A 93,069-nucleotide genomic window follows, 5' to 3' on the forward strand; every position below is an offset into this window, starting at 1 on the left:
GCGTGCGGAGATCAATCGTAGAGAAGGATACAGATGCCGGACGTCAACTCGGATGCGGCGATACCTCGAATTGCACTCATTTCAACCCATGGCTACGTAGCAGCCAACCCACCGCTGGGCGCGGCCGATACCGGCGGACAGGTGGTCTATGTCCTGGAACTTGCCAAAAAGGTCGCCCAGTTGGGTTATGCCGTCGATATCTGGACGCGACGATTTGAAGACCAGCCTCCTGTCGATGAAGTGGCCGACGGGGTTCGCGTCCTGCGTGTCGCCTGTGGCGGACCCGATTTTATTCCGAAGGAATATCTCCACCGCCACCTTCTCGAGTGGTGTGAAAGCGCGCTGCGCCTGATTCGCCGCGAAAATCTCTCCTATGACTTCATCAACAGTCACTACTGGGATGCTGGTGTGGCGGGGCAGCGACTGTCGGAAGCACTCAATATCCCGCACATCCATACGCCGCATTCGCTTGGCATATGGAAGCAGCGCCAGATGAAGACGGACTACCCGGACAAGGCCGATACATTCGAGGCCGAGTTCAATTTCACCGAGCGCATAAAGCACGAGACGATCATCTATCGAAGCTGCGCCATGGTGATCGCAACAACGCCGCCGCAGGTCGACATGCTGGTCGAGGACTACAGCCTCGAGCGCGACCGCGTGCACATGATCCCGCCCGGTTACGACGACAACCGGTTCTTCCCCGTCAGCGAGGCGTCTCGCCGGTTGATCCGCCATCGGCTCGGCTTCGAAGGGCGAACGGTCCTGGCGCTCGGCCGGCTCGCCACCAACAAAGGCTACGACCTGCTGATCGATGCGTTTTCCGTGGTGGCGCCGCGTGTGCCGGATGCGGTCCTGAGGCTCGCTGTCGGCGGCGAGAACATGGACGAGCAGGAACAGAAGATCCTGAACCAGCTCAAGCAACAGGTTGAACAGCTAGGCCTGCAGGATCGTGTCGTCTTTTCAGGCTATGTTGCCGATGAGGATCTGGCCGACACCTATCGGGCGGCGGACATGTTCGTCCTGTCGAGCCGCTACGAGCCGTTCGGCATGACCGCGATCGAGGCAATGGCCTGCGGAACGCCGACCGTGGTTACGATCCATGGCGGCCTCTATCGCGGGATCAGCTATGGCCGGCACGCGCTTTTTGGCGATCCGTTCGACAAGGAAGATCTCGGCATCACCATCGTCAAGCCGATGAAGCACCAGCGCCTCTACGGCCGCCTGGGCCGCATGGGTGCGCACAAGGCGCGCAGCCTGTTCACCTGGACAGGCATCGCGCAGCAGTTGGTCAGCCTTGTCGAAGGCCGTCCGGTGCTGAAGGCGGTCGACGATCATGACTGGGACGAGCCGTGGAACGACGGCGATTGAAACCGATCGCGCTTTTGTCGAGTGATCTCGACGGGACTCTGGCGGGCGATGCGCCGGCGACGTCACGCTTTCGGTTGAAATGGGAAGCGCTCGATCCCGAGCACCGGCCGGTTCTCGTCTACAACAGCGGTCGGCTGGCCGACGATATTTTGAACTTCGTCGACGAAGTCGGCCTGCCAGCGCCGGACTACGTGATCGGCGGTGTCGGCACGATGCTCGCCGGTCCGCGGCACACCTCACGTCCCGCACATTTTACCGATTTGGGCCATTTTACCCAGAGGTTTTCGGAAGGCTGGTCGCTTGAAAAGATCGATGCGGTGCTCGGGTCGCTCAAAGACACCGTGCGCCAGCCCGACGGCTATCAACACGCCTTCAAATCGAGTTGGTACCTGCTCGACGCAAGTCCGGAAGCCCTTGCCAGCATCGAGCGTGCTCTGGCCGAGGCCGGCCTGTCGGTGACGATGGTTTATTCGAGCGGACGCGATCTCGACATCCTGCCGCGCTCAGCAGACAAGGGCCAGGCGCTGGCCTGGCTCTGCAATGAACTCGGCATCGGCCTGGATGAGGTTGTCGTCGCCGGCGATACCAACAACGATCGCAGTATGTTCGAGTTGCCGGGGGCGCGTGGAATTGTCGTCGGCAATGCCCTTCCCGAACTGCTTGACATGGCTCGGGACAACCCGCTGATTTACAGCGCGAAGGAACAGTTTGCCCTTGGCGTCGTCGAAGGCCTCGTTCATTGGTCGGTGTTTGCGGACGCCCGGTCCTGAACTGGAAATCCAATCCTGAACTGGAAACAGGATCTCCCTGTCACGGTTTGAGCGCCCATACCGTCGCGTGTAGAACGGCGCCCGCTTCGGCGATGAGACGTGCCGATTGTACCGGATCAAAACCGCTGATCCGTTTCGTGCCAGCCCAACGACCGCGATCCGCGAAGACCTCGATCGATCCGTAGTCGAGGAATATCCGCAGCCGCTTTGGACGGGCTCCCTTGGCAATATAGTGGGGGGATTCCGCTGCGTCGTCTCCATGACGAATGGCAAGCCCCTCGTCGTCGACAACAACCTCGAGGCGAACTGTTGGATGTTGCAGCTTCAGGCGGAAATGGGCACCCGGCTTTTCGAGCTCGAACAGGATTTCGACGGCGCCATTGATAAAGCTTACCTGCTCTCCGGCTGCGAGGCGTGTCCGGTCCAGAATATGGCTCCGCAGGCTCTCGGCAGCTCCGATGGGCGGGGTGTGCAACTCGCCTGCAGACAGATGGATGTTGCGAGGCAACGTCATGGCTGTGGGGAAATCGATCGCCGGTCCGGTATCGGCCCAGTTGGCAAGCCACCCTATGCCGACAATGGCATCACCGTCGACGAAGGCCTGGAAGGCGTAATTATCCGTCCCGAAGTCCAGTTCCTGTTCGAATTCCTTGGCAAAGGTCCGACCATCGAACCAGCCGACAATGGCCATTGTCAGGTTCTTGCGCCGGGTGGACTGGTCTTCACTATTCATCAGCCCGAGAATCAGAACCCAGCGCGTCGCGGGATCGGTCGCAGGCCCGTCGAGCGGCAGCAGACAGGGACATTCGATCGCCGTCGTCCGATAGTGTTTCTCGACCAGAAGCTTGCCGACATACGTCCAGCCGGTGGCGGCCGTATAGTCACGGGTTTCGTAGAGCAGGACAACGCCGCCTTCATCGCTCTGGCTGCCCAGCAGCATTTTCCAAAGGCCATCCGGTCCCCTAAAGACGTATGGGTCACGAAAATCCGCTGTCAATCCCTGGTCAAGCGGGCGGTATGGCAGGATGACGTGCGCATCTCCGGCCATGATGAGGTCGCTGGAAGTGGCCGTGAGTTGGATCTGCTGTTCCGGGATACGGTCCTGTACCTGCTCGGTGAAAAAGACGCGAATGCCCGGGCCATCGGCAAGCGGGATGGCCGAGCCGGAATACGCGCCGCCCCGTTTGTCAGGCCTTGCGGTGAGATCTTCCGATGGGAACAGGAAGATGGGCATGTGGCGCCACCGCAAATAATCCGAAGATACGGCGTGCCCCCAATGCATCGTGTTCCACCGAAGCCCATGGGAATAATGCTGATAGAACAGATGTGGGCGGCCTCCAAACCGGCCAAATCCGTTTGGATCGTTCATCCAACCGAACGGCGGGCGAAAATGATAGCTGTCAGGGATCTTCGGCGGGGCATTTCCCGGATTGGTGTGGAGAACTGTGATGCCGGTCTCCAGCACGTCGGCCAATGCGAACCAGTAGGCGACCGACACCGATGTTCGATCCGTGTCGTAGTCGAGTTCGACACTGCCGCCGCCGAAGACGTGAAAAATCCTGAATTCATGCTCTTCGGCGTTCGTAACACTCACCTCGCCGAACTTGCCACGGACATTGGAAAAGGACAGCGAGCCCGAGACGTCTGGCTTGGTCGCCTTGAGCCAGATATGGAAGGTGGCGTTGACTGGCAGCTCGGCATGGAGGCTTCGAATGGTGTTCCCGGCCGCAATCCTTACCTGGCTGTCACTCATAAATATGGCTCCGTTGCGTGCGGCTTTCCCAGGCAAAACCGGATGCTCGACCTGGAATGCGTTGCGGAAGGTTAGAGCTGGATTTTCACTTTGGCAAAGTCATTCCCCAGGATCGACAGCCCTTGACGTCAATCGCCGCACAGATCGCCGCCTGCAGCTGCTGAACTCGCGGCCGAAGAAGGTTGACGGCTCGGAGAGCATTACTGCATTGTCCGACGGCGCAAGACCTTCTCTTTTCCGCGGGCTTCGACCCACGGCGCAATCCCGTGCAGCCATTATCCAGAGCGGCTAACCGGTTGTCCGCATAGAATGGAACGACGGCCGGGACCCGCCCGCCCGGACCGACTGCCGGGTTGGATCGGACCGTCGGTCCTGCGTTATGACCGAAAGCTGAATTTAGGAGGATCTCATGGCCATCGGTCCTGATACCAAAGGTGTCTACACCATTGCCCCGACACCGTTCGAGGCGGATGGCAAGATCGACTGGGAATCACTTGATTCGATGGTCGAATTCTACGAGCGCTGCGGCGTCGATGGAATGACAATCCTCGGCATCATGGGTGAGGCCCCGAAGCTCGACGCCGGCGAATCGCTCGAGATCGTCAAACGTATCGTGGCGCGCACCAGGCTGCCGGTCATCGTCGGCGTCTCTGCCCCTGGCTTCGCCGCCATGCGCAGCCTTGCGCGCGCCTCGATGGAAGCTGGCGCGCAGGGGGTGATGATTGCGCCGCCGCCGGCGCTGCGCACCGACGACCAGATCGTCACCTATTTCCGCAACGCATCCGAAGCGGTCGGCGAGGATGTTCCTTTCGTCCTGCAGGATTATCCACTGACCCTCTCGGTCACCATGACGCCGGCCGTCATCTGCCGCATCGTCACCGACAATCCGGCCTGCTTCATGCTCAAGCACGAGGACTGGCCAGGCCTGGAGAAGATCAGCGCGCTGCGAGGCTTCCAAAAGGACGGCTCGCTGCGGCCGCTGTCCATCCTCACCGGTAATGGCGGCCTCTTTCTCGACTTCGAGATGGAGCGCGGTGCCGACGGCGCGATGACAGGCTATGCCTTCCCCGATATGCTGGTCGAAATGGTGAAACTGTCTGCCGCCGGCGAGCGCGACAAGGCGCACGATCTTTTCGACGCCCACCTGCCCTATCTGCGCTATGAGCAGCAACCAGGAGTGGGACTTGCAGTACGCAAATATGTGATGATGAAGCGCGGCGCCATCGCGTCCGACGCCCAGCGCAAGCCGGGCAGTGCATTGTCGGCGGCGGCCAGACAAGAGGTCGACTATTTGCTTATGCGGCTGGAAAGTCGTGTCCGCAAATAAGCCTTGAGATAATGCACTAGCGGGCTATTTGCCGCGCAATCACATCAATATATAGCCGCTTGCGTGGAAAGCGCATTTTTCGCCGAGCACTCCCAAATGTCCGTTTCGCGGCACGGTTCGGTCTTTGAAGCAGCTGGCATATGATGGCGGGTCAAACCACGCGGTTATTGCGCGGCATCCGCCCCAACCAGCGGCAGGTTCGTGCAGTGTTTCAGCTTGCACAAACAGTCTTGGGAAGACCTGCAGGGAAACGGAAAATCGCACAATAAAGCTTATTGGATAAAGCTGGTGCGGTCGAGAAGACTCGAACTTCCACGGGTTGCCCCACAGCGACCTCAACGCTGCGCGTCTACCAATTCCGCCACGACCGCACGTGGTAGGAGCCGGAACGAACCGGCTCGCGGCGTGTAGCAAATCGTTTCCGGCGAAACAAGGGCGCGTCGCGCAATAATTGCCCGGGCTTCGGCATAACCCTCCAAAGAGCTGAAACGCGCTCACAACTGGACGTTTCAGCCGATTGCCGCCATATGTGAGGCGAATGCATGTCGCCCAAAAACATGCTCTCGGGCTTGAGCCGAGGGTGTGCAGGTTTTGGGACAACGACATGCATAAAACAAAAATCTAAGGCGTGCCCACGGGTCCCTTCAAACGCGGCGCGCTTTAGACGAGACACACCATGACAGAACGCAGCCAGATCGCCACGTCCTTCCTGCCCCTGCCCGGTTCGGCGCCGGTCGAATGGCGGATCGAACCCGGCCTCACCGCCTATCCGAATGCGCTTGCCGTGATGGAGGCGCGTGCCGAAGCGATCCGAGGCGGCGCCGCCGGCGAGATGGTCTGGCTTGTCGAGCACCCGCCGCTCTACACCGCCGGCACCAGCGCCCGCATCGAAGACCTGATCGAGCCCGACCGTTTCCCGGTGTTCGCGGCGGGACGCGGCGGCGAATACACCTATCATGGGCCAGGCCAGCGGGTCGCTTATGTGATGCTCGACCTGAAGCGGCGGCGCGAGGATGTCCGCGCCTTCGTCGCGGCACTTGAACAATGGATCATCGGCACGCTCGCCGCCTTCAACGTGCGCGGCGAACGGCGCGAGAACCGCGTCGGCGTCTGGGTGGTGCGGCCGGATCGCCCCGCCCTGCCCGACGGATCGCTCGCCGAGGACAAGATCGCCGCCATCGGCATCAGGCTGAGGCGCTGGGTGAGCTTTCACGGCATCGCCATCAATGTCGAGCCGGATCTCAGCCACTTCAGCGGCATCGTGCCGTGCGGCGTGCAGGACCACGGCGTCACCAGCCTCGTCGACCTCGGCCTTCCCCTGGGAATGGCCGATCTCGATCTCGCGCTGAAATCCGCCTTCGAGGATGTCTTCGGACCCGCGGCACCTTTGCTTGTCGAGTTGGCCCGCAAGGCCGGCTGACAAAGCGGCGCTGACCACAGAGCTCCGACGCAGCCCCTCACCCCGTGAAGGACGGAGCGCGCTGCCTCACATCGCTCCGATCCAGATCGCCATGGAAATGAGAAACGTGCTCATGCACACCAGTGACACGACATCCTGAACAAGACCAGTCATAACGCTCTCCTGTTTTCAGTATGTTCGTATTTTGTTCTAATTCTGTTCGAGTGTCAACGACCTCAATCAGAGTGTGTCGCGAAATTCGGGCGCTCAGTTCGGCAGGGTTAAGCAAAGGTTGACAGGCGGATTTCCACGCTTCCACGGTGGCTGCGTGTGGGAAATGGCAAGACGGCACGCTGAGGATCAGCCCGTTAGGTGTGTCGAGATTCAGGTCAGGCCGCGCCGAGAACGGTGGGCTCCGAGAACCGGAACGGAGCGTACGTTTGGGTGCTTGAGTACCGGACGCGCAGGAAACCGCCGTTCGCAGGCCGGCATCACCTGAATATCGATACACCTAAAGCGGAACAACCTTGCCGTCGGCCAGCGTGACGCGACGGTCCATGCGCGAGGCAAGCTCGTGATTGTGGGTGGCGATCAGCGCCGCCAGCCCCGACTGCCGGACCAGCGCCCCCAGTGCCTCGAACACATAGGAGGCGGTGACCGGGTCGAGGTTGCCGGTCGGCTCGTCGGCGAGCAGCACCAGCGGCGCATTGGCGACGGCGCGCGCGATGGCGACGCGCTGTTGCTCGCCGCCGGACAGTTCGGATGGCCGATGCTGCGCGCGTTTGCCGATCTGCATGTAGTCGAGCAGTTGCGCCGACCGCTCGGCAGCCTCCTTGCGCGTCAGCCCTTTTATCAATTGCGGCATCATGATGTTTTCCAGCGCCGTGAACTCTGGCAGCAGGTGATGGAACTGATAGACGAAGCCGACATCGTTGCGGCGGATCGCCGTGCGCTCGTCGTCGGAAAGCCGCCCGCAGGCGCGGCCGGCCAGAATGACATCGCCGGCGTCCGGCCGCTCCAGCAGTCCGGCGGTGTGCAACAGCGTCGATTTGCCGGTGCCCGAAGGCGCCACCAGCGCCACGATCTCACCGCGCTTCAACGAAAAATCGGCGCCGTTGAGGATGGTCAGCTTGCGCGGCCCCTGGACATAGTGGCGCTCGACGCTCTTCAGTTCGATAATGGCCTCGGCCATCATTCGTACCTCAGCGCTTCGACCGGATCGAGTCTGGCCGCGCGCCATGCCGGAAACAGCGTCGCCAGGAACGACAGCACCAGCGCCATCAGCACCACCGAGATCGTCTCGCTGGCGTCCATGCGGGCAGGCAACTGGCTCAGGAAGTAGAGCTCGGGATTGAACAACCTTTCGCCGGCCAGCCAGGAGAAGAACTGGCGGATGCGCTCGACGTTCAGGCAGATTACAACGCCGAGGAGGACGCCGGCGATGGTGCCCACCACGCCGATCGCCGCCCCCGTCATCAGGAAGATGCGCAGGATCGCGCCGCGCGTGGCGCCCATGGTGCGCAGGATGGCGATATCGTGGCCCTTGTCCTTCACCAGCATGATCAGCCCCGAGATGATGTTGAGTGCCGCCACCAGCACGATCAGCGTCAGGATCATAAACATGACGTTGCGCTCCACTTGCAGCGCATCGAAGAATGTCCGGTTGCGTTCTCGCCAGTCGACCATGGTGATCGGCCGCTGTGACGCCTCCTCGACCTTGGGTTTCAGCGCGTCGACATTGTCGGGATTGTCGACATAGATCTCGATCGCCTGAGCCCGGCCATCCATGTTGAAATAGAGCTGCGCTTCCGAAAACGGCATGTAGACGATGGAACTGTCATATTCCGACATGCCGACTTCGAAGATCGCCGTGACCGGATAGCCCTTCATGCGCGGGGTCGTGCCGAGCGGCGTCACATCGCCGTCGGGCGCGATCAGCGTGATCGTGTCGCCGAGCACAAGACCGAGATTGTCAGCCATGCGGCTGCCGATGGCGACGCCCTCGCCTGTGTCGAAGCCGGCGATCGAGCCCTGCTTGATATTGTTGGCGACGATCGAAATCTTGCCCAGATCCTCGCCGCGTATGCCGCGAACCAGCGCCCCCGACCCGCCGCCGATATTGCCTTGCGCCAGGACCTGCCCGTCGATCAGAGGAATGGCGTATTGGACGCCGGGCACGCCATTGATGCGGCCGGCAACCTGCGCATAGTCCTCCAGCGGCATGTCGAGCGGCTGCACGATCAGATGACCGTTGACACCGAGGATGCGCGTCAGGAGCTCGGCGCGAAAGCCGTTCATGACAGCCATCACGACGATCAGCGTGGCGACGCCCAGCATGATGCCGAGGAAGGAAATCGAGGCGATGACGGAGATCACCGTCTCCTTGCGGCGCGAGCGCAGATAGCGCCACGCGACCATGCGTTCGAACACGGAAAAAGCTCCGGCGGCCGGGGTTTTCACTACTGCCGCTTCGCTCATGCGGCAGAACCGAAGCGTTTTTTCACGTCCGCAATTGGCAGCGTCTCACGCTCGCCGGTTTTGCGATTCTTGATCTCGACCTCGCCGGCGGCCACGCCGCGCGGCCCGACGATCACCTGCCACGGCAGTCCGATCAGGTCGGCGGTGGCGAACTTGCCGCCCGGCCGCTGATCGGTGTCGTCGTAGAGCACGTCCTTGCCGACGGCGACAAACGCCGCATTGAGGTCATCGCAGACGCGGTCGCAGTCGGCGTCGCCAGCTTTCATATTGATCAGGCCGATGTCGAAAGGCGCCACCGCCTCCGGCCAGATGATGCCGTTATCGTCGTGGCTGGCCTCGATGATCGCCGCGACCAGCCGCGTCGGGCCGATGCCGTAGGAACCTCCGGAAGCAAAATGATCCTTGCCGTCGGGCCCGGTCACCTTGGCGCCCATCGGCTTCGAATATTTGTCGCCGAAATGGAAGATGTGGCCGACCTCGATGCCGCGCGCCGAGACCCGGTCGCTTGTCGCAACCTTCTCCCACGCCGCCTCGTCGTGCATCTCGTCGGTCGCCGCATAGGGCGTGGTCCATTCCTTGACGATGTCGCCGATCTCGGCATCGTTGGAGAAGTCGGTGTCCGCCCCCGGCACATCAAGTGCGAGATAGTCGCGATGGCAATAGACCTGGCTCTCGCCGGTGTCGGCCAGGATGATGAATTCGTGGCTGAGGTCGCCGCCGATCGGCCCGGTGTCGGCACGCATCGGGATTGCCTGCAGCCCCATGCGCGTGAACGTCCTGAGATAGGACACGAACATCCTGTTATAGGCCGCCTTGGCGCCTGCAAAGTCGAGATCGAAGGAATAGGCGTCCTTCATCAGGAACTCTCTGCTGCGCATGACGCCGAAGCGCGGCCGCACCTCGTCGCGGAATTTCCACTGGATGTGATAGAGATTGAGCGGCAAATCCTTATAGGATTTCACATAGGCGCGGAAAATCTCGGTCACCACCTCCTCGTTGGTCGGCCCATAGAGCATGTCCCGATCCTGCCGGTCCTTGATGCGCAGCATCTCCTTGCCATAGTCATCATAGCGGCCGCTTTCGCGCCACAGCTCGGCGGACTGAATGGTCGGCATCAGGATCTCGAGCGCGCCGGCCCGGTCCTGCTCCTCGCGAACGATCCGGCAGACCTTGTCCAGCACCCTCTTGCCGAGCGGCAGCCAGGAAAAACTGCCTTGCCCCTGCTGGCGGATCATGCCGGCGCGCAGCATCAGCCGGTGCGAGACGATTTCGGCCTCGCGCGGATTTTCTTTAAGGATAGGCAGGAAATAGCGCGACAAACGCATGGACTGGTCCGTGAGAGAGAGGATTGCCGCACCGGAATCGGCGCAGCGCAGGCTTGCTTGCTCCGGCTTCATAGCCATTTCATGACGGAATGGAAACCCGCCCCCTGGGGGTCAACTGGGCCCCCCACTGGGCGTCGCAAAGGCGCCGCAGTGCCGCGTTCGCCTTGCTGGTCGTTTCGCAAGCAACGCCTGCCATACTATTGTGCAGTGCAGCACGAGATTGCTTATTTCCGGGCAAAATTCTGCGTGACATTTTCACCCGGCTTGGTCTAATGTGCGCCGATAACCGAGAGGGCGGAAAGAAATCTGCTCTCCTACGCGGTCAAAGTCTTGGGAGGATGCGATCTAGGCGCGGTTACTCGCTGCCGCCGAATACCGGAAACAGATCGGACGCGTTTAAATTGCAAGGCCTCGTGCCTTGCATTTTTTTTGTGCAATCATTTGGTTAGCACGACAAATTGCCAAATCACTTACGCAACGTCAGCACAGCGGGTTCGAAAACAACCGGCATCGGTTCTTCCGGCCTGGAATTCTAGTTTTCGGGACTTTGGCTGAAATCCGGTACGATGTGCGGGATGTCGTCGATGCCGAGGCCGAGCCCCCTCGTAATGCCATAAAAGATGCCAAGCAGAACCAGCGTGACGATCGTTGTCCGCAGCACCGCGCGCAGCATATGCGGTCCGCGCGGCGCGCTGGATACCGTGCCCAGCGTCACATCCTCATCCTCGTCCTGCGTCCTCAGGCTGAACGGCAGGATGGCGAACAGCACCACCCACCATGTGATGAAGAACAGGGCGAGAAATGAAACCCAGCTCATGCTTGCTCCAGTTCGACCAGCGTGCCGAAGAAATCCTTGGGATGCAGGAACAGCACCGGCTTGCCGTGCGCGCCGGTCTTCGGATTGCCGTCACCCAGGACGCGGGCGCCCCTGGCCTTGAGGTGATCACGCGCAGCAAGAATGTCGTCGACCTCATAGCACAGATGATGCATGCCGCCCGAGGGGTTCTTCTCGAGGAATGCCGCGATCGGCGAACCCTCGCCAAGCGGCTCCAGCAATTCGATCTTGGTGTTGCCGACATCGACGAACACCACCGTCACGCCATGCTCCGGCAGCGCCTGCGGCGCGGTCACCCGAGCGCCGAGCGTGTCGCGATAAGCCGCTGTCGCCGCGGCCAGATCAGGCACGGCAAGCGCGACATGGTTAAGGCGTCCAAGCATTGGAACTCCGTGGAAAGTTAGGGAGTAGGGAATAAGGCAGTAGGGGAGTAGGGGAAAACAAGTCCGCAGGTTAACCGCAAAGCTATTTGCTCTTCCCTACTCCCTTACTGCCCTACTCCCCTACTCCCTTGTTCGTCACCTGGTGACGAACACTGTCACCAGCGGCTTCTTGCCCCAGGCTTCATTGGCGGCGCCACGGACGGCGCGGCGCACTGCCTCCTGCACGAGATCGAGGTCTTTTCGGCGCTGACGGGGGATGGAGTCCACCGCGCCGATTGCCGCATCGATCATCAGGTCTTCTAGGCTCTCGCCGCGGCCATCGGCCTCGGCGACGCCGATGGCGACCAGATCGGGATCGCCGGCCAGCTCATATTTGTCATCGAGCACGACATTGACCGCGACATGGCCGGCGAAAGACAGCTTGCGCCGGTCGCGAATGCCCATCGCCTGATCGGTGCCGATCAGCCTGCCGTCCTTGTAGATGCGGCCGAACGGCACCTGGTCGATGATCGTCGCCGCACCGGGATAGAGCCGCAGCATGTCGCCGTCGCGCACCTGCGCCACCTGGCCGATGCCGGACACCGACATAAGCGATCCCTGCGCCACCAGGTGCGCCGCCTCGCCATGCACGGGGACGCCGATCTGCGGGCGCACCCATTCATACATCTGGCGCAACTCGCTGCGGCGCGGATGGCCCGAGACATGCACCAGCGCATCGCCGTCCTCGATGATCTTGATGCCGAGATCGATCAGACGGTTCTTGATCTCGAGGATACCCTTCTCGTTGCCGGGAATGGTGCGCGAGGAAAACACCACCGTGTCGCCTGCCGTCAGCGACACCGATTTCATCTCCTCGCGCGACAGTTTCGCCAGTGCCGCAAGCGGCTCGCCCTGGCTGCCGGTGCAGATGATGACGAGGTTTTCGCGCGGGATGAAGCCAAAGTCCTCCTCGGCGATGAATTCGGGCAGCCCATCCATGTAACCGAGCTCGCCGGCAACATCGATGACGCGCTTCAGCGAGCGGCCGAGCACCAGGCACTGCCGGCCGGCATCGCGTGCCGCCTTGGCAATGGAGACGATGCGTCCGACATTGGAGGAAAACGTGGTGACCGCAACGCGGCCCTTGGCGCTTTGGATGACGCCCTTGAGGCCCTCGCCAACCGCGACTTCCGACGGCGACACCCCTTCCCGCAGCGCATTGGTGGAATCGCAGATCAGCGCCAGCACGCCCTTGTCGCCGTAGGCGCGGAAGCGCGCTTCGTCGGTCAGCGGCCCGATCGTCGGCGCCGGATCGATCTTCCAGTCGCCGGTGTGGATGACGGTGCCGGCCGGCGAGGTGATCGCCAGCGACATCGGTTCGGGAATTGAATGCGCGACCGGGATGGCCTCGATCTCGAACGGGCCGACGCTGAACTTTTCGCCGGCGCGGTAGATCGTCACCGGGATCTTTGGTGCGCCCTGCTCGCCCTGCCGCTTGGCTTCCAGCAATCCAGCGCCGAACGGCGTCATCCAGACCGGCGCCTTGAGCCTCGGCCATGTGTCGAGCAGCGCGCCGTAATGGTCCTCATGCGCGTGCGTGATGACGATGCCGCGCAGGTTGGCGACGTTCTCCTCGATGAAGCGCGTGTCGGGCAGCACCAGGTCGACTCCAGGCAGGCTGGCATCGGGAAAGGTCACGCCGACATCGATGACGATCCATTCGCGTGCATTGGCCGGGCCGTAGCCATAGAGGGCGAAGTTCATGCCGATCTCGCCGACGCCGCCAAGCGGCACGAAAACGAGTTCGGCGTTTTCCGCTGTCGCCATGATCATTCCTTTCCTGGCCGGTCAACCCAAGCCCGTCAAAACCTCGGGCCAGTCAAACCTGAACCCGTCAAAAACCTTGGCCTGTTAAACATGGGCCGACGCGACCGCACCGAAATGCACGTCGCCGGCGGCGATCGTCAGAACCGAACCTTCATCGTCGCGGATCACGAAACGGCAGTCCTCGTCAATGGTCTCGAACGTGCCGCGCACCACATTACCGTCAATTCTGACAGCAACCTGCCCACCAAGCCCTGCCGCGCGCGCTAGCCAGCGCCGCCTGACGGCGGACAGCCCGCGCCCATCGTTCCACAGCCGCGCATTCTCGCTCCAGGCATCCGACAGCGCCAGAAACAATGTCTCGGCATCGCAAGCAGCGCCCAGCGCGCTAAGCGATGTCGCGGGATAAGGCAAATCCTTGGGGTATGCCACAACATTGACACCGATGCCCACCGCCACCGCAAAGCGATCGCCTTCGAGTACCGCCGATTCCAGCAGGATGCCGGCAAGCTTGGCGCCGGAGGCGAGCACATCGTTCGGCCATTTCAGCTCGAAACGGTTTTTTCCATCGCTGCCGCCGTCGAGGCCGATCGCGATCCTGCCCTTCGGCACGACGGCGTCGAGCGCATCGGCCAGCGCCAGCCCGGCGACGAAGCCGAGCGTCGCGGCCAGGCGAAGCTCGGCATTGGTGACCACCAGCAGCGTCGCCGCCAGATTGCCCTCGGGCGTCGCCCAGACCCGGCCGCGCCGGCCACGCCCGCTTTCCTGCTTTTTCGAAACGACCCAGAGCTTGCCCGGATCTCCCGCCCGCGCATGGTCGAGCGCCAGCGCATTGGTGGAACCGACCGTGTCATGTGCCTCGAGCCGGAACCCTTCCGAGGCCGCTGTTGGAGCCAGCCGAAATGCCATCCCGTCAGAAGAATGTCTTGGCGGCGGCTTCGGCATAGGTGCCGATCGGCCCGCCGATCAGCACATAGAACAGCACGAAGGCGCCGCAGACGCCAAGCACGACGCGAAGCTCGGTCGCCATCGGCACGAAGCCGCCGACCGGTTCGTCGAACCACATGATCTTGATGATCCGCAGATAATAATAAGCGCCCACCACCGAGGCCAGCACGCCAATGATCGCCAGCGCGTAGAGGTTGGCGTTGATGGCGGCAAGGAACACGTACCACTTCCCCCAGAAGCCGGCGAGCGGCGGAATGCCGGCCAGCGAGAACATCAGGATGGTCAGGATCGTCGCCATGATCGGATTGGTCGACGACAGGCCGGCGAGATCGCTGATCTGTTCGACATTGCCTTCCTTGCGCCGCATGGCGAGGATGAAGGCGAAGGTGCCGAGCGTCATCACCAGATAGATCAGCATGTAGATGGCGACGCCGCGCACGCCGGCCTGGCTGTTGGCGGCGAGGCCGACCAGGGCGTAGCCCATATGGCCGATCGAAGAATAGGCCATCAGCCGCTTGATGTTGGTCTGGCCGATCGCCGCGAAGGCGCCGAGCAGCATCGAGGCAATCGAGATGAAGACGATGATCTGCTGCCAGTCGGCGGCGATTGGCTTGAAGGCGTCCATGGTGACGCGCACGATCAGCGCCATTGCCGCCATCTTCGGCGCCGCGGCGAGGAAGGCCGTCACCGGCGTCGGCGCGCCTTCATAGACGTCGGGCGTCCACATGTGGAACGGCACCGCCGATATCTTGAAGGCGAGGCCGGCCAGCACGAAGACCAGGCCGAAGACCAGGCCAAGCTGCCGCTCGCCGCCGCCCAGCGCCGTGGCGATCTCCTGGAAACCGGTGTTGCCGGTGTAGCCGTAGACGAGGCTGATGCCGTAAAGCAGCATGCCCGACGACAGCGCGCCGAGGACGAAATATTTCAACCCCGCCTCGGTCGAGCGCAGATTGTCCCGGTTGATCGCCGCCAGCACGTAGATTGCCAGCGACTGCAGTTCGAGGCCGAGATAAAGCCCGATCATGCCGTTGGCCGAGATCATCAGCATCATGCCGAGCGTGCACAGCAGGATCAGCACCGGATACTCGAAGTTGTCGAAATGCTCCGCCTTGGCGAAGCGCATCGACATGACCAGTGTCACCGCCGATCCGATCAGCGCCAGCACCTTCATGAAGCGGGCGAAGGGATCCTGGACGAAGGCTTCGCCGTAAGCGTTGCCCTGTCCGGTGGAAAAGATCGTCCAGACGCCGGCAATCACCAGGACGGCGACGGCAAGGCCGCTCACCGTGGTGGTGGTGTTGGCGCGCGAATAGGCGCCGAGCATCAGCAGCGCCAGGGCGCCGACGGCGAGGATCAGCTCTGGCGTCGACAGCGACAGGCTGGAGAGAAGGTCCGGCGTCATGGTTCGCAAACCTCCCGGGTCAGTTCGCCGCCGCGGTCTGCGCGGTGTCGATGGATGCGGTGACATTGGTGACGAGCGCCTTGACCGATGCGGCGGTCGCGTCGAAGACCGGCGCCGGGTAGACGCCGAAGAAGATGACCAGCGCGGCCAGCGGATAGATGATCACCTTCTCGCGCGTCGACAGGTCGAGCAGGCCTTTCAGGCTGTCCTTCGTCAGCGCGCCGAAGATCACCCGGCGATACAGCCAAAGCGCATAGGCCGCCGACAGAATAACGCCGGTGGCGGCGAAGAACGCCACCCAGGTGTTGACCCGGAACACGCCGAGCATGGTCAGGAACTCGCCGACGAAGCCGCTGGTGCCGGGCAGGCCGACATTGGCCATGGTGAAGATCATGAACACGGTGGCGTATTTCGGCATGTTGTTGACCAGCCCGCCATAGGCGTCGATGTCGCGCGTGTGCATGCGGTCGTAGATGACGCCGACGCAGAGGAACAGCGCGCCGGAGACCAGACCGTGCGACAGCATCTGGAAGATCGCCCCCTGGACGCCTTCCTGGTTCATCGCGAAGATCCCCATGGTGACGAAGCCCATGTGGGCGACCGACGAATAGGCGATCAGCTTCTTCATGTCCTCCTGCATCAACGCCACCAGCGAGGTGTAGATGATGGCGACGACGGACAGCGCGAAGACCAGCGGCGCAAACATCTCCGAGGCGATCGGAAACATCGGCAAGGAGAAGCGCAGGAAGCCATATCCGCCCATCTTGAGCAGGATGGCGGCCAGGATGACCGAACCGGCCGTCGGCGCCTCGACATGGGCGTCCGGCAGCCAGGTGTGCACCGGCCACATCGGCATCTTCACGGCGAAAGACGCGAAGAAGGCGAGCCATAGCCAAGTCTGCATGGAGGCTGGGAAGTTGTGCGTCAGTAGCGTCGGGATGTCGGTGGTGCCGGACTGGAAGAACATCGCCATGATGGCGAGCAGCATCAGCACCGAGCCGGCCAGCGTATAGAGGAAGAACTTGAACGAGGCGTAGACGCGCCGCTTGCCACCCCATACGCCGATGATGATGAACATTGGGATCAGACCGGCTTCGAAGAAGACGTAGAACAAAACGATGTCGAGCGCGCAGAACACGCCGATCATCAGCGTCTCCAGCAGCAGGAACGCGATCATGTAGGCCTTGACGCGCTTCTCGATAGATTCCCACGAAGCCAGGATGCAGAGCGGCATCAGGAAGGTGGTCAGGATGACGAACAGCATGGAGATGCCGTCGACGCCCATATGGTAGGAGATGCCGGAATCCAGCCAGGCAAACTTCTCGACGAACTGGAAGCCGGGCTCCGCATTGTCGAAGCCGGTCCAGATGAACAGCGAGATGATGAAAGTGATGCTCGTCGTCCACAACGCAATGGCGCGGATGTTGCGGCGGGCATTCTCGCTGTCGTCATTGATCACCAGAATGAACAGCACACCAACCAGCGGCAGGAAGGTGACCAGCGAGAGGATCGGCCAGGCGGTCATCAGAGCATCATCCAGGTGACGAATGCGGCAACGCCGATCAGCATGGCGAAGGCATAGTGATAGAGGTAGCCGGTCTGCAGTTTGACGACCCGGTTGGTGACGTCGACGACGCGCGCCGACACCCCGTCAGGACCAAGTCCGTCGATGACGGTGCCGTCGCCGGTCTTCCACAGAAAGTGGCCGAGGCGTTTTGCCGGCCGCACGAACAGGAAGTCGAAGAGTTCGTCGAAATACCACTTGTTGAGCAGGAAGGCGTACAGCCCGCGATGCTGCGCCGCGAGGTTCTTCGGCATCTCCGGCGCGCGGATGTAGAATTGCCAGGCAATCGCGAAGCCGATCAGCATGGCGACGAACGGCGACAGCTTCACCCAAAACGGCACTTCGTGGATGTCGTGCAGGATGTGGTTCTCCGGCAGCGTGAACAGCGACGCCTTCCAGAACTCGGCATAACCCTCGCCGATGAAGGCGCCATGGAAAATCACGCCGGCCAACAGCGCGCCCGCCGCCAGGATGTACAGCGGCACCAGCATGACCGGCGGCGATTCATGGACGTGGTGCATGACCTCGTGGCTCGCCCGCGGCTGGCCGTGGAAGGTCATGAAGATCAGCCGCCAGGAATAGAAGCTGGTGAAGCAGGCGGCGACGACCAGCAGCACGAAGGCAAGGCCGGCGACCGGATTATGCGCGGCAAAGGCGCTTTCGATGATCGCGTCCTTGGAGAAGAAGCCGGCGGTGCCGATGACCGTCACCGGAATGCCGACGCCGGTCAGCGCCAGCGTGCCGATCACCATCATCCAGTAGGTCTTCGGAATGAGCGTTCTGAGACCGCCCATCCTGCGCATGTCCTGTTCATCGGAGACGGCGTGGATCACCGAGCCCGAGCCGAGGAACAGCAGCGCCTTGAAGAAGGCATGCGTGAACAGATGGAAGATCGCCGCGCCATAGGCGCCGACGCCGAGCGCCACGAACATGTAGCCGAGCTGCGAGCAGGTCGAATAGGCGATGACGCGCTTGATGTCGTTCTGGACAAGGCCGACGGTCGCCGCGAAGAAGGCGGTGAAGGCGCCGATGAAGGTGACCACGATCAGCGCCGAATGCGACAACTCAAACAGCGGCGACAGCCGCGCCAGCATGAACACGCCGGCGGTCACCATGGTGGCGGCATGGATGAGCGCCGAGACCGGCGTCGGGCCTTCCATGGCGTCCGGCAGCCAGGTGTGCAGCGGCACCTGGGCCGACTTGCCCATGGCGCCCATGAACAACAGCAGGCAGACGACGGTCATCGCGGCCTGCTTGTCGAGCGCATAGCCGAGGAAGGTCAGCACGGCAGCGCCCTCGGGGGCGCCTTCGGCCGGAATGAACGTCGCTGCATTGGCGAATATGGTGCCGAGATTGACCGAGCCGAACAGGACGAACACACCGAAGATGCCGAGCGCGAAACCGAAATCGCCGACGCGGTTGACGACGAAGGCCTTGATTGCGGCGGCATTGGCCGACGGCTTCTTGTACCAGAAGCCGATCAGCAGGTAGGAGGCGAGACCGACGCCTTCCCAGCCAAAGAACATCTGCACGAGGTTGTCAGCGGTCACCAGCATCAGCATGGCGAAGGTGAACAGCGACAGATAGGCGAAGAAGCGCGGCCGGTTCGGGTCGTGATGCATGTAGCCGATCGAGTAGATGTGGACCAGCGCCGACACCGTGTTGACGACGACCAGCATCACCACCGTCAGCGTATCGATGCGCAGCGCCCAAGCGGCCTCCAACCCGCCCGACTGGATCCAGCGCATCACCGGCACGGTGAACACCTCGCCCTCGCCGAAACCGACGGCGAAGAAGGCGACCCACGACAGCACGGCCGATATCACCAGGAAGCCGGAGGTGATGTATTCGGACGCCTTGGCGCCGAGCGACGTGCCGAACAGGCCGACGATCAGGAAGCCGAGCAGCGGAAGGAAGACGATGGCCTGATACATGGTGGTTTCCGTCAACCCTTCATCATGTTCACGTCTTCGACCGCGATCGAGCCGCGGTTGCGGAAGAAGACGACGAGAATGGCGAGGCCGATCGCCGCTTCGGCCGCTGCGACCGTCAGCACGAACAGCGCGAACACCTGTCCGACGAGATCGCCGAGCGCTGCCGAGAAGGCGACGAAATTGATGTTGACCGCGAGCAGGATCAGCTCGATCGACATCAGGATGACAATGATGTTCCTGCGGTTGAGGAAGATGCCGAACACGCCGAGCGTGAACAGGATCGCCGATACGGTCAGATAATGTGCGATGCCGACGACCATCTCAGATTCCCTCGCCCGTCTTGACCTTGCGGATTTCCATTCCCGTTGCCGGCGTGCGGCCGACCTGGGCAGCGATTGACTGCCTCTTGATGCCCGGCTTGTGGCGCAGCGTCAGCACAATGGCGCCGATCATGGCGACCAGCAGCACAAGGCCCGCAATCTGGAAATAGTAGAGGTAGTCCGTATAGAGGATGTCGCCGAGTGCTGCCGTGTTCGAGCGCGCGGCAAGGTCCGGAATGGGTTTTGCAACCGTCGCCGCCAGTTGCGGCGCGAACGTATAGCCGCCGAGCACGACGATCAGCTCAGCCGCCAGGATCAGCCCGACCAGCGCGCCGATCGGCGCGTATTGCAGGGCGCCTTCCTTCATTTCGGCGAAATCGACGTCGAGCATCATGACGACGAACAGGAACAACACCATGACCGCGCCGACATAGACGACGAGCAGGATCATCGCCAGGAACTCTGCGCCGGTCAGCATGAACAGGCCGGCGGCATTGAAGAAGGTCAGGATCAGGAACAGCACCGAATGCACGGGATTGCGCGCCGAAATGACCATGAACGCCGACGCGACCGCGACAAAGGCGAAGAGGTAGAAAAAGGCCGCCTCTAGTCCATTCAGCATGGGTTCCCCCGGGTTCCTGTCCAAACAGGACGTTCGTCCTGTTTGATGTGTGGCTTCGTTCCGCCTCCGGTGCCGAAGCCGCGTTGTCCATAAACGAGGCCTCTCGCCCCGTCCATGCGTCATTCCGTTTCCTTTTCCCCGTTTACGGGAGAAGGTGGCCCGAACGGCCGGATGAGGGGCAGGCTGAATTTTGCGACGTCGGCGCCGCCCCTCATCTGCCTGCCGGCATCTTCTCCCCGTGAACGGGGAGAAGAAAGCTGTCTTATCGGTACGGCGCGTCCAGCGAGATGTTGCGCGCCAGTTCGCGCTCCCAGCGGTCGCCATTGGCCAAGAGCTTGTCCTTGTCGTAATAAAGTTCCTCGCGCGTCTCGGTCGCGAATTCGAAATTCGGCCCTTCGACGATGGCGTCGACCGGGCAGGCTTCCTGGCAGAAGCCGCAATAGATGCACTTCACCATGTCGATATCGTAGCGCACCGTGCGGCGGGTGCCGTCGTTGCGGCGCGGGCCGGCCTCGATTGTGATCGCCTGCGCCGGGCAGATCGCCTCGCACAGTTTGCAGGCGATGCAGCGTTCCTCGCCGTTCGGATAGCGGCGCAGCGCATGCTCGCCGCGGAAGCGCGGGCTGGTCGGCCCCTTCTCGTGCGGATAGTTGATCGTCTCCTTCGGCGCGAAGAACTGGCGCATCGACAGGAAGAAGGCGCTGACGAAATCCTGCAGCAGCAGCGACTTTGCGGCTTGGGCTAAAGCAGACATCACGCAAACCCCGTGATCTTGAGGAACGCGGCGACAATCACCACCATCGCCAGCGAGATCGGCAGGAAGACCTTCCAGCCGAGCCGCATCAGCTGGTCGTAGCGGTAGCGCGGCACGAAGGCCTTCACCATCGAGATCATGAAGAACACCAGGCAGACCTTGAGCACGAACCAGATCAGCCCCGGCACCCAGGTGAAGGGGGCGAAGTCGAAGGGCGGCAGCCAGCCGCCGAGGAACAGGATGGTGGCCAGCGCGCACATCAGCACGATGGCGACATATTCGCCGAGGAAGAACAGCAAGAACGGCGTCGACGAATATTCGACCATGTGGCCGGCGACGAGTTCCGATTCGGCTTCCACAAGGTCGAAGGGCGGGCGGTTCGTTTCGGCCAGCGCCGAGATGAAGAAGATGACGAACATCGGGAACAGCGACAGCCAATGCCAGTCGAGGAAAGTGTTGGGCAGGCCAATCCGCGTGCCCAGCCCATCCTGCTGCGACAGCACGATATCGGACAGGTTGAGCGAGCCGACGCAAAGCAGCACTGTGACGATGACGAAACCGATCGAGACCTCGTAGGACACCATCTGCGCCGCCGAGCGCAGCGCGCCGAGGAACGGATATTTCGAGTTGGACGCCCAGCCGCCCATGATCACGCCATAGACCTCGAGCGAGGAGATGGCGAAGACATAGAGGATGCCGACATTGACGTTGGCGATCGCCCAGCCCTCATTGACCGGAATGACTGCCCAGGCCGAGATCGCCAGCACCGCCGAAACCAGCGGCGCCAGCAGAAAAACGCCCTTGTTGGCGCCGGACGGGATCACCGGCTCCTTGAACACGAACTTCAGAAGGTCGGCGAAAGCCTGCAGCGTGCCCCATGGGCCGACGACGTTGGGGCCGCGGCGCAGCTGCACCGCCGCCCAGATCTTGCGGTCCGCGTACAGGATGTAGGCGACAAAGATCAACAGCACGACGATCAGCACGACCGACTTCAACAGGATGAGCAGCGCCGGCAACACGTAGAAGGAGACGAAGGTGTCCATGATTATTCCGCCGCCTGCCTAAAACCGTTTTTCGCCAGCGCCGAGCATTCCGCCATCACTGCGGAGGCCCGCGCGATCGGGTTGGTCAGGTAGAAATCCTTGACCGGCGAGGTGAAGCTGCCCTTGTCCAGCCGCCCACCGAGCTTCGCCACCTCAGTGATATCGTCAGCATTGCCGGCCGCGACCTGGTCGATGCGGGCAAGATGCGGGTATTCCGAATAGAGTTTCGCGCGCAGCTGCGGCAAAGAATCGAACGGCAATCTCTTGCCCAGCACATCCGACAGCGCCCGCAGGATCGCCCAGTCCTCGCGCGCATCGCCCGGCGCGAAGCCGGCACGGTTGGTCTGCTGAACCCGGCCCTCGGTGTTGACGAAGGTGCCCGATTTTTCGGTATAGGCGGCGCCCGGCAGGATGACGTCGGCGCGATGCGCGCCGTGGTCGCCATGCGTGCCGATATAAACGACGAAGGCGCCGCCGGTCCTGGTCATGTCGATCTCGTCGGCGCCGAGGAAGAACAGCACCTCCATGGCGCCCAGCATGCCGGCGACGCTCTTGCCGCCCTCGCCCGGCACGAAGCCGACATCGAGACCGCCGACACGCGCCGCCGCAGTGTGCAGCACGGCAAAGCCGTTCCAGTCGGCTCTCGCGGCATTGACGGCCAGGCTGAGCTTCGCCGCCTGGCCGAGCACGGCCGCGCCGTCCGAGCGCGACAGCGCGCCCTGACCGACGATCACAAGCGGATGCGTCGCATTCTTCAGCACCTGGAAGAATTTGCCGTTGCCGTCGGCCAAATCCTTCAGCGATTCCGTTCCGGCGCCGAGCTGCTCATAGTCGTAGCGCGTATCGCCGACATCGCCGATGACGCCGACCGGCAGGTTGCCGACCCTCCACCGTTTGCGAATGCGGGCGTTGAGCAAGGACGCCTCGAAGCGCGGATTGGCGCCGATGATCAGCACCGCGTCGGCCTGCTCGATGCCCTCGATGGTCGGGTTGAAGATATAGCCTGCCCGGCCAAGCGACGGATCGAGCGCGGCGCCATCCTGGCGGCAGTCGGTGTTCTTCGAGCCGAGCGAGGCCATCAGCAGCTTCAGCGCATAGATCTCCTCGACGGCGGCGAGATCGCCTGATATGGCGCCGATCTTGTCGGGCGCGGTGCTCGACACCGCTTCCTTGATCGCGGAAAAAGCCTCGGCCCAGCTTGCCGGGGCCAGCTTGCCGTTCTTGCGGACATATGGCCGGTCGAGGCGCTGGGTGCGCAAGCCGTCCCAGATGAAGCGGGTCTTGTCTGAAATCCACTCCTCGTTCACCGCCTCGTTGGTGCGCGGCAGGATGCGCATCACCTCGCGGCCTCTGGAATCGACGCGGATCGCCGAGCCGACAGCGTCCATGACATCGATGGATTCGGTCTTGGTCAGTTCCCACGGCCGCGCCTGGAAGGCGTAGGGCCTGGAGGTCAGCGCGCCGACCGGGCAAAGGTCGATGACGTTGCCCTGCAGTTCCGATGTCATCGCGCTTTCGAGATAGGTGGTGATTTCGGCGTCCTCGCCGCGGCCGATCAGGCCGAGCTCGGAAATGCCGGCAATTTCGGTGGTGAAGCGGACGCAGCGCGTGCAATGGATGCAGCGGTTCATGATCGTCTTGACCAGCGGCCCGATATACTTGTCTTCGACCGCCCGCTTGTTCTCGTGATAGCGCGACGAATCGACGCCGAACGCCATCGCCTGGTCCTGCAGGTCGCACTCGCCGCCCTGGTCGCAGATCGGGCAATCGAGCGGATGGTTGATCAGCAGGAATTCCATCACGCCTTCCCGGGCCTTCTTGACCATCGGCGTGTTGGTGAAAATTTCCGGCGTTTCGCCATTTGGTCCCGGGCGCAGATCGCGAACGCCCATGGCGCAGGACGCCTGCGGCTTGGGCGGCCCGCCCTTCACCTCGATCAGGCACATGCGGCAATTGCCGGCGATCGACAGCCGCTCATGGAAGCAGAAGCGCGGCACTTCGGCGCCGGCGTCCTCGGCTGCCTGCAGCAGCGTGTAGTGGTCGGGTACAGTAATCTCTTTCCCGTCGACCTTGAGCTTTGCCATCAATTGCCCCCGGCGGTCTTCGCCGTCTCATATGCCTGGAACACGTCGTCAAGGCTGATGCCGTTGATCATCATGCCCGCGACCTGCGCGTTTTCTATCTTCACATTGCTCATGTTCACATTGGTGAAATACGCATTCGAAAGTTTGGCGTCTTCCACCCTGGTGTTGCTCAGGTTGGTGCGGTGGATCCTGGCCGCCGACAGGTTGACGTCGTGAAACCGCGTGTACGACATGTTGACGTCATCGAAATTGGAATTGCTGACGATGGCGTTGCGCACGTCGAGAACATCGCGCCTGTCATGGACCTCCATCTCGTCCCCTACCTCTCGGCCTTGGCGGCTAGCGCCGCCGCCTGGCGAAGCCAGTTATCGCGACCGATGCGGCCCTTGAACGACAGATAATCGTCGACCCAGGCGATCTCTTCCGGCGTCCATGCCGCGATCTGGCCGTAGGTCCAGATGCCCAAGCCGTTCAGCACCTGTTCCAGCTTCGGCCCGATGCCCGATATCGCCTTGAGGTCGGCCGGGTTTGCCGGACGATTCATTGCCTTGGGCTGCTTGAAGTCCTCCGGCATCAACCCGGCCGGTGCGGCAGCCGCATCCACTACGCTGGGTGCAGCGTCCATGCTGTTCGCCGCTATGTCATTCACGTTCCGGGCGAAGGACTGCGCCTCGGCGATCAAGGTTTTCGTCGCCGCGCGCGCCTTGGTCGAGGAGCTTGCTCCTGTCTGCGAAAGGCGTTCGACCCTGGCATCCAAATCGTCGACGATCGGTTGGAAGAGCCGCTGCGAGGCCTCGGCGGCACCCGAGAGCACGCCCATCCACACCCCGAAGGCATGATTGGCAAGCCCGATGCCGAGCGCCGACATCGCTGCCGCACCCGCGACAGGGTGCGCCAGGAGATTGACAGCGCTGGCCATCTCCTTCGGCATCATCCTGGTCAGGTCCTGGCTCATCTTCTCGAACGGTTCCAAATCTGGCACAAAATGATCGGGTCTCGAATTCAGCGACATGGGTGGTCTCCTGGTCGTCTCTTCCGTATGCCCCGGCCTGTTTCCTCAAATCGGGCGTTCGCCCGTATTTCAAATCGGGCATTTGCCCGTATTTCAAATCGGGCATTCGCCCGCTTCAAATTCTTCTCTATTCCGCCGCCACCATCACCGGCTCTGCCCGGTGCGCATTGCGCGAAAACTCGTCGATGCGCCGCTCCACCTCGCCGCGGAAATGCCGCATCAGGCCCTGGATCGGCCACGCCGCCGCATCACCCAGCGCGCAGATCGTGTGGCCTTCGACCTGTTTGGTCACGTCGAGCAGCATGTCGATCTCGCGCTTCTGAGCCTCGCCCCGCACCAACCGCTCCATCACCCGCCACATCCAGCCGGTGCCTTCGCGGCACGGCGTGCACTGGCCGCAGCTCTCGTGCTTGTAGAAGTAGGAAAGCCGGGCAATCGCCTTCACGATATCGGTCGATTTGTCCATGACGATAACAGCCGCCGTGCCGAGACCCGATTTCAGGTCGCGCAACGCATCGAAATCCATCGGCGCGTCGATGATCTGTTCCGCCGGCACCAGCGGCACCGAAGCGCCGCCCGGAATGACCGCCAGCAGATTGTCCCAGCCGCCGCGAATGCCGCCGCAATGCGTCTCGATCAGTTCGCGGAACGGGATCGACATCGCCTCTTCGACGGTGCACGGATTGTTGACGTGGCCGGAAATGCAGAACAGCTTGGTGCCGACATTGTTGGGCCGGCCGAAGGACGAGAACCAGGCAGCGCCGCGGCGCAAAATGGTTGGCGCCACCGCAATCGACTCGACATTGTTGACCGTCGTCGGGCAGCCATAGAGGCCGACATTGGCCGGAAACGGCGGCTTCAGCCGCGGCTGGCCCTTCTTGCCTTCGAGGCTTTCGAGCAGCGCCGTTTCCTCGCCGCAGATATAGGCGCCGGCGCCATGATGCATGTAGATGTCGAAATCGTAGCCGGAAATGTTGTTCTTGCCGATCAGCTTGGCCGCATAGGCCTCACCGATGGCGCGCTGCAGCGCCTCGCGCTCGCGGATGAACTCGCCGCGCACATAGATGTAGGCCGCAACCGCGCCCATGGCGAAGCCGGCGATCAGGCAGCCTTCGACCAGCGTGTGCGGGTCATGGCGCAAAATGTCGCGGTCCTTGCAGGTGCCGGGTTCGGATTCGTCGGCATTGACGACGAGATAGCTCGGCCGGCCGTCGCTCTGCTTGGGCATGAACGACCATTTCAGCCCGGTCGGGAAGCCGGCGCCGCCGCGGCCGCGCAGGCCTGATGCCTTCATCTCATTGACGATCCAGTCGCGCCCCTTGGCGATGATGCCTGGCGTGTTGTCCCAGGCGCCGCGCGCCATTGCGCCGGCCAGCGACTTGTCGAAGCGGCCGTAGATGTTGTTGAAGATGCGGTCTCTGTCCTGAAGCATTGTTCGTCCCTCAGACCGGCTTCTTGCCGAAGACGCGGATATATTCGGCGACCCCGCCCTTGGCCAGCGCCTTGGCCTGCTTGACCCAGTCTTCGCGCTCGATGCGGCCCCGCAGACTGAGATAACCGTCGACCCACTCGCGCTCGGCCTTGGTCCATGACGCGACTTGCGCGTAGGTGAAGATGCCAAGCGAATGCAGTATGCCTTCGGTTCTCGGGCCGACCCCCGAGACCAGCTTGAGATCGTCGACCAGTGCCGGCCTCGCGATGCCGGCCGGACGGTTCTTGTCCTCGAGCGAAGGCTTGGCAGGCTTGACGGTTTTTTTGCCGGCAGCGCCGATCGGCGCTTCCTTAAACTCCGGCGCCTTGAAAGCAGCCGCCGGCTCAGCCTTGACGATCGGGCCGCTGCGCTGTTTCAAAACCTTTTCGACTTCCGGCGCGGCCTTGTTGGCATTGGCGGCCGAATGCCGCGGTGCTCTGACGCTCGCCGCCTTTTCCGTCTCTGGCGCGACCTTTGCCGGAGAAGGCGTCTCCAGCGCCGGGCTGGTTTCGGGCGCATCGGTCTTCGGCTTGCTGGCCTTCGACGGCGCGGCAGGGGCCGCCGGCTCCTGTACGGCCGGAGCCGCCGGCGTCGCGACAATTGCCGCTGGTGCTGCCTGCCTGGCGGCCCTCGCAGCCGCCTTGGCTTCCCTGTCGCGGGTCGTCTTCAGGATTGCCTTTTCGCTCTTCAGCGTCGTCAGACCGCTGATCGGCTCGGAGGTGATGCGGCCGTTCTGCGGCCCGGGCGTCACCGAGGCGCCCTTGCCGGCATCATAGAGGTCGATGATCTCGGCAAGCCGCTCCGGCGTCAGATCCTCGAAAGTGTCCTTGAAGATCATCACCATCGGCGCGTTGACGCAGGCGCCAAGGCATTCGACCTCTTCCCACGACAGCGTGCCCTTGTCGTTGGTGTGGAACTGGTCGTGATGGATCTTCGAGCGGCACACGTCCATCAGCGCTTCCGAACCGCGCAGCATGCAGGGCGTGGTGCCGCAGACCTGGATATGCGCGCGGGTGCCGACAGGATTGAGCTGGTATTGCGTGTAGAAGGTCGCGACTTCGAGCCCTCTGATGTAGGGCATGCCGAGCATGTCGGAGATCGTCTCGATCGCCGCCTTGGTCACCCAGCCATCCTGCTCCTGCGCCAGCATCAGCAACGGGATGATCGCCGACTGCTCGCGGCCCTTGGGATATTTCTTGATCCATTGCTTCGCCGCTGCCGCATTCGCCCGGTTGAAGGCGAAGGAGGCTGGCTGGAGGCTGGCTTCTGCGAGACGGCGGACTGACATTTATCGATCGACCTCACCAAACACGATGTCGAGGGAGCCGAGAACGGCGGTGACGTCGGCCAGCATGTGGCCGCGGCACAAAAAATCCATGGCCTGCAGATGCGCGAAGCCGGGCGCGCGCAGCTTGCAGCGGTACGGCTTGTTGGTGCCGTCCGAGACCAGGTAGACGCCAAACTCGCCTTTTGGGGCTTCGACCGCCGCATAAACCTCGCCGGCCGGCACACGGTAGCCCTCGGTGTACAGCTTGAAGTGATGGATCAGCGCCTCCATCGAACGCTTCATCGCCGCGCGCTTCGGCGGCACCACCTTGCCGTCGAGGTTCGACACCGGCCCGCTGCCTTCCTTGCCGAGCAGCAGGTCGACGCATTGGCGCATGATGTTCGCCGACTGGCGCATCTCTTCCATGCGCACGAGATAACGGTCGTAGCAGTCGCCGTTCTTGCCGATTGGAATGTCGAAATCCATCTCGGCATAGCATTCATAAGGCTGCGACTTGCGCAGGTCCCAGGCGACGCCGGATCCACGCACCATGACGCCCGAAAAGCCCCACGCCCAGGCATCGTCCAGCGAGACGGTGCCGATGTCGACATTGCGCTGCTTGAAGATGCGGTTGCCGGTGAGCAGTGCGTCGAGATCGTCGAGCGATTTCAGGAACGGATCAATCCAGTTGCCGATATCCTCGACCAGCTGCTGCGGCAGGTCCTGGTGGACGCCGCCGGGCCGGAAATAGGCCGCATGCATACGCGAGCCGCTGGCCCGCTCGTAGAACACCATCAGCTTTTCGCGCTCGACGAAGCCCCAAAGCGGCGGCGTCAACGCGCCGACATCCATCGCCTGCGTCGTCACATTGAGGATGTGCGACATGATGCGGCCGATCTCGCAATAAAGCACGCGGATCAGCTGGCCGCGCTTCGGCACCTCGATGCCGAGCAGCCGCTCTGCGGCCAGTGCAAAGGCATGCTCCTGGTTCATCGGCGCGCAGTAGTCGAGCCGGTCCAGATAGGGCACGGCCTGCAAATATGTCTTCGCCTCGATCAGCTTTTCAGTGCCGCGATGCAACAGCCCGATATGCGGATCGACGCGATCGACGACTTCGCCGTCCAACTCAAGAACCAGCCTCAAAACACCATGCGCTGCAGGGTGTTGAGGTCCAAAGTTGATGTTAAAATTGCGGACGGAGGTTTCAGCCATTCTGGCGTCTCAATTCGTCTTGGCTTTCTCGTCGCCGGGCAAGACGTAGTCCGTCCCTTCCCATGGCGAGAGAAAATCGAAATTGCGGAATTCCTGTTTCAATTCCACCGGCTCGTAGATGACCCGCTTGGCCTCGTCGTCGTAGCGCACCTCGACGAAACCGGTCAGCGGGAAATCCTTGCGCAGCGGATGACCCTCGAAGCCGTAATCGGTCAGAATCCGCCTGAGATCGGGATGGCCCGAAAACAGCACGCCATAGAGATCGTAGGCCTCGCGCTCGAACCAGTCGGCGCCGGGATAAACGCCGGTGATCGACGGCACCACCGTCTCTTCGTCGGCCTGGACCTTGATGCGGATGCGAATATTCTGCTTCGGCGACAGCAGGTGGTAGACAACGTCGAAGCGCTTGGCCCGCGATGGATAATCGGCGCCGCAGACGTCGATGATCGAGATGAACTGGCATTTTGGATCGTCGCGCAGGAAGCTCACCACCTCGATCAGATCCTGCGGCTCGACCGAGATGGTGAGTTCGCCATAGGCAAACACCGCATCGCCGATCCGGCCGCTCAGCTTCTCGCCGAGATAGGTCGAGAGTTCATTCAGGCTCATCATCCCGCTCACCGCTCGATCGTGCCGGTGCGGCGGATCTTCTTTTGCAACAGAAGGATGCCGTAGAGCAGCGCTTCCGCACTGGGCGGACAGCCGGGCACATAAATGTCGACAGGCACGACGCGATCGCAGCCGCGCACCACCGAATAGGAATAGTGGTAGTAGCCGCCGCCATTGGCGCAGGAGCCCATCGAGATGACGTAGCGCGGCTCCGGCATCTGGTCGTAGACCTTGCGCAGCGCCGGCGCCATCTTGTTGGTCAGCGTGCCGGCGACGATCATGATGTCGGACTGGCGAGGCGACGCGCGCGGCGCTACGCCGAACCTCTCCGAGTCGTAGCGCGGCATCGAGGTGTGGATCATCTCGACCGCGCAGCAGGCAAGACCGAAAGTCATGAACATCAGCGAGCCGCTGCGCGCCCAGGTGATCAGCGCCTCGGTCGAGGTGACGAGAAAGCCCTTGTCAGCAAGCTCGTTGTTGATCTCGAGGAAGAAAGGATCATTCGCCTCCAGCGGCTTTCCGGTGCTGGGGTCGAGAATGCCTTTCGGCTTCGGCGCGACGAGCGTGCCGGAATTGTCGCTCAATCCCATTCCAGCGCTCCTTTCTTCCATTCATAGGCAAAGCCGATGGTCAGCACCGCCAGAAACACCATCATCGACCAGAAACCGAGCATGCCGATCTGGCTGAAGGACACTGCCCACGGAAACAGGAAGGCCACCTCAAGATCGAAGATGATGAACAGGATCGACACCAGGTAGAAGCGGATGTCGAACTTCATGCGGGCATCGTCGAAGGAGTTGAAGCCGCATTCATAGGCGGAAAGCTTTTCCGGATCGGGATTGCGGTAGGCCACCAGAAAGGGTGCGGCAAGCAGCGCCAGGCCGACGACCAGCGCCACGCCGATGAACAGGACGATGGGCAGGTACGAACTCAATAATGCGTTCATGCTGCAGCTTTCCGTTGGCGGCCAATCCACTCTGATTACAGCACCGGACCCACTTGCGGAAGCGTGACAGTTTAACCACTGAACCGTTTTAGGGGCTCTATGCTGCAACGCGGCGAGGGTTAGCGCAGGGCTTTCGGCGAAGCAAGTCAAACCTTGTTCAAAACACGATGCTGGAGGGCATATCCGGATAAACTGGTCCGATCCGCTCCTGTTTGTTTTCCTTCATGTTTCACTCCAGTTTTCTCTCCTGACATAGATGCCGCCAAAACCCTGCTAGCATGACGCGGAATCATTCGCCCCAACCTTGGTCGAAAGCCAACAGAGTGCCGTCTGCATGAAGGAAAAAATCTCGCTCGCCATGGCCCGGCGCATCGCGCTTGCCGCACAGGGGTTTGCCGATCCTCGCCCCAGCAGCACGCCTGACCGCCGTCATCTGGCCCGTGTGCTTGGCCGCACCGGCCTGCTGCAGATCGATTCCGTCAGCGCGGTGGTGCGCGCTCACTATATGCCACTCTATTCGCGGCTTGGCCCCTACCCGCTTGCCCTGCTCGACAACGCCGCCGTGACGCGTAAGCGCAAACTCTTCGAATATTGGGCGCACGAAGCCTCCTTTCTGCCGGTCGAAACCTATCCGCTGATGCGCTGGCGCATGGAGCGGGCCGAACGCGGCGAGGAAATGTATAATGGGCTGGCCAAGTGGGGCCGCGAGCGCGCCACTTATATCGAAGACATTTACCGCGAGGTAGTGTCGCGCGGCCCGATCGCCGCATCGGCTCTCGAAGGCCAGAAAGGCTCCGGCGGCTGGTGGGGTTGGAGCGACGCCAAGCACGCTTTCGAATGGCTGTTCTGGGCCGGCCGCATCACCACCGCGTCGCGTCGTGGCTTCGAGCGGCTTTATGATCTGCCGGAGCGCGTGCTGCCGCCGGCAGTACTTGCCCTGCCTGTGCCCTCGCCTGAGGATGCGCACCGCGAATTGCTGCGCATCTCAGCCCGCGCCCACGGCGTCGCGACAGCGGGCGATCTGCGCGACTATTTCCGCCTCTCTCCGGCCGACATCAAGGGCCGCATCGAGGAACTGGTCGACGCCGGCGACCTCTTGCCGGTGACCGTCGAAGGCTGGAGCAAGCCCGCCTATCTCCACAAGGACGCCCGTTTTCCGCGTAAGATCAAGGCGCGCACCTTACTCGCTCCGTTCGATCCCGTCGTCTTCGAGCGAGCGCGCACGGAAAGACTGTTCGACTTCCGCTATCGCATCGAGATCTACACCCCGGCCGAAAAGCGCCAATACGGCTATTACGTGCTGCCGTTCCTGCTCGGCGACAGGATCGTGGCGCGCATCGACCTTCGGGCTGACCGCCCCGCCGGCGTGCTGCGCGTCCATGCCGCCTATGCCGAGCCCGGCGCGCCGCCGCAAACCGCCGCCGAGCTTTTCGAGGAATTGAAGCTGATGCAGGGTTGGCTCGGCCTGGAACGCATCGAGGTGACGCCGGCCGGCGATCTGGGTTCGGCTCTCGCCGACATTGCCGCGTAGACGTCCGTTGACACGACTACCTCCACAAGCCTAAATCCGGTTCAGACGGTCTCCTCTCGGCAAAGGGAGGAGCCAAGAGGGAATGCGGTGCGAAATCTCGATTTCAAATCCGCGGCTGTCCCCGCAACTGTAAGCGACGAGCCAAGGCCGATAACCACTGGGAAAATCCCGGGAAGGCGGCACCAAGGCGATGACCCGCGAGCCAGGAGACCTGCCGTCTAGGACATAAAAATCCGATCGCCTGGCGGGTTTTCCGGGCAAGGAGCCTGATTTGGAACGCGACAGCAGTTTTTCGGCTGAGACAGCGGATTTATTATCCCGCGATAATGACGCTTTGGCCGGTGTCACCGTCGTCGTCTGCGCCTCCTGCCGTGACGAGACCGGCTCCGATGGCCATCCCCGCGCCGGCGAATTGTTGGCCGAAGACACGCGCCGCGCCGCCTCTGGCGAAAACATCCGTATCCGCAGCGTCGAATGCCTCGGCAACTGCAAGCGCCGCCTCAGCGCCGCTATCCTGCGCGACGGCTGCTGGAGCTATGTCTTTGGCGACCTGACCACGACCAGCGGCGCCGATCTCATCACCGGCGCAAAACTCTTCGCTACTTCGACCGACGGCCTGATTCCATGGCGCGGCCGCCCCGATTGCCTGAAGCGCGGCCTCGTTGCCCGCATCCCTCCCCTCGACCTTTTGAAGGACCAGATATGACCGCTCCAGAGTCGTCCGCTAATTTCTCCCGCGTACCCTGCACCGTCGTCACCGGCTTCCTCGGCGCCGGCAAGACGACGCTGATCCGCCATCTGCTCGAAAACGCTGGCGGCAAGCGGCTGGCCATTATCGTCAACGAGTTCGGCGACATCGGCATCGACGGCGAGATCCTTAGGGGATGCGGCATCGACACCTGCCCTGAGGAAAACATCGTCGAACTGGCCAATGGCTGTATCTGCTGCACCGTCGCCGACGATTTCGTCCCGGCGCTCGACCGGATCCTGTCGCTGACGCCCAGGGTCGACCATATCCTGATCGAAACCTCCGGGCTGGCCCTGCCCAAGCCGCTGGTCCAGGCCTTCCAGTGGCCGACGGTGAAAAGCCGGGTGACGGTCGACAGCGTCATTGCCGTGGTCGACGGACCGGCGCTGGCCGAAGGCCGCGTTGCCAACGACATGGACGCCCTGCAGGCGCAGCGCGCGCAGGACGAAACGCTCGACCACGACGATCCGGTCGAGGAGGTGTTCGAGGACCAGCTCGCCTGCGCCGACCTGATCATATTGTCGAAGAGCGACCTGATGGACGTCGCCGGCTCGGCCCGCGCCAATGCCGTCATCGGTGAGCACGCCGCCCGCGCCGTCAAGATCGTGCCGGCCTCGCAGGGCAAGGTCGATCCGTCTGTGCTGCTCGGGCTCGGCCTTGCCGTCGAGGACGACATCGAGAATCGCAAGACCCACCACGATGACGAGCTCGATCACGAGCATGACGATTTCGACTCGTTCGTCATTGACATTCCGTCGATCGCCAATCCCGATGAGCTGGCTTTGCGTGTCGCCACCGCGGCGGAAGAAGAAAACGTGCTGCGCGTAAAAGGGTTCGTCGACGTCGGCGGAAAGCCGATGCGGCTGTTGCTGCAGGCTGTCGGGCCGCGCGTTAATCACTATTACGACCGCGCCTGGACTGCTGAAGACGACCGCCGCTCGCGCCTCGTCGTCATCGGCCTGAAAGGGCTGAACCGCCCGGCCATCGAGCGTATTCTCGCCGGCTGACCTCAGGCACGAGCCGCGATGCACATCCTCACCACCACGTCCGCCTCGCTCGACGATCTCGCCGAGCCTGTCGATCTCAGGCAGACGCCTGCGGATGTCGTGGCGCTGTCCTTCACCGACAGCGATCTGGCCGGGCTGGCAGCGGCGTGGAAAGCAGACGCGGATCGCCTGCCCTCGATGCGGCTGGCGGCCTTGCGCGATCTGCGCCATCCGATGTCCGTCGATCTGTGGATCGACAGCGTCGCTCGGCACGCCAGGGTTGTTCTGGTTCGCATCCTCGGCGGTTACGACTGGTGGCGCTACGGCTGCGACCAGCTCGCCTCGACCGCCCGCGCGCACGGCATAAAACTGGCGCTGCTGCCCGGCGAATGCCGCGACGAGGATCTGCGGCTGATCAAATGCTCAACGCTGCCGCGCCAAGAGCTCGACGGCCTGCTCGGCTATTTCCGCGAGGGCGGCCCGGCGAACATGACGGCGCTGGTGCAGAGACTGGCGCGGCTGGCGGGCCGGGATGCGGCGGTCGTGGAGCCGGTTGTCGTGCCGAGGGCGGGGTTTTATGAGCCGGGGCTGGGGGTTGTGGAAAAGCCGGACCTTTCGAATGTCGGCGTCGTGCCAATCCTCTTCTACCGCTCGATGCTGCTCGCCGCCGATGTCGCGCCCATCGACGCGCTTTTTGAAGCGCTGCGGCAGCGTGGCATGATCCCTGTCCCCATTTTCGTCTCCAGCCTCAAGGACCCGGCCTCGCTCGCCTTTGTCGAAACCGCGCTTGCCGCGCTACACCCTGCCGCGATCATCACCGCGACCGCCTTCGCCTCGGGCGCTGAGCCCTGCGTCGAAACCCTGTTCGACCGCGCCGGCGTTCCTGTCTTCCAGGTCATCGTCGCGACGACACGACGTGACATCTGGCAAGACAATCAGCGCGGCCTGGCGCCTGCCGATCTTGCCATGCATGTCGTCCTCCCCGAACTCGACGGCCGCATCCTTGCCGGCGCCGTTTCCTTCAAGGGCGAAAGCGAGGTCGATCCGGCATTGGCTTTCCGCGCGTTCTCCAACCGGCCGGAGCCGGACCGCGTGGCGCAGGTTGCGAACCGTGTCGAGGCGTTCGTGCGCCTGCAGCGCACGCCGCGCGTAAAACGCAAGCTCGCCATCCTGATCCCCGACTATCCGAGCGCCCCCGGCCGCACCGGCTATGCCGTCGGCCTCGACGTGCCGTCCAGCGTGCTGGCGATGCTGCACGACCTGAGCGAACGGGGCTACACCGTTGAAGGGATTCCGCAAACGCCGCGTGAGTTGCTGGAGATGCTGGAGTCGGCCGATCAAGGGTTAGCCTTGAAGGAATATCTGACCTTCTCGAAGGAATTGCCGCCGGCGGCCATCGCTGCCGTGACGACCGCATGGGGGAATGCAGAAGATGAGACGGGTTTGTGCCAGGCACCCCCCTCTGTCCTGCCGGACATGTCCGGCGGGACAGAGGGGGGTGTTCAAGCGCCTACCGCGGCAAATTTCCCCTTCCGCGCCGCCACCTTCGGCAACATCACCGTAGCACTTGCCCCCGATCGCGGGCGTTCAGTCGACCGCCGCGCCGACTATCACGACCCGACCTTGCCGCCGCGCCATGCGCTGATCGCTTTTGGCCTGTGGCTGCGCAAGTCGCTCGATATCCATGCCCTCGTCCATGTCGGCGCCCACGGCACGATGGAATGGCTGCCCGGCAAGACCGTGGCGCTGAGCGAAAACTGCTTTCCCGAGATCGTCACCGGGTCCCTGCCCGTCATTTATCCATTCATCGTCTCCAACCCGGGAGAGGCGGCACAAGCCAAGCGGCGCATTGCCGCCGTCACCCTCGGCCATTTGCCGCCACCGCTGACCGGCGCCGGACTTGACGACAACCAGCAGCAGCTCGAGCGGCTGGTCGACGAATATGCCCAGGCTGACGGGCTCGACCGCCGCCGCCGCGATCGCCTGGCGAGGCTGATCGTCGAAACCGCTGAAAAGACCGGGCTCGCCTCCGAGGCCGGCGTCGCCGGAACCGACGCGCCAGACGAAGCGCTGCGCCGCATCGACACCTGGCTGTGCGACCTGAAGGACTTCGCCATCAAGGACGGGCTGCACATCTTTGGCCGCTCAGCCGAGGGCGAGACCGATCCGCTGCGCCAGCAAAGTGCGACCGCCGAGAAGGCAGCACTGATCGCAACCCTCGACGGCCGCCATGTCGCTGCCGGGCCGGCCGGCGCGCCGGCGCGAGGCCGGCGCGATGTGCTGCCGACCGGCCGCAACCTGTTCACATCAGATCCGCGCACCATGCCGACGCCGATATCCTTCGAGCTCGGCAGGGCGGCGTCCGACGAAGTCTTGCGCAGCTACATGCAATCGCATGGCGACTGGCCGCGCTCGCTGGTCATCGATCTCTGGGGCTCGGCCTCGCTGCGCACCGGCGGCGAAGAGATTGCGCAAGGCCTGGCGCTGATGGGCTGCCGACCGCAATGGGATTGCGCCACCGGCCGCGTCACCGGCATCGAGGTGCTGCCGCCGGCCACCCTTGGCCGCCCGCGCGTCGACGTCACCTGGCGCATGTCTGGTCTGTTCCGCGACATGTTCCCGGCCCAGATCGCCCTCATCGACGCTGCCGCCAACGCCGTCGCCGCGCGCGACGAGGACGCTTCCGAAAACCCGCTCGCCGCAAAAACCCGCGCCGATGGCAAGGTCAGCCCGCGCATTTTCGGCACCTCGCCTGGCACCTACGGCGCCGGTATCGAGGATTTATTGTCGAGCGGCGACTGGGCCGCGCGCGAAGCGATCGGTCGCGCCTATCTCGACGCCACCTCGCATGCCTATGGCGGCGCCGAAGGCGAAGGGATTTCAGCGCCCGGCGCGTTCGAGGATCGTGTCGCCGAGGCCGACCTTCTCGTCCATACCGGAGACGACCCCGGCCGCGACATCCTCGAAGGTTCCGCCGATGTCGCGTTCATCGGCGGTTTTTCAGCGGCGCTTGCTGCCCTCGGCAAGAACGCCGACGTCATCGTCCTCGACACCACGGATCCGCAAAAGCCGAAGCCGCGATCGGTTGTAGAAGCCGTATCTCGGGTAGTTCGCGCACGCGCGGTCAACCCGCGCTTCATTGCCGGCCAGATGCGGCACGGGCCGCGCGGCGCTTCGGAATTCGCCGAGACCGTCGACCGTCTCGTCGGTTTCGCCGAGACCACCCATGCCGTACCGGGCACGCTGATCGAGGCCGTGCACGACGCCTATCTCGGAAATCCCGAGGTGCGCGCCTTCATCCTGCGCGAAAACCCGGCGGCCGCGAAAATCATCGCCGAGCGTTTATTGTCGGCACGGCGGCGCGGTCTCTGGCATCCGCTGCGCAATTCCGTCGACGACGACCTCGCCGCACTGATCGCCGAGGCCCAGGGAGTGGCGGCATGAACGCCTTCTCCCGACGCGGCGCCTGCCCCGCTTTGTCCGCGCCGATGCAGACCGGTGACGGCCTTCTGGTGCGGCTCAACCCGATGACTGGAGGACTCTCGCCGAAGTCGTTGGTCGGACTCGGTGAATCCGCCTTGCGGCACGGCAACGGCGTCATGGAGGTGACCGCGCGCGGCAGCCTGCAGATACGCGGCCTGACGCCGGCAAGCGCCCGGCTGCTGGCAATGGAGGTCGACGCGCTCGGCATCGCCGTGCGCACCGGCGTGCCGGTGGAGACCGGTCCGCTTGCGGGGCTGGATCCAGAAGAAGTTGCTGACCCGCGCCCATTGGCCGAACGCATTCGTGCGGCGATCGAAGAAGCCGGGCTGGCAAAGCGCCTTGGCCCGAAGATTTCGGTGATCGTCGACGGCGGCGGACGGCTGACCATGGATGCGGTGACGGCCGATATCAGGCTGGCTGCGATCAGAACCGACGCGGGCGTCCGTTGGCTGTTAGCCGTTGCTGGCGACAGGGAAAATGCGGCGCTACTCGTCACGGTCGAGGAAGATGCGGCCCGTGATATCGCCGTCGCTGTTCTAAGGATGGTCGCAGAAAAAGGCCGTGAAGCCCATGCAAGGGATTTGACGGCGAGGCAGCTAAGATCTCTCGCCAGTTGGCATTCCTTCGCGCCCCCCTCTGTCCTGCCGGACATCTCCCCCACTTGGGGGGAGATCGGCAGCTTCGCCGGCGGCTCCCCCTTAGCACCTCGGGTGATTGGCGAAAGCGGAGATGGGAGCGCAATCCCCCCCCTCGTGGGGGAGATGTCCGGCAGGACAGAGGGGGGCACCGTAGAGCGCCTTCCTGTGCCGGCTCGCTTACCCATCGGCATTTTCGATCTGGCCGCGGCCGGTACCGCCCTCGGCATCGGGCTGCCCTTCGGCAGCATGCCAGCGCAAAAACTCACCGGCCTCACGCAACACGCCCTTACCTTGGGCGTCACCGAAATCCGCCTCGCGCCACGCCGCGCGCTGCTTTTCATTGGCCCCTCTCCGACCGCCTGCCACTCGCTTCCGCAGGCCGCCGCCACGCTCGGCTTCGTTACCGACCCATCCGACCCGCGCACGAAAATCGCCGCTTGCCCCGGTGCGCCGGCCTGCGCCTCCGGCCGGATCGCGACGCGCGACATCGCCGAAACCATCGCCGCAGAAAACCGCGACCTCCTCGATTCCACGCTCACGTTACATATTTCAGGCTGTGCCAAGGGCTGCGCCCATCCCGGCCGGGCGGCGCTGACACTGGTCGGCGGCGATAACGGAGCCGGGCTTGTCGTGGACGGGACGGCAAAGGCCCTTCCTACCGGATACAGGCCAGGCTATGACGCCGCGCGCGGCATTGGCCGCATTGCCGCAGCGATCCGCGAAGCAGGATTTCGAGGCGAGACCACCGCCGCCTGCATGACAAGGCTTGGCGCGGCCGGTGTCACCGAACTCTACCGACAGGAATGAACATGCCCGCCCCCTACGACTACATCCATGACGGCACGGCGATCTATGAGCGCTCCTTCGCCATCATTCGCGCCGAGGCCGACCTGTCGCGGTTTTCCGACGCCGAGGCCGATGTCGCCATCCGCATGATCCATGCCTGCGGCCAGGTCGAGGCCGCGCAGACCTTTGTTTTTTCCAGCGATTTTGTTGCCGCCGCGCGGATGGCGCTGGCGGCCGGCGCGCCGATCTTCTGCGACGCGGAGATGGTCTCGCACGGCGTCACCCGCGCCCGGTTGCCGGCCGGTAACGAGGTGATCTGCACGCTGCGCGACCCGCAAACCTCCGACATAGCGAAAAAGATCGGCAACACCCGTTCGGCCGCAGCCATCGACCTGTGGGGCGAGCGCATGGCCGGTTCGGTCGTCGCCGTTGGCAATGCGCCGACCGCACTTTTCTACCTGCTGGAAAGGCTGCGCGACGGCGCGCCGAAACCGGCTGTTATCATCGGCATGCCGGTCGGTTTCGTCGGTGCTGCCGAATCGAAGGAGGCGCTGGCCGAGAATTCCTACGGCGTTCCCTACGCGATCGTGCGCGGCAGGCTGGGCGGCAGCGCCATGACCGCCGCCGCCCTCAACGCATTGGCGAGGCCGGGCCTGTGAACGCGATTGCAAAAGGCAGGCTTGTTGGCATCGGCACCGGTCCCGGCGACCCCGAGCTGCTGACGCTCAAGGCCGTGCGCGCGCTGGCCGAGGCCGACGTGGTGGCGCATTTCGCCAAGCGCGGCAACAACAGCAATGCGCGCGCCATTGTCGGCGCGCATTTTCGTCCTGATTTTATCGAGTTGCCGCTGCTCTATCCCGTGACCACCGAAATCGACAAGGATCACAGCGATTATCGGTCGCAGATAGCGGATTTCTACGAAGAGTCCGCCGAAAAGGTCGCCGAGCATCTCAGCGCCGGCAGGACCGTCGCGGTGCTCTCGGAAGGCGACCCGCTGTTCTACGGCTCCTATATGCATCTGCATGTCCGCCTGGCGCACCGCTATCCAACAGAGGTCATTCCCGGCGTCACCGCCATGTCCGGCTGCTGGTCGGCGACCGGAACGCCGATCGTCCAGGGCGACGATGTATTGACCGTGCTGCCGGGCACGATGAGCGAATTCGAGCTGACGCGCCGCCTCGCCGACACCGATGCCGCCGTCATCATGAAGGTTGGCCGCAACCTGCCCAAGATCAGGCGCGCGCTGGAGGCGACCGACAAGCTGGCGCGTGCCGTCTATGTCGAGCGCGGCACCATGCCGGGCGGCATTTCGATGCGGCTGGCCGACAAGCAGGACGACAACGCGCCATACTTCGCCATCGTGCTGGTCGCCGGCTGGTCCGGCCGGCCCGCCGCACTGGGAGTCGAAGCATGAGTGGCCGCCTGACCGTCATCGGCCTTGGACCCGGCAATGCCAACCAGGTGACGCCGGAAGCGAGCCGCGCCGTCGCCGAGGCAAGATTCTTCTACGGCTACAAACCGTATCTCGACCGGCTCGACCTGCGCTTAGACCAGGCCCGCGTCGCCTCCGACAATCGTGAGGAGTTGTCCCGCGCCAAGGACGCGTTGACAATGGCTGCGCAAGGCCACGATGTCGCCGTCGTCTCGGGCGGCGACCCCGGCGTCTTTGCCATGGCGGCAGCCGTCTGCGAGGCGATCGAGGCCGGCCCGGACGAATGGCGTGCCGTCGACGTGGCGATGCTGCCCGGCATCACCGCAATGCTTGCGGTCGCTGCCCGGATCGGCGCGCCGCTTGGCCATGATTTCTGCGCCATCTCGCTGTCCGACAATCTGAAGCCGTGGGAGCTCATCGAATTGCGACTGCTTGCGGCGGCCGGCGCCGGCTTCGTCATCGCGCTCTACAATCCGATCAGCAAGGCGCGCCCTTGGCAGCTTGGCCGCGCCTTCGAATGCCTCACGGCGATCCTTCCGGGCACCACGCCGGTCGTCTTCGGCCGCGCTGCTGGCCGTCCCGACGAGCGCATCGAGGTTTTTCTACTGGCGCACGCCGATGCGGAAAAGGCTGACATGGCGACCTGCATCATCATCGGCTCGCCGGAAACCAGGATCATCAAGCGCGGCGAAAAACCAGCGCTGGTCTACACGCCGCGTTCGGCGGCGGGTCCAAGAAAATGACCGACCAGAAGATGATCGACCATCGCAGCAAGGGCCTCGACGGTTTCAGCCGACGCAACGTCCGGCAGCGTCGGCCTGCGGATCATGACCACCTCGATGCCGAGCGCCCGCGCTGCGGCGATCTTGCCGTAGGTCGCCTCGCCGCCGCTGTTCTTGGACACGACGATATCGATGTAGTGTTCCCGAAGAAGTACCTGTTCGTCGGCTTCCCGGAACGGTCCGCGCGCCAAGAGATAGGTCACGTCGGGCACAGCGAGCCTTGGCTCGACCGGATCGACGCTGCGGATCAGATAGTGATGCTGGGGTGCGGCCTCGAAGGCGGCGACCTCCTGCCGTCCGAGCGCCAGGAAAACGCGGCGCGGCGCAGCGGCCAGCGCCGTCACCGCGCTGGCAACGCTGTCGACCAGCGTCCAGCGGTCACCTTCGGCAAGCTCCCAGCCTGGGCGCCTGAGCGCGACGATCGGCACACCGGCCTCATGCGCCGCTGCCGCGGCATTGGCGGAGATCTGCGCCGCATAGGGATGCGTGGCGTCAACCAGCAAGTCGATGTGGGTCTCGCGAAGAAACGACGCCAACCCGTCGGCGCCGCCGAAACCGCCTACCCTCGTCGGTACACCTTGCGCGACAGGATTTTCGGTGCGGCCGGCCAGCGACAATGTGATCGCGAGATCGGCGCGCGCGGCCAGCTTTCCCGCCAAGCGCCGGGCTTCGGTGGTTCCGCCGAGGATCAGAATGCGCTTCATTGGCACCACAATCGGCTACGCCGAGCAGCCCCTCACCCTCACCCTCTCCCCGTGAATGACGGGGGGACGCCGGCGTTGCGACCGGTTCCCTTCTGCCCGTCACTATACGGGGAGAAGGTGCCGGCAGGCGGATGAGGGGCGGCGCGGCATGTCAAATAAACAGCCAACACCCAAATGGCTCACAATCGTCGGCATCGGCGAGGACGGTGTAGCGGGTCTCAGCGAAGAGGCCAAGCGGCTGATCGCCGAGGCCGAATTCGTCTTCGGCGGCACGCGCCACATTGCGCTCGTCGCGTCGCTCGTCAAAGGCGAGGCACGTGCCTGGCCGACCCCTTTCGATGCCGAGTTGCGCGACGTGCTGGCGCTTTCCGGCAGGCGCGTCTGCGTGCTGGCTTCAGGCGATCCGTTCTTCCATGGGGTCGGCGTCACCCTTGCGCGCAAAATTCCTCCCCAGGAGATGCAGGTGATTCCCGCCCCTTCTGCCTTCTCGCTGGCCGCCGCCCGCCTCGGCTGGGCGCTGCAGGATATCGAGACTATTTCGCTGCACGGCCGCTCGCTCGATCTGATCCGGCCGCTGCTGCATCCAGGCAGCCGCATCCTTGCGCTGACCTCGGACGGCGATGCGCCAGTAGCGATTGCGCGCCTGTTGACCGAACTCGGCTTTGGCGCGTCGCGTCTGACCATCCTGGAGGCGCTGGGCGGCCCGAGCGATAGGCTGAGCTCGGCGCGAGCGGACGCCCTCGACCTGGAAAAGATCAATCCGCTCAACGTTCTGGCAGTCGAAGTTGACTCAACATTGGAAGCACGCATCCTGCCGCTGACATCCGGCCTTGCCGATCATTTGTTCGAGCATGACGGCCAGATCACCAAGCGCGAAGTGCGCGCCATCACCCTGTCCGCCCTCGCCCCCAGGCGGGGCGAATTGCTGTGGGACATCGGCGCCGGCTCGGGTTCGGTCGGCATCGAATGGATGCTGGCCCATCCCACGATGCGCGCCGTTGCCATCGAGGCCGATCCGGCCCGCGCCGCCCGCATCCGCCGCAACGGTTCCGCCTGCGGCGTGCCCGGTCTTGCCGTCGTCGAGGGTTCGGCACCGCAGGCGCTCGCCGGATTGGAGACGCCGGGCGCGATCTTCATCGGCGGTGGCGGCAGCGATACCGGCGTGCTGGAAACGGCCATCGAGGCCCTGCGTGTTGGCGGCCGGCTGGTCGCCAATGCGGTGACGCTGGAGATGGAGGCGCTGCTTCTCGACCGTCACGCGTCGCTCGGCGGCGATCTCACCCGCATCGCACTATCCCGCGCTTCGCCGGTCGGCTCTATGCAGGCCTGGCGGCCGGCCATGCCGGTCACCCAATGGAGCTGGGTCAAGCCATGATGGTCGCGGGCATCGGCAGCCGCAAGGGCGTCAGCGCAAGAGACGTGCTTGCCGCGGTAGAAACCGCACTGGAAGCGCATGGTCTGGCGATGACGGCGCTTTCGGCGCTCGCCACCGCTTCGCTGAAGCAGGACGAGCAGGCAATCTTCTCCGCCGGCCGCGAACTCGCCCTTCCAGTGATCATAGTCGAGGACGCTGCGCTCGAGGCCGCGTCGCCGCGCGCAATCAGCCGTTCCGATCTGTCGCAGGCGCGCGCCGGCACGCCGTCGGTTTCCGAAGCGTCGGCGCTTGCTGCCGCGGGCAAAGGGGCAAAACTGCTTGGGCCGCGCACCGTGCTCGGCCCGGTCACCTGCGCCATCGCCATCAGCGGAGACTCGGCATGACCGTCCACTTCATCGGCGCCGGACCGGGCGCGGCCGACCTCATCACCTTGCGCGGCAGCAGACTGCTGGCAAGCTGCCCGGTCTGCCTCTATGCCGGCTCGATCGTCGCCCCGGAATTGTTGCAGCACTGCGCGCCCGGCACGAAGCTGATCGACACCGCGCCAATGTCGCTCGACGAGATCGAGGCCGAGTACCTGGCGGCTCACCAGGCCGGCCACGATGTCGCCCGCCTGCATTCCGGCGACCTGTCGGTGTGGAGCGCTGTCGCCGAGCAGATTCGCCGGCTGGAGAAGCACGGCATCGCCTATACGCTGACGCCGGGCGTGCCCTCCTTCGCTGCTGCTGCGGCAGCGCTGCGCCGCGAGCTGACCATTCCCGGAGTCGCGCAAAGCCTGGTGCTGACCCGCATCTCCGGCCGCGCGTCCAAAATGCCGCCTGGTGAGACTCTGGCCGGCTTCGGCCGTACCGGCGCGACGCTCGCCATCCACCTTGCCATCCATGCCATCGACCGGATCGTCGCCGAGCTGACGCCGTTCTATGGCGCCGATTGCCCGGTTGCGGTCGTCTTCCGTGCCTCCTGGCCGGACGAGCGCGTGCTGACGGGGAAGCTGGCGACGATCGAGGCGCAACTGGCCGCCGACCCGATGGAGCGCACGGCCATCATCTTCGTCGGCCGCTCGCTGGCAGCGGAAGGCTTTGGCGAGAGCTCACTTTACGACGCCCACTACCAGCGGCGTTTTCGCGGACGGGACGGACTGTGAACGACGGCACCGGAAACAACAGCGGAAACACCACAATCGAACAGGCTTTGGCCCGGCTGAACTTCAAGCCGCGCCAGCTGGAGCCGGGCCATGTCTGGCTGGCCGGCGCCGGCCCCGGTGATCCCGGCTGCCTGACGCTGGAAGTGCTGGCCGCACTTGGGCAGTGCGATGCCCTCGTCTACGACGCGCTGGTCTCTCCCGATATCATGGCAGTGGCGTCGGGCGCCGAGCTTTTTTACGCCGGCAAGCGCGGCGGCCAGCCGTCGATGAAACAGGACGACATCACCGCTTTGCTGGTGCGGCTGGCGCGCGAGGGCCGCCGTGTCGTCAGGCTGAAAGGCGGCGATCCCTATATTTTCGGCCGCGGCGGCGAAGAGGCGCTGGCGCTGGCGCGCGAAAACATCCCGTTCCGCGTCCTGTCAGGCTTGACTTCGGGCCTCAGCGCGCTTGCCGGTGCCGGCATCCCGGCCACCATGCGCGGCATCAACAAGGCGGTGATCCTGGCGACCGGCCACGCCGCCGGCACCGACGACGACCTCGACTGGAAAGCAATCGCCCGAACCGGCCAGCCAGTCGTCGTCTATATGGGCATGGCCAATCTGCCGCTGATATCAGCCTCTCTGCTTGGGGGCGGCCTGCCGCCTTCCACGCCTGCTGCGGTGATCGTCGCCGCGACGACGCCGCAGGAGCGCATCGTCGTCGCCACCCTCGCCACCATTGCCGAGGAGGCGGCCGCCGCCGGGTTGACCGCGCCGGCGCTGATCGTGGTCGGCGGCATCGTCGCGATGCGCGCGGCATTGGCGGGCGAGCCATGACCCGCGCGATCATCATCGGCGCGCCGCGCTCAGGCTCGGGCAAGACCAGCGTCACCATCGGTATTTTGCGCGCGCTCGCCCGGCGCGGCCTCAAGGTGCGCGGCGCCAAATCCGGCCCCGACTATATCGACCCAGGCTTCCACACCGCCGCGACAGGCCTTTCCGGCGTCAATCTCGACAGCTGGGCGATGCCGCCTGATTTGCTCAACGCGTTGGCCGGTGACGCAACTGAAGATGCCGATTTCATCTTCCTCGAAAGCGCCATGGGCCTGTTCGACGGGATTCCCGCTGCTCCAGGCCGCACCGGCTCGGCGGCCGATCTTGCCCGGCTCTACGGCCTGCCGGTGCTGCTGGTACTCGACGTTTCCGGACAGTCGACCACGGCGGCAGCCGTCGCCAAGGGTTTTGCCACCTACGACCGTGGTGTGCGCATGGCCGGCGTCGTGCTCAACCGGCTGGGCAGCGAACGTCACCGCCGTCTCTGCGGCGACGCCATCGAGGCGATCGGCCTGCCGGTGGTCGGCGCGATCCTGCGCGATCCCTCGCTCAACCTGCCGGAGCGCCATCTCGGCCTCGTTCAGGCCGGCGAATATGAGAATTTGATGGCGCATCTCGACCGGCTGGCCGACATGGTCGAACGCTCGCTCGACCTCAACGCCATCATGGCGCTGGCGGCGCCATTCGCACCCGCTTCCGGCAGTTTCGACGACGCGCTACCACCGCCCGGACAACGCATCGCATTGGCAGAGGACGCCGCCTTCACCTTCCTCTATCCGCATGTCGCCGCGCATTGGCGCAAGGCCGGCGCGGAAATCGTCGCCTTCTCGCCGCTGGCCGACGAAGCGCCCAGCGACAATTGCGATGTCTGCTGGCTGCCCGGCGGCTATCCCGAGCTTCACGCCGGCCGCCTTGCGGAGGCTGCGAATTTCAGGGCCGGCATCGAGGCGTTTTCGGCAACACGGCCGGTGCATGGCGAGTGCGGCGGCTTCATGGTGCTTGGCAAAGCGCTGGAGGACGCATCGGGAGAGACGCACGCGATGCTCGGCCTGCTCGGTCACTCGACCAGTTTTGCCCAGCGAAAGATGAATCTCGGCTACCGCGAGGCGCGGCTGCGCGCCGATTGCCCGCTGGGAGCCCAAGGCGCGCTGATCCGCGGCCACGAATTCCACTACGCGCAGATGATTGCCACCGGCAGTGACGAACCGCTGGCCGACCTCGCTGACGGCCAAGGCAATCCGCTCGGCGCCTCCGGTTACCGGCGCGGCCATGTCAGCGGCACGTTCTTCCATGCCATTGCGAGAGGCGAATGACCCTCTCGACTCGGCAAATCCTCGATGACATCGCGCTCTGCGTCGTCTTTTTCACACGGCTGCCGCTGCCGGTCGTCGATTTTCGCGACCGCAGCCTTGCTGCCGCGATCTGGGCGGCGCCCGTCGCCGGCCTCGCCGTCGCTCTGATTGGCGCCTTGGTCTACGCGGTCGGGATCTGGCTCGGCGTTGCCGCCGGCCCGGCAGCGGCACTTACCCTTTCCGCAACCTTGCTCGCCACCGGCTGCATGCATGAAGACGGACTTTCGGATGTCGCCGACGGCTTTGGCGGCGGCAGGACACGCGAGAAAAAACTGGAGATCATGCGCGACAGCCGCATCGGCGCCTATGGCGCCTCCGCGCTCGCTCTGTCGCTGCTTATCCGCTGGAGCGTGCTTTCGGAATTCGCCAGCCCGGCGCATGTTTTCGCCGCTCTCATAGCCGCGCATGCCGCCTCGCGCGGCTTGTTCGGCGCTTTCATGCATCTTTTGCCGGCGGCGCGCAGCGACGGCCTCTCGGCCGATGCAGGCACCGTCTCGGCCGAAACCGCCATTGCCGGCGCCGTGCTCGGCGCCGTGGCGCTGCTGGTGCTAGGGTTCGGTGGCGCGGTCGCCGCGCTTGTCCTGCTCGGCCTGTTGTTTGCCGCCTTCCGCGAGCTGTGCCGCAACCAGATCGGCGGCCAGACCGGCGACACGGTCGGCGCGCTGCAGCAGTTTGACGAAATCGCAATCCTGCTCGTCGCTTCCGCTTCCCTTTCCTGACTCTGTTTCGGAGATTTTTTCCCCATGTCTTTCAAATCGCTCGATGAATTGCGCGCGGCCTGCCTCGATCTGCCTGCCGGCAGCGACGCCGCGGCAGATGCTGTCGTCCGCCGCCAGGACACGCTGACCAAGCCGAAAGGCAGCCTTGGCCGGCTGGAATCCATAGCGGCTTGGCTTGCCCGCTGGCAGGGCCGCGACATACCGCAGCTCGATCGCGTAAAAGTCCTGGTCTTTGCCGGCAACCACGGCGTCACCGCACAGGGCGTCTCGGCCTTCCCGTCGGAGGTCACCGTGCAGATGGTGGCGAATTTCGCCGGCGGCGGCGCCGCCATCAACCAGCTCGCCCGCATCGCCGGCGCGGAACTCGACGTCATTCCGCTCGACCTCGACCGTCCGACCGGCGATTTTACGCAAGGGCCGGCAATGGACGGCGAAGCCTTCCTCGCCGCCGTCTCGGCCGGCTACGGGGCGGTGACGAAAGACCTCGACCTCGTCTGTTTCGGCGAGATGGGCATCGGCAACACCACGCCGGCGGCGGCCATTTCGGCCGCCCTGTTCGGCGGCGGCGCGGAAAAATGGACCGGGCGCGGCACCGGCGTCGACGATGCCGGCCTGGTGCGCAAGATCACCGCCATCGAGGCCGGCCTGAAGCGCCACGCCGCGGCCGTTGCCGACCCGCTGGGGATCGCAGCAGCCCTCGGCGGGCGCGAACTCGCCGCCATCCTTGGCGCGACGCTGGCGGCGCGCCACCACGGCGTGCCGGTGCTGCTCGACGGCTTCGTCTGCACCGCCGCCGCCGCACCGCTGGCAAGATTGCACCCCGCCGGCCTCGCCCACACGCTTGCCGCCCATGTCTCGGCCGAATCCGGCCATCGCCGGCTGCTCGAGGCGCTCCGCCTGCCGCCGCTGCTCGATCTCGGCATGCGGCTCGGCGAAGGCTCAGGCGCCTGCCTCGCCGTCAACATCGTCCGCTCGGCGCTCGAATGCCATGCCCGCATGGCAAGCTTTGCCGAGGCTGGCGTTTCGGAGAAGTAAATCTCGTCAACTTGGAATCAAATCTTGCCCTGGGGAACCTGGCCGGCCCGAGCACGTTGTGGCCGGTCAGCCCGGGTAACGCATGCAACAGCTTTTACAGGAATTCGGCCATCCGACATACGTCCCGTTCCCCGTTATTGCGGCGAGGCTTCTACTGGCGTCGATCTTCGGTGCGGCGATCGGTTTCGAACGCGAATGGCGAAATCGGCCTGCCGGGCTTCGCACCCATATCCTGGTCTGCGTGGCAGCGGCCACCTTCGGTATTCTGACGATTGAAATCATTCACGCGCCGATGTTTCAGCAGGATTCCGTGAGGGTCGATCCGATTCGTGTTGTCGAAGCGGTTACCGCCGGCGTCGCGTTCCTTGCTGCCGGAACGATTTTGTTTTCGAAAGGCGAGGTTCAAGGGCTGACGACCGGTGCAGGCATGTGGCTGTCTGGGGCAATTGGCGTGGCCTGCGGGCTCGGTCTGTGGCAAGTGGCGGCACTCGGCACGCTTTTGGTGCTTGTCGTGGCAGGCCTTCTCTACAGTTTTGCCGCCAAGTCCGGTATTGGCGAGAACACCGGACAACAAAAGCCCATGTCGGAAGAAGACGTGCCCAAGCCGCCCAAAGGCTGAGGAAAACGCCCCCCCCGTGCTAGGGCAGAACGGCGTGCGTGGCGGACCCCAAAGTGGCGCGGCCAACTTTGCGTGACGCAGCACTGCGCTTGATCACAATTCAGGCCATTCGCGAGATCGATACGGCCGACTCGATGTCCAGATCAGGCAGGAACTAAGTCCTAAAGCTTCGGCCTCAGATCATGACTCAACAGGCGCGCTTCTCTAAGGATCGAAGCACGATCGAACCCGATCAGCGATGCGATGTCGCGTATTTGCTGCTCAGTAGCACCTGACTCTATCGCAAGCGCGCGTACATGGTCGTCCGTCAGGCCGGCCTGCTTTGGTTCTTCTGCCATCACACGAATGCCTCGCATTTGGGGCAGGAGTGCGGTGGTCTCTCCTAAGCATCAGCGCCCATTGCATGCCTGACGATGTAGTCTTGTACGCTTTCGGACAAATTTTGAACAGTCGCCTTCCCTTACCGATCGCGATCCCCCGCCGGAACTGTGGTGTCGTCCGGATCTCGATAGACGCCTCGGCATTGCCGAGAAGCCGACCGGGATGGAAGGACGGTTCGTTGGCGCGATGGCCGCGTTTGCAGTCCCGCTGGGCCGAGGTAAAACAGCCCGCGCTGCAACTGGAACAGAACGCGAATTGGAAACCAACCGTCAGGATTGGAAACCGCTATGTTCGCAACACTCGTTCCAAGTAGCAAAAAGCGGGCAATATCAACGGACTAAATGGTGGGTGCGACAGGGATCGAACCTGTGACCCGCTGATTAAGAGTCAGCTGCTCTACCAACTGAGCTACGCACCCACTCGCCGGTAAAACCAGCGTCGGCGGGCATATAGCCGCCGCCATCCGCCATGTCCAGCCCTGCCGGATTCATTTCCCGACAAATCGCGCCGGGTTTCGTCATCCTAGGGCGAGCGAACGCGAAGCGGAGCAGAGACCCTAGGATCCATGCCGTAACAGTCGCCCAAAATGCAGCGGTGTAGAATGCGGTCATGCGCACAAGAGCCGCACGGTTTCGATCTAAGAGCCCACCCACTCCAGAAGACGGACGGCTGCATGGCAACCTAGCTCGCACCGCCGGAGCACGGCCGCTTGGTTACGGCATGGATCCTTGGGTCTCCGCGACGTCGCTTCGCTCCTGCTACGCCCCAGGATGACGAAGCATGGTATGTCAGACGAACAGCTTGCCTTCCGCCACCTTGACGGCATGGCCGCCGATGCGGGCCGCAGCCAGTTTGCCGCCTTCGACATTCAGTTCGAGGCGTATGCGCGAAGGCCGGCCCATCTCCAGGCCTTGCTCGATCCAGAGTTGGGAAACACCCTCCCTCGGGCCATCGTAGTGCATGATCGCGCCGGCGAAGGCGGCGGCCGCCGAACCGGTCGCCGGATCTTCATAGGAAGGATTGCCCGGCACGATCATGCGGACATGGAAGGCGCTGTCGTGGTTCACCGTCTCGCGGCAATAGACATACGGGCTGGCAAGGGCCCATACGCTCTTTCGGGGTGCCAATTCCGACCACGCCTGGTTGTCCAGCCTGATCCGGGCCGCGGCCTCCAGATCGGCGACCGGAATGGTCACGTAGGGCACACCGGCCGACCAGAACGAGACGCGGTGGTTTTCGAAGCCGATTTCATGCGGCCCCAGGCCAAGTGCCGCCCCGATCGCCTCCGGGTCGGCGGACAATTCCAGCTGCTCCGGCAGTTTGGCCAGGTCGAACTCGGCAAAGGTGGCGCCATCGTGCTTGCTGACGGCGCAGCGCACCGGGCCGATATTCTCCTCCAGGACGAAGATGCCGGCGGTGTCGCCGTCACCAGCCATTTCGGTAAGCGCAATCGCAGCGCCCACCGTCGGATGGCCGGCGAACGGCATCTCATAATCGGGCGTGAAGATGCGGATGCGGGCGCGGTGCTTGGGATTGTCAGGCGGCAGCACGAAAACGGTTTCCGACAGGTTGAACTCGCGCGCGATGGCCTGCATCGCCGCCGTGTCCAACCCTCTGCTGTCCAGCACGACGGCCAGCGGATTGCCGGCCAGCCGCTCGGTGGTGAACACGTCGTAAAGTAAGTAATTCCGGGTCAGCATTGTAGAAAGCCTTCTGCCTCAATCCCAAGATGGGCCCCAACATGGGCGAAATTTAATTTGATATTTGAACCATTCGGCCTGATCAGTGCACCGATTGGGACATCACTGGTATTATAGGGGTCCGGCGTGGACCAGATTGTCAATCTGCCAAAGACGGAATCCGCTTCCGACATAGAGACGGCACTCGGGCTTGACCACCTGGGTCTGAAGAAGAAGCGGCGTCGCGGCTGGCTTTATGGCCTGCTTGTGCTGGTCATCGTCGCCGCAAGCCTCGCCGGCTACCAATGGTATGCCGCGTCTCCCGCCAAGATCGACTATACCACTGTGCCGGCCGCTGTCGCCGATCTCACGGTCGAAGTATCGGCGACCGGCACGCTGCAGCCGCTCACCCAGGTCGACATTTCGAGCGAACTGTCCGGCGTCGTCCGCTCGGTCGCGGTCAACGAGAACCAGCAGGTGAAGAAGGGCGATGTGCTGGCGGCGCTCGATACGGCCAAGCTGGAGGTGCAGATCGAGCGCGCCGAGGCTTCCGCCAAGGCGGCGGCCGCCAATGTCGAAACCGCCACCGTGACCCTCACCGAAAACGAACGGGCGCTTGCGCGCGCGGCGGCGCTCACCAAGCGCGGCATGGCGACGGACCAGTCGCTTGAAGCGGCGACAGCGACGCGCGACCGCTCCAAGGCAGCGCTTGACAGCGCCAAAGCCAGTCTTGCCATCGCCAATGCCGATCTCAAGGCGCAGCAGACGGACTTCGCCAAGAGCACCATCTATACACCCATCGACGGCATCGTTCTGACGCGCTCGGTCGATCCCGGCCAGACGGTTGCCTCCTCGCTGCAGGCGCCGGTGCTGTTCGTCATCGCCGCCGACCTCAGGAACATGGAGTTGAAGGCAGCGGTCGACGAGGCCGACATCGGCGCAGTCAAGCCCGGCCAGCATGCCCGCTTCACCGTCGACGCCTTTCCCGAGCGGCCGTTCGATGCCGAGATCCGCGACATTTCCTATGCCTCGGTCACCACCGACGGCGTCGTCACCTACGACGCGCGGTTCGAGGTCGACAACAACGAGCTTCTGTTGCGGCCTGGCATGACCGCCACCGTTTCGGTCGTCACCAGAGAGGCCAAGGGCGTGCTCACCGTGCCGTCGACAGCTTTCCGTTACCGGCCGGCGGCATCTACTGCCCGAGCGTGGAGCCTGAGCGACCTGTTCACGGGCCGCATGGGCCGTCCAGGCGGCAACCGCCAGCGCCAGGCGATGGCGCAGCCCACCGACGGCTCGCGCACGCTCTACGTGCTGGAGAATGGCCGGCCTCGGCCGGTCAACGTCAAAGTCGGCTCCACCGATGGCGAACTGACCGAGATCACCTCCGGTCTCGCAGAAGGTGCGCAAATTATCACCGCAGCGCAGCAGCGGGGCTGAAATCATGTCAGGCTCGCTGCTCATCACCTTCGACAAGATCTGGAAAAGCTATGGCCAGGGCGAGGCCACGGTCCATGCGCTGGCTGGTGTCGATCTTGCCATCCGCAGCGGTGAATTCGTCGCCATCATGGGTCCGTCCGGCTCGGGCAAGTCGACGGCGATGAACATCATCGGCTGCCTCGACACGCCGACGGCCGGAACGTACAGCTTCATGGGCATCGATGCTGGCCGCCTCGACCGCAACCGCCGCGCCATGCTGCGCAATCTCTATGTCGGCTTCGTCTTCCAGGGCTACAATCTCCTGCCGCGCACCACCGCGGTGGAAAATGTCGAACTGCCGCTGATCTATCGCGGCGTCGCCGCCCGCGAGCGTCACGACCTCGCGATGAAGGCGCTGGCCGAGGTCGGGCTTGTCGGCCGCGAGCACCACACGCCGGCCGAGCTCTCCGGCGGCCAGCAGCAGCGCGTGGCGATCGCGCGCGCCATCGTCACCAGGCCGACCCTGCTCGTCGCCGACGAACCGACCGGCAATCTCGACACCGCACGCACGCACGAGATCATGGAGCTCCTGACGCGGCTGAACACCGAGCTTGGCCTGACCATCGCCATGGTCACACACGAGGCCGATGTCGCGTTCTATGCCGGGCGCACGATCCGCTTCCTCGACGGCCACGTCGCCTCCGACGCTGTGAATCTCGAGGTGGTGTAACCATGATCTGGGAAACCGTCCGCCTCTCGCTGCTTTCGGTCCGCCGCAACGTGCTGCGCTCGTTTCTGACGCTGCTCGGCATCGTCATCGGCGTTGCCGCCGTCATCGCCATGCTCACCATTGGCTCGGGCACCACCGAAAAGGTAAAGGCCGACATTTCCAAGCTCGGCAGCAATTTGCTCGTTATCCGTCCCGGCCGCCCGGCCGGGCCCGGCGGACCGGGAGGGCTCGACCAGGCCACACGTCCGCTCGGCAGCAAGGAACTTGCCGCGCTCGTCGCACACCTGAGCGGCGCCCGCGCCATCTCGCCAGCCTCGCAAAAGCAGGTCCGCGTCATCTTCGGCACCGAAAGCCTGACGTCGGGTGTCACCGGCACCGACAGCGCCTATCTCGACGCGCGCGACTGGAAGCTGGATTCGGGCCGCCCGTTCAGCGATTCGGAAAACCGCTCGGGTACCGGCGTCTGCCTGATCGGCGAAACCGTGCGCCAGCAGTTCTTCGGCGCCGGCGACCCCGAAGGCGAGATCATTCGCGTCAACCGCACCTCGTGCAAGATCATCGGCCTGCTCGAGCCGAAGGGCTATACCGGCTTCGGCCAGGACCAGGACAATGTCGTGCTGATGCCGCTCGCCGCCTACCAGCGCCGCATCGCCGGCAACCGCGACATCGACTCGATCTACGTCGCCGCCGACGACAGGACGCCGACCACCGAGCTGCTGCCGCGCGTCGAGGACATTTTGCGCGATGCACGCCGCATTCCGCCGGACCGCGAAGACGACTTCTCGATACGCGACATGACGCAGATCGCCGACGCCATGGCGAGCGCCACCACGACGATGACCGGCATGCTGGGGGCGGTCGCCGGCGTCAGTCTGTTGGTCGGCGGCATCGGCATCATGAACATCATGCTGGTGTCGGTCACCGAGCGCACCCGCGAGATTGGCATAAGGCTGGCTATCGGCGCGCATGAAAAGCACATCCTCATCCAGTTTCTGGTCGAGGCGACCGTGCTGTCGCTGCTCGGCGGTATCATCGGCATCCTGATCGGCCTGACGCTTGCCGGCCTCGCCTCGCTGACGCTGGCCATCCCGTTCGCTCCAAGCCCGGCGGTAATCCTGCTCGCCGTCGGCTTCTCGGCGCTGATCGGCATGGTGTTCGGCTTCTTCCCGGCACTGCGCGGCGCGCGGCTCGATCCGATCGACGCGCTGAGGCATGAATAGCGCGGCGGAGCGTGCGTCGCCTTCAACCTGCGCATCGTGCTTTCCGAAAATCGATTCAGGTTTTCGGGCCGATGCGTTAGTCCTTGCCGGCAAAATGCCACTCGATCAGTGGCTTCATATGCGGCATCAGCCCGTCCGGCAGGTCATCGGCACTGCGGATGATGACAGGCCCTTCGATTTCCGGCTCTGCCTCGGTGGCGACAAAGGCGCTGATGCGCTGCGCGATCTCGTCGGCGGATGCCGTCTCGCGATAGCGGCGAAAGATCACCGTGCCGGTTGCCGTCGACAGGGCATAGTAGCGCCTGCCGCGTGTCGCGCCGGCAAGGTCGAGGCCGGTTTCTTCCCGCACCTCGCGGATCATGTTGAAGTCGACATCGACAAGGCCATCGCGGAAATCGGTTGGCTCGAACGAGCCGGCGGCGAAATAGACACGCCCGGCATTGACGGTGTGCGACGCCATGCGGATCGCCACCAGCGCATTGTCGCCGGCGACCAGCATGGCATGGGCATAGGCGTGCTCGGCCCCAACCACCTGGCGATTGCCGCGCCAAAGCATGAAGGTCGAGTAGCGCACCGCATGGCAGCGGCCGACGAGGCTGCTGTCGCGATAGCGGAGCGCCGAAAGCAGCACCACGGTGCCGTCGAACAACGCCGGGTTGGCTGCGGTTTCGCGTCGCCAGTTCTCGGCGATCGCTTGCGCATTATCGCGTTCGAACGGATGCGGGCCGGGGTCGAGCCTGACGTCGACGGCGTCGACCGGCAGGATGATGTTGCGCGGCAGGTCGAAGCTCAACGAACACGATCCTCAGGCCGTTTCAAGGGTGATCGCCACAGGACAATGGTCCGACGCCTTCGGCCGGTCCCAGCCGCAACGCGGAAAGCGGTCCACTTCCTGGCCTGCCGGAAACATCGTGCGCCAGGGCTGGCCGTTGCGGATGATGTCGGGAACGGCGGTCGCGTTCCTGGCTGCCAGTGCCTTCGACAACAGGATGTAGTCGAGCTGACATAGATGCCGCTCTTGCGGCCCGCGCGTATGGTATAAGGTCCAACGGTCCATTTCCGGGCGCCGCTCGACCGCATTCTCGCAAAAGCCGCCGGCGGTGAGCACGTTGAGGCAGGACTGGCTCTCGTCGATCACCTCGAAGCGGTAGCCGTCAAAGGCATCGCCGGAGATCTTCACGCGCTGCCGATAGTCGTTCATGTCGCCGCAGATCGCCCAGTACTTGTCGGCGGCGTGATCCCCACCGAAACGCTCCTCGATGATCCGGCGCACCGCTTGCGCCTCGGCGATGCGCAGCGGCATCGTCGCCTGGCGTCCGTCAAGGCCGTTGCGGGGCGAGCCCATCGACTTGAAATGCACCAGGTAGAGCGTCAGCGGCACGCCGCCGACGGTCAGGTCGATTTCCAGGCAGTCGCGCCGGAAGATGCGCTGGTTGGCCTGATGCCCGAACGCTGCCAGCTCCGGCGTGTGCAGGCCGAACTGCTCGAACGTGACATAGGCGTGGCTTGTCATGCGCACGAATTCGATCGGCTGGCCCTGCGCGGTCTCGTTGCGCATCATCACGGCGACGTCGATGCCGCGCGAATCGTTGCCGGCGGTGGTGTATTTCTGGCGGTAGCCATGCCCGACCATCTTGAACAGATAGCCGTATTCGAAAGCCTTCAGCGCCTCGATATTGTCGACCTCCTGCATGCAGATGATGTCGGCGCGGGTGGCCGCGATGGCCAATGCCGTCAGCTGGCGCGTATCGTCTGATTGCGCGATCGCCCGCGCCTGCTCCAGCATCTTGTATTCGGCCTCGCTCTGGATGTCGAAGAGCGCCAGCGTGCGATCTTCGTTGAGCTGGTTGCGGTATCCGGAAAAATCGAACCTGTTCATCAGGTTTTCGACATTGAAGGTGGCGAGGCGCAGGGACATGGCGGTGACCTTTGCCCACAAGCGCACCCGAAAACAAGGGGGCTGGGCGATGCCCATTCATGGTTAATGGAACCTTTCCGTTCATCTTCCGTTCAGACGCAAAGGTCCATGATTAGGGTTACTCTGAGCGTGGGGCCTGAATCTTCGGAGAGTGAAATGAAACCGCTCTTTTTGACTACCATTCGATCGAGCATGTTGGCCTTGGGTCTTGTTTCCGGCATCACCGCACCGTCCACCGCCGGCCCGATCATGCAGCCGGATCTGTCGGTTCCCGCCAGCACCGCTGCCCCGAATATCACACCTGTCCGCGACAGCTGGGCGGGCGGCAATGACCGGCGGTTCAACAGCAACTGGCAATGGCGTCGCCATGACGGGCGTCGTTTCGCAAGGTCGGGCAATTGGAACCGTGGCAATTGGAACCGTGGCAACTGGAACCGTGGCAACTGGAACGGTGGGCGGCACTGGCGCCAGAATCGTGGCCGGTACGGTGGCGGCTATTACGGCCGTTATTACGACGACGACAACGGCGCCGCCGCGCTTCTCGGATTGGGCCTTGGGTTCGGCCTTGGCAGCCTGTACCAGGGCTACTACAACCAGGGCTACTACAACCGGGGCTACTACAACAACGGTTACTATGCGCCGCGCCGCTATTATCGTGCCGGGCGGCTTTCCAGCGCTCACGTCCGGTGGTGCTACAATCGTTACCGGTCGTATCGCACCTGGGACAACACGTTCCAACCCTATAACGGCCCGCGCCAGCAGTGCTGGTCGCCCTATAGATGAGCGGAGCACCTGAAGAACTCCAGACGGCGCGGCACCTCGCGGCGCCGTTTTTCATCTGGCCTCACTTCTTCTGAAGCCGTCTTTTTCTGAACGACGATAACGCTATGTTTATCCGGCAGGCCTAGTTATCTTGCCGATCGCACCACATGAAATGCGACGATCGCCGGGATTGGCGCGCGATGGCTGAAGACGAACACCGGGACAAACGCAGGCAGCGCGTCTTCAAGGGCGCGACGATCCTGACCGGCATGACCAGGTCCGAGGTCACGTGCACGGTGCGCAACATGCATGACGGCGGCGCCGAACTGAAGGTCTCGATCGACGCTCGCGTGCCCGACGAATTCCTGCTCTATGTGCCGACCGACGGCATCGCCTACAAGGCAGTGGTCCGCTGGCGCCGCGAGGACCGCATCGGCATCATGTTCACCGGCACCGAGCCAAAGCCCCACTGGCACTACGGCTGATTGCTTGCGGAATCCATTCGGACCAACAGAACCAGGACACGAAAAAACCGGCGGGGCGCCTCGCCGGTTTTCCTCGCGCATTGACAAAATTGTGAATTAATTCTTAGCCTTGTCGACCAGCTTGTTCTTAGAAATCCACGGCATCATGGCGCGCAGCTTGGCGCCGACTTCCTCGATCTGATGGCTGTCATTGTTGCGGCGGATGCCCTTGAAGCGCGACATGCCGGCGCGATACTCCTGCATCCATTCCGAGGTGAATTTGCCGGTCTGGATATCCTTCAGCACGCGCTTCATCTCGGCCTTGGTCTCGGCGGTGATGATGCGCGGGCCCGAAACATATTCGCCCCATTCGGCGGTGTTCGAGATCGAGTAGTTCATGTTGGCGATGCCGCCTTCATATATCAGGTCGACGATCAGCTTGACCTCGTGCAGACATTCGAAATAGGCCATTTCCGGCGCATAGCCGGCTTCCACCAGCGTCTCGAAACCGGCGCGGATCAGCTCGACCAGACCGCCGCACAGGACAACCTGCTCGCCGAACAGGTCGGTCTCGCATTCCTCGCGGAAATTGGTTTCGATGATACCCGAACGGCCGCCGCCAACGCCGCAGGCGTAGGACAGAGCGAGATCAAGTGCATTGCCCGAAGCGTCCTGGTTGACCGCGACCAGGCACGGCACACCGCCGCCCTTCTGGTATTCGCCGCGCACCGTGTGGCCGGGTCCCTTCGGCGCGATCATGACGACGTCGACCGAGGCCTTCGGCTCGATCAGGCCGAAATGCACGTTGAGGCCGTGGGCAAAGGCGATCGCCGCGCCATCGCGGATGTTCGGCGCGATTTCGGACTTGTAGATGTCGGCCTGCAGCTCGTCCGGCGTCGCCATCATCATCAGGTCGGCCCATTTGGCGGCGTCCGCCACGCTCATCACCTTGAGCCCATCGGCCTCGACCTTCTGGGCGGTGGCCGAGCCGGCCTTGAGGCCGATGGCGATTTCCTTGACGCCGGAATCCTTGAGATTGAGCGCATGCGCCCGGCCCTGGCTGCCATAGCCGATGATGGCGACCTTCTTGCCCTTGATCAGGTTGAGATCGGCGTCGCGATCGTAATAGACACGCATTTTTCTTCCTTCCCGTTTTTGAATTCAGAGCATGATGCCGAAGAGTGTGAAGCGGTTTTCGGACGACATCATGCTCTATCTCTTTGATTTAGAGCCGGATTCAGATTTCAGGTCGACTTGACCTGAAATCATCCGGCTCTAGGGGCCTTGCAGCCCGGCTTTTGCTCCGTAAAGAGCGAGAAACTGCTGCGTTGCCCGGACGGCGTCGCCGCCGATCGCCGCATCAGTCAATTCCAGCCGGTCGCCGAGCAGCAGGCGAATCTGCACGTCACGGGCGACCAGCCCGAAGAAGGTGCGGAATGCCGCTTCGGCATCCGAGAACTCGAGAAGCCCGGCCTGCCGACCGGCCTCCAGCACCGGCTTCAGGCGCCGGGCCAGCGCGAAGCGGCCGTTCTCCAGCACGATGGCGCCGAGGTCGTCATTCCCCGAGCCGGCACGGCCAATGGCGACGCGGTTCAGCGCGATCGATGTGTCGCTCGAAATCACCTTGAGCCAGTCCGAAGCGAAGCGTGCGAGGCTCACCGTCAGCGAAGCAAGGGTAAGCCCCTTGCCGTCGACCGGCACCACCCGCACCTTGGAGGCCTGCCATTGCACCGTTGCCGTCAACAGCCCGTCGCGATCGCCGAACCATTTGTAGAGCGTTTCCTTGGAACAGCTCGCCCGCCGCGCCACGGCGGTCATGGTCAACTGATCGCCCTCCTCGACAAGCAGGCGAAGTGCGGCGTCGAGCACGGCTTTCTGCCGCTCCGTCAGCGCTCCGCTGGTGTCGATGTCGACGCTTGCCTGCAACAAACTCTTTTCCTGCTCGATAACGGCGGCGGCCAGGACAGTACCGTACGTTACGGTTCGGCGCGTCTATGACGTATTGTCGGACCCGGTGCAAGCCCTATCTCACCCCCGACTATCCACAGCGCCTTCATGCATTCCTGCAAGCGAAGGGTTCGCACCTTTCGAAACTCATCCGCCGCAACGAGGCGGCCACTGCGCTTCCGTAATACCGATCGGCCTGAACGGATCGACCACGGTTCCAGCCACCGTCCATCCTTCTGGGAGTTGGTTAAGCGTCGGCAGCGTCGAAAGCGGTGCGCGCGGCGCGCACCGCGCCATGATTGAGCTCGGCCCATTGGAGCAGCTGATGCAGGGGCCCGAACATCGAGCGTCCGAGATCGGTCAGACTGTATTCGACGCTCGGCGGCTTGGTCGGGAAGACCTCGCGATGGACATAACCGTCGCGCTGCAAATCGTGCAGCGTCTGGGTGAGCATGCGCTGTGAAATGTCGGGCACCAGCCGCCGCAATTCGCCGAACCGGTACGGCTTTTCGGCCAGCGCCATCATCAGCAGCGAACTCCATTTGTTGCTGATGCCCTGGATCACATCGCGCACCGGACAGTCCGCTATGTTGCCCCCGCCGCTGTTCGCTTTGTAAATCTCGAGCTTCGATCTCAGACTGACGACTTTGCTGTCCATCGCTGGTTCCCTGCGCCTGCCTACCTCCCGCAAAACTGCCTTCTTTACGAGGGTCGGTCAATTCCTATTTTAGTGCTGGTCTCTTTTTGAGACTTATATAAGCACCCGCCGCTCCGGCGCAACGACAGGACTTCCCATGACCGAAACCCTTCTCGTCACCGGCGCCTCCGGCCAGCTCGGCCGCGGCGTCATCCATCATCTGCTGGACACGCTCAAGGTTCCGCCCGCACGCATCATCGCCACCACTCGCAATCCGGAAAACCTCGCCGAGCTGGCGGCGCGCGGCGTCATCATCAGGCAAGCCGATTTCGACGACACCGCGTCGCTCGTCGAGGCATTCAAGGACGCCGACAGGGTCCTGATCATCTCAACCGACGAGCTCGCACTTCAGGGCAAACGCCTGAAGCAGCACCAGACCGCTGTCGCAGCCGCGAGGCAAGCCGGCGTTTCGCATCTGCTCTACACCTCGATGCCCAATCCTGAGCCGGGATCGCCGGTGCTGTTTGCGGGCGATCACTACGGGACCGAGCAGGCGATCAAGGCGAGCGGCATCCCCTACACGATTTTCCGCAACAGCTGGTATCAGGAGAACCTGTTCATGTCGCTGCCGCAGGCGATTGCCTCGGGGCAGTGGTACACATCGGCGGCCGACGGCCGTATCGCCCACGGCGCTCGCGACGACATGGCCGCGGCGATCGCTGCCGACCTTGCCTCGGGCGCCACCGAAAGCACGACATACACGCTGACGGGTCCGCAGGCCCATACCGTCGCCGAGATCGCAGCCCTGGTGACCGACGTCACCGGCAAGCCCATCGAGGTCGTCCAGCTTTCGGACGAAGCGTTGACCGAGGGCCTGAAAGCCGCCGGCGTTCCCGAGGGCTTTGCCCCAATCGTCACTTCCTTCGACACCAACACGCGCACCGGCCGCATCGGCATGGTGACGGACGCGGTCGAGACACTTTCGGGCAGGAAGCCGCAATCGCTGAAGCAGTTTCTTGAAGCGAACAAGGCAGCGCTAGCCGGCTGAAGTCGGACGTGGTCAGGGCATGTCGAGATTCAGGTCAGGCTGAGTCGAGAATGGTGGGTTCCGAGAACCGGAGCGGAGCGTACTTTCGGGCACGTGAGCCCGCGCATGACCCCGAAATCGAGATCGATTTCGGAAAGGTCATGCGCAAATCAAAGTTCTACAGCGTCCTTTGCGCGCCCAAGGGGGCGCGCGGCGCTGTAGGAAGCGCAGGAACCCGCTGTTCGCAGGCCGGCCTCACCTGAACATCGGCATGCCCTAGATTGCCACCTGCGTTCCGATCTCAACAACACGTCCGGTCGGAATCTGGAAATACTCCGTCGCATCGGCTGCCGTGCGCGCCAAGCCGATGAACAGCTTGTCCTGCCATACTGGCATGCCGGAATTGGGTGACGCCTTGAGCGAGCGCCGCGACAGGAAGAAAGACGTCGTCATGATGTCGAACTTCCAGCCCTGCTTGCGGCAGATCGCCAGCGCGCGCGGAATGTTGGGCTGCTCCATGTAGCCGAAGGTCAGCGTCACCCGCATGAACAGCTCGTTGATCGGCTCCATCTTGACCCGCTCGCTATCGGGCACCATGGGCTGCTGCGCCGTCACCACCGAGAGGATGACGTTCTGTTCGTGCAGCACCTTGTAGTGCTTCAGGCTGTGCATCAGCGCGGTTGGCGCGCTGACGGGATCGCTGGTCAGGAACACGGCCGTGCCGGACACCAGCTGCGGTTTCTTCTTCAACAGATTGGCGGCAAGGAAATCGAGCGGAATCTCGTTCCTGCGCGTCTTGTCGAACAGATAGCGACTGCCGCGAATCCAGGTTCCCATGATCAGCCCCATGAGGCAGGCAACAGCGATTGAGACCCATCCGCCTTCCAAGAATTTCACGATATTTGCCAGGAAGAAGCCGGTGTCTATCGTGCCAAAGAGCAGCGCCAGCGCCGCAGCGAGCGCGGTCTGCCATTTCCATTGCCACCGCATCACCACGAACAGCAAAATCGTCGTCATCAGCATCTCGCCTGTCACCGAAATTCCATAGGCGGAAGCCAGCGAACTCGAACTGCCAAAGCCGACGACCAGCAGCATCACGCCGAGCGCGAGAATGAGGTTCACGCGCGGCATGTAAATCTGGCCAAGCTGCATCTCGGAAGTATGCTGAACTTCGATCCTGGGCAGAAGATTGAGCTGCACCGCTTGCCGGGTCAGCGAAAACGCCCCGGAGATAACGGCTTGACTGGCGATGACAGTCGCTGCTGTTGCGAGCCCGACCATCGGTATCAGTGCCCAATCCGGCAGCATCTGGAAGAACGGATTATCGGGCACTCCGCCATGAGCAAGAACGAATGCGCCTTGCCCAAAATAGCTGAGCAGCAGGCAGGGAAAGACGATCCAGAACCAGGCCAGCACGATCGGACGGCGACCGAAGTGTCCGAGATCGACGTAAAGCGCTTCGGCACCGGTAACTGCCAGAAAAACCGCGCCGACGGTGAGAAACGCGCCCGCTTTGGCCTCGGCAAGGTAGACGACTGCATAATAGGGGTTGATTGCCAAAAGCACCGACGGGTCGTCGTGGATGTGCAGCAATCCGGCAACGCCGATCGCCAGAAACCAGAGCGCCGTCACCGGCCCGAAAACCGAGGCCACCCTGCCGGTCCCGAAGCGCTGCACGGCAAACAAGACGGCAAGAATCACCAAAGTGATGGGAACCACGTATGGATCGAACGCCGGGGTCACGACGCTCAGCCCTTCCACCGCTGAAAGCACCGAAATGGCCGGCGTTATGATCGCGTCGCCGAAAAACAGTGCGGCTCCGCACAGACCGATGGCAAGAATGATGCCCGAACCAGCCGGATAGGCTTTCCGGGCCAGCGCCATGAGCGACAGGGTACCGCCTTCACCCTTGTTATCCGCGCGAAGCACGAAGGCGACATACTTTATGGTCACGATAATCGTCAGTGCCCAGACGATCAGCGACAGAATGCCGAGAACGGCACTGCGCGGATCGGTGCCGGACGAAGCATGCAGTGCCTCGCGAAGCGCATAGATAGGGCTGGTGCCGATATCGCCATAGACCACGCCGAGAGCGCCCAGCATCAACACCTTGGTGCTGTGCTTTTCGACCTCAGGATGGCTGGATTGTTCGACTGGTTCTGCCTCACTACCACTGTTGGTAAGGGCCATGGACGACACTCCGATAAGCGCGCGGTGCTCTACGCTTGCTGCAATGCAATATCAAGTGCCCCGACGTGATGGCTGCCATGTCCGCAAAGCGAGGCTTCCATCTCTACCACCCACAGGCCTTCAGAAATCTTTTGACCGTGCCGGCCATGCCATACTCCAACGCATCGGCTGTCAACCCATGTCCGATCGACACTTCGGCCAATTCCGGGATGCGCTTTGCCAATGCCGGCAGGTTGCTCACCACCAGATCGTGGCCGGCATTGACCTGAAGCCCGGCGGCAATCGCTGCATCCGCGGTTTTCCCCAATCTTTCCAGTTCATTCGCCGCTTTTGCCGAATCGGAATGATAGCTGCCATATGGACCGGTGTAGAGCTCGATCCGGTCGGCGCCGGTGTCGCGGGCGGCGTTCATGCCTGCCGGATCCGGGTCGGAAAACAACGACACGCGAAAGCCCCCCTTTTTCAGCCGTTTGACGATCGGTGTCAGGAACGCCGCCTCGGCGGCAAAGTTCCAGCCATGGTCGGAGGTGGCCTGGGCAGGGTCGTCGGGCACCAGCGTCACCTGCTCCGGCTGCTGCTTTTCCACAAGCGCCAGGAATTCCTCGCTCGGATAGCCCTCGATGTTGAACTCTGCCTTGGGGAATTCGTCGTCGATCAGAGCCCTGATCTCCGGCAGGTCGGAATGCCTGGTGTGCCGCTCGTCGGGCCTCGGATGCACTGTCAGGCCATGCGCGCCCGCGGCCAGCGCCAGGCGCCCGAGCCCGATGACGCTTGGCCACGGCAGGTCGCGCCGATTGCGCAGCATGGCGATGGCATTGAGATTGACGGAGAGTCTTGCAGGCATGGGTCCTCGGGTCCGGATGTATTTGCGGCCATCTATACCGCCTTTGGCGGGAACAGACAGGGGGTTTCCGGTGTTCCAGAGGGACGTATAATAACCAGCAAGAGGAAGACCCGTGAATTATCTTGAAGCCGTGCCGGCGGTTCGCCGCATCGACACCGACCGCGACGACCTGTTCGCCATCGACGTCGTCGGCCATGTCACGGCGGCCGATGCGGAAAACCTGTTCGGATTGCTGGAGGCAGCCTACGCGCTGCACCCAAAAATCGACGTGCTGGTGCGCCTGATCGACCATGATGGCGTCGATTGGATCGATGTGTCGGACGAAACGCTTGAACAGGGCACGGCCCGTGCCGTGGAGCATGTCGGCCGCTGCGCTGCGGTCGGCGAGCCGAACTGGGTACCCAGCGCACAGAGCTTGCTGCCTGCTTCCTCGCCCGTCGAGCTCAGGCATTTCGAGGCAAAGGACGAAGCATCCGCCTGGGAATGGCTCGGCGCCAGACCGCTCGCGCCACGCTGACGCAGCTACAGTCCTGGCTCGATCCGCCTATCTGACAATCGTCAGCCGTTCCGCCGCGCGCGTGATTGCCGTGTAGAGCCAGCGCTGGCGGGTTTCCTTGAACGCCCAGCTTTCGTCGAAGAGCACGATCTCGTTCCACTGCGAGCCTTGCGCCTTGTGCACGGTCAGCGCGTAGCCATAGTCGAAATCGTCGAAGCGCTTCTTCTGCTGCCAGGGAATATCGGCGTCCGAATCCTCGAACGCCGCTTTGAGCAGCTTGATCTTGGCAACGCCGCGGTCCGGATCGTCCTCCTCCGGTGAGACCAGCAGATTGATGCCGGGTTTCACCGTCTCGCGCGACGAGGTCATCACCTTCCACAGCGAACCGTTGAGCAATCCCTTAGCCGGGTCGTTGCGCAGGCAGACGAGCTTGTCGCCCGCTTGCGGAAAGTCGGCATTGAACCCCTTTAACTCCCGCAGCCGCTGATTATAGCGACGCCGCGTCCTGTTGGTGCCGACCAGCACCTGGTCCGCCTTCAGCACCAGCTCCTGGGTGACGTCTTCCCTGCCGATCACCTGCGCCGCGCCATAGTCGCCGCGCATGAATTCGCGTCCCTCGCGCACGTCGAGCGCCAGCCGGATGATCGGGTTGTCGCGCGCCTGCCGGTGGATCTCGGTGAGCAGAATATCCGGTTCATGCTCGGTGAAGAAGCCGCCGCCCGAGATCGGCGGCAACTGGCCGGGATCGCCGAGAACCAAGATTGGCGTGCCGAAACTCAAGAGGTCGCGGCCAAGCTGCTCGTCGACCATCGAACACTCGTCGATGACGACGAGCTTGGCCCGCGAGATCGGGCTCTGCCGGTTGAGCGAAAAGGTCGGCGACATCGAAGTCTTGCCGGTCACCTCGTCCGCAACCGTCTCCTCGCCCTTCGGCCGATAGATCAGCGAATGGATGGTGCGGGCATTGACCGCGCCCTTGGAACGCAGCACCTGCGCCGCCTTGCCGGTGAAGGCGGCGAACTGCACCTGGCCGTCGACATGCTCGGCAAAATAGCGCGCCAGCGTCGTCTTGCCGGTGCCGGCATAGCCGAACAGCCGGAACAACTGCGGCTTTCCGGTCTTGAGCCAGGTGGCGACCGCCTTCAGCGCATCGTCCTGTTGAGGAGAGAATTCCATCAGCGCGAGAGACCGGATTCGCGGGGGAAAGACAAGGCCGACGGCACTAACCAAGTTCGTCGGCAACGGGCCGCACCGCCAATGACAAGTTATCAGGCAAAGATCGGAACGTAAAGAGAACGAAGTCGAGCCGCCACGACCTAGCCGGTCGGGCCGCCACGACCTTCGGTCGGGCTGGGATCGTTCTCGAGCAGGATCGGCTTGCCGTGCGGCGTTGCAAGCGCGGCGCGTCCCCAGGCGGCAGCGAGCGCATCGATGTCGCCCTTGCCGGCAACCCCTTTCGCCGACAGCAAATTTTCCAGCGCTGCCAGCCAGTGCTCGTAATAATCGTGGCCATCGCTTGCGGCACCAGGCTGCTTGACCTCGGCGGACAAGGCGCCCGCCCATTCGCTCCAGGAAAACAGGCCCTTGTCGTGCAGCGCAACCGTCATGGCAAAGGCTTCCGCCTGCCATGGCTCGGCGAATATCGGCGCCTCGACGCCCGTCGGCAGCGTGGCGGTGACTGACTTCGCCTCACGCCGGCTCAAGATAGCTCTCCCAGGCGTCGATCGACACGGTCATCGTCGGGTCGGCGCCCTCGCCCCAGATCTCCGCGCCGTCGAAAACCACCGTATAGACCCATTGCGGGTTTTCGCCTTGCCCATGAGCATTGGTGTCTGGGAAGACAAATCCATCGCGCACCGCTTCGACGGCGCCCTGCTTGCCGCGTGCGTATCGCGGCAGCCTTGTGTGGCCGGCCGGATGGAAATTCTTCGTCCGCACCAGGTCGCCTGCCTTGAACCGCGCCGGCGTGGCGATCGCCCGGTCGCATGGGCCGCCCTTGGCCAACACATCAGGCACGTTTTCGGCCTTCATCACCCGCTTTGGCTTCGCGGCAGGGTCGACCGCCTTGCCCGCGGCTAGATCGCGGTCGCTGACGAAGCCGTGCCGCTTCAGCAAGGTTTCGAGCGCCTTGATCCAGATCTCGTAGTAGCTGGAGCCATAATAATCGGCGGGATGCAGCGATTCCCGCGCATGACGGCTCTCGTCGATGGTCCAGGCGCCCATGGCGCCGGCGCACAAGGTCACGCCAAGCGCCCGCCTTTCCCACGTGGCATGGAAACAGGGTTCGTCCTTTTCGGGTGCGACCGGCCCGAACCCCATCTGTCCGCCGAGATCCTGCGGCCCGTTCATGCCGGCTCCCGCGCCAGTCCGGTGCCGATCATCGCGTCGCGCGTCACCAGATCCGCCAGCCGCTCCTCGCTCCAGCCGTCGGTGCCCTTCGGCCGCATCGGCACGACCAGATAACGCAGCTCGGCGGTAGAATCCCACACCCGGATCTTTGTCGTTGCCGGCAAGGTCAGCCCGAATTCCTCGAGCACGCCGCGCGGATCGATGACCGCGCGCGAACGATAGGGCGGCGCCTTGTACCAGACCGGCGGCAGGCCAAGCACCGACCACGGGTAGCAGGAGCACAGCGTGCAGACGACGAGGTTGTGCGTGTCCGCCGTATTGAACACGGCCTGCATGTGCTCGCCCTGCCGGCCGGTGTAGCCGAGCGAGCCGATCGCCGCCGTCGCGTCGCGTTTCAGCCAGGCGGCAAAGTCCGGCTCGAGCCACGCCTTCGCCACCACCTTGGCGCCGTTGCGCGGACCGATTTTTGTCTCATAGCTGTCGACGATCACGTCGATCGCGGCCGGATCGATCAGCCCTTTCTGGGTCAGGATCGTCTCCAGCGCGCGCACCCGGGCGGCAAAGGGATCAAGCTCGTTATCGTGGTCGTGATCATGGTCGTGGGACATGGCCGTAAATTTACGGCTGCAAGCGTTCCACCGCAAGCGCCGCGGCTTGGGCCAGCCGGTCGGCTTCTATTCGGCTGCCGTCTTCTGCGGCGCGCCCTGCGACGCTTCTCCGCCCTCGTACGGCGAAGGCCGGTCGACGGCTTCGACCGGTATCTGCTCGTCCCGGCGCTTCGGCCACAGCCTGACAAGCCAGCCCGAAAAATGCTCCATGTAGACAAAGATGACCGGCGTGACGAACAGCGTCAGCGATTGCGAAGCGACGAGGCCGCCGACCACCGCCACGCCGAGCGGCTGGCGCAGTTCGGCGCTGGCGCCGGTGCCGAGCGCGATCGGGATCGTGCCCATCAGTGCCGCCAGTGTCGTCATCATGATCGGCCGGAAGCGCATCAGGCAGGCCTTGTGAATGGACTCGAGCGGCGACATCCCCTCGCGCCTGAGTTCGAGCGCGACGTCGATCATCATGATGCCGTTCTTCTTGACGATGCCGATCAGCATCAGGATGCCGATAACCGCGATCACCGACAGGTCCATCCCCGCAAGCCGCAATGCAACAAGCGCGCCGAGCACCGCCGACGGCAGTCCGGTCAGGATGGTGAGCGGATGGATGAAGCTCTCGTAGAGGATGCCGAGGACGATGTAGATGGTAAGGATCGCGCCGCTGATCAGCAGGCCCTGGTTGGCAAGCGAATCCTGAAAAGTTTTCGCCGTGCCCGAAAAATTGGTCGAGATCGTCGCCGGCATGCCGATCTTTTCCTTCAGCACATCGATGTGGCTCACGCTGTCGCCGAGCGCGACGCCCTGCGGCAGATTGTAGGAGATGGTTACCGCCGGAAGCTGGCCGAGCTGATTGACAGTCAAGGCGCCAGCGGTCCGATCGACGCGGGCAAAGGCGCCGAGCGGCACCAGGCTGCCGCTGGCCGTCCTCACCTTGATCGCCAGCATCCTTTCTGGCGACCACTCGATCCTCGGGTCGAGTTCCATGATCACCTCGTAGCAGTCGGCCGAACCGAAGATGGTCGAGACCTGCTCGGTGCCGAAACCGCCATAGAGGCTGGAGCGCAATGTATCGGTGTCGACGCCGAGCGTCGCCCCTTGTCGCGGTCGACCACCAGCGACGCCTGCAGGGCGTTGTTCTGCAAATCATTGTTGACATCTGTGAAGGCGGCGTGGTCGGCGGCCATCGCGTCGGTGAGCTTCTGCGCCCAGTTGTCCGCCGCGGCGGTGTCGAGGCCCTGCACGACGAGCTGGTAGGCGCTGGCCGAAGCGCGCGCGCCGAGCCGCAGATTCTGCACCGGTTGCATGAAGGTTTCGATGCCGGCGACATTGGCCAGCTGTCGCCGCAGATCCGAAAGCACCTTGTCGATGTCAGGGCGCTGGCTCTTGTCCTTCAACTGCACAAAGAGCTGGCCCTGGTTCAGCGCATTGTTGCCGCTGCCCGCCGACCAGGCTACATGCGCGACATAGGGCGAACGGGTGAAGACATCGGCCACTTGCCCCTGCAGCTTTACCATGGCGTCGAACGAAATGTCCTGGCGCGCGGTGGTCGTCACCGAAATCTGGCCGATATCCTCTTGCGGGAAGAAGCCCTTCGGCGAGGTCTGGATCAGCCAGACCGACAGTGCGGCCGTCCCAACGAAGACGAGAAAAACCAGAAAACTGTGCCGCAGGCAGAAGGTCAGCAGCCAGTCATAACCCCAGATGAAGGCATTGTGCCTCTGACCTTCACTATGCGCCGCTTCGCGCTCGGCCTTCACAGACAAAAGCCGCGAGCACAGCATCGGCGTCAGCGTCAGCGACACGAACATCGACGCCAGGATGGCGACCGTCACCACCACCGCGAACTCGTTGAAGATGCGGCCGATCACTCCGCCCATCAAAAGCACGGGGATGAACACCGCCACCAGCGAGATCGAGATCGAGATGATGGTAAAGCCGATTTCGCGCGCGCCCTTCAGCGCCGCGTCCAAGGCCGAGAGCCCATCCTCCTCCATGTGGCGAAAAATGTCCTCCAGCATGACGATCGCGTCGTCGACGACAAGGCCGACAGCCAGAGTCAGGCCCATCAGTGAGATGTTGTCGATTGAAAAGCCGAACAGAAACATGGCGCCGAGCGTAGCGACGAGCGAGATCGGCACCGCCACCGCCGGGATGATCGTCGCCGTTGCCCGGCGCAGGAACAGGAAGATCACCATCACCACCAGAGCGATGGTCAGCAGCAGCGTGAACTGCACGTCGTCGACCGCCTCACGGATCGACGTCGAGCGGTCGTTGAGCAACTGGATGCTGGCCGCCGCCGGCATTTGATCCTGGAAGGACGGCAGCATTGCCTTGACGCGGTCGACGACGTCGACGGTGTTGGCATCGGGCTGGCGGTCCGACGCGCCGTCGTGCGGTGGTCATGTCTTGGCATAACTCGCAGCCTCGTGCCGCGGGTTTCACCAGAATAGATAGAAGGCGCCGAAGGCGGAAAAGGGCCAAAAACCCCGGATTACGCAGATTTAATGTGCAGTACACAATAAAGCGGCAGCTACCCCAGCATCGGCCACAGCGTCGCCGCCAACAGCACGCCCATGGCGATGTTGAACCATTTCAGCCGCAGCGGATCCGAGAGAAAACCGCGCAGCGCCGTGCCGAAACCTGCCCACACAGAAACACTCGGCAGGTTGACGACGGTGAAGGCTATCGAAACCAGCGCCACCGACAGATACGGATGCTCCGGAACGGCGTAGACGGCCATGGCGGTGATCGCCATCACCCACGCCTTGGGATTGACCCACTGGAACGCTGCCGCATCGGTGAAGCGCATCGGTTGCGCCTTGGTCTCGCCCTTGCTGCTGAGCGAACGCGACATGGCGATCTTCCAGGCGAGATAGAGCAGATAGACGCCGCCAGCGATCTTCAATGCGGTGTGGAGAACCGGAAACGCAGTCAGCACCGCGCCAAGACCGAAGCCGACGGCAAGCAACAGCACGAGGAAGCCGATGCTGATGCCCAGCACGTGCGGAATGGTTTTGGCAAAACCGAAATTCACGCCGGAAGCCAGAAGCATGAAGTTGTTCGGACCCGGCGTGATCGAAGTCACGACGGCATAGACCAGCAGGGCAAGGAATGCATCGAGGGTCATGGTTTCCTCCCAAGCAGGTCAGCAATATTGTCTTTTTAGTTCCGGCGCACAAAGGCCGCCCCACGTCGGCAGCCGGGCCAGAGGATCAGCACCAAAAGCAACAAACAGGCGGCGACAGAGCGTTGCAGCCATAGCGTCGGACGGTTTTACATCCCTTGCGGGCCGCGATTCATCGCCGCCACGCCGGTGCGGCAGATCTCGACCAGGCCAAGCGGCTTCATGATGGCGATGAACTGGTCGATCTTGGAGCCCTTGCCGGTGATCTCGAAAATGAAATGCTCGGTGTTGGCGTCGATGACACTGGCGCGGAAGGCATCGGCCAGCCTCAGCGCCTCGACGCGGCCCTCGCCGGTGCCGGCCACTTTCACCAGCGCCAGTTCCCGCTCCAGCGGCCGTTCCTGGCCGAGCTCGTGCGAGCGCACGGTGAGATCGACGACACGGTGTACCGGCACGATGCGCTCGAGCTGGTGCTTGATCTGCTCCAGCACATGCGGCGTGCCGCGCGTCACGATGGTGATGCGCGACAGATGCTTCTCGTGCTCGGTTTCGGAAACGGTCAGGCTCTCGATATTGTAGCCGCGTCCGGAAAACAGGCCGATGACCCGGGCAAGCACGCCCGGCTCATTGTCGACCAGCACGGAAAGCGTGTGAGTCTCCGGCTTTTCAGTTTCCTTGGCGATGAAGTAGGCCGAGCCGGTCGGTTGAAGCTGTGCGTTCATGACATGAATCTCGATTTCAAACTTTTGAACTGTTTTTCTGTTTCCACACGGCTTCTTCCGACAGCCCTGCCTCGGCTCGGGCGTTAGGCGTTACACCAGTTCCCTGCCCTTGGCGTCGATGGCGTTGGCCACCGCCTCGTCGGTCGCCTCGTCCGGCAGAAGCATCTCGTTATGCGCCTTGCCCGACGGGATCATCGGGAAGCAGTTGGCAAGTGTGGCGACCCGACAGTCGAAGATGACCGGCTTTTTCACCGAGATCATCTCCCTGATCGCGTCGTCCAGCTCGTCCGGTTTCTCGCAGCGGATGCCGTGGCCGCCATAGGCTTCGGCAAGCTTGACGAAATCCGGCATCGCTTCGGTGTAGGAATGCGACAGCCGGTTGCCGTGCAGAAGCTGCTGCCACTGCCGCACCATGCCCATATACTGGTTGTTGAGGATGAAGATCTTGATCGGCGCCTCGTGCTGCACCGCGGCACTCATCTCCTGCATCGTCATCTGCACCGAGGCGTCGCCAGCAATGTCGATGACCAGCGCATCCGGGTGCGCGATCTGCACGCCGAGCGCCGCCGGCAGGCCGTAGCCCATCGTGCCGAGCCCGCCGGAGGTCATCCAGCGGTTCGGCTTCTCGAAATGATAGTGCTGTGCCGCCCACATCTGGTGCTGGCCGACCTCGGTGGTGATGTAGGTGTCCATGTCCTTGGTCAGCGCATAGAGCCGCTGGACGGCATATTGCGGCATGATCACGTCGTGGTTCATCTTGTAGGCGAGCGAATCCCGCGCCCGCCATTTCGCGATCTGCTCCCACCATGGATGCAGCGCCTTCTTGTCGGCCCTGGCGGTCGCCCGCCACAGCCGCACCAGATCCTCCAGCACCCGGCCGACATCGCCGATAATGGGCACATCGGTGTGGACGTTCTTGTTGATCGACGACGGATCGATGTCGATATGGATTTTTTTCGAGTTCGGCGAGAACGCGGTGAGCCGGCCGGTGATGCGGTCGTCGAAGCGCGCGCCGATGCAGACCATGACGTCGCAATCATGCATCGCCATGTTGGCTTCATAGGTGCCGTGCATGCCGAGCATGCCCATCCAGTTCTTGCCCGATGCCGGATAGGCGCCAAGCCCCATCAGCGTCGAGGTGATCGGAAAGCCGGTCAGATCGACCAGTTCGCGCAGCAAATGGCTGGCTTCCGGGCCGGAATTGATGACACCGCCGCCCGTATAGAGGATCGGCCTTTTCGCGTTGGCCATCAGCTCGACCGCGGCCTTGATCTTTTCCAGGTCACCCTGGACCTTGGGCTGATAGCTCGTGCGCGGCGCCGTCTGCGGCGGCACATAGATGCCCTTGGCGAACTGCACGTCCTTCGGGATATCGACGACGACCGGACCGGGGCGTCCTGTCGTCGCGACGTGAAAGGCCTCGTGGATGATCGCCGCGAGCTCGTTGACGTCCTTTACCAGCCAATTGTGCTTGGTGCAGGGTCGCGTGATGCCGATCGTGTCGCACTCCTGAAACGCATCTGAGCCGATCAGCGAGGTCGGGACCTGACCGGTCAGGCAGACCAGCGGGATCGAATCCATCAGCGCATCCTGCAGCGGCGTCACCGCGTTGGTGGCGCCCGGCCCCGATGTCACCAGCATGACGCCGGCCTTGCCGGTCGAGCGAGCATAGCCCTCCGCCGCATGACCGGCGCCCTGCTCGTGACGGACGAGGATGTGCTCGACCTCGTCCTGTTGGAAGATTTCATCATAGATCGGGAGAACCGCGCCGCCCGGATAGCCGAAAACATGCTTGACGCCGTTGTCCTTCAACGCTTGCACCACCATTTCGGCACCGGTCATTTCGCGCCGTTCGTTCTGTCCACTGCTCATCGGTCTGGTCCCGTACTGTCCGCCATCGGGCGATTGCTGGTCGTTTAGTCGTGTTTCGGGCAATAAAAAAGGCCCCGAGGGAGCCTGTGTCTGCGCATGGGAGGTTCTCGCCCGGCGGTTACACCGCCTTGCCCACGCGCTTTCCTACTACGAGAATGAGTGCCGTTTTCATGGTGGCGGACAATAGAATTGGTTTTGCGCCGCTGTCAACGGCGAATATGAAAGACGCCAAAAGGCTTTGAACCCGGCCAACTCAGACGCGCCGGTTGTCCATCATCGCGTCGAGCAGCTATTTCCGCCACAAGACACCGCTGCGGTTCGATCGCCGGCAGTACAAAGGTCCGCAGTCATCCCGATAAGCCATTGAAACGCGCCAAACTATTTGACGACGTGACGCGGCGCACAGTTTGCCGCGATACTCCGGACAACCGGGCCGGGAGGGTCCGGCAAGCCGCGATGACGACCAGCACTTCACGGGAGGAATTTGATGCTCGACAAGGCCCCAGCCAAGAAACTATCCGACGTGCTCGACCAATTCAGCGCAACGCTCGCCGCCGGCGACATCGACAAGGCGGTCGGGTGCTTTCAGGAAGACTGCTACTGGCGCGATCTGGTGACCTTCACCTGGAACATCAAGACCATGGAAGGTCGCGACCAGGTGCGCGATATGCTGATGAGCCAGTTGGCGAAGATAAAGCCATCGAACTGGGCGCTTGCGAAAGGCGAACACGCCACAGAGAGCGACGGGCTGCTCGAAAGTTGGATCAGTTTTGAAACGGAGGTTGCGCGCGGCTTTGGCCATATCAGGCTGAAGAACGGCAAGATATGGACGCTGCTCACCGCCATGGTCGAGCTGAAGGGCCATGAGGAACCCGCCGGCTTCGCCCGGCCGTTGGGCGCCAAGCACGGTCACGGCAAAAACCGGCCGACCTGGAAGGAGGAGCGAGAGAAGGAGGCGACCGAACTCGGCTTTATCAGTCAGCCCAACACGCTGATCATCGGCGGCGGCCAAGGCGGCATCGCGCTCGGTGCCCGGCTGAGGCAGCTCGGCGTGCCGACCATCATCGTCGAGAAGAACGAGCGTGCCGACGATTCATGGCGCAAGCGTTACAAGTCGCTCTGTCTGCACGATCCGGTCTGGTACGACCATCTACCCTATATCGATTTTCCGAAGAACTGGCCGGTCTTCTCGCCCAAGGACAAGATCGGCGACTGGCTGGAAATGTACACCAAGGTCATGGAGCTGAACTATTGGTCCTCCACGCAGGCCAAGAGCGCCACCTATGACGATCAGAAGAAGGAATGGACGGTCGTCGTCCATCGCGACGGCAAGGACATCACGCTGAAGCCGAAGCAGCTGGTGCTGGCCACCGGCATGTCGGGCCGGCCCAACATCCCACAGTTCAAAGGCATGGAGAATTTCAAGGGCGATCAGCACCATTCCTCGAAACATCCCGGTCCAGACAGCTACGTTGGCAAGAAAGCCGTCGTCATTGGGTCGAACAATTCCGCGCATGATATCTGCGCCGCACTCTGGGAAGCTGGCGTCGACGTCACCATGGTGCAGCGCTCGACCACGCACATCGTCAAATCCGACACGCTGATGGATATCGGGCTCGGAGCCCTCTATTCGGAGCAGGCCGTGCAAAACGGCATGACCACGGCCAAGGCCGATCTCATCTTCGCCTCGCTGCCCTACAAGATCCTGCACGAATTCCAGATTCCGCTCTACGAGAAGATGAAGGAGCGTGATGCCGCCTTCTACGAGGGCCTGGGAAGAGCCGGCTTCATGCTCGACTGGGGTGACGACGGCTCCGGCCTGTTCATGAAGTACCTCAGGCGCGGTTCCGGCTACTATATCGATATCGGCGCCTCCCAGCTGATCATCGACGGCGCCATCAAGCTGAACAGCGGCGTCGACGTGACCGAGATCAAGGAACATTCGGTGCTGCTTAGCGACGGCACCGAGCTGCCGGCCGATGTCGTCGTCTATGCCACCGGCTACGGTTCAATGAACGGCTGGGCGGCGGAGCTGATCTCGAAAGAGGTCGCCGACAAAGTCGGGAAGTGCTGGGGCCTCGGCTCGAACACCACCAAGGATCCCGGTCCTTGGGAAGGCGAACAGCGCAACATGTGGAAGCCGACGCAACAGGAAGCGCTCTGGTTCCACGGCGGCAATCTGCACCAGTCACGCCACTATTCGCAGTTCCTGTCGCTGCAGTTGAAAGCTCGGCACGAAGGCATAGCGACGCCGGTCTACGGGCTGCAGCAGGTCCATCACACAGGATAGAGATTCGAGGCTGTCGCCGGGACTGGCCGATACCGGTCGGTTCAATTTTCGCGACCGGCTTAATGGTCCCTACACCATCCGACCTCACCCCACCTTAACCCCGTCGGCGTAAGGTCGATCCCCTGGGGAAAATGGAAAAGGGAAATGGGGAACAGCCTGTCCGTGTTCGTCGACCGCGACGCGTCCGTTGGAGAGCCGACATTGCAGGAGCGCCGCAAGGCGGAGCAGAGCGACAAGCGCGTTCTGGGCAATGTCGTCCAGTGCGACGGCGCGCGCGCCACCATCAGCGCCCATGCCGCCGATATCGTAGGCACTGTGACCGGCCACTGGAGCGTCGGCAAGATGATCTCCATAAACCTTGGCAACACGCGAACCGTCGGGCTGGTCTACGCGGTCGGCAAGGCGGATCGCGCCTGGCACGATGAGGGCCAGAACCCGATCGAGGTCAGTATCGAGCTCATCGGCGAGGTGCGCGACGGCACCGAGCCCGGCGCCAAACCGATTTTCGACCGCGGTATCACCGCCTATCCGCATATCGGCGCCATCGCCCACCGCATCCGCAGCCGCGACCTGCAGGCGGTCTATGACCTCGCCGGGCGTCACTCGATCACCATTGGCACGCTGTCACAGGATGAGGCGATCGACGCCAACATCGCTATCGACGACACGCTGGCGCGCCATTTCGCCATTGTCGGCACCACCGGCGTCGGCAAATCCACCGCCGTCTCGCTGCTTTTGCGCAAGTCGCTCGCCGCTCGACCCGATCTGCGCGTTCTCATCCTCGATCCGCACAACGAGTTCGCCGCGTCCTTGCCAGAGCACTGCGTCAGGGTCGACTCGACGACCCTGGACCTGCCCTTCTGGATGTTCAAGCTCGAGGAGTTTGCTGAAGTGCTGTTTCGCGGTCGCGAGACCGTGCTGGAAGAGGTGGACGCCTTGCGCGATCTCATTCCGGCGGCCAAGAACCTGTATCGCAACCCGAATTCGGGCACGTATCTCAGGCGCGGCAGCGATGCGCTGACCGCGGACTCGCCGGTGCCCTATCGCATTGTCGATCTCATCAAGCAGATCGATGAGCGCATGGGACTGCTGGAAAGCAAGAACGACCGCCCCACCCTCAAATCGCTGAAGACGCGCATCGAATCGGCAGCATCCGATCCGCGCTACCGCTTCATGTTCAACTCGCGGCTGATCGAGGACACCATCCACGAGACGATCGGCAACATTTTCCGCGTGCCGCATCACGGCCGCCCGGTGACCTGCTTCGAGATGGCCGGCATGCCGTCGGAAGTGGTCAATTCCGTCTGTTCGGTGCTGGCGCGTCTGGCCTTCGACCTGGCGCTGTGGAGCGAGGGCCGGCTGCGGCTGCTTTTGCTGTGCGAGGAAGCGCACCGCTACATGCCGGCCGATCCGCGCCTTGGTTTCGCGCCGACCCGGCACGCGCTGTCGCGCATCGCCAAGGAAGGCCGCAAATATGGTTGTTATCTCGGCATCGTCACCCAGCGCCCGGGCGAACTCGATCCCACCATCCTGTCGCAGTGCTCGACCTTTTTTGCCATGCGGCTGGCCAACGAGCAGGACCAGGCGATCATCCGCTCGGCGATCGCCGATTCCTCGGCCTCGACACTGGCATTCCTGTCTTCGATGGGCCAGCGCGAGGCCATTGCCTTTGGTGAAGGCGTGGCGACGACCATGCGAATGAAATTCGAAAAACTGTCCGAGGGTCTGATCCCGGGCACGGCCAAGCGCGAGGAAGCCTTGCCGTCCAAGTTTGGCAATGATGTCGATCTGGTGGCGATCGTCGAAAGGCTTCGCAACGTGCCAAAACCGCAGCAGGCGATGGCCTTCGCCGAAGTCGTCGATTCGAGCCGGCAGGCCGGCGATCCCGACTATCGCAAGCCGCCCGTCCCGCGCGTCCAACCCGACGACGATTTCGACATGCGCTATGGCCTGAGGCCGACAACCTTCGGCCTGCGCCCGCAGAACGATTGAGCCGGGCGGCTTTAGCCTGTGAGGCTAAGGCGCTTCCAAAGTTAAAACTTTGTCACCCTAGGAAACCAGGGCAAATCCCGGAAGGGAATTCATCAGGCCGGATCGAATGACGTGGCTTTCGAGAACCCGGAGCGGAGTGGACATTTGAGTCCATGAGCACCGGAAGTCGAGAAAAGCTGCGTCAGTCGGCCGGCCTCATGAATTCTTCTCCGGGATTTCAGGCGCAGACGCGGTTTCGGCCTTGCCTCTTGGCTTCATACAGTTGGCGGTCGGCGCGGCGATAGAATTCTTCGGCCGTTTCCTTGCGATCCCAGACGGCAAGACCGACGCTGGTGGTGATCTTCAGCCGGACATTGCCCGATAGTATCGACATGCTGGCGATCGCCTTGCGGATGCGCTCGGCGAACTTGGACAGCAGTTCGGCATCCATGTTGGGCGTGACCACTGCGAACTCCTCGCCACCCAGGCGCGCCACCACGTCGTGATAACGCGTCATGTCCTTGAGACAATTGGCGACCGCCCGCAACACCTCGTCGCCGACGTCATGACCGTGGGTATCGTTGACCTGCTTGAAATGGTCGAGATCAAGGATCATCAGCCCGACCGGCTTGTCGATGCGACGGAATTCCTCGAGATATTCCTTCAGTGCATCGTCGAAATAACGCCGGTTCTGCATGCCGGTCAGGCCGTCGGTCAGCGCCGCATGCTCCAGCGTTTCCGAACGGGCGCTGAGCGAAACCGTCATGGCGCGCAGCTTGCCTTCTTCCGTCGCCTGCTTGCGGATCAGCGGGTAGATGAAGAAAATCCCGAAGAACAGGGCAGTCGCCAAAAGAACGCCGGTCCCAAACAACAGCTTGTTGAGATAGATGATCTCGTCGACCCTGGCGGGTGTAACACCCTCTTCGGCGAAGGCTTGCAGAAGCCCATAGGCGTGAAGCGTCACCAGGCCGGCGGCCAGGATCACGAAGATGAAGACGAAAAAGGCTGATTCCGCCTTGTGAAAACGCATCTGCTCCCCGTTGGAAAACCCAAAGACGTTTATCGCATCGACGGCCTTACGGAGGGTTAATTAGGACAACTTCAACGGGAAGTCTTCCCTCAAAGTAAACTTTTCAGGTTGCACTGGAAAGGCGATCCAAGATCGTGGATTCGACACGATCACCAGGGCCCAATCTCAGCCATTCCGGACCCAATTGATGCCTGAACCAGGTCGCCTGGCGCTTGGCATACTGTCGCGTCGCGATCTTCGCGCGATCGATCGCTTCGGGAAAACTCAGCTCGCCAGCCATTGCCGCCTGGAGTTCGCGAACGCCGATCGCTTTCATCGCCGGCAAGTCGGGATCTAGGCCAAGCTCGGCCAGCCGCCTGACCTCGTCGAGAGCGCCCTTCTCCAGCATGCGGTCGAATCGCGCCTCGATCCGCTTCACCAGCTCCGCTCGGTCGGGCTCGATCACAAAGAAGCGCGTGCTGGCCCTGTCTATCAACGGACGGCCGTGCGCCGCCTGCCATTCCAGGATCGAACGGCCCGATGCGTCGAGCACCTCCAGCGCCCGCGCGATGCGCTGGCCGTCGGTCGGCTTCAGCATCATGCCGGCTGCAGAATCCTCGCGCAGCAGGATGCGGTGCAGCTTGGCTGCGCCCTGCTCCTGGAGTTCGTAGCGCCAGCGATCACGGATCGACTGCGGAATGGCGGGCATTTCCGAAATGCCTTCCGCAAGCGCCCGGAAATAAAGCCCGGTACCGCCGACGAAAATCACCGGCCGTTCGACGGACGTGCCGACCGGCCGTTCGAAGAACGTGCCGTCGTCGATGAGCTTCATCACGTCGCGCAGCCAGGCGCCGGTGGAATAGGCGGTGGAGGGATGGACATGTCCGTAGAGGAAATGCGGGACGCGGGCGAGTTCGGCAGCAGTCGGGCGCGCCGTCAGCACGTCGAGCACCGAATAGACTTGCATGGAATCGGTGTTGACGATGACGCCGCCGTTGCGCTCGGCGAGGGCGAGCGCAAGGGCGGACTTGCCGCTGGCGGTCGGCCCGGCTATCAGGATCGCGTTCTTAACGAGGCCCTCGCCCGCCTGCCCGCCGGATTTTTTTATGCCGCTGATCGCCACTCTTGTGTCCCATCCCGCCGGCCGCGCATTGTCGCCGATGCTTGCGAATATGGCGTCAGGGTCGGTCGGCGCAAGCACTGTTCGCTGGCTGGCCGAAGGCATCGCTTGTGAATTCGCTCTGCCCGAGACGGCCGAAGCCGCTGAAGCGACCGCCAGCCTGCGCGCCGTGCTTGCACCCGAACCGGTTGACGTGATCGTTCAGCGGCCCGAGGGAAGGCGGAAGAAAATCCTTATCGCCGATATGGATTCCACCGTTATCGACCAGGAGTGCATCGACGAGCTTGCCGACGAGATCGGCGTCAAGGATTACGTCGCCGCCATCACGGCGCGATCGATGAATGGCGAGATCGCTTTCGAGCCGGCCTTGCGCGAGCGGGTGGCGCTGCTGAAAGGCCTCGACACTGCCGTGGTCGACCGCATCATCGCCAATCGCCTGACGCTGGCTTCCGGTGGCCGCGCGCTTGTCCAGACCATGCGGGCCAACGGCGCGTGGACTGCACTTGTGTCGGGTGGCTTCAACGTCTTCACCTCACGCATCGCCGCCATGCTCGGCTTTCAGGAGAACCGCGCCAACCGTCTGATCGAGCAGGATGGCCGCTTTACCGGGCTGGTCGCCGAGCCGATCCTGGGGCGTGCCGCCAAGGCCGATGCGCTGCTCGAGATTTCGGCGCGCCTCGGGCTGACAACAGCCGAGGCCATTGCTGTCGGCGATGGCGCCAACGACCTCGACATGATCCGCCTTGCCGGCACCGGTGTGGCGCTTCATGCCAAGCAGGTCGTGGCGGCGGAGGCAAAATACCGCATCGACCATGGCGACCTGACCGCGCTTCTCTATCTGCAGGGCTACCGCCGGGAGGAATTTGTGGAGTGACGCCGATCCGCACCGAACGCCTGATCCTGCGCAACTGGGAGGATCGCGACCGCGACCTCTTCTACCGCATCAACTCCGACGAACGCGTCATGGAATTCTTTCCGTTTCGCCGCCACCGCGCTGCCGCGGACGCCAAAATGGCCGAGTTCCGCGCCTGGATTGCCGAGGATGGCTACGGTTTCGCGGCCGCCGAGATAATTGAAACGCGCCAATGCATCGGCTTCGTCGGCCTCCTCGACACCGATCATTTGCCGTTCCTGCCGGCCGGCACCGTCGAGATCGGCTGGCGCCTGGCGCCCGAATTCTGGGGCCACGGCTATGTCACCGAGGCAGCCGAAGCCTGGCTCGCCTATGGCTTCGAAACGCTTGGCCTCGAGGAAATCGTATCCTTCGCCGTCAGGGATAACAGCCGGTCCACCGCCGTCATGGAACGCCTGGGCATGACCGCCGACCCAGCCAGCGATTTCGACCACCCCGGCATTCCGGACAGCCACGCCAGGCTCAAGCGGCATGTGTTCTACAGGCTGACAGCCAAGGATTGGCAAAGAAACCGGCCTTGATCAGTGCCGGCCTTGATCAGTGCTTGTCAAACGGCAGCTCGTCGCCGGGTTGCGGCGGTTTGACGCCGACGCGATCGAGCACTTTCGCGAAATCATCGCCCGATGCATCACCAGCCCGTCGACGTAGGAAATCGGCCGCTGTCTCCATGGCTCCAACCTTTTGCGCCACGACTCAATCCATCCGGATCGTCACAAACCGCAATTCGCCGGTCTTCGACGCCAGCATCAGCAGCGCGTTCTTGCGTCCCTGCTCCTTCAACGCAGCAATCCGGTCCATGACATCCTTGGGCGTGGCAACCGATTCCTGCGCGATCTCGGTGATCACCTCGCCGGCCTGGATGCCGCGCTCGGCGGCGGCCGAATCCTTGGCGACTTCGGTGATGACGACGCCGGAGACTTCGGCGGCGATGCCGAATTTCGTTCGCGTCTCGTCGTTGAGCTCGCCAACGGTCATGCCGAGCACGGAAGCCGTCGAGACGGCAGGCGCCTTGTCGCCGGTGTCCTGGTCGGTATTGCCGTTCTCGCCGCTGGCAAGCTTTTCGCCATCTTCAAGCCGGCCAAGCGTCACCTTCACGGTCTGCTCGACGCCCTTGCGCACGATGACCACGTCGACAGCCTTGCCGACCGTGCTCTCCGCGACGACGCGCGGCAGGTCGCGCATTTCATTGACGTCCCTGCCGTCGAACTTGATGATGACGTCGCCGGCCAGGATGGTGCCGTTGTCGACAGGCCCGCCCTTGATGACGCCGGCAACCAGCGCGCCCTTGGCGGTCGCCATGCCGAGGCTTTCGGCAATGTCGTCCGTCACCGGCTGGATGCGCACGCCGAGCCAGCCGCGCCGCGTCTCGCCGAACTGGCGGAGTTGGTCGACGACGCCCAACGCCAGCTGCGAGGGAATGGAAAACCCGATGCCGATCGAGCCGCCGGACGGCGAGATGATCGCCGTGTTGATGCCGATCACCTCGCCGGCGCTGTTGAAAAGCGGCCCGCCGGAATTGCCGCGGTTGATCGCGGCATCGGTCTGGATGAAATCGTCATAGGGGCCGGAATTGATGTCGCGGTTGCGGGCCGAGACGATGCCGACCGTCACGGTGCCGCCGAGGCCGAACGGATTGCCGATCGCCATCACCCAGTCACCGACGCGCATCTTGCTGGAATCGCCGAATTTCACCGCCGTCAGTTTGTGCCCTTTCGGATCGACCTTCAGCACCGCCACGTCGGTCTTGGTGTCGGTGCCGACCAGCGTCGCCTTCAGCGTCACGCCGTCGGAGAAATTCACCTCGATGTCGTCGGCATCGGCGATTACGTGGTTATTCGTCACCACGATGCCTTGCTCGGCGTCGACCACGAAGCCTGAGCCCAGCGACTGCACCTTTTGCGAGGGGTTGCCCTGTTCGCCGGGACGGTTCTTGAAGAAATCGTCGAAGAAGTCCTGGAAAGGCGAGCCCTCTGGAAGCTGCGGCATCGGCACCGCGCCCGGGCCCTCCGTGCCCTTCACCCTCTGTGAGGTCGATATATTGACCACGGCGCCGAGCAAGCCCTGCGCAAGATCGGCGACCGAAGCCGGGCCGTCGGCGGCGGCCGCTGGCGTCACCAGCGGCGGGACGGTAGCGGCGCCGATAAGAAGTGCTGCAGCACCCGCGGTGAACGTCCGCCTCGCCGCGCGCAAAAAGCTGTTGAATGTCATCGAGAAGTCTCCCGGTGTCTCTGAGAAGAAAAGCGCTCGCCGAAGACGCTGCGTCGAGCCATGTTGGCAAGAAATACGGCACGTTTGCGGCTATGGCTATCGGCGGAGGATAAATCCTCCGTTATTCCGAAATCATCGTCATCCACCACGCACCAGCCAGACGAGGCCGACACCAACGGCGATTGCAATCAGCCCAGCGATCCGCAGCGTATTCTCCGGCATCGACAGGACTTCGCCGGCAAGTTTTTTGGCGAGGCCGGGAAAGCCGCCATAGACCAGGCCCTCGACGACGAGAACCAGGCCTATTGCCGCCAGAAAGTCCTGCACCGGCCGCTACTGGCCGGTGCCTGGCTGCGCTGCCGGTGCACCGGGTGCACGGGGCGCCGCTGCTGCACCAGGCGCTGCTGGTGTGGCCGGCGCTGCCGGCGTGTCCGCGCCGGCGGGATTGCGGAAGAAACGGAAGAAATCCGAATTCGGCGACAGCACCATCGTCGTCCCAGTATTGTCCAGCGCCGTGCCGTAGGCATTCATCGACCGGTAAAAGTCGAAGAAGGCTGGATCGCGCTGGTAGGCGTTCGCGAAGGTGGCGCTGCGTTGAGCTTCGCCCTCACCGCGCAGGATTTCAGACTCCCTCCGTGCCTCGGCGACGATCTCCACCACTTCGCGGTCGGCGCGCGCCCTGATGCGCTGCGCCGCCTCGTTGCCGCGCGCCCGCAGCCGCTCGGCTTCGGCCAGACGCTCAGCCTTCATGCGGTCATATGTCTGTTGCGAGACTTCCGCCGTCAAATCGGTCCGGCGAATGCGGACATCCTCGATCTGCAGTCCGAGCGACGTGGCGTCAGGCCTCAGCTGATCGCGCACTTCGCGCATCATCACGGCTCGCTCTTCCGAGAGCGCCGCCTCGAAGTCGCGCAGACCGTAAACACGGCGCAAGGCGGCGTCGAGACGCGTCCTCAAGCGTGCCTCGGCCAGCTCGATCTGGCCGGACACCGCGGAGCGAAACACGCGCGGATCCGATATCCGATAAGCGATGAAGGCGTCGACCTCGTAGAACTTGCCGCCCGAAACCTGGACGCGGATGTTGTCGAGGTCGAAGCGCAGCACCCTGTTTTCGATCAACTGCACACTATCGGCATCGAAGAAGGCGAACGGCGCCTTGAAATAAATGCCCGGCTGGCTCTTGACGTCGACGATCTCGCCGAACCTGAGCACCAGTGCCTGCTGGCGCGCATTGACAACGAAGACCGACGAATAGAGCAGGAACAGGACGACCGCGGCGATGACCGCGATGATGGGAAGACGGTTGGCCATCACTGGTTTCCTCCCAGCACCGGCGCCGGCGCCTTCTGCTGCAATGCCGGCAGCGGCAGATAGGGGACGACCCCTGGTCCGCTGCCTTGCTCGATAATGACCTTGCTGGAGTCCTTCAGAACCCTCTCCATCGTTTCCAGGTAAAGCCGCTGGCGCGTCACATCCGGCGCCTTGGCGTATTCGTCATAGATCGAGATAAAGCGCTGCGCCTCGCCTTCGGCCTCCTGCACGACCCGGTTCTTGTAACCGGCCGCCTCCTCGCGGATCTGTGCGGCCTCGCCGCGCGCCTGGCCGAGCTTCTGGTTGGAATACTGGTTGGCCTGCTCCACGAACTTGTCCTCGTCCTGTTCCGCGCGCTGCACCTCATCAAAGGCGTCGGCCACTTCGCGCGGCGGTGCGGCATCCTCGATCGAGATCGCGTTGACGTTCAGGCCGGCCTTATAGCCGTCCAGCGTCGTCTGGATGATTTCGCGCACGGACGCAGCAATGCCCTCGCGATCGTCACGGAAAATGTCCTGCGCCGGCCGCCGGCCGACCGCTTCGCGCATGGCGCTTTCGGCGACCTGGCGCAGCATGCCGTCGGGATCGGACACGTCGAACAGATAGGCTCTTGGATCGGAGACCTGATAGGCCACCGAGAACTGCACGTTGACGATGTTCTGGTCGCCCGAAAGCATCAGACCTGAACCGTTGCCGGAGGCCGTGCCGCCGCCGATGTTGACGAGTTGTTCGGCGATGTTGGCCGTCTCGACTGTCTCGATGGGCCACCAATGGAAATGCAGGCCGGGCTGGGAGAGCTCCGCTTTTGGCACGCCGAATCTGAGTTCGACCGCAACCTCGTCGGGCTGCACGGTATAGACCGCCTTGAACGCCCACAGCGCTATAAGCGCTGCCGCGATCAATCCGAACACGGCTGGGCTGGCGCCACCGCCACCCGGCAAAGCACGCCGCAACCTGTCCTGGCCGCGCCGGATGATGTCTTCGAGATCGGGAGGCGAGCCCTGCGGACCGCTAGGCCCCTTTGGTCCCTGCCCCCAGGGTCCTGGATTGTTGCCGCCGCCCCACGGGCCGCCGCCTCCGCCGCTTTTGTCATTCCAGGGCATGAATGTCCTTTCGCTCCCTCACGCGCCGGCCTGACGACGCAAAATCCAGTGTTGTCCTTCTATAGGGATGCGACGGCGCGCTTTCAACGCGATCGGTCGTCGTCACCGTCCGTTTTGGACCGTCGCGACCCTTTACCGTCCCTCAATGCACGTCGCGGCGTCGCTCGTAAACCGAATAGCGTGTCGCATGACTATCCTTTTCACCGGCCGGAACGTCCTGAGAGCGGCCGATGCGCCACAAGTCCGGGTCGATCGGCGGGAAATGCGCGTCGCCGTCGACCGCGGCAAGGACGTGGGTGACATGCAAGCGGTCGGCCAGCGACAGCGCCTGGGCATAGATCTCGCCGCCGCCGACGATGCAGATTTCGTCGGCGCCGGCCATGCAGCGCCCGCGCGCTTTGGCCAGGCGGATCGCCTCGTCGAGCGAATGCACGACTTCGACGCCCTCGGCGCGCCAGGCCTTGTCGCGGGTCACCACGATATTGAGCCTGCCAGGCAGAGGCCGGCCGATGCCTTCATAGGTCTTGCGACCCATGATGATAGGTTTGCCCATCGTGTCGGCCTTGAACCGCCTGAGATCGCTGGAAAGCCGCCACGGCAAACCGCCATCGCGCCCGATCACACCGTTTTCGGCGATGGCGACATAGATCGCGACGTCCATCAGCCGCCGCTCCCGCCATCGCCCGAAGGTGTCAGCAGCAATATGTCGATGTCGTGCTCAGGGTAGAAATTCTCTGCCGTCATCTCGAAACGCGTCGGCCCGACTTTCCTGACGTTTTCGCCACAGAACGAGACCAGGTTCTTCGGATCGCCCTTGTCGACGGTCAGCTTGAACTTGCCGATCGAGCCCGTCGCCCAGTTGCCGCCGGTGGTCAGGACATAGGCGATGCGGTTCTCGAAATATCTCGGAGTGCCGTCGGGATTGCCCTTTGCTGCCTTGCGGATGGCGTTCTCGAACGTGCCGTCCATGCAGTAACGGGTCTTGTAGGCGGCGTATTGGCCCTGGAACTGGCCGTCATAGAAGAAGCTGACCGAGGACGTGCCGCCGACGCTGGGCTTGTAGCGATGGGCGACGCGGACTGCCTTGTTGGCTGGAAAGGTCGAGCGCCACCAATAGGTCGAGCGCAATTGCCAGAACGGCACGTAGACGGTTTTCATACCCGAACCGTCGTCGGCGGTGTCCTCGATGATGAGGCCGCGGTCGACCCAGTCGTCGGCAACCGCTTGCGGCAGCTTCGCCAATGCCGCCCTGGCCGCATCGCCGAACGGGTAGAACGGCACGTTCTGCGCCTTGAGATCGGCGCTGATGTCAATGCCGAGCGCAAACGCCTTCTGCTCGAGCTGCGGCTTTGCCGCCACGCCGTCTATCGTCACCTCGAAGCCGAGGAAATTGTCGCTCTGGCCGGCGGGAATTGCCGGCATCTCGTTCGGATCGCCTTCGAGGTCAGGCATCGGAAAGGCGACGATCGCGTCGACATCCTTGTCGGTGTTGTTGCGGAAGACGTAGTCGACCGTCACCTTTTCCGGCGAGATGTAGAGGTCCTCACTCTCCATGGCGACCGCGTCGCTGCGCGACAGGATCAGGCCGCCTGTCCCCAATTCGGCGATTGAATCATTGGCGAACACGGGCGTGGCCGAAAGCGCCAGCGCGGCGGTCAGGACATAACGGAACATGGAAGCTCCCTTGGCGAGATGCCGCTATGAGTCTATCGCATCGGCCCGAAAATCGGAATCGATTTTCGGAAAGCACGATGCGAGGATTTAAGGTGCTAGAGCGTACTTTGTGCGTCCAAGTGGACGCACGTCGCTCTAGCTGTTTCAATGTGGAGTTTCAAAGCCCTTCCGCGCTTGCGCACACGCCATGCCCACCTGCCGGGCCGTCTGGACAGCGACGTTCCGATCGGGCAGGAGATCGCTCATGCGCAAGCTTCTCGTCATCGGCATCGGCGCCGGCAATCCCGATCACATGACCGTGCAGGCCGTCGACGGCTTGAACCGCGCCGACGTGCTGTTCATTCCCGACAAGGGCGCAATAAAGAACGATCTCGCAGAACTGCGCCGCCAGATCTGCGACCGATTCGTCACCAATCCAACCTCGCGCCGCGTCGAATTCGACGTGCCGGTGCGGGCCGAGTCAGCGCCCTCCTATCGCTCGACCGTCGATGACTGGCACGAGGCGATCGCCGCGATCTATGAAAGCCTGATCCGCGACGAGCTTTCGCAAGACGGCTGCGGCGCCTTCCTGATCTGGGGCGATCCTTCGCTCTACGACAGCGCGCTACGCATCCTGGAGCGGGTGCGCATGAGAGGCAATGTCGAGTTCGAGCTCGAGGTGATCCCCGGCATCACTGCCGTCCAGGCGCTCGCCGCCAGCCATAAGATGGCGCTGAACCGCATCGGCGATGCGGTTCAGATCACCACCGGCCGCCGGCTCACCGAGGAAGGCTTGCCCGACAATGCCGGCAGCACCGTCGTCATGCTCGACGGCAAATGCGCCTTCAACACGCTGGACGACAACGACCTCGTCATCCACTGGGGCGCTTATCTCGGCACGCCCGACGAGATCCTCATTTCCGGCCGCCTTGGCGACGTTGGCGACGAGATCGTCAGGACCCGCGACGAGGCCCGCCGGAAAAAAGGCTGGATCATGGACATCTATCTGCTGCGCAAGCCCGGCGAGCCGGAGGAGTAGGCTCGGCCGGTACAGGTTCCACCGACCTCACCCGGCATCGATCTCTGCTTGTAATGCTTCCAAATGCGCCGCCGCCGCGGAAGCGGCGGCCCGTTCGATGGCGCGAAAGCGGCTGACCACCGCAAGCCCCGCCGGAGTCAACTGGGCGCCGCCGCCCTTTTTCCCACCGGTCTGCGCCGCGACCAGCGGCTTGCCGAACACCCGGTTCATGTCCTCGACCAGATCCCAGGCGTGTTTGTACGACATTTCCATGCCGCGCGCCGCCGCCGAAATCGAGCCGAAGGCGGCGATCTGCTCCAGAAGCTCGATCTTGCCCGGCCCGATGCGCCCTTCTGGATCGAGGTTTATCCGCAAGCTCAGCGACGGCATTTGCTCCTCCGCAGTCTCGCCATCCATCCTAGAAGCTCTCCGGCGATACCGCTATTCCAAAATGATATAGCGACAATCATCCGCGGGTCATCCATCCGCATCGACTGGCAGGCCGGCGCTCATATTCGCCGGTCGAAGCTAACCGTCTTGACCACCGCGTAGACCTCTCGACCAAGCCGGAGTTTCAGCGTCTGTCGCGATTGCTCGGTGATCCGGGCAAGCACGGTTGCGCCATTGCAGTCTATGCCGATCTCGACCGCAGGACCCTCGCCCGGCGCTATCGTCAGGATCGTGCCCGGCAGGATGTTGAGCGCGCTGAGACCCCTCGGCTGTTCGGTGGCGATCATCACATCGCGGGCACGGATGCGAATGCGCATCGGCGCGCCGACCGGCACTGCCAGAAGCGGCACGCGGATCTCGCCCGCCACCGAGCCGAGCACGGTCATGCCAAAGACATCGTCGTGGCGCAGCACCGCGGCATCCAGCACCGCGCCGCCTTCGCCGCGCTCCTCCGCCGGCAACAGGTCGGGCCGCTGCATGATCGCTCCGGTCGGGCCGCAAGCAGCGACTTTGCCTTGCGCCAGCACAACGACGTCGCTTGCCAGCCGCGCGACCTCTGAGATCGAATGGCTGACATAGACGATCGGAATTTTCGTCTCGTCGCGCAGCCGCTCGATATAAGGCAGGATTTCTGCCTTGCGGGCGTCGTCGAGCGAAGCCAGCGGCTCGTCCATCAGCAACAATTTCGGGCTGGCGAGCAGCGCCCGGCCGATCGCCACGCGCTGTTTCTCGCCGCCGGAAAGGCTTGCCGGCCGCCGGTCGAGCAAAGGACCGATGCCGAGAAGGTCGACCACCGCATCGATGTCCGCATAGCGTTCCGCCGACGGCGTGAACCAGCGGCCGTAGCGCAGATTGCTGGCCACGCTCATATGCGGAAACAGCCGCGCATCCTGGAACACCATGCCGATGCGGCGCTTGTGCTTGGGCACGAACAGCCCCGCATCGGTATCGACCAGCACGCGGCCGTCGGCCTCGATCCGCCCCTTGTCCGGCCGGATCAGTCCGGCGATCATGTTGATCAGCGTCGTCTTCCCGGAGCCCGAAGGCCCGAACAGCGCGGTCAGCCGCCCGGCGCTCTCGAAGCAGGCGTCGACCTCGAAGTCGCCAAGCCGATGCCTGATGTCGACGACGACCGTCATTCGATATCCATCCGCCTGCCGACGCGCCGCGCCAGCACCTCCGATGCGACAAGTGCTGCCATCGAAATGGCGATCGAGATCAGCGTCAGCCTGAGCGCGCCGGCATCGCCGCCCGGCACTTGCGTGAACGTGTAGATCGCCGACGGCAGCGTCTGCGTCTCGTTGGGGATGTTGGAAACGAAAGTGATCGTTGCGCCGAATTCGCCCATCGCCTTGGCGAAAGACAGAATAGCGCCGGTAATCAGGCCGGGCAGGATCAGCGGCAGCGTGATCGTCCCGAACACCCACAGCGGATTGGCGCCAAGCGTTCCGGCCGCCGCCTCGATTCTGCGGTCGACCGCCTCGATCGACAGCCGGATCGCCCGCACCATCAGGGGAAAGCCCATGACAGCGCAGGCCAATGCGGCACCTGTCCAGCGAAAAGAAAAAACGATGCCGAAACGCTCGGCCAGAAACGCCCCGACCGGTCCGCGCCTGCCGAAGGAGAGCAGCAGCAGATAGCCGATAACCACCGGCGGCAGGATCAACGGCAGATGCACCAGCCCGTTGAGCAGCGCTTTGCCCCAGAATTGGCCACGGGCAAGCACAAGCGCGATCAATATGCCGGGCGGCAGGCTGGCGACCATCGCCACTGTCGCCACCTTGATCGACAGCCGGACCGCGTTCCATTCGTCGGGAGTGAGGTCCAGCAGCCAGTTCATCTTTTGGCGCGCCTCAGTTGCTCGGCGTGAGGACCGTAAAGCCTTGCGCCTTGAAGAGCTCGCCTGCCTTGGCGGATTGCAGGCATTTCAGGAATGCCGGCGCATCCTTGTCCTTCGAATCCGTCATCTGGGCAACCGGATAGACGATCGGCGGGTGCGAATCTTGCGGGAAGGTGCCGATCACTTTGACGCCGGGCTCGGCATGCGCGTCGGTGGCATAGACGATGCCGAGCGCTGCCTCGCTGGTCGAGACCAGCTTGAGCGCTGCGCGCACGTTCTCGGCCTGCGCCAACTTGCCTTGGACGGAGGACCAGACGCCGAGCGATTCAAGCGCCGCCTTGCCATATTTGCCGGCCGGCACCGCTTTGAAATCGCCCATGGCAAGCCTGCCGTCACCGATCAGCCCGGCAAGATCAAAACCCTTTTCGATCCTGGCTTCGACCGTCGAATCCTTCGGCGCCACCAGCACGATCTGGTTGCCGAGCAATTTCACTTCGGAACCCGGCTTGGTCAGTTTCTTGTCGGACAGATAGTTCATCCAGTCGAGATCGGCCGAGATGAAGACATCGGCCGGCGCGCCGCCCTCGATCTGCTTGGCCAATGCGGAGCTTGCCGCATAGGAAATGGTCGCCGCCTCGCCGACATCGGCCGCGCAGGCGGTGTTCACGGCATCTAGTGCGTTCTTCATGCTTGCCGCGGCGAAGACGATCAGCCTGTCATCCGCATGGGCAACCGGCATGGCGGCGATCAATATCGTCGTAAGACCGCCAACGGCGGCCGCCTTCAATCCGAAACCTTTGCGCACCGGCATGAAACTCTCCTGGGCTTGAAATCCGATCGGCGTGACCCTGCTAGTCGATATATCCGCCTGAATATAACAAGGGAAGGTTTTTTGCCAGACTTAGCCCGGATAGTGGCCCACCGACGGCATTGCAGGTGCCGCCACCACTCTTGATCAATTGGGATGGATACAGCGCGTCGTTGCAGGCCTATGTCATTGGTCAAGGAACCGGCTGTCGTGGTCGCGGGCGGACGGCCCAGCACCGGCGAGCACATTTGAGCCAAGGTAAAGCAAAAAGCCCGATGTTTGCGGCTCACACCGCGATCGGCGCCTTGATCGTCGCATCGGCGAGGTAGTTTTCCAGCCGGAAATCTTCGAAGCGGAAGGCAAAGAGGTCCTTCACCTCCGGATTGATCCATAGCGTTGGGAGCGCCTTGGGCGTGCGCTGCAACTGTTCGCGCGCCTGCTCGAAATGGTTTGCATAAAGATGCGCATCGCCCAGCGTATGGACGAAATCGCCGGGCTTCAGCCCCGTCACCTGCGCCACCATCAAGGTGAGCAGCGCATAGGAAGCGATGTTGAACGGCACGCCGAGAAAGATATCGCCGGACCGCTGGTAGAGCTGGCAGGAGAGCCTGCCTTCCGAGACATAGAACTGGAACAGGCAATGACAGGGTGGCAGCGCCATGGCTTCCACTTCGGCCGGGTTCCACGCCGAAACGATCAGCCGCCGGGAATTAGGATTCTTGCGTATCTCCTTCAAGAGATTGGCAATCTGGTCGATGGCACCGCCATGGCCGTCCGGCCAGGAGCGCCATTGCTTGCCATAGACCGGGCCGAGGTTGCCATTCTCGTCAGCCCATTCGTCCCAGATCGAGACGCCGTGGTCGTTGAGATATCTAGTGTTGGTGTCGCCTGCCAGGAACCACAGAAGTTCATGCACGATCGACTTCAGGTGAAGCTTCTTGGTGGTGGTGACCGGAAAGCCGCGCGCTAGGTCGAAGCGCATCTGGTAGCCGAACACCGAGCGCGTTCCGGTGCCGGTGCGGTCACCGCGATCGGCGCCGTTTTCCAGCACGTGCTTCAACAGGTCGAGATATTGGCGCATCAGCTTCTGCTCGATTCGGTGGCTTCGGGGTACCGGCAATCATAACCGACTGGCTGCCGGCCGAACATGTCAAATTGCAGAATGTCCGAGCAGGCGGCTGCATAATGGCCGGCGCGGAAATCGCGCCAGCATTCCGCCTGATGCAGGATGCCTGATGCAGGATGATTGTCAGAGGCTGGCGAGCTTGCCCAGATCCTTGGCGACCAGGTAATAAAAGGTCACGCGGCTTTTGGTGTTGTCGGCCTCCATCGCCTTGCAAGCCTTTTCGATGGCCGCGTCCGCCTTGCTGCCGTCGTCGACGCCGAGCTTTTTGGCAACCCAGTTGGCCTTGACGCGATCGAGTTCGTCGGGATCCGTGCAGGACACCAGCGAGGAATCCCGATTCCTGAGCGCAATGCCCAAATGCTTCACGATCTTGGCGACCGCGTCGGCATCCGCCGCGGCGTCGTACTTCTTCACGTCTGCGAGATAATCGGCCATCAGATTTTCCCCTCGTCGCGCCATGGATCCAGTCGATGAGGGTTGTGGCGCGCTGCCGCAACAATGTGCGCTAAGCCGGTAACTCCTCACCGCCGCAAGCTTCGGTTGAGACAGTTGACAAGTCAACCCTTTCGCCATGCTGTTTGACACAGCGGATAAGCATCATTGAGGCCTTTCATTTTCCACGATCCGTCCCTATATCTGTTTCGTCGGCTCGACCGACTATGGCGATAAACAGGCGATGAAATAAGCCGTTCGGACCCGGGGGCGGTACCCGGCGCCTCCACCAAAAACCGCTCTGCAAAGGGCGGCTTTTGCTGGGGGCGAAATAGGATCGACGAAGGTGTAAAGATCGTACTTTTGCCCGGCATTGTACCACCGTTATCGGGCTAAACTTATAGTTGCCAACGACAACTATGCGGAAGCACGTCTCGCCGCGTAAGCGGTGCGATAGCTTCAATTCAAGCCCTAGTGGTTCGCACTTCTAGGCGGGGTTCGGAGGTACCTGGCAACAGAAACCTCCACTTCTCCCCTTCGATCCCACCTCCCCCTTCGATAACCGTAACGGAAGTAGGCTTGCTGGCCGCGGCTCTTGCGCTACGCCCCCTTCGCGACGCTGTCTGCCCAATCGGGTAGGAGGGAGCCTTGCG

General features: G+C 63.2%; 87 protein-coding genes, 2 tRNA genes, 1 other RNA gene, 2 pseudogenes and 1 riboswitch. Of the genes and pseudogenes, 33 read left to right on the plus strand and 59 right to left on the minus strand.

From position 1 onward, the window contains the following. Nucleotides 1-33 precede the first annotated feature (33 nt). Together NMG70_RS22010 and NMG70_RS22015 are read left to right on the plus strand one after the other, a co-directional pair. Nucleotides 34-1,371 carry a glycosyltransferase gene (locus tag NMG70_RS22010; RefSeq protein ID WP_254026469.1) on the plus strand — a complete coding sequence of 446 codons (1,338 nt, stop codon included), beginning with the start codon at nucleotides 34-36 and terminating at the stop codon, nucleotides 1,369-1,371. Next, the gene (locus NMG70_RS22015; protein WP_254026470.1) at nucleotides 1,368-2,141 is read left to right on the plus strand and encodes an HAD-IIB family hydrolase; all 774 of its coding nucleotides are present in this window, start codon (nucleotides 1,368-1,370) and stop codon (nucleotides 2,139-2,141) included. The genes NMG70_RS22010 and NMG70_RS22015 overlap by 4 nt, the downstream gene beginning before the upstream one ends. A gap of 40 nt (nucleotides 2,142-2,181) precedes the next feature. Here NMG70_RS22015 and NMG70_RS22020 read toward each other — a convergent pair whose 3' ends face one another. Further along, nucleotides 2,182-3,894, minus strand: coding sequence for a GH32 C-terminal domain-containing protein (locus NMG70_RS22020; protein ID WP_254026552.1), 1,713 nt, complete (start codon nucleotides 3,892-3,894; stop codon nucleotides 2,182-2,184). A gap of 409 nt (nucleotides 3,895-4,303) precedes the next feature. Between NMG70_RS22020 and NMG70_RS22025 the strand changes: the two genes are divergently transcribed. Further along, a complete protein-coding gene (locus tag NMG70_RS22025; protein ID WP_254026471.1) occupies nucleotides 4,304-5,221 on the plus strand; it encodes a dihydrodipicolinate synthase family protein in 918 nt (305 codons plus the stop codon). A gap of 286 nt (nucleotides 5,222-5,507) precedes the next feature. Here NMG70_RS22025 and NMG70_RS22030 read toward each other — a convergent pair. Next, a tRNA-Leu gene (locus NMG70_RS22030) sits at nucleotides 5,508-5,592 on the minus strand. Between the two features lie 305 nt (nucleotides 5,593-5,897). Between NMG70_RS22030 and lipB the strand changes: the two genes are divergently transcribed. Beyond that, complete coding sequence (gene lipB / locus NMG70_RS22035) at nucleotides 5,898-6,641, plus strand: lipoyl(octanoyl) transferase LipB (protein ID WP_254026472.1); 744 nt, start codon at nucleotides 5,898-5,900, stop codon at nucleotides 6,639-6,641. Nucleotides 6,642-7,131: 490 nt separating this feature from the next. Here the strand turns inward: lipB and NMG70_RS22040 are convergent, their stop codons facing one another. The 23 genes from NMG70_RS22040 to NMG70_RS22150 all read right to left on the minus strand — a co-directional run bounded on the left by NMG70_RS22040 (nucleotide 7,132) and on the right by NMG70_RS22150 (nucleotide 30,632). Continuing rightward, nucleotides 7,132-7,815, minus strand: coding sequence for an ABC transporter ATP-binding protein (locus tag NMG70_RS22040; protein WP_174654574.1), 684 nt, complete (start codon nucleotides 7,813-7,815; stop codon nucleotides 7,132-7,134). Beyond that, on the minus strand, nucleotides 7,812-9,098 hold the full coding sequence (locus NMG70_RS22045; protein WP_254026473.1) for a lipoprotein-releasing ABC transporter permease subunit: 1,287 nt from the start codon (nucleotides 9,096-9,098) through the stop codon (nucleotides 7,812-7,814). The genes NMG70_RS22040 and NMG70_RS22045 overlap by 4 nt, the downstream gene beginning before the upstream one ends. Continuing rightward, nucleotides 9,095-10,423 carry a proline--tRNA ligase gene (gene proS / locus NMG70_RS22050; protein ID WP_254026474.1) on the minus strand — a complete coding sequence of 443 codons (1,329 nt, stop codon included), beginning with the start codon at nucleotides 10,421-10,423 and terminating at the stop codon, nucleotides 9,095-9,097. The genes NMG70_RS22045 and proS overlap by 4 nt, the downstream gene beginning before the upstream one ends. A 532-nt stretch (nucleotides 10,424-10,955) precedes the next feature. Continuing rightward, nucleotides 10,956-11,240 carry a DUF1467 family protein gene (locus NMG70_RS22055; RefSeq protein WP_254026475.1) on the minus strand — a complete coding sequence of 95 codons (285 nt, stop codon included), beginning with the start codon at nucleotides 11,238-11,240 and terminating at the stop codon, nucleotides 10,956-10,958. Further along, nucleotides 11,237-11,641, minus strand: a complete 405-nt coding sequence (gene mce / locus NMG70_RS22060; protein ID WP_254026476.1) for a methylmalonyl-CoA epimerase — start codon at nucleotides 11,639-11,641, stop codon at nucleotides 11,237-11,239. The genes NMG70_RS22055 and mce overlap by 4 nt, the downstream gene beginning before the upstream one ends. A gap of 135 nt (nucleotides 11,642-11,776) precedes the next feature. Then, complete coding sequence (locus NMG70_RS22065) at nucleotides 11,777-13,447, minus strand: ribonuclease J (protein WP_254026477.1); 1,671 nt, start codon at nucleotides 13,445-13,447, stop codon at nucleotides 11,777-11,779. A gap of 84 nt (nucleotides 13,448-13,531) precedes the next feature. Continuing rightward, a complete protein-coding gene (locus NMG70_RS22070) occupies nucleotides 13,532-14,353 on the minus strand; it encodes a biotin--[acetyl-CoA-carboxylase] ligase (RefSeq protein ID WP_254026478.1) in 822 nt (273 codons plus the stop codon). Nucleotides 14,354-14,357: 4 nt separating this feature from the next. Next, on the minus strand, nucleotides 14,358-15,794 hold the full coding sequence (gene nuoN / locus NMG70_RS22075; RefSeq protein WP_254026479.1) for an NADH-quinone oxidoreductase subunit NuoN: 1,437 nt from the start codon (nucleotides 15,792-15,794) through the stop codon (nucleotides 14,358-14,360). A 19-nt stretch (nucleotides 15,795-15,813) separates the two neighbouring features. Next, nucleotides 15,814-17,319 (minus strand): NADH-quinone oxidoreductase subunit M, encoded by a 1,506-nt coding sequence (locus tag NMG70_RS22080; RefSeq protein ID WP_254026480.1) that lies wholly within the window; start codon nucleotides 17,317-17,319, stop codon nucleotides 15,814-15,816. Next, entirely contained in the window at nucleotides 17,319-19,292 is a 1,974-nt protein-coding gene (gene nuoL, locus NMG70_RS22085) for an NADH-quinone oxidoreductase subunit L (protein WP_254026481.1), read from the minus strand. Before nuoL ends, NMG70_RS22080 begins: the two co-directional genes overlap by 1 nt. Before the next feature lie 11 nt (nucleotides 19,293-19,303). Next, the gene (gene nuoK, locus NMG70_RS22090; protein ID WP_023798863.1) at nucleotides 19,304-19,612 is read right to left on the minus strand and encodes an NADH-quinone oxidoreductase subunit NuoK; all 309 of its coding nucleotides are present in this window, start codon (nucleotides 19,610-19,612) and stop codon (nucleotides 19,304-19,306) included. Nucleotide 19,613: 1 nt separating this feature from the next. Beyond that, nucleotides 19,614-20,234 carry an NADH-quinone oxidoreductase subunit J gene (locus NMG70_RS22095; RefSeq protein WP_091594336.1) on the minus strand — a complete coding sequence of 207 codons (621 nt, stop codon included), beginning with the start codon at nucleotides 20,232-20,234 and terminating at the stop codon, nucleotides 19,614-19,616. 262 nt (nucleotides 20,235-20,496) lie between these two features. After that, on the minus strand, nucleotides 20,497-20,988 hold the full coding sequence (gene nuoI, locus NMG70_RS22100) for an NADH-quinone oxidoreductase subunit NuoI (RefSeq protein ID WP_023798861.1): 492 nt from the start codon (nucleotides 20,986-20,988) through the stop codon (nucleotides 20,497-20,499). Next, a complete protein-coding gene (gene nuoH, locus NMG70_RS22105; RefSeq protein ID WP_254026482.1) occupies nucleotides 20,988-22,031 on the minus strand; it encodes an NADH-quinone oxidoreductase subunit NuoH in 1,044 nt (347 codons plus the stop codon). Before nuoH ends, nuoI begins: the two co-directional genes overlap by 1 nt. Nucleotides 22,032-22,033: 2 nt before the next feature. Beyond that, on the minus strand, nucleotides 22,034-24,115 hold the full coding sequence (gene nuoG, locus NMG70_RS22110; protein ID WP_254026483.1) for an NADH-quinone oxidoreductase subunit NuoG: 2,082 nt from the start codon (nucleotides 24,113-24,115) through the stop codon (nucleotides 22,034-22,036). Next, complete coding sequence (locus NMG70_RS22115) at nucleotides 24,115-24,426, minus strand: pentapeptide repeat-containing protein (RefSeq protein ID WP_254026484.1); 312 nt, start codon at nucleotides 24,424-24,426, stop codon at nucleotides 24,115-24,117. Before NMG70_RS22115 ends, nuoG begins: the two co-directional genes overlap by 1 nt. Before the next feature lie 8 nt (nucleotides 24,427-24,434). Continuing rightward, nucleotides 24,435-25,127 carry a helix-hairpin-helix domain-containing protein gene (locus NMG70_RS22120; RefSeq protein ID WP_254026485.1) on the minus strand — a complete coding sequence of 231 codons (693 nt, stop codon included), beginning with the start codon at nucleotides 25,125-25,127 and terminating at the stop codon, nucleotides 24,435-24,437. A 127-nt stretch (nucleotides 25,128-25,254) separates the two neighbouring features. Beyond that, a complete protein-coding gene (gene nuoF, locus NMG70_RS22125; protein WP_254026486.1) occupies nucleotides 25,255-26,559 on the minus strand; it encodes an NADH-quinone oxidoreductase subunit NuoF in 1,305 nt (434 codons plus the stop codon). A gap of 10 nt (nucleotides 26,560-26,569) precedes the next feature. Beyond that, the gene (locus NMG70_RS22130; RefSeq protein WP_254026487.1) at nucleotides 26,570-27,886 is read right to left on the minus strand and encodes an NADH-quinone oxidoreductase subunit E; all 1,317 of its coding nucleotides are present in this window, start codon (nucleotides 27,884-27,886) and stop codon (nucleotides 26,570-26,572) included. After that, on the minus strand, nucleotides 27,887-29,077 hold the full coding sequence (locus NMG70_RS22135; protein WP_254026488.1) for an NADH-quinone oxidoreductase subunit D: 1,191 nt from the start codon (nucleotides 29,075-29,077) through the stop codon (nucleotides 27,887-27,889). It lies immediately after the preceding gene. A gap of 9 nt (nucleotides 29,078-29,086) precedes the next feature. Further along, nucleotides 29,087-29,689 carry an NADH-quinone oxidoreductase subunit C gene (locus NMG70_RS22140; protein WP_436798437.1) on the minus strand — a complete coding sequence of 201 codons (603 nt, stop codon included), beginning with the start codon at nucleotides 29,687-29,689 and terminating at the stop codon, nucleotides 29,087-29,089. A 5-nt stretch (nucleotides 29,690-29,694) separates the two neighbouring features. Then, entirely contained in the window at nucleotides 29,695-30,276 is a 582-nt protein-coding gene (locus NMG70_RS22145) for a NuoB/complex I 20 kDa subunit family protein (RefSeq protein ID WP_254026489.1), read from the minus strand. Continuing rightward, the gene (locus NMG70_RS22150; RefSeq protein WP_023798850.1) at nucleotides 30,267-30,632 is read right to left on the minus strand and encodes an NADH-quinone oxidoreductase subunit A; all 366 of its coding nucleotides are present in this window, start codon (nucleotides 30,630-30,632) and stop codon (nucleotides 30,267-30,269) included. The genes NMG70_RS22145 and NMG70_RS22150 overlap by 10 nt, the downstream gene beginning before the upstream one ends. 334 nt (nucleotides 30,633-30,966) lie before the next feature. Between NMG70_RS22150 and NMG70_RS22155 the strand changes: the two genes are divergently transcribed. The 8 genes from NMG70_RS22155 (at nucleotide 30,967) to NMG70_RS22190 (ending at nucleotide 40,979) form a co-directional block, all read left to right on the plus strand. Beyond that, nucleotides 30,967-32,163 carry a winged helix-turn-helix domain-containing protein gene (locus NMG70_RS22155; RefSeq protein WP_254026490.1) on the plus strand — a complete coding sequence of 399 codons (1,197 nt, stop codon included), beginning with the start codon at nucleotides 30,967-30,969 and terminating at the stop codon, nucleotides 32,161-32,163. A 29-nt stretch (nucleotides 32,164-32,192) separates the two neighbouring features. After that, nucleotides 32,193-32,396, plus strand: a riboswitch (cobalamin riboswitch). A 38-nt stretch (nucleotides 32,397-32,434) separates the two neighbouring features. Beyond that, nucleotides 32,435-32,869 carry a DUF1636 family protein gene (locus NMG70_RS22160; protein WP_254026491.1) on the plus strand — a complete coding sequence of 145 codons (435 nt, stop codon included), beginning with the start codon at nucleotides 32,435-32,437 and terminating at the stop codon, nucleotides 32,867-32,869. After that, a complete protein-coding gene (cobW, locus tag NMG70_RS22165) occupies nucleotides 32,866-33,918 on the plus strand; it encodes a cobalamin biosynthesis protein CobW (protein WP_254026492.1) in 1,053 nt (350 codons plus the stop codon). The genes NMG70_RS22160 and cobW overlap by 4 nt, the downstream gene beginning before the upstream one ends. Nucleotides 33,919-33,936: 18 nt before the next feature. Continuing rightward, nucleotides 33,937-37,341 carry a cobaltochelatase subunit CobN gene (gene cobN, locus NMG70_RS22170; protein WP_254026493.1) on the plus strand — a complete coding sequence of 1,135 codons (3,405 nt, stop codon included), beginning with the start codon at nucleotides 33,937-33,939 and terminating at the stop codon, nucleotides 37,339-37,341. Then, nucleotides 37,338-38,825 carry a precorrin-3B synthase gene (cobG, locus tag NMG70_RS22175; RefSeq protein ID WP_254026494.1) on the plus strand — a complete coding sequence of 496 codons (1,488 nt, stop codon included), beginning with the start codon at nucleotides 37,338-37,340 and terminating at the stop codon, nucleotides 38,823-38,825. The genes cobN and cobG overlap by 4 nt, the downstream gene beginning before the upstream one ends. Then, nucleotides 38,822-39,463 (plus strand): precorrin-8X methylmutase, encoded by a 642-nt coding sequence (locus NMG70_RS22180; RefSeq protein WP_436798438.1) that lies wholly within the window; start codon nucleotides 38,822-38,824, stop codon nucleotides 39,461-39,463. The genes cobG and NMG70_RS22180 overlap by 4 nt, the downstream gene beginning before the upstream one ends. Next, nucleotides 39,460-40,218, plus strand: a complete 759-nt coding sequence (locus NMG70_RS22185; RefSeq protein WP_254026496.1) for a precorrin-2 C(20)-methyltransferase — start codon at nucleotides 39,460-39,462, stop codon at nucleotides 40,216-40,218. The genes NMG70_RS22180 and NMG70_RS22185 overlap by 4 nt, the downstream gene beginning before the upstream one ends. Next, on the plus strand, nucleotides 40,215-40,979 hold the full coding sequence (locus NMG70_RS22190; protein ID WP_254026497.1) for a precorrin-3B C(17)-methyltransferase: 765 nt from the start codon (nucleotides 40,215-40,217) through the stop codon (nucleotides 40,977-40,979). Before NMG70_RS22185 ends, NMG70_RS22190 begins: the two co-directional genes overlap by 4 nt. Here the strand turns inward: NMG70_RS22190 and NMG70_RS22195 are convergent. After that, on the minus strand, nucleotides 40,943-41,722 hold the full coding sequence (locus NMG70_RS22195) for a cobalt-precorrin-6A reductase (RefSeq protein WP_254026498.1): 780 nt from the start codon (nucleotides 41,720-41,722) through the stop codon (nucleotides 40,943-40,945). The genes NMG70_RS22190 and NMG70_RS22195 overlap by 37 nt on opposite strands. A 148-nt stretch (nucleotides 41,723-41,870) precedes the next feature. Here NMG70_RS22195 and cbiE point away from each other — a divergent pair, with 148 nt between their 5' ends. From cbiE to NMG70_RS22235, 8 genes are all read left to right on the plus strand, one after another. Next, the gene (gene cbiE, locus NMG70_RS22200) at nucleotides 41,871-43,097 is read left to right on the plus strand and encodes a precorrin-6y C5,15-methyltransferase (decarboxylating) subunit CbiE (protein ID WP_254026499.1); all 1,227 of its coding nucleotides are present in this window, start codon (nucleotides 41,871-41,873) and stop codon (nucleotides 43,095-43,097) included. Further along, nucleotides 43,094-43,480, plus strand: coding sequence for a cobalamin biosynthesis protein (locus NMG70_RS22205; RefSeq protein ID WP_254026500.1), 387 nt, complete (start codon nucleotides 43,094-43,096; stop codon nucleotides 43,478-43,480). The genes cbiE and NMG70_RS22205 overlap by 4 nt, the downstream gene beginning before the upstream one ends. Then, nucleotides 43,477-44,241 carry a precorrin-4 C(11)-methyltransferase gene (gene cobM, locus NMG70_RS22210; protein ID WP_254026501.1) on the plus strand — a complete coding sequence of 255 codons (765 nt, stop codon included), beginning with the start codon at nucleotides 43,477-43,479 and terminating at the stop codon, nucleotides 44,239-44,241. Before NMG70_RS22205 ends, cobM begins: the two co-directional genes overlap by 4 nt. Beyond that, nucleotides 44,238-45,056, plus strand: coding sequence for a uroporphyrinogen-III C-methyltransferase (gene cobA, locus NMG70_RS22215; RefSeq protein ID WP_254026502.1), 819 nt, complete (start codon nucleotides 44,238-44,240; stop codon nucleotides 45,054-45,056). Before cobM ends, cobA begins: the two co-directional genes overlap by 4 nt. Beyond that, nucleotides 45,053-46,366 (plus strand): cobyrinic acid a,c-diamide synthase CobB, encoded by a 1,314-nt coding sequence (locus NMG70_RS22220; RefSeq protein ID WP_254026503.1) that lies wholly within the window; start codon nucleotides 45,053-45,055, stop codon nucleotides 46,364-46,366. The genes cobA and NMG70_RS22220 overlap by 4 nt, the downstream gene beginning before the upstream one ends. After that, a complete protein-coding gene (gene cobS / locus NMG70_RS22225; protein ID WP_254026504.1) occupies nucleotides 46,363-47,124 on the plus strand; it encodes an adenosylcobinamide-GDP ribazoletransferase in 762 nt (253 codons plus the stop codon). The genes NMG70_RS22220 and cobS overlap by 4 nt, the downstream gene beginning before the upstream one ends. A 24-nt stretch (nucleotides 47,125-47,148) precedes the next feature. Then, nucleotides 47,149-48,159 (plus strand): nicotinate-nucleotide--dimethylbenzimidazole phosphoribosyltransferase, encoded by a 1,011-nt coding sequence (gene cobT / locus NMG70_RS22230; RefSeq protein ID WP_254026505.1) that lies wholly within the window; start codon nucleotides 47,149-47,151, stop codon nucleotides 48,157-48,159. A gap of 82 nt (nucleotides 48,160-48,241) precedes the next feature. After that, nucleotides 48,242-48,778: an MgtC/SapB family protein gene (locus NMG70_RS22235; protein WP_254026506.1), complete on the plus strand. Its 537-nt coding sequence runs from the start codon at nucleotides 48,242-48,244 to the stop codon at nucleotides 48,776-48,778. A gap of 161 nt (nucleotides 48,779-48,939) precedes the next feature. Here NMG70_RS22235 and NMG70_RS22240 read toward each other — a convergent pair whose 3' ends face one another. From NMG70_RS22240 to NMG70_RS22250, 3 genes are all read right to left on the minus strand, one after another. Beyond that, entirely contained in the window at nucleotides 48,940-49,116 is a 177-nt protein-coding gene (locus NMG70_RS22240) for a hypothetical protein (RefSeq protein ID WP_254026507.1), read from the minus strand. 385 nt (nucleotides 49,117-49,501) lie between these two features. Next, a tRNA-Lys gene (locus tag NMG70_RS22245) sits at nucleotides 49,502-49,577 on the minus strand. A gap of 370 nt (nucleotides 49,578-49,947) precedes the next feature. Then, nucleotides 49,948-50,859, minus strand: coding sequence for a PhzF family phenazine biosynthesis protein (locus NMG70_RS22250; protein WP_254026508.1), 912 nt, complete (start codon nucleotides 50,857-50,859; stop codon nucleotides 49,948-49,950). Between the two features lie 126 nt (nucleotides 50,860-50,985). Between NMG70_RS22250 and NMG70_RS22255 the strand changes: the two genes are divergently transcribed. From NMG70_RS22255 to NMG70_RS22265, 3 genes are read left to right on the plus strand one after another with little or no spacing between them, the layout of a single operon-like run. After that, nucleotides 50,986-52,278: an efflux RND transporter periplasmic adaptor subunit gene (locus NMG70_RS22255; RefSeq protein ID WP_254026509.1), complete on the plus strand. Its 1,293-nt coding sequence runs from the start codon at nucleotides 50,986-50,988 to the stop codon at nucleotides 52,276-52,278. A 4-nt stretch (nucleotides 52,279-52,282) separates the two neighbouring features. Beyond that, nucleotides 52,283-52,987, plus strand: a complete 705-nt coding sequence (locus NMG70_RS22260; RefSeq protein WP_436798439.1) for an ABC transporter ATP-binding protein — start codon at nucleotides 52,283-52,285, stop codon at nucleotides 52,985-52,987. 2 nt (nucleotides 52,988-52,989) lie between these two features. Further along, nucleotides 52,990-54,207, plus strand: a complete 1,218-nt coding sequence (locus NMG70_RS22265) for an ABC transporter permease (RefSeq protein WP_254026510.1) — start codon at nucleotides 52,990-52,992, stop codon at nucleotides 54,205-54,207. Nucleotides 54,208-54,283: 76 nt separating this feature from the next. On the opposite strand, the gene NMG70_RS22270 is transcribed toward NMG70_RS22265, so the two are convergent. Both NMG70_RS22270 and NMG70_RS22275 read right to left on the minus strand, forming a co-directional pair. After that, nucleotides 54,284-55,000 carry a hypothetical protein gene (locus NMG70_RS22270; RefSeq protein ID WP_254026511.1) on the minus strand — a complete coding sequence of 239 codons (717 nt, stop codon included), beginning with the start codon at nucleotides 54,998-55,000 and terminating at the stop codon, nucleotides 54,284-54,286. Between the two features lie 12 nt (nucleotides 55,001-55,012). After that, entirely contained in the window at nucleotides 55,013-56,125 is a 1,113-nt protein-coding gene (locus tag NMG70_RS22275) for an endonuclease/exonuclease/phosphatase family protein (protein ID WP_254026512.1), read from the minus strand. A gap of 156 nt (nucleotides 56,126-56,281) precedes the next feature. Between NMG70_RS22275 and NMG70_RS22280 the strand changes: the two genes are divergently transcribed. Together NMG70_RS22280 and NMG70_RS22285 are read left to right on the plus strand one after the other, a co-directional pair. Beyond that, a complete protein-coding gene (locus NMG70_RS22280; RefSeq protein WP_254026513.1) occupies nucleotides 56,282-56,908 on the plus strand; it encodes a BA14K family protein in 627 nt (208 codons plus the stop codon). Nucleotides 56,909-57,087: 179 nt separating this feature from the next. Beyond that, nucleotides 57,088-57,372 (plus strand): PilZ domain-containing protein, encoded by a 285-nt coding sequence (locus NMG70_RS22285; RefSeq protein WP_123151893.1) that lies wholly within the window; start codon nucleotides 57,088-57,090, stop codon nucleotides 57,370-57,372. A gap of 96 nt (nucleotides 57,373-57,468) precedes the next feature. Here NMG70_RS22285 and ilvC read toward each other — a convergent pair whose 3' ends face one another. From ilvC to NMG70_RS22300, 3 genes are all read right to left on the minus strand, one after another. Further along, the gene (gene ilvC, locus NMG70_RS22290; protein ID WP_254021831.1) at nucleotides 57,469-58,488 is read right to left on the minus strand and encodes a ketol-acid reductoisomerase; all 1,020 of its coding nucleotides are present in this window, start codon (nucleotides 58,486-58,488) and stop codon (nucleotides 57,469-57,471) included. 138 nt (nucleotides 58,489-58,626) lie between these two features. After that, on the minus strand, nucleotides 58,627-59,280 hold the full coding sequence (locus NMG70_RS22295; protein WP_254026514.1) for a TetR/AcrR family transcriptional regulator: 654 nt from the start codon (nucleotides 59,278-59,280) through the stop codon (nucleotides 58,627-58,629). A 265-nt stretch (nucleotides 59,281-59,545) separates the two neighbouring features. Next, nucleotides 59,546-59,956: a winged helix-turn-helix transcriptional regulator gene (locus NMG70_RS22300; protein WP_254026515.1), complete on the minus strand. Its 411-nt coding sequence runs from the start codon at nucleotides 59,954-59,956 to the stop codon at nucleotides 59,546-59,548. A gap of 136 nt (nucleotides 59,957-60,092) precedes the next feature. On the opposite strand from NMG70_RS22300, the gene NMG70_RS22305 reads away from it, so the two are divergent. Then, a complete protein-coding gene (locus tag NMG70_RS22305) occupies nucleotides 60,093-60,983 on the plus strand; it encodes an SDR family oxidoreductase (RefSeq protein ID WP_254026516.1) in 891 nt (296 codons plus the stop codon). A gap of 255 nt (nucleotides 60,984-61,238) precedes the next feature. Here NMG70_RS22305 and NMG70_RS22310 read toward each other — a convergent pair whose 3' ends face one another. Next, nucleotides 61,239-63,152 carry a potassium transporter Kup gene (locus NMG70_RS22310; protein ID WP_254026517.1) on the minus strand — a complete coding sequence of 638 codons (1,914 nt, stop codon included), beginning with the start codon at nucleotides 63,150-63,152 and terminating at the stop codon, nucleotides 61,239-61,241. 103 nt (nucleotides 63,153-63,255) lie between these two features. Then, nucleotides 63,256-63,996: a pyridoxine 5'-phosphate synthase gene (locus tag NMG70_RS22315; RefSeq protein ID WP_254026518.1), complete on the minus strand. Its 741-nt coding sequence runs from the start codon at nucleotides 63,994-63,996 to the stop codon at nucleotides 63,256-63,258. 112 nt (nucleotides 63,997-64,108) lie between these two features. On the opposite strand from NMG70_RS22315, the gene NMG70_RS22320 reads away from it, so the two are divergent. Continuing rightward, nucleotides 64,109-64,513: a SpoIIAA family protein gene (locus NMG70_RS22320; protein ID WP_254026519.1), complete on the plus strand. Its 405-nt coding sequence runs from the start codon at nucleotides 64,109-64,111 to the stop codon at nucleotides 64,511-64,513. A 27-nt stretch (nucleotides 64,514-64,540) separates the two neighbouring features. Here NMG70_RS22320 and NMG70_RS22325 read toward each other — a convergent pair whose 3' ends face one another. From NMG70_RS22325 to NMG70_RS22360, 8 genes and pseudogenes are all read right to left on the minus strand, one after another. Continuing rightward, on the minus strand, nucleotides 64,541-65,668 hold the full coding sequence (locus tag NMG70_RS22325; RefSeq protein WP_254026520.1) for an ATP-dependent DNA helicase: 1,128 nt from the start codon (nucleotides 65,666-65,668) through the stop codon (nucleotides 64,541-64,543). A 140-nt stretch (nucleotides 65,669-65,808) separates the two neighbouring features. Continuing rightward, a complete protein-coding gene (locus NMG70_RS22330; protein ID WP_254026521.1) occupies nucleotides 65,809-66,195 on the minus strand; it encodes a nitrile hydratase accessory protein in 387 nt (128 codons plus the stop codon). After that, entirely contained in the window at nucleotides 66,182-66,841 is a 660-nt protein-coding gene (gene nthB / locus NMG70_RS22335; RefSeq protein ID WP_254026522.1) for a nitrile hydratase subunit beta, read from the minus strand. The genes NMG70_RS22330 and nthB overlap by 14 nt, the downstream gene beginning before the upstream one ends. Next, nucleotides 66,838-67,449 carry a nitrile hydratase subunit alpha gene (gene nthA / locus NMG70_RS22340; RefSeq protein ID WP_254026523.1) on the minus strand — a complete coding sequence of 204 codons (612 nt, stop codon included), beginning with the start codon at nucleotides 67,447-67,449 and terminating at the stop codon, nucleotides 66,838-66,840. Before nthA ends, nthB begins: the two co-directional genes overlap by 4 nt. A 66-nt stretch (nucleotides 67,450-67,515) precedes the next feature. Continuing rightward, nucleotides 67,516-69,830: pseudogene (locus tag NMG70_RS22345) on the minus strand (efflux RND transporter permease subunit); the annotation flags it as partial. 146 nt (nucleotides 69,831-69,976) lie between these two features. Then, complete coding sequence (locus tag NMG70_RS22350) at nucleotides 69,977-70,573, minus strand: LysE family translocator (RefSeq protein ID WP_254026524.1); 597 nt, start codon at nucleotides 70,571-70,573, stop codon at nucleotides 69,977-69,979. A gap of 146 nt (nucleotides 70,574-70,719) precedes the next feature. Continuing rightward, a complete protein-coding gene (ilvN, locus tag NMG70_RS22355) occupies nucleotides 70,720-71,292 on the minus strand; it encodes an acetolactate synthase small subunit (RefSeq protein WP_127316885.1) in 573 nt (190 codons plus the stop codon). Nucleotides 71,293-71,382: 90 nt separating this feature from the next. Next, nucleotides 71,383-73,164, minus strand: coding sequence for an acetolactate synthase 3 large subunit (locus NMG70_RS22360; RefSeq protein ID WP_301555174.1), 1,782 nt, complete (start codon nucleotides 73,162-73,164; stop codon nucleotides 71,383-71,385). 487 nt (nucleotides 73,165-73,651) lie between these two features. On the opposite strand from NMG70_RS22360, the gene NMG70_RS22365 reads away from it, so the two are divergent. Continuing rightward, complete coding sequence (locus NMG70_RS22365; protein ID WP_254026525.1) at nucleotides 73,652-75,454, plus strand: NAD(P)/FAD-dependent oxidoreductase; 1,803 nt, start codon at nucleotides 73,652-73,654, stop codon at nucleotides 75,452-75,454. A 162-nt stretch (nucleotides 75,455-75,616) separates the two neighbouring features. Next, the gene (locus tag NMG70_RS22370) at nucleotides 75,617-77,446 is read left to right on the plus strand and encodes an ATP-binding protein (RefSeq protein WP_254026556.1); all 1,830 of its coding nucleotides are present in this window, start codon (nucleotides 75,617-75,619) and stop codon (nucleotides 77,444-77,446) included. Nucleotides 77,447-77,663: 217 nt separating this feature from the next. Here the strand turns inward: NMG70_RS22370 and NMG70_RS22375 are convergent, their stop codons facing one another. Both NMG70_RS22375 and miaA read right to left on the minus strand, forming a co-directional pair. Continuing rightward, nucleotides 77,664-78,455 carry a GGDEF domain-containing protein gene (locus tag NMG70_RS22375; protein WP_254026526.1) on the minus strand — a complete coding sequence of 264 codons (792 nt, stop codon included), beginning with the start codon at nucleotides 78,453-78,455 and terminating at the stop codon, nucleotides 77,664-77,666. Nucleotides 78,456-78,558: 103 nt separating this feature from the next. Next, nucleotides 78,559-79,551, minus strand: a complete 993-nt coding sequence (gene miaA, locus NMG70_RS22380) for a tRNA (adenosine(37)-N6)-dimethylallyltransferase MiaA (protein ID WP_254026557.1) — start codon at nucleotides 79,549-79,551, stop codon at nucleotides 78,559-78,561. Here miaA and serB point away from each other — a divergent pair. Both serB and NMG70_RS22390 read left to right on the plus strand, forming a co-directional pair. After that, the gene (serB, locus tag NMG70_RS22385) at nucleotides 79,541-80,428 is read left to right on the plus strand and encodes a phosphoserine phosphatase SerB (protein WP_254026527.1); all 888 of its coding nucleotides are present in this window, start codon (nucleotides 79,541-79,543) and stop codon (nucleotides 80,426-80,428) included. The two genes, miaA and serB, sit on opposite strands and share 11 nt — an antisense overlap. Beyond that, nucleotides 80,425-80,988, plus strand: a complete 564-nt coding sequence (locus tag NMG70_RS22390; protein WP_254026528.1) for a GNAT family N-acetyltransferase — start codon at nucleotides 80,425-80,427, stop codon at nucleotides 80,986-80,988. The genes serB and NMG70_RS22390 overlap by 4 nt, the downstream gene beginning before the upstream one ends. 16 nt (nucleotides 80,989-81,004) lie before the next feature. Here NMG70_RS22390 and NMG70_RS22395 read toward each other — a convergent pair whose 3' ends face one another. The 7 genes from NMG70_RS22395 to NMG70_RS22425 form a co-directional block, all read right to left on the minus strand. Beyond that, a complete protein-coding gene (locus NMG70_RS22395) occupies nucleotides 81,005-81,157 on the minus strand; it encodes a hypothetical protein (RefSeq protein ID WP_254026529.1) in 153 nt (50 codons plus the stop codon). A 3-nt stretch (nucleotides 81,158-81,160) separates the two neighbouring features. Further along, entirely contained in the window at nucleotides 81,161-82,675 is a 1,515-nt protein-coding gene (locus NMG70_RS22400) for a DegQ family serine endoprotease (RefSeq protein ID WP_254026530.1), read from the minus strand. 138 nt (nucleotides 82,676-82,813) lie between these two features. Continuing rightward, nucleotides 82,814-83,002 carry a DUF2065 domain-containing protein gene (locus NMG70_RS22405; RefSeq protein WP_202367061.1) on the minus strand — a complete coding sequence of 63 codons (189 nt, stop codon included), beginning with the start codon at nucleotides 83,000-83,002 and terminating at the stop codon, nucleotides 82,814-82,816. 6 nt (nucleotides 83,003-83,008) lie between these two features. Continuing rightward, complete coding sequence (gene hflC / locus NMG70_RS22410) at nucleotides 83,009-83,986, minus strand: protease modulator HflC (protein ID WP_254026531.1); 978 nt, start codon at nucleotides 83,984-83,986, stop codon at nucleotides 83,009-83,011. Further along, nucleotides 83,986-85,089 (minus strand): FtsH protease activity modulator HflK, encoded by a 1,104-nt coding sequence (gene hflK / locus NMG70_RS22415; RefSeq protein WP_254026532.1) that lies wholly within the window; start codon nucleotides 85,087-85,089, stop codon nucleotides 83,986-83,988. The genes hflC and hflK overlap by 1 nt, the downstream gene beginning before the upstream one ends. A gap of 142 nt (nucleotides 85,090-85,231) precedes the next feature. Then, on the minus strand, nucleotides 85,232-85,750 hold the full coding sequence (locus NMG70_RS22420; RefSeq protein WP_254026533.1) for a dihydrofolate reductase: 519 nt from the start codon (nucleotides 85,748-85,750) through the stop codon (nucleotides 85,232-85,234). Continuing rightward, nucleotides 85,750-86,763 (minus strand): DUF4424 domain-containing protein, encoded by a 1,014-nt coding sequence (locus tag NMG70_RS22425; protein ID WP_254026534.1) that lies wholly within the window; start codon nucleotides 86,761-86,763, stop codon nucleotides 85,750-85,752. Before NMG70_RS22425 ends, NMG70_RS22420 begins: the two co-directional genes overlap by 1 nt. Before the next feature lie 244 nt (nucleotides 86,764-87,007). Between NMG70_RS22425 and cobF the strand changes: the two genes are divergently transcribed. After that, nucleotides 87,008-87,781 carry a precorrin-6A synthase (deacetylating) gene (gene cobF, locus NMG70_RS22430; protein WP_254026535.1) on the plus strand — a complete coding sequence of 258 codons (774 nt, stop codon included), beginning with the start codon at nucleotides 87,008-87,010 and terminating at the stop codon, nucleotides 87,779-87,781. A gap of 27 nt (nucleotides 87,782-87,808) precedes the next feature. Here the strand turns inward: cobF and NMG70_RS22435 are convergent, their stop codons facing one another. The 6 genes and pseudogenes from NMG70_RS22435 to NMG70_RS22460 all read right to left on the minus strand — a co-directional run bounded on the left by NMG70_RS22435 (nucleotide 87,809) and on the right by NMG70_RS22460 (nucleotide 92,419). Beyond that, nucleotides 87,809-88,150: a winged helix-turn-helix domain-containing protein gene (locus tag NMG70_RS22435; RefSeq protein ID WP_023798788.1), complete on the minus strand. Its 342-nt coding sequence runs from the start codon at nucleotides 88,148-88,150 to the stop codon at nucleotides 87,809-87,811. 87 nt (nucleotides 88,151-88,237) lie between these two features. After that, nucleotides 88,238-89,349: pseudogene (gene modC, locus NMG70_RS22440) on the minus strand (molybdenum ABC transporter ATP-binding protein). Then, entirely contained in the window at nucleotides 89,346-90,050 is a 705-nt protein-coding gene (gene modB, locus NMG70_RS22445; protein WP_254026536.1) for a molybdate ABC transporter permease subunit, read from the minus strand. Before modB ends, modC begins: the two are co-directional and overlap by 4 nt. 13 nt (nucleotides 90,051-90,063) lie before the next feature. Further along, on the minus strand, nucleotides 90,064-90,861 hold the full coding sequence (modA, locus tag NMG70_RS22450; RefSeq protein WP_254026537.1) for a molybdate ABC transporter substrate-binding protein: 798 nt from the start codon (nucleotides 90,859-90,861) through the stop codon (nucleotides 90,064-90,066). Between the two features lie 283 nt (nucleotides 90,862-91,144). Beyond that, the gene (locus NMG70_RS22455; RefSeq protein ID WP_254026538.1) at nucleotides 91,145-91,939 is read right to left on the minus strand and encodes a thymidylate synthase; all 795 of its coding nucleotides are present in this window, start codon (nucleotides 91,937-91,939) and stop codon (nucleotides 91,145-91,147) included. Nucleotides 91,940-92,107: 168 nt separating this feature from the next. Then, the gene (locus NMG70_RS22460) at nucleotides 92,108-92,419 is read right to left on the minus strand and encodes a DUF2853 family protein (RefSeq protein ID WP_254026539.1); all 312 of its coding nucleotides are present in this window, start codon (nucleotides 92,417-92,419) and stop codon (nucleotides 92,108-92,110) included. A gap of 169 nt (nucleotides 92,420-92,588) precedes the next feature. On the opposite strand from NMG70_RS22460, the gene ssrA reads away from it, so the two are divergent. Then, nucleotides 92,589-92,945: a transfer-messenger RNA gene (gene ssrA, locus NMG70_RS22465) on the plus strand. The last annotated feature ends 124 nt before the right edge of the window (nucleotides 92,946-93,069 follow it).

Source organism: Mesorhizobium ventifaucium (assembly GCF_935822925.1).
Lineage (GTDB): Bacteria > Pseudomonadota > Alphaproteobacteria > Rhizobiales > Rhizobiaceae > Mesorhizobium > Mesorhizobium ventifaucium.

Bases quoted from the DNA above. Each gene is read 5' to 3' on its own strand.
- nuoH (WP_254026482.1), bottom strand. From the start codon at position 22,031: ATGGACACCTTCGTCTCCTTCTACGTGTTGCCGGCGCTGCTCATCCTG.
- nuoI (WP_023798861.1), bottom strand. From the start codon at position 20,988: ATGTCTGCTTTAGCCCAAGCCGCAAAGTCGCTGCTGCTGCAGGATTTC.
- NMG70_RS22265 (WP_254026510.1), top strand. From the start codon at position 52,990: ATGATCTGGGAAACCGTCCGCCTCTCGCTGCTTTCGGTCCGCCGCAAC.
- NMG70_RS22260 (WP_436798439.1), top strand. From the start codon at position 52,283: ATGTCAGGCTCGCTGCTCATCACCTTCGACAAGATCTGGAAAAGCTAT.
- NMG70_RS22205 (WP_254026500.1), top strand. From the start codon at position 43,094: ATGATGGTCGCGGGCATCGGCAGCCGCAAGGGCGTCAGCGCAAGAGAC.
- NMG70_RS22040 (WP_174654574.1), bottom strand. From the start codon at position 7,815: ATGATGGCCGAGGCCATTATCGAACTGAAGAGCGTCGAGCGCCACTAT.
- cobM (WP_254026501.1), top strand. From the start codon at position 43,477: ATGACCGTCCACTTCATCGGCGCCGGACCGGGCGCGGCCGACCTCATC.
- NMG70_RS22155 (WP_254026490.1), top strand. From the start codon at position 30,967: ATGAAGGAAAAAATCTCGCTCGCCATGGCCCGGCGCATCGCGCTTGCC.
- NMG70_RS22435 (WP_023798788.1), bottom strand. From the start codon at position 88,150: ATGCCGTCGCTGAGCTTGCGGATAAACCTCGATCCAGAAGGGCGCATC.
- NMG70_RS22365 (WP_254026525.1), top strand. From the start codon at position 73,652: ATGCTCGACAAGGCCCCAGCCAAGAAACTATCCGACGTGCTCGACCAA.
- NMG70_RS22115 (WP_254026484.1), bottom strand. From the start codon at position 24,426: ATGGAGGTCCATGACAGGCGCGATGTTCTCGACGTGCGCAACGCCATC.
- NMG70_RS22190 (WP_254026497.1), top strand. From the start codon at position 40,215: ATGAGTGGCCGCCTGACCGTCATCGGCCTTGGACCCGGCAATGCCAAC.
- NMG70_RS22360 (WP_301555174.1), bottom strand. From the start codon at position 73,164: ATGAGCAGTGGACAGAACGAACGGCGCGAAATGACCGGTGCCGAAATG.
- nuoF (WP_254026486.1), bottom strand. From the start codon at position 26,559: ATGCTTCAGGACAGAGACCGCATCTTCAACAACATCTACGGCCGCTTC.
- NMG70_RS22135 (WP_254026488.1), bottom strand. From the start codon at position 29,077: ATGGCTGAAACCTCCGTCCGCAATTTTAACATCAACTTTGGACCTCAA.
- mce (WP_254026476.1), bottom strand. From the start codon at position 11,641: ATGCTTGGACGCCTTAACCATGTCGCGCTTGCCGTGCCTGATCTGGCC.
- cbiE (WP_254026499.1), top strand. From the start codon at position 41,871: ATGTCAAATAAACAGCCAACACCCAAATGGCTCACAATCGTCGGCATC.
- NMG70_RS22020 (WP_254026552.1), bottom strand. From the start codon at position 3,894: ATGAGTGACAGCCAGGTAAGGATTGCGGCCGGGAACACCATTCGAAGC.
- NMG70_RS22130 (WP_254026487.1), bottom strand. From the start codon at position 27,886: ATGTCAGTCCGCCGTCTCGCAGAAGCCAGCCTCCAGCCAGCCTCCTTC.
- cobT (WP_254026505.1), top strand. From the start codon at position 47,149: ATGTCTTTCAAATCGCTCGATGAATTGCGCGCGGCCTGCCTCGATCTG.
- NMG70_RS22280 (WP_254026513.1), top strand. From the start codon at position 56,282: ATGAAACCGCTCTTTTTGACTACCATTCGATCGAGCATGTTGGCCTTG.
- NMG70_RS22350 (WP_254026524.1), bottom strand. From the start codon at position 70,573: ATGACCCTCGATGCATTCCTTGCCCTGCTGGTCTATGCCGTCGTGACT.
- NMG70_RS22455 (WP_254026538.1), bottom strand. From the start codon at position 91,939: ATGCGCCAATATCTCGACCTGTTGAAGCACGTGCTGGAAAACGGCGCC.
- nthA (WP_254026523.1), bottom strand. From the start codon at position 67,449: ATGTCCCACGACCATGATCACGACCACGATAACGAGCTTGATCCCTTT.
- NMG70_RS22325 (WP_254026520.1), bottom strand. From the start codon at position 65,668: ATGGAATTCTCTCCTCAACAGGACGATGCGCTGAAGGCGGTCGCCACC.
- NMG70_RS22120 (WP_254026485.1), bottom strand. From the start codon at position 25,127: ATGTCGCTGAATTCGAGACCCGATCATTTTGTGCCAGATTTGGAACCG.
- proS (WP_254026474.1), bottom strand. From the start codon at position 10,423: ATGCGTTTGTCGCGCTATTTCCTGCCTATCCTTAAAGAAAATCCGCGC.
- NMG70_RS22305 (WP_254026516.1), top strand. From the start codon at position 60,093: ATGACCGAAACCCTTCTCGTCACCGGCGCCTCCGGCCAGCTCGGCCGC.
- NMG70_RS22145 (WP_254026489.1), bottom strand. From the start codon at position 30,276: ATGGGATTGAGCGACAATTCCGGCACGCTCGTCGCGCCGAAGCCGAAA.
- NMG70_RS22010 (WP_254026469.1), top strand. From the start codon at position 34: ATGCCGGACGTCAACTCGGATGCGGCGATACCTCGAATTGCACTCATT.
- cobN (WP_254026493.1), top strand. From the start codon at position 33,937: ATGCACATCCTCACCACCACGTCCGCCTCGCTCGACGATCTCGCCGAG.
- NMG70_RS22065 (WP_254026477.1), bottom strand. From the start codon at position 13,447: ATGGCGACAGCGGAAAACGCCGAACTCGTTTTCGTGCCGCTTGGCGGC.
- NMG70_RS22310 (WP_254026517.1), bottom strand. From the start codon at position 63,152: ATGGCCCTTACCAACAGTGGTAGTGAGGCAGAACCAGTCGAACAATCC.
- NMG70_RS22315 (WP_254026518.1), bottom strand. From the start codon at position 63,996: ATGCCTGCAAGACTCTCCGTCAATCTCAATGCCATCGCCATGCTGCGC.
- NMG70_RS22235 (WP_254026506.1), top strand. From the start codon at position 48,242: ATGCAACAGCTTTTACAGGAATTCGGCCATCCGACATACGTCCCGTTC.
- NMG70_RS22195 (WP_254026498.1), bottom strand. From the start codon at position 41,722: ATGAAGCGCATTCTGATCCTCGGCGGAACCACCGAAGCCCGGCGCTTG.
- NMG70_RS22045 (WP_254026473.1), bottom strand. From the start codon at position 9,098: ATGAGCGAAGCGGCAGTAGTGAAAACCCCGGCCGCCGGAGCTTTTTCC.
- serB (WP_254026527.1), top strand. From the start codon at position 79,541: ATGCCGCTGATCGCCACTCTTGTGTCCCATCCCGCCGGCCGCGCATTG.
- NMG70_RS22180 (WP_436798438.1), top strand. From the start codon at position 38,822: ATGAACATGCCCGCCCCCTACGACTACATCCATGACGGCACGGCGATC.
- modA (WP_254026537.1), bottom strand. From the start codon at position 90,861: ATGCCGGTGCGCAAAGGTTTCGGATTGAAGGCGGCCGCCGTTGGCGGT.
- NMG70_RS22375 (WP_254026526.1), bottom strand. From the start codon at position 78,455: ATGCGTTTTCACAAGGCGGAATCAGCCTTTTTCGTCTTCATCTTCGTG.
- ilvC (WP_254021831.1), bottom strand. From the start codon at position 58,488: ATGCGTGTCTATTACGATCGCGACGCCGATCTCAACCTGATCAAGGGC.
- NMG70_RS22095 (WP_091594336.1), bottom strand. From the start codon at position 20,234: ATGCTGAATGGACTAGAGGCGGCCTTTTTCTACCTCTTCGCCTTTGTC.
- NMG70_RS22055 (WP_254026475.1), bottom strand. From the start codon at position 11,240: ATGAGCTGGGTTTCATTTCTCGCCCTGTTCTTCATCACATGGTGGGTG.
- cobS (WP_254026504.1), top strand. From the start codon at position 46,363: ATGACCCTCTCGACTCGGCAAATCCTCGATGACATCGCGCTCTGCGTC.
- NMG70_RS22300 (WP_254026515.1), bottom strand. From the start codon at position 59,956: ATGGACAGCAAAGTCGTCAGTCTGAGATCGAAGCTCGAGATTTACAAA.
- NMG70_RS22220 (WP_254026503.1), top strand. From the start codon at position 45,053: ATGACCCGCGCGATCATCATCGGCGCGCCGCGCTCAGGCTCGGGCAAG.
- NMG70_RS22150 (WP_023798850.1), bottom strand. From the start codon at position 30,632: ATGAACGCATTATTGAGTTCGTACCTGCCCATCGTCCTGTTCATCGGC.
- nuoL (WP_254026481.1), bottom strand. From the start codon at position 19,292: ATGTATCAGGCCATCGTCTTCCTTCCGCTGCTCGGCTTCCTGATCGTC.
- NMG70_RS22240 (WP_254026507.1), bottom strand. From the start codon at position 49,116: ATGGCAGAAGAACCAAAGCAGGCCGGCCTGACGGACGACCATGTACGC.
- NMG70_RS22400 (WP_254026530.1), bottom strand. From the start codon at position 82,675: ATGACATTCAACAGCTTTTTGCGCGCGGCGAGGCGGACGTTCACCGCG.
- NMG70_RS22425 (WP_254026534.1), bottom strand. From the start codon at position 86,763: ATGTTCCGTTATGTCCTGACCGCCGCGCTGGCGCTTTCGGCCACGCCC.
- cobW (WP_254026492.1), top strand. From the start codon at position 32,866: ATGACCGCTCCAGAGTCGTCCGCTAATTTCTCCCGCGTACCCTGCACC.
- NMG70_RS22285 (WP_123151893.1), top strand. From the start codon at position 57,088: ATGGCTGAAGACGAACACCGGGACAAACGCAGGCAGCGCGTCTTCAAG.
- NMG70_RS22420 (WP_254026533.1), bottom strand. From the start codon at position 85,750: ATGGACGTCGCGATCTATGTCGCCATCGCCGAAAACGGTGTGATCGGG.
- nuoK (WP_023798863.1), bottom strand. From the start codon at position 19,612: ATGGTCGTCGGCATCGCACATTATCTGACCGTATCGGCGATCCTGTTC.
- NMG70_RS22275 (WP_254026512.1), bottom strand. From the start codon at position 56,125: ATGTCCCTGCGCCTCGCCACCTTCAATGTCGAAAACCTGATGAACAGG.
- NMG70_RS22250 (WP_254026508.1), bottom strand. From the start codon at position 50,859: ATGCTGACCCGGAATTACTTACTTTACGACGTGTTCACCACCGAGCGG.
- modB (WP_254026536.1), bottom strand. From the start codon at position 90,050: ATGAACTGGCTGCTGGACCTCACTCCCGACGAATGGAACGCGGTCCGG.
- hflC (WP_254026531.1), bottom strand. From the start codon at position 83,986: ATGGCCAACCGTCTTCCCATCATCGCGGTCATCGCCGCGGTCGTCCTG.
- lipB (WP_254026472.1), top strand. From the start codon at position 5,898: ATGACAGAACGCAGCCAGATCGCCACGTCCTTCCTGCCCCTGCCCGGT.
- nthB (WP_254026522.1), bottom strand. From the start codon at position 66,841: ATGAACGGGCCGCAGGATCTCGGCGGACAGATGGGGTTCGGGCCGGTC.
- NMG70_RS22460 (WP_254026539.1), bottom strand. From the start codon at position 92,419: ATGGCCGATTATCTCGCAGACGTGAAGAAGTACGACGCCGCGGCGGAT.
- NMG70_RS22025 (WP_254026471.1), top strand. From the start codon at position 4,304: ATGGCCATCGGTCCTGATACCAAAGGTGTCTACACCATTGCCCCGACA.
- cobF (WP_254026535.1), top strand. From the start codon at position 87,008: ATGCGCAAGCTTCTCGTCATCGGCATCGGCGCCGGCAATCCCGATCAC.
- NMG70_RS22080 (WP_254026480.1), bottom strand. From the start codon at position 17,319: ATGACCGCCTGGCCGATCCTCTCGCTGGTCACCTTCCTGCCGCTGGTT.
- hflK (WP_254026532.1), bottom strand. From the start codon at position 85,089: ATGCCCTGGAATGACAAAAGCGGCGGAGGCGGCGGCCCGTGGGGCGGC.
- NMG70_RS22070 (WP_254026478.1), bottom strand. From the start codon at position 14,353: ATGGCATTTCGGCTGGCTCCAACAGCGGCCTCGGAAGGGTTCCGGCTC.
- cobG (WP_254026494.1), top strand. From the start codon at position 37,338: ATGAACGCCTTCTCCCGACGCGGCGCCTGCCCCGCTTTGTCCGCGCCG.
- nuoN (WP_254026479.1), bottom strand. From the start codon at position 15,794: ATGACGCCGGACCTTCTCTCCAGCCTGTCGCTGTCGACGCCAGAGCTG.
- NMG70_RS22140 (WP_436798437.1), bottom strand. From the start codon at position 29,689: ATGATGAGCCTGAATGAACTCTCGACCTATCTCGGCGAGAAGCTGAGC.
- nuoG (WP_254026483.1), bottom strand. From the start codon at position 24,115: ATGGCAAAGCTCAAGGTCGACGGGAAAGAGATTACTGTACCCGACCAC.
- ilvN (WP_127316885.1), bottom strand. From the start codon at position 71,292: ATGAACGCACAGCTTCAACCGACCGGCTCGGCCTACTTCATCGCCAAG.